At 68.8% G+C, this 114487-nt stretch carries 93 protein-coding genes, 1 tRNA gene and 1 riboswitch (2 of these 95 cut by a window edge); of the genes, 45 read left to right on the forward strand and 49 right to left on the reverse strand.

From position 1 onward, the window contains the following. The 3 genes from BVG12_RS09130 to BVG12_RS09140 all read right to left on the reverse strand — a co-directional run. On the reverse strand, positions 1-173 hold the 5' portion of the coding sequence (locus tag BVG12_RS09130; protein ID WP_075792119.1) for a formate dehydrogenase. Its footprint begins 34 nt before the window's first position; only the first 173 of its 207 coding nucleotides appear in the window; it begins with the start codon at positions 171-173; its stop codon lies off the left edge, out of view. A gap of 8 nt (positions 174-181) precedes the next feature. After that, positions 182-874, reverse strand: a complete 693-nt coding sequence (locus BVG12_RS09135) for a TorD/DmsD family molecular chaperone (protein ID WP_083684814.1) — start codon at positions 872-874, stop codon at positions 182-184. Positions 875-1092: 218 nt separating this feature from the next. Further along, the gene (locus BVG12_RS09140) at positions 1093-2928 is read right to left on the reverse strand and encodes a DUF885 domain-containing protein (protein ID WP_075792121.1); all 1836 of its coding nucleotides are present in this window, start codon (positions 2926-2928) and stop codon (positions 1093-1095) included. Between the two features lie 75 nt (positions 2929-3003). Between BVG12_RS09140 and BVG12_RS09145 the strand changes: the two genes are divergently transcribed. The 5 genes from BVG12_RS09145 (at position 3004) to BVG12_RS09165 (ending at position 9856) form a co-directional block, all read left to right on the forward strand. Beyond that, entirely contained in the window at positions 3004-3201 is a 198-nt protein-coding gene (locus BVG12_RS09145) for a hypothetical protein (protein ID WP_156895595.1), read from the forward strand. Then, positions 3182-3580: a TraR/DksA family transcriptional regulator gene (locus BVG12_RS09150; RefSeq protein ID WP_075792123.1), complete on the forward strand. Its 399-nt coding sequence runs from the start codon at positions 3182-3184 to the stop codon at positions 3578-3580. The genes BVG12_RS09145 and BVG12_RS09150 overlap by 20 nt, the downstream gene beginning before the upstream one ends. 385 nt (positions 3581-3965) lie before the next feature. After that, positions 3966-7991: a Pls/PosA family non-ribosomal peptide synthetase gene (locus BVG12_RS09155; protein ID WP_075792124.1), complete on the forward strand. Its 4026-nt coding sequence runs from the start codon at positions 3966-3968 to the stop codon at positions 7989-7991. Beyond that, the gene (locus BVG12_RS35035) at positions 7991-8593 is read left to right on the forward strand and encodes a 4'-phosphopantetheinyl transferase superfamily protein (protein WP_075792125.1); all 603 of its coding nucleotides are present in this window, start codon (positions 7991-7993) and stop codon (positions 8591-8593) included. The genes BVG12_RS09155 and BVG12_RS35035 overlap by 1 nt, the downstream gene beginning before the upstream one ends. Positions 8594-8626: 33 nt before the next feature. Continuing rightward, positions 8627-9856 (forward strand): metal-dependent hydrolase, encoded by a 1230-nt coding sequence (locus BVG12_RS09165; RefSeq protein WP_075792126.1) that lies wholly within the window; start codon positions 8627-8629, stop codon positions 9854-9856. A gap of 12 nt (positions 9857-9868) precedes the next feature. Here BVG12_RS09165 and BVG12_RS09170 read toward each other — a convergent pair whose 3' ends face one another. Beyond that, the gene (locus BVG12_RS09170) at positions 9869-11722 is read right to left on the reverse strand and encodes a glycosyltransferase (protein ID WP_075792127.1); all 1854 of its coding nucleotides are present in this window, start codon (positions 11720-11722) and stop codon (positions 9869-9871) included. Between the two features lie 313 nt (positions 11723-12035). Between BVG12_RS09170 and BVG12_RS09175 the strand changes: the two genes are divergently transcribed. From BVG12_RS09175 to BVG12_RS09195, 5 genes are all read left to right on the forward strand, one after another. Beyond that, on the forward strand, positions 12036-14291 hold the full coding sequence (locus tag BVG12_RS09175; protein WP_229503842.1) for a TonB-dependent receptor: 2256 nt from the start codon (positions 12036-12038) through the stop codon (positions 14289-14291). 66 nt (positions 14292-14357) lie between these two features. Continuing rightward, a complete protein-coding gene (locus tag BVG12_RS09180) occupies positions 14358-15239 on the forward strand; it encodes a carotenoid biosynthesis protein (RefSeq protein ID WP_075792128.1) in 882 nt (293 codons plus the stop codon). Further along, positions 15236-16618, forward strand: coding sequence for an oxygenase MpaB family protein (locus tag BVG12_RS09185; protein ID WP_075792129.1), 1383 nt, complete (start codon positions 15236-15238; stop codon positions 16616-16618). Before BVG12_RS09180 ends, BVG12_RS09185 begins: the two co-directional genes overlap by 4 nt. A 3-nt stretch (positions 16619-16621) precedes the next feature. Further along, positions 16622-20101: a hybrid sensor histidine kinase/response regulator gene (locus BVG12_RS09190; protein WP_075792130.1), complete on the forward strand. Its 3480-nt coding sequence runs from the start codon at positions 16622-16624 to the stop codon at positions 20099-20101. Next, positions 20098-21018, forward strand: a complete 921-nt coding sequence (locus BVG12_RS09195) for a diguanylate cyclase (RefSeq protein WP_075792131.1) — start codon at positions 20098-20100, stop codon at positions 21016-21018. The genes BVG12_RS09190 and BVG12_RS09195 overlap by 4 nt, the downstream gene beginning before the upstream one ends. Before the next feature lie 12 nt (positions 21019-21030). On the opposite strand, the gene BVG12_RS09200 is transcribed toward BVG12_RS09195, so the two are convergent. Then, entirely contained in the window at positions 21031-21468 is a 438-nt protein-coding gene (locus BVG12_RS09200; RefSeq protein WP_075792132.1) for a DoxX family protein, read from the reverse strand. A gap of 151 nt (positions 21469-21619) precedes the next feature. Here BVG12_RS09200 and BVG12_RS33965 point away from each other — a divergent pair, with 151 nt between their 5' ends. The 3 genes from BVG12_RS33965 (at position 21620) to rnk (ending at position 22623) form a co-directional block, all read left to right on the forward strand. Further along, positions 21620-21763, forward strand: a complete 144-nt coding sequence (locus BVG12_RS33965) for a hypothetical protein (protein ID WP_156895596.1) — start codon at positions 21620-21622, stop codon at positions 21761-21763. Positions 21764-22049: 286 nt separating this feature from the next. Next, positions 22050-22202 carry a hypothetical protein gene (locus BVG12_RS33970; RefSeq protein WP_156895597.1) on the forward strand — a complete coding sequence of 51 codons (153 nt, stop codon included), beginning with the start codon at positions 22050-22052 and terminating at the stop codon, positions 22200-22202. 13 nt (positions 22203-22215) lie between these two features. Continuing rightward, positions 22216-22623, forward strand: a complete 408-nt coding sequence (rnk, locus tag BVG12_RS09205; protein ID WP_075792133.1) for a nucleoside diphosphate kinase regulator — start codon at positions 22216-22218, stop codon at positions 22621-22623. Between the two features lie 7 nt (positions 22624-22630). Here the strand turns inward: rnk and BVG12_RS09210 are convergent, their stop codons facing one another. Beyond that, entirely contained in the window at positions 22631-23374 is a 744-nt protein-coding gene (locus BVG12_RS09210) for a GntR family transcriptional regulator (RefSeq protein ID WP_218921052.1), read from the reverse strand. A 146-nt stretch (positions 23375-23520) separates the two neighbouring features. Here BVG12_RS09210 and BVG12_RS09215 point away from each other — a divergent pair, with 146 nt between their 5' ends. The 5 genes from BVG12_RS09215 to BVG12_RS09235 all read left to right on the forward strand — a co-directional run bounded on the left by BVG12_RS09215 (position 23521) and on the right by BVG12_RS09235 (position 30668). Further along, the gene (locus tag BVG12_RS09215; RefSeq protein WP_075792135.1) at positions 23521-24318 is read left to right on the forward strand and encodes an ABC transporter ATP-binding protein; all 798 of its coding nucleotides are present in this window, start codon (positions 23521-23523) and stop codon (positions 24316-24318) included. A gap of 10 nt (positions 24319-24328) precedes the next feature. Further along, on the forward strand, positions 24329-25342 hold the full coding sequence (locus BVG12_RS09220; protein ID WP_075792136.1) for an ABC transporter substrate-binding protein: 1014 nt from the start codon (positions 24329-24331) through the stop codon (positions 25340-25342). Beyond that, complete coding sequence (locus BVG12_RS09225) at positions 25339-26094, forward strand: ABC transporter permease (RefSeq protein ID WP_075792137.1); 756 nt, start codon at positions 25339-25341, stop codon at positions 26092-26094. The genes BVG12_RS09220 and BVG12_RS09225 overlap by 4 nt, the downstream gene beginning before the upstream one ends. A gap of 30 nt (positions 26095-26124) precedes the next feature. Continuing rightward, positions 26125-28524, forward strand: coding sequence for a hypothetical protein (locus BVG12_RS09230; protein ID WP_075792138.1), 2400 nt, complete (start codon positions 26125-26127; stop codon positions 28522-28524). A gap of 563 nt (positions 28525-29087) precedes the next feature. Then, positions 29088-30668, forward strand: a complete 1581-nt coding sequence (locus BVG12_RS09235) for an isocitrate lyase (RefSeq protein ID WP_075796274.1) — start codon at positions 29088-29090, stop codon at positions 30666-30668. Positions 30669-30719: 51 nt separating this feature from the next. On the opposite strand, the gene BVG12_RS09240 is transcribed toward BVG12_RS09235, so the two are convergent. Continuing rightward, a complete protein-coding gene (locus BVG12_RS09240; RefSeq protein WP_075792139.1) occupies positions 30720-32516 on the reverse strand; it encodes an amidohydrolase in 1797 nt (598 codons plus the stop codon). Positions 32517-32609: 93 nt separating this feature from the next. On the opposite strand from BVG12_RS09240, the gene BVG12_RS09245 reads away from it, so the two are divergent. Further along, positions 32610-33542: a helix-turn-helix transcriptional regulator gene (locus BVG12_RS09245; protein ID WP_075792140.1), complete on the forward strand. Its 933-nt coding sequence runs from the start codon at positions 32610-32612 to the stop codon at positions 33540-33542. Here BVG12_RS09245 and BVG12_RS09250 read toward each other — a convergent pair. From BVG12_RS09250 to BVG12_RS09260, 3 genes are all read right to left on the reverse strand, one after another. Then, on the reverse strand, positions 33496-36606 hold the full coding sequence (locus tag BVG12_RS09250) for an efflux RND transporter permease subunit (RefSeq protein ID WP_075792141.1): 3111 nt from the start codon (positions 36604-36606) through the stop codon (positions 33496-33498). The two genes, BVG12_RS09245 and BVG12_RS09250, sit on opposite strands and share 47 nt — an antisense overlap. Continuing rightward, complete coding sequence (locus tag BVG12_RS09255) at positions 36603-37763, reverse strand: efflux RND transporter periplasmic adaptor subunit (RefSeq protein ID WP_075792142.1); 1161 nt, start codon at positions 37761-37763, stop codon at positions 36603-36605. Before BVG12_RS09255 ends, BVG12_RS09250 begins: the two co-directional genes overlap by 4 nt. A 75-nt stretch (positions 37764-37838) precedes the next feature. Beyond that, positions 37839-38456: a TetR/AcrR family transcriptional regulator gene (locus BVG12_RS09260; protein ID WP_075792143.1), complete on the reverse strand. Its 618-nt coding sequence runs from the start codon at positions 38454-38456 to the stop codon at positions 37839-37841. Positions 38457-38544: 88 nt separating this feature from the next. Between BVG12_RS09260 and BVG12_RS09265 the strand changes: the two genes are divergently transcribed. Beyond that, the gene (locus BVG12_RS09265; protein ID WP_075792144.1) at positions 38545-40026 is read left to right on the forward strand and encodes an efflux transporter outer membrane subunit; all 1482 of its coding nucleotides are present in this window, start codon (positions 38545-38547) and stop codon (positions 40024-40026) included. Between the two features lie 12 nt (positions 40027-40038). On the opposite strand, the gene BVG12_RS09270 is transcribed toward BVG12_RS09265, so the two are convergent. Then, positions 40039-40461, reverse strand: a complete 423-nt coding sequence (locus tag BVG12_RS09270; RefSeq protein WP_075792145.1) for a DoxX family protein — start codon at positions 40459-40461, stop codon at positions 40039-40041. 240 nt (positions 40462-40701) lie between these two features. Between BVG12_RS09270 and BVG12_RS09275 the strand changes: the two genes are divergently transcribed. Genes BVG12_RS09275 through BVG12_RS09285 form a run of 3 tightly spaced genes read left to right on the forward strand, consistent with a single transcriptional unit; the run spans position 40702 to position 45776 of the window. Beyond that, entirely contained in the window at positions 40702-42444 is a 1743-nt protein-coding gene (locus BVG12_RS09275; protein WP_075792146.1) for an alpha-amylase family glycosyl hydrolase, read from the forward strand. 21 nt (positions 42445-42465) lie between these two features. Beyond that, on the forward strand, positions 42466-43404 hold the full coding sequence (locus BVG12_RS09280) for a PfkB family carbohydrate kinase (protein WP_075792147.1): 939 nt from the start codon (positions 42466-42468) through the stop codon (positions 43402-43404). Positions 43405-43418: 14 nt separating this feature from the next. Next, positions 43419-45776: an alpha-galactosidase gene (locus tag BVG12_RS09285; protein ID WP_229503843.1), complete on the forward strand. Its 2358-nt coding sequence runs from the start codon at positions 43419-43421 to the stop codon at positions 45774-45776. A gap of 123 nt (positions 45777-45899) precedes the next feature. Here BVG12_RS09285 and BVG12_RS09290 read toward each other — a convergent pair whose 3' ends face one another. From BVG12_RS09290 to BVG12_RS09300, 3 genes are all read right to left on the reverse strand, one after another. Beyond that, complete coding sequence (locus tag BVG12_RS09290; RefSeq protein ID WP_075792148.1) at positions 45900-47408, reverse strand: tryptophan halogenase family protein; 1509 nt, start codon at positions 47406-47408, stop codon at positions 45900-45902. After that, the gene (locus tag BVG12_RS09295) at positions 47405-49570 is read right to left on the reverse strand and encodes an alpha-galactosidase (protein ID WP_075792149.1); all 2166 of its coding nucleotides are present in this window, start codon (positions 49568-49570) and stop codon (positions 47405-47407) included. Before BVG12_RS09295 ends, BVG12_RS09290 begins: the two co-directional genes overlap by 4 nt. A gap of 90 nt (positions 49571-49660) precedes the next feature. Continuing rightward, complete coding sequence (locus BVG12_RS09300; protein ID WP_075792150.1) at positions 49661-52237, reverse strand: TonB-dependent siderophore receptor; 2577 nt, start codon at positions 52235-52237, stop codon at positions 49661-49663. 352 nt (positions 52238-52589) lie between these two features. On the opposite strand from BVG12_RS09300, the gene BVG12_RS09305 reads away from it, so the two are divergent. Further along, positions 52590-54023, forward strand: a complete 1434-nt coding sequence (locus BVG12_RS09305) for a glycoside hydrolase family 32 protein (RefSeq protein WP_075792151.1) — start codon at positions 52590-52592, stop codon at positions 54021-54023. Then, complete coding sequence (locus tag BVG12_RS09310; protein WP_075792152.1) at positions 54020-55372, forward strand: MFS transporter; 1353 nt, start codon at positions 54020-54022, stop codon at positions 55370-55372. Before BVG12_RS09305 ends, BVG12_RS09310 begins: the two co-directional genes overlap by 4 nt. A 6-nt stretch (positions 55373-55378) precedes the next feature. Here BVG12_RS09310 and BVG12_RS09315 read toward each other — a convergent pair whose 3' ends face one another. Both BVG12_RS09315 and BVG12_RS09320 read right to left on the reverse strand, forming a co-directional pair. Continuing rightward, a complete protein-coding gene (locus tag BVG12_RS09315) occupies positions 55379-56452 on the reverse strand; it encodes a LacI family DNA-binding transcriptional regulator (RefSeq protein ID WP_229503844.1) in 1074 nt (357 codons plus the stop codon). 78 nt (positions 56453-56530) lie between these two features. After that, complete coding sequence (locus tag BVG12_RS09320; protein WP_075792153.1) at positions 56531-57883, reverse strand: oligogalacturonate lyase family protein; 1353 nt, start codon at positions 57881-57883, stop codon at positions 56531-56533. A gap of 14 nt (positions 57884-57897) precedes the next feature. Between BVG12_RS09320 and BVG12_RS09325 the strand changes: the two genes are divergently transcribed. From BVG12_RS09325 to BVG12_RS09335, 3 genes are all read left to right on the forward strand, one after another. Beyond that, positions 57898-58122, forward strand: coding sequence for a hypothetical protein (locus tag BVG12_RS09325; RefSeq protein WP_075792154.1), 225 nt, complete (start codon positions 57898-57900; stop codon positions 58120-58122). Positions 58123-58177: 55 nt separating this feature from the next. Beyond that, complete coding sequence (locus tag BVG12_RS09330) at positions 58178-59515, forward strand: BNR repeat-containing protein (protein WP_075792155.1); 1338 nt, start codon at positions 58178-58180, stop codon at positions 59513-59515. 152 nt (positions 59516-59667) lie between these two features. Further along, positions 59668-62253, forward strand: coding sequence for a bifunctional aconitate hydratase 2/2-methylisocitrate dehydratase (locus BVG12_RS09335; protein ID WP_075792156.1), 2586 nt, complete (start codon positions 59668-59670; stop codon positions 62251-62253). Positions 62254-62529: 276 nt separating this feature from the next. Here the strand turns inward: BVG12_RS09335 and BVG12_RS09340 are convergent, their stop codons facing one another. Genes BVG12_RS09340 through BVG12_RS09405 form a run of 14 tightly spaced genes read right to left on the reverse strand, consistent with a single transcriptional unit; the run spans position 62530 to position 73258 of the window. Next, positions 62530-62886, reverse strand: a complete 357-nt coding sequence (locus BVG12_RS09340) for a (2Fe-2S) ferredoxin domain-containing protein (RefSeq protein ID WP_075792157.1) — start codon at positions 62884-62886, stop codon at positions 62530-62532. Continuing rightward, entirely contained in the window at positions 62883-63881 is a 999-nt protein-coding gene (cobJ, locus tag BVG12_RS09345; RefSeq protein WP_075792158.1) for a precorrin-3B C(17)-methyltransferase, read from the reverse strand. Before cobJ ends, BVG12_RS09340 begins: the two co-directional genes overlap by 4 nt. After that, positions 63878-64282: a cobalamin biosynthesis protein gene (locus tag BVG12_RS09350; RefSeq protein WP_267877479.1), complete on the reverse strand. Its 405-nt coding sequence runs from the start codon at positions 64280-64282 to the stop codon at positions 63878-63880. The genes cobJ and BVG12_RS09350 overlap by 4 nt, the downstream gene beginning before the upstream one ends. Continuing rightward, a complete protein-coding gene (locus tag BVG12_RS09355) occupies positions 64279-65037 on the reverse strand; it encodes a cobalamin biosynthesis central domain-containing protein (protein WP_075792159.1) in 759 nt (252 codons plus the stop codon). Before BVG12_RS09355 ends, BVG12_RS09350 begins: the two co-directional genes overlap by 4 nt. Beyond that, the gene (gene cobI, locus BVG12_RS09360; RefSeq protein WP_075792160.1) at positions 65034-65825 is read right to left on the reverse strand and encodes a precorrin-2 C(20)-methyltransferase; all 792 of its coding nucleotides are present in this window, start codon (positions 65823-65825) and stop codon (positions 65034-65036) included. Before cobI ends, BVG12_RS09355 begins: the two co-directional genes overlap by 4 nt. Then, positions 65822-67135, reverse strand: coding sequence for a precorrin-6y C5,15-methyltransferase (decarboxylating) subunit CbiE (gene cbiE / locus BVG12_RS09365; protein WP_075792161.1), 1314 nt, complete (start codon positions 67133-67135; stop codon positions 65822-65824). Before cbiE ends, cobI begins: the two co-directional genes overlap by 4 nt. A 2-nt stretch (positions 67136-67137) precedes the next feature. Then, a complete protein-coding gene (locus tag BVG12_RS09370) occupies positions 67138-68328 on the reverse strand; it encodes a cobalt-precorrin-5B (C(1))-methyltransferase (protein ID WP_075792162.1) in 1191 nt (396 codons plus the stop codon). Beyond that, positions 68325-69002 (reverse strand): precorrin-8X methylmutase, encoded by a 678-nt coding sequence (locus BVG12_RS09375; protein ID WP_075792163.1) that lies wholly within the window; start codon positions 69000-69002, stop codon positions 68325-68327. The genes BVG12_RS09370 and BVG12_RS09375 overlap by 4 nt, the downstream gene beginning before the upstream one ends. Beyond that, positions 68999-69892 carry a sirohydrochlorin chelatase gene (locus BVG12_RS09380; protein ID WP_083684825.1) on the reverse strand — a complete coding sequence of 298 codons (894 nt, stop codon included), beginning with the start codon at positions 69890-69892 and terminating at the stop codon, positions 68999-69001. Before BVG12_RS09380 ends, BVG12_RS09375 begins: the two co-directional genes overlap by 4 nt. After that, a complete protein-coding gene (cobM, locus tag BVG12_RS09385; protein ID WP_075792164.1) occupies positions 69889-70680 on the reverse strand; it encodes a precorrin-4 C(11)-methyltransferase in 792 nt (263 codons plus the stop codon). The genes BVG12_RS09380 and cobM overlap by 4 nt, the downstream gene beginning before the upstream one ends. Continuing rightward, positions 70677-71543: an energy-coupling factor ABC transporter ATP-binding protein gene (locus BVG12_RS09390; RefSeq protein ID WP_075792165.1), complete on the reverse strand. Its 867-nt coding sequence runs from the start codon at positions 71541-71543 to the stop codon at positions 70677-70679. The genes cobM and BVG12_RS09390 overlap by 4 nt, the downstream gene beginning before the upstream one ends. Next, positions 71540-72274, reverse strand: coding sequence for a cobalt ECF transporter T component CbiQ (gene cbiQ / locus BVG12_RS09395; RefSeq protein ID WP_075792166.1), 735 nt, complete (start codon positions 72272-72274; stop codon positions 71540-71542). The genes BVG12_RS09390 and cbiQ overlap by 4 nt, the downstream gene beginning before the upstream one ends. Continuing rightward, entirely contained in the window at positions 72261-72581 is a 321-nt protein-coding gene (locus BVG12_RS09400; protein ID WP_075792167.1) for an energy-coupling factor ABC transporter substrate-binding protein, read from the reverse strand. The genes cbiQ and BVG12_RS09400 overlap by 14 nt, the downstream gene beginning before the upstream one ends. Then, the gene (locus BVG12_RS09405) at positions 72578-73258 is read right to left on the reverse strand and encodes an energy-coupling factor ABC transporter permease (protein ID WP_075792168.1); all 681 of its coding nucleotides are present in this window, start codon (positions 73256-73258) and stop codon (positions 72578-72580) included. The genes BVG12_RS09400 and BVG12_RS09405 overlap by 4 nt, the downstream gene beginning before the upstream one ends. 131 nt (positions 73259-73389) lie before the next feature. After that, a riboswitch (cobalamin riboswitch) is annotated at positions 73390-73596 on the reverse strand. 82 nt (positions 73597-73678) lie between these two features. On the opposite strand from BVG12_RS09405, the gene bluB reads away from it, so the two are divergent. Beyond that, on the forward strand, positions 73679-74353 hold the full coding sequence (gene bluB / locus BVG12_RS09410; protein WP_075792169.1) for a 5,6-dimethylbenzimidazole synthase: 675 nt from the start codon (positions 73679-73681) through the stop codon (positions 74351-74353). A 21-nt stretch (positions 74354-74374) separates the two neighbouring features. Here the strand turns inward: bluB and BVG12_RS09415 are convergent. Beyond that, a tRNA-Cys gene (locus tag BVG12_RS09415) sits at positions 74375-74445 on the reverse strand. A gap of 129 nt (positions 74446-74574) precedes the next feature. Here BVG12_RS09415 and BVG12_RS09420 point away from each other — a divergent pair. Beyond that, positions 74575-76356 (forward strand): PHA/PHB synthase family protein, encoded by a 1782-nt coding sequence (locus BVG12_RS09420; protein ID WP_075792170.1) that lies wholly within the window; start codon positions 74575-74577, stop codon positions 76354-76356. Positions 76357-76362: 6 nt separating this feature from the next. Here BVG12_RS09420 and BVG12_RS09425 read toward each other — a convergent pair whose 3' ends face one another. Beyond that, positions 76363-77496 (reverse strand): TGL-type protein-glutamine gamma-glutamyltransferase, encoded by a 1134-nt coding sequence (locus BVG12_RS09425; RefSeq protein ID WP_075792171.1) that lies wholly within the window; start codon positions 77494-77496, stop codon positions 76363-76365. A 163-nt stretch (positions 77497-77659) separates the two neighbouring features. Then, positions 77660-78286, reverse strand: a complete 627-nt coding sequence (locus BVG12_RS09430) for an NUDIX hydrolase (RefSeq protein WP_075792172.1) — start codon at positions 78284-78286, stop codon at positions 77660-77662. Positions 78287-78508: 222 nt separating this feature from the next. On the opposite strand from BVG12_RS09430, the gene BVG12_RS09435 reads away from it, so the two are divergent. The 3 genes from BVG12_RS09435 to BVG12_RS09445 are packed head-to-tail and all read left to right on the forward strand — an operon-like array spanning position 78509 to position 81018. Beyond that, complete coding sequence (locus tag BVG12_RS09435) at positions 78509-79012, forward strand: carboxymuconolactone decarboxylase family protein (protein WP_229503845.1); 504 nt, start codon at positions 78509-78511, stop codon at positions 79010-79012. Further along, complete coding sequence (locus BVG12_RS09440; protein ID WP_083684827.1) at positions 79005-80219, forward strand: patatin-like phospholipase family protein; 1215 nt, start codon at positions 79005-79007, stop codon at positions 80217-80219. Before BVG12_RS09435 ends, BVG12_RS09440 begins: the two co-directional genes overlap by 8 nt. Positions 80220-80235: 16 nt before the next feature. Beyond that, positions 80236-81018 (forward strand): 3-hydroxybutyrate dehydrogenase, encoded by a 783-nt coding sequence (locus BVG12_RS09445; RefSeq protein ID WP_075792174.1) that lies wholly within the window; start codon positions 80236-80238, stop codon positions 81016-81018. Positions 81019-81042: 24 nt separating this feature from the next. Here the strand turns inward: BVG12_RS09445 and BVG12_RS09450 are convergent, their stop codons facing one another. The 6 genes from BVG12_RS09450 to garD all read right to left on the reverse strand — a co-directional run bounded on the left by BVG12_RS09450 (position 81043) and on the right by garD (position 88216). After that, positions 81043-82710, reverse strand: a complete 1668-nt coding sequence (locus BVG12_RS09450) for a beta-N-acetylhexosaminidase (RefSeq protein WP_083684830.1) — start codon at positions 82708-82710, stop codon at positions 81043-81045. Between the two features lie 33 nt (positions 82711-82743). Further along, complete coding sequence (locus BVG12_RS09455; RefSeq protein WP_075792175.1) at positions 82744-83451, reverse strand: anti-sigma factor; 708 nt, start codon at positions 83449-83451, stop codon at positions 82744-82746. Then, entirely contained in the window at positions 83448-84020 is a 573-nt protein-coding gene (locus tag BVG12_RS09460; RefSeq protein WP_075792176.1) for a sigma-70 family RNA polymerase sigma factor, read from the reverse strand. The genes BVG12_RS09455 and BVG12_RS09460 overlap by 4 nt, the downstream gene beginning before the upstream one ends. Before the next feature lie 127 nt (positions 84021-84147). Continuing rightward, positions 84148-85515 carry an MFS transporter gene (locus tag BVG12_RS09465; protein ID WP_075792177.1) on the reverse strand — a complete coding sequence of 456 codons (1368 nt, stop codon included), beginning with the start codon at positions 85513-85515 and terminating at the stop codon, positions 84148-84150. Positions 85516-85549: 34 nt separating this feature from the next. Continuing rightward, entirely contained in the window at positions 85550-86614 is a 1065-nt protein-coding gene (locus tag BVG12_RS09470) for a porin (RefSeq protein ID WP_075792178.1), read from the reverse strand. A 48-nt stretch (positions 86615-86662) separates the two neighbouring features. Continuing rightward, a complete protein-coding gene (gene garD, locus BVG12_RS09475) occupies positions 86663-88216 on the reverse strand; it encodes a galactarate dehydratase (RefSeq protein ID WP_075792179.1) in 1554 nt (517 codons plus the stop codon). Positions 88217-88511: 295 nt separating this feature from the next. On the opposite strand from garD, the gene BVG12_RS09480 reads away from it, so the two are divergent. Then, positions 88512-89567 carry a LacI family DNA-binding transcriptional regulator gene (locus tag BVG12_RS09480; RefSeq protein ID WP_075792180.1) on the forward strand — a complete coding sequence of 352 codons (1056 nt, stop codon included), beginning with the start codon at positions 88512-88514 and terminating at the stop codon, positions 89565-89567. Positions 89568-89681: 114 nt separating this feature from the next. Beyond that, entirely contained in the window at positions 89682-90593 is a 912-nt protein-coding gene (gene kdgD / locus BVG12_RS09485; RefSeq protein WP_075792181.1) for a 5-dehydro-4-deoxyglucarate dehydratase, read from the forward strand. A gap of 73 nt (positions 90594-90666) precedes the next feature. On the opposite strand, the gene BVG12_RS09490 is transcribed toward kdgD, so the two are convergent. The 3 genes from BVG12_RS09490 to BVG12_RS09500 form a co-directional block, all read right to left on the reverse strand. Continuing rightward, positions 90667-92061, reverse strand: a complete 1395-nt coding sequence (locus BVG12_RS09490; RefSeq protein WP_083684836.1) for an alpha-L-fucosidase — start codon at positions 92059-92061, stop codon at positions 90667-90669. 138 nt (positions 92062-92199) lie between these two features. Next, positions 92200-93609, reverse strand: a complete 1410-nt coding sequence (locus tag BVG12_RS09495) for a heavy metal sensor histidine kinase (RefSeq protein WP_075792182.1) — start codon at positions 93607-93609, stop codon at positions 92200-92202. Further along, positions 93606-94277 carry a heavy metal response regulator transcription factor gene (locus BVG12_RS09500; RefSeq protein ID WP_075792183.1) on the reverse strand — a complete coding sequence of 224 codons (672 nt, stop codon included), beginning with the start codon at positions 94275-94277 and terminating at the stop codon, positions 93606-93608. Before BVG12_RS09500 ends, BVG12_RS09495 begins: the two co-directional genes overlap by 4 nt. A 151-nt stretch (positions 94278-94428) precedes the next feature. Here BVG12_RS09500 and BVG12_RS09505 point away from each other — a divergent pair, with 151 nt between their 5' ends. From BVG12_RS09505 to BVG12_RS09515, 3 genes are all read left to right on the forward strand, one after another. Then, complete coding sequence (locus tag BVG12_RS09505) at positions 94429-94854, forward strand: DUF305 domain-containing protein (protein WP_075792184.1); 426 nt, start codon at positions 94429-94431, stop codon at positions 94852-94854. Further along, positions 94841-96226: a YVTN family beta-propeller repeat protein gene (locus BVG12_RS09510; RefSeq protein ID WP_075792185.1), complete on the forward strand. Its 1386-nt coding sequence runs from the start codon at positions 94841-94843 to the stop codon at positions 96224-96226. Before BVG12_RS09505 ends, BVG12_RS09510 begins: the two co-directional genes overlap by 14 nt. A gap of 118 nt (positions 96227-96344) precedes the next feature. After that, positions 96345-97790 (forward strand): NAD-dependent succinate-semialdehyde dehydrogenase, encoded by a 1446-nt coding sequence (locus BVG12_RS09515; RefSeq protein ID WP_075792186.1) that lies wholly within the window; start codon positions 96345-96347, stop codon positions 97788-97790. Here BVG12_RS09515 and BVG12_RS09520 read toward each other — a convergent pair. After that, a complete protein-coding gene (locus BVG12_RS09520; RefSeq protein ID WP_075792187.1) occupies positions 97787-99208 on the reverse strand; it encodes a GGDEF domain-containing protein in 1422 nt (473 codons plus the stop codon). The two genes, BVG12_RS09515 and BVG12_RS09520, sit on opposite strands and share 4 nt — an antisense overlap. Positions 99209-99318: 110 nt before the next feature. Next, positions 99319-99930: an ATP-dependent Clp endopeptidase proteolytic subunit ClpP gene (clpP, locus tag BVG12_RS09525; RefSeq protein ID WP_075792188.1), complete on the reverse strand. Its 612-nt coding sequence runs from the start codon at positions 99928-99930 to the stop codon at positions 99319-99321. A 164-nt stretch (positions 99931-100094) separates the two neighbouring features. Here clpP and BVG12_RS09530 point away from each other — a divergent pair, with 164 nt between their 5' ends. After that, entirely contained in the window at positions 100095-100763 is a 669-nt protein-coding gene (locus BVG12_RS09530; protein WP_075792189.1) for a sigma-70 family RNA polymerase sigma factor, read from the forward strand. Positions 100764-100830: 67 nt separating this feature from the next. On the opposite strand, the gene ilvB is transcribed toward BVG12_RS09530, so the two are convergent. After that, positions 100831-102483: a biosynthetic-type acetolactate synthase large subunit gene (ilvB, locus tag BVG12_RS09535; protein WP_370662832.1), complete on the reverse strand. Its 1653-nt coding sequence runs from the start codon at positions 102481-102483 to the stop codon at positions 100831-100833. A gap of 106 nt (positions 102484-102589) precedes the next feature. Here ilvB and BVG12_RS09540 point away from each other — a divergent pair, with 106 nt between their 5' ends. The 5 genes from BVG12_RS09540 to BVG12_RS09560 all read left to right on the forward strand — a co-directional run bounded on the left by BVG12_RS09540 (position 102590) and on the right by BVG12_RS09560 (position 108743). Continuing rightward, the gene (locus tag BVG12_RS09540) at positions 102590-103066 is read left to right on the forward strand and encodes an Lrp/AsnC family transcriptional regulator (RefSeq protein ID WP_075792190.1); all 477 of its coding nucleotides are present in this window, start codon (positions 102590-102592) and stop codon (positions 103064-103066) included. A 158-nt stretch (positions 103067-103224) separates the two neighbouring features. Then, positions 103225-104718, forward strand: a complete 1494-nt coding sequence (locus BVG12_RS09545) for a vanadium-dependent haloperoxidase (RefSeq protein WP_075792191.1) — start codon at positions 103225-103227, stop codon at positions 104716-104718. 15 nt (positions 104719-104733) lie between these two features. Next, positions 104734-105678 carry a hypothetical protein gene (locus tag BVG12_RS09550; protein ID WP_156895598.1) on the forward strand — a complete coding sequence of 315 codons (945 nt, stop codon included), beginning with the start codon at positions 104734-104736 and terminating at the stop codon, positions 105676-105678. Between the two features lie 83 nt (positions 105679-105761). Further along, positions 105762-107927, forward strand: a complete 2166-nt coding sequence (locus tag BVG12_RS09555; RefSeq protein ID WP_075792193.1) for an FUSC family protein — start codon at positions 105762-105764, stop codon at positions 107925-107927. A gap of 51 nt (positions 107928-107978) precedes the next feature. Further along, a complete protein-coding gene (locus tag BVG12_RS09560; RefSeq protein ID WP_075792194.1) occupies positions 107979-108743 on the forward strand; it encodes a type 1 glutamine amidotransferase domain-containing protein in 765 nt (254 codons plus the stop codon). On the opposite strand, the gene BVG12_RS09565 is transcribed toward BVG12_RS09560, so the two are convergent. Continuing rightward, entirely contained in the window at positions 108721-109698 is a 978-nt protein-coding gene (locus tag BVG12_RS09565; protein ID WP_075792195.1) for a Bug family tripartite tricarboxylate transporter substrate binding protein, read from the reverse strand. The genes BVG12_RS09560 and BVG12_RS09565 overlap by 23 nt on opposite strands. 43 nt (positions 109699-109741) lie before the next feature. After that, positions 109742-111094: a 2-hydroxycarboxylate transporter family protein gene (locus BVG12_RS09570; protein WP_083684842.1), complete on the reverse strand. Its 1353-nt coding sequence runs from the start codon at positions 111092-111094 to the stop codon at positions 109742-109744. 166 nt (positions 111095-111260) lie between these two features. On the opposite strand from BVG12_RS09570, the gene BVG12_RS09575 reads away from it, so the two are divergent. Beyond that, positions 111261-111956, forward strand: coding sequence for a trimeric intracellular cation channel family protein (locus BVG12_RS09575; RefSeq protein ID WP_075792196.1), 696 nt, complete (start codon positions 111261-111263; stop codon positions 111954-111956). Positions 111957-111960: 4 nt separating this feature from the next. On the opposite strand, the gene BVG12_RS09580 is transcribed toward BVG12_RS09575, so the two are convergent. Further along, positions 111961-113574, reverse strand: coding sequence for a L,D-transpeptidase family protein (locus tag BVG12_RS09580; RefSeq protein WP_083684845.1), 1614 nt, complete (start codon positions 113572-113574; stop codon positions 111961-111963). A 277-nt stretch (positions 113575-113851) separates the two neighbouring features. After that, on the reverse strand, positions 113852-114487 hold the 3' portion of the coding sequence (locus tag BVG12_RS09585; RefSeq protein ID WP_075792197.1) for an FRG domain-containing protein. 183 nt of this gene lie beyond the right edge of the window; only the last 636 of its 819 coding nucleotides appear in the window; its start codon lies off the right edge, out of view; it ends in the stop codon at positions 113852-113854.

Raw genomic sequence — 114487 nt, forward strand, 5'->3', positions numbered from 1 at the left:
ATGTGCTCCGTCTCGTGATAGCCCTTTGCCGCTTCCGGTTCCACGGGAGCGGCGGCGGCCTCGGGCGCTTGGGGCGCACGCGCACGCGCCGCGGCCGCGACGACCAGGGCGCCCAGCGGCGCCGCCTTCAACAGGCTGCGGCGGGCGGGATCGGGTTGCTTGTCTTTGTCCATGGTGGTCCTCATGCGGCAATCGGATCGGGGGTATCGAGCACGGCGAACGCCTGGGCTTCGATGGACAGGAAGGCGTCGACGACGCCTGCCACGACCCGGTAGAAATTCGCGTCGGCGCTGTGTGCGATGTCGGCCAGGCAGGCGGCGTACCACGGCCGGATGTGCGCCTCGAAAAAGGCCTTCTGCGCCGCGAGCGCGCGCGGCGGCATGCCGGGCCCGCCCTGGATCAGCACGCGCATCGTCTCGCACAGCGCGCCCAGGTGGTCCTCGGACTCGCCCACGCCGGACGCGCGCGCGAGGCCCAGGCGCGCGAGGTCGTGGCGCAGGTCGGCCAGCGGCGCATCGTTCAGGTGGCCCGTCAGATAAAAGGAGCCGTAGGGGTTCAGCGGGGGCGTGCCGGTGCTGATGAACATGGCCGCGAATTCGTCGGCGGCGGCGGCCGCGTCGACGGCGCTGGCGGCCTGCGTGAGCTTGAGCCACGCATCCTCCAGGGCGAATTCGCCGGCGGCCGCGATCGGTTCGGCGGCGGCCAGCGCCGCGAGCAGCGCGGCGTCGGGCGGGGCCAGCAGCAGGTGCGCGAACAGGCCGTAGAAGTCGGCGCGGGCCTGGTCTTCCTCGGACAGCGGCGGGCGCACGAGGTCACCGCCGGGCGCGTCGCTGTCATGCAATATGGGTGAAGCGGAACGCTGCTCGACCGACATGATTCTCCCGTTAGCAAATATTCATGGGAAGTGTAGTCCTTGACAACGCGAAGGCGCGCACGCTTGGCGTACGGGCGCGTCGAGAAGCCGGGAACGGAGCGGCGCAGTCGATGGCGTGACGGCACGGCCTGCCATTCCAACCATGCCCGCGGGCCCGCATCGCCGCCGCCGAGCACGGCGCTGAAGGCGACCGTCGTCGGCAAGCGCCCAACGATTGATCAGGCGCCCTGCTTCTGCGCCTTGATCCAGCGCTCGACGACCTCGCCCAGCACGTCCAGCGGGACCGAGCCGTTGCGCAGCACGACGTCGTGGAACGCGGGCAGCGAGAACTTCGGTCCAAGTGCCTGCCGCGCGTGTTCGCGCAGCTCGACGATGCGCAGCATCCCGATCATGTACGCGCACGCCTGCCCGGGCCACGCGACGTAGCGCTCCACTTCCTGCGGCTTGACGCCGTAGGCGATGCCCTGCTCGCGGGTCCAGCCCTTCGTGTGTAGGCCGGTGTCGACGACGAGCCGGCGCGCACGGAACAGCTCCGAGCCGAGGGCGCCCAGCAGGCCGGGTACGTCGCCCTCGTACCAGCCCTGCTCCACCGCGAGACGCTCCGCATACAACGCCCACCCTTCGCTATGCGCGCTGCCGCCGCCGAAGATGCGCTGGGCGCGGAACTTGGGCAGGTCGGTGCGCTCCTGCTGGATCGCCAGCTGGAAGTGGTGGCCGGGGACGGCCTCGTGGTACGACAGGCTGCGCATGCGGATCACGTCGAACGTGGGCCCGCTCATGGGCACCCAGAAGATGCCGGGCCGGCTGCCGTCCGGCGCCGGCAGCGAGTAGTGGGCGGCGGCCGACGGCTCCGTCAGCGGTGGTTCGCGCCGCACGTCGACCGGCGCGCTCGGCTTGAGGTTGAACAGCGCATCGCTGCGCTGCAACGCGTCCTGGACGATGCTCGCATAGCGCTGCAGCAGTTCCGGGCGCGGATCGCCCTCGGATTTCGGCTGGAACCTCGCATCGAGTTGCATCATACGGTCCTCGATGCCGCCCTCCGTGTAGCCGAGCGCGCGCAGGTGCTTGTCCATCTCGGCCTCGATGCGCGCCACTTCGCGCAGGCCGATCGCGTGGATCTCCTCCGCCGTCAGGTTGGTGCTCGTGTACGTGTTGAGCGCCTGCCGGTAGGCCGCGGCGCCGTTCGGCAAGCGCGAGATGCCGGCGGTGTCGGTCGTCTTCGGATGCAGCTCGGCCATGAACGCCTGCACGCGCAGGTAGGCGGGACGGATGGTCGCGTCGACGATGCGGGCCGCGTCGGCCAGCGCCTTCGCACGGGCTTGCGGCGTCAGGTCGGCCAGCTTTTCCGTGCGCTGGGCGAGCGACGTCACGAGCACGTTCTGGTCCGCGGCCGGTTTCAGGAACAGGTCGACCTGGTACCGGGCGCGCTCGAGGATGAAGCGCGGCGGGATCAGGCCGCGCGCGGTGGCGGCGCGGGCGCGGTCGAGCGCTTCATCCATGCGCGCGGCCACCTGGTCCAGGCGCGCCAGATAGCTGGCCACGTCGGACGCGCGCCGCAGCGGATGCGTCGTCGTCATGAAATTGACGAGGCCGACCTGCACGCCGCTGAACTGGTTGAACACGAAGTTATAGTCCTCGTACGGCTCGCTGGCGACCGTGTTGGCGAGGCTCCAGCGCATCACCGAGGCCGACGTGCGGTGCTCGTCGCTCAGCGGACCCGCGAGGAATTGATCGAGGCGCGCCACCCCGGTCCGCGCCAGCGCGATCACCTTGTTACGCTGCGCCTGCGTCAATGGCGTCAGCTGGCGGTCCAGCGCGTCCTGTTCGGCGCCCGCAAAATACTGCGTCGACGTGGCCAGCTGCGGATTCTGGCGCACCCAGTCGGCGGCGAAACGGTCGGACCAGGTGTCGAAGGCGGCGTTGGCCTTGACGGACTGCGTCGCGGCAGCGGCCGCCGGCGCGGGTGGCGCGGCGGCGGCCAGGGCGAGTGGAACGAACAGGGCGGCGATGGCGGCGGCCGTGCGGGCGCGCGCGTAAAGACGGGTATCCGGCATCTCTCTCTTCCATGGTAGTGGTGTTGTTATCCCCGCCGGGTAGGCGGGCGAATGAATCTATCATGGATGAGCAGGATGATGAGGATCGTGAACGACGGTGGCGTCGGCAAACCGGCGCACGATCCTGTACGCACGATCCTGTACTTATCGTTTAGACTGCCGTCCAAGGTGCACGCCCCGAGCGATAAGAACGATGACACCGTCGGAGTCGGTTTGCTGACCGACGCATTTGACTTAAAAAAGGACGACGACCATGCCGCCAATTTCACCTGAATTACACGAGGAACTCGGCAAGCGCCTGCGCAAGAGCCGCGAGGATGTGCTGGCCGCCGTGCATGCGCGCACGGACGGCGATACCGACGACCGCCCGGCGATCTCGCCGAACGCCCACATGGGACAGAACGACGACGCGCCGGCCGGCGAGATGCTCAGCCATAACGAGGAACACCTGGCCGAGCACGAGACGAATCTGCTGCACGAAATCGACGCCGCCATCGCCCGCCTGGATTCCGGCGCGATCGGCGTCTGCGAATCGTGCGGGCGCGAGATTCCCGAGGCGCGCCTGCTCGCCACGCCGACGGTGCGGACGTGCATCGCCTGCCAGGAGCAGATCGAGCACGAACGGCGTACCGGTCGCGGGCCGACCATGTGATCGAGCGCCGTCGCTGAGAATGCGGCGGACGGCCCTTCGATCTCACCGGACCGCCCGCCGTCCGCCGCGCCGAAGACGATCCGCGCCGCGAACGCGACGGGCATCGCGGACAGCGGCACCGGCACCAACCAGGCTTCCATCGCCTCCCCCTCCTCAGCCGGAGTGCGTCGAGCACGGCCGGCGATCTAGTTATCGCGCGCGTTCAAGACGGACGACACCTGTCCGGCTGCCCCCGCATCTCCGGAACGCACAAAAACGAAGCGCACTGATGAAAAAAACCGACACGCCGCCCGGCCGTTAAAATGAGGTACCCTGCGCGCATGTGGCTGCCAGATTTACTGTTTTTGCCTTGATAAATCTCTACCAACCCCAACTGTAGCCGTTGATGAACGATATCTCTCCTCTGACACGGCATCCCGATGTCCTCTACGGTCCGCATCAACCCGAGTTGTTGCGCGACGAAATCCTGGCCGATCTGCTGGAGGCGAGCGCACGCCGCGCGCCCGACCAGATCGCCCTGATCGCGGGCGACCGCCGCCTCACTTACCGCGAACTGGACGAACAGGCCAGCCTGGCCGCGTCGCGCCTGATCGACGCCGGCATCCGGCCCGGCCACATCGTCGGATTGTGGATGCCGCGCGGCATCGACTTGCTCGTCATGCAAGCCGCCATCGCCAAGGCCGGCGCCGCCTGGCTGCCCGTCGACGAGGACACGCCCGTCGAGCGGCTCCTCGTATGCATGGAAGACGCCGGCTCGCCCGCCCTCGTCAGCAGCGAGCGCATGCGCGACCGCCTCGGCCCCGTCCCACAGCCGATTCATACGGCGGAAACCCTGCTGGCGCCCGCGCCCGAAGGCTATTTGCTCAGCCGCCGCGGCGAGGTGTCCGGCGACGCCCCGGCCTACGTCATCTACACGTCGGGCTCGACGGGCAGGCCGAAAGGCATCCTGATCAACCAGCGCAGCATCTGCCATTTCCTGCGCAGCGAGAACGAAGTGCTGGGCGTCAAGGCGTCCGATCGCGTGTACCAGGGGTTTTCGGTCGCCTTCGACATGTCGTTCGAGGAAATCTGGATTCCCTACCTCGTCGGCGCCACCTTGTGGATCGGCCCGAAGGAGACGGCCGGCGACCCGGAAGCCCTGCCCCGCCTGCTGATGGAAAACGGCGTGACGGTGCTGCACGCCGTGCCGACGCTGCTCGCACTGTTCGCGGATGACGTTCCGAGCCTGCGCATCATCAACCTGGGCGGGGAAATGTGCCCGGAGACCGTGGTCGAGCGCTTTTCCAAGCCGGGCCGGCAAATGTTCAACACCTATGGCCCGACGGAAGCGACGGTGTCGGCCAGCCTCGCGCGCCTGGAGCCGGGCCGCTTGATCACGATCGGCACGCCCCTGCCCAACTATGGCTTGCTCGTCATTTCCACCGAGACAGATAAAGGCTTGCAAATCCTGCCGCGCGGCGACACGGGCGAGCTGTGCATCATCGGGCCGGGCTTGTCGGCCGGCTACCTCGGCCGCCCCGACCTGACGGCCGAGAAATTCCTGGCGAATCCATGGAGCTCCGGTCCGGACGATTCGCGCCTGTACCGCACGGGCGACCTCGCGCGCATCGAGCCGGATGGCCAGGTCGCGTGCCTGGGCCGCACGGACGACCAGGTCAAGATCCGTGGTTTCCGCGTGGAACTGGGCGAGATCGAAGCCCAGCTCGCCCAGCAGGAAGGCGTCGGCACGACGGCCGTGCTGCTGCGCCGCGATGACGGCATCGACCGCCTCGTCGCCTACCTCGTCCCGGCCGCCGGCGCGACCGAAGAGCAATTGTCTCCGGCGACCCTGCGCCGCGCGCTGTCCGGCAAGCTGCCGCCGTACATGGTGCCGAGCCGCTTCGAGCGATTGTCGGTGATGCCGCGCCTGACGTCCGGCAAGATCGACCGCAAGGCGTTGAAGGCGATGGCCCTGTCGGCCCCGCTGCCCAGCGATCCGGCCGAATCGGACGTGGCGGAAACGCCGGGCGAGGAAGCGCTGTTCGCGGCGCTGGCCAAGCTGTTCCCGGGCCAGCCGATCCGTAGAGAGCTGGATTTCTTCAGCGACCTCGGCGGCCACTCGTTCTTCGCCGCCCGCTTGGCCACGGCCCTGCGCGCCGATCCGCGCTTCGCCCACGTGACGGTGCGCGACATTTATTCGCACCGCAGAATCGGCGCCATTGCCTCCAGCCTCGACCAGGCCGCCGGCACGGCCGCCGTCGAGCCCGACTGGACGCCGCCCGGCAGCGCGCGCCGCTGGATGTGCGGCGTGGCCCAGCTGGCGACCGTCCCCGTGCTGATCACGTTGCGCATGGCGCAATGGCTGGCGCCGTTCTTTACGTACCACTTCTTCACGGGCGACCCGGGCGACTCGGTCCCGCGCGCCATCGCCGCGTCGATCGGGGTGTTCCTGCTGGCGACCCTGCTGGAATTCGTGTTCGCGATCGGCGGTAAGTGGCTGGTCGCGGGCCGCCTCAAGCCGGGCGTGTACCCGTTGTGGGGCACGACGTATTTCCGCTGGTGGCTGTCCGACCGGCTCGTCGAGGCCGCCCCGACCTATCTGCTGGCGGGCTCGTCGCTGTACGGCTGGTATCTGCGCCTGCTGGGGGCGAAGGTCGGGCACGACGTCGTGATCGGCTCGCTGACGCTCCGCGCGCCCGACCTGCTCGAGATCGGCGACAACGTCAGCATCGGCAATGCCGCCAACTTCGAGAACGCGCGCGTCGAACGGGGCCGCCTGATCCTCGGCCGCGTCGTGCTCGACGACGATGCGTGCGTATCGTCGTACGCGATTTTGGAAGGCAATACGCGCGTGGGCCGGCGCGGCCACCTGGAAGGCCAGTCCGCGCTGCCGGACGGCGCATCCGTGCCGGACGGCCGCGTCTGGAGCGGCTCGCCCGCGCGCGACACCGGGGCATTCGACCCGTCGACACTCCCGCCGCGCCCGGCCGTGAGCCGCGCCCGCCTGATGGGCGAGGGACTGTTCTTCGTGTTCGGCATGCTGCTCGTCGCGACGCTGTTCTTCATGCCCGTCTTCCCCAGCTTCGTGCTGATCGACTGGTTCGACGAACGGGGCACCCTGCCCGTGCTGGCGCAGAATTCGATCCAGGGCCAGCTGTTGCGCTATTTCGTACTGGCGCTGCCCGCGTCCGCCGTGCTGATCGCGCTGACGATGCTCGTGTCGGCCGCCATCCGCTGGGGCTTCCTGCCCCGCATGATGCCTGGCCGCTCGGCCGTGCACAGCAACGCGTATTGCAAGAAATGGCTCGTGAGCCATATCCAGGAATCGAGTTTGAACGTGCTGCACGGCATCTACGCGACCGTGTTCGCGCCGTTCTGGTACCGCCTGCTGGGCGCCAAGGTTGGCCGCGACGCCGAGATCTCGACGGCGCTGGGCGTCGTCCCGGACATGCTCACGCTGGGCGACGAGACGTTCATCGCCGACGCCGTCATGCTGGGCGACGAGCAGATCGACGGCGGCTGGATGACGATGGAAGCGACCGTCGTCTCCAACCGCAGCTTCGTCGGCAACGGCAGCTATATCCCGGACGGCACCGTGCTGCCCGAAGGCGTCCTCGTGGGCGTGCACACGCACGCGCCCGCGAACGAGCGCATGACGGGCGGCGACACGTGGCTCGGCTCGCCGCCGATCCACCTGCCGGCGCGCGAACAGGTCAGCGGCTATCCGGAACACCTGACGTACCGCCCGTCGCCACAGCGCCGCCTGGGCCGGGCGCTCGTCGAGGCCTTCCGCATCGTCGCGCCGCACGCCGTCGTCATCGCCGTCGGCTACACGGTCGTGCTGGACCTGATGCCGCTCGCGGGCGCCGGCCGCTGGGGCGAAGTGATCTGGGACCTGGCCCTCGTCGGCCTCGCCTACGGCATCGGCAACTACCTGTTCGTGCTCGCCTTCAAATGGCTGCTGCTGGGCCGCTATGAAAAGCGCGCGGAACCGATGTGGACGCCGTTCGTGTGGCTGTCCGAAGGCGTGACGAATATGTACGAGGGCATCGCCGTGCCCAACTTCATGCGCTACCTGCGCGGCACGCCCTGGCTGCCCCTCGCGTTCAACCTGCTCGGCTGCCGCATCGGCCGCGGCGTCTACATGGACACGACCGACATCACGGAGTTCGACTGCGTGACGATCGGCGACCACAGCGAACTGAATGCGCTGTCGTGCCCGCAGACGCACTTGTTCGAGGACCGGGTGATGAAGATCGATCATGTCGACATCGGCAGCAAGGTGTACCTGGGGCCGCGCAGCGCCGTGCTGTACAGCGCGAAGGTCGGGGACAATGCCCGCATCGGCCCGCTGACCCTCGTCATGAAGGGCGAGCACATCCCGGCCGCGACCGGCTGGAACGGCTTGCCGGCGGCACCGCAGCGGGTGTGATGGATGCGTTGCCCGTGCGCTGGTGGGCGGACGGCGCGTTCACGGACGCGCCGGCTTCGGGGCCGGTGCACGTCGTCGGCGTGCGCAACCAGCCCGACCGTGCCACGGCCCGCCGCACGATCCGCGCCGCGCTGCTGGACGCGCTCGCGGCGTCGGCCGGCCTGCCTCCGGCACGGATCCGGCTGTGCGGCGCGCCGGGCGAAGCGCCCTACGCCCTGCTCGACGACGGCCGGCGCATCAACCTGTCGATCAGCCACGACGGCGACCTGTCGGTCGCGGCCCTGCGCCTGGACGGGGGCGCCGTCGGCATCGACCTGATGCGCGTGGCCGACATCCCGGACTGGCAAGCCGTCGCCCGCGACTACCTCGGCCCCGCGTGCGCGGCCGCGCTGGCCCGCGTGCCCGCGCCGGCGCGCGCCGCCGCGTTCGCGCGCGCGTGGAGCGGGCGCGAAGCCCGTCTCAAATGCCTGGGCCAGCCGCTGGCGGAATGGCGGGCCGACGAGGCGGGCGAAGCGCGCTTCGCCCGCTTGGCCGCGAGCGCCTGCTGGCCGCTGGCGGTGCCGGAGGGCTATGTCGGCAGCCTGGCGCTCCCTCAGGACTGACCTATCCGCTTGCGATTTGGGTAAGATTGCAGAATGGATAACCTGACCCACTCCGTCGTCGGCCTCGGCCTCGGCGCGCTGATCGACCGCAGCGTCCCCCCCGAAGGCGCGGACGACACCCAGCGCGTGCGCACGCGCATGCTGCTGACCATCGGCTGCCTCGCCAGCAATTTCCCCGACCTGGACCTCGTGCTCACACGGCTGCTGGAAGCGCCGCTGGGCTATCTGCTGCATCACCGCGGCCATACGCATACCTTGGTGGGCGCGCTCGGCGAAGTCGCACTGCTGCTGGGGCTCGTCTGGCTGTCGTGGCCTGCCGCGCGGCAGCTGCTGCGCACCAGCCGCCGCGCCCGCCTCGCGGCGCTCGGCACCGCCTGCGCCGGAATGCTGCTGCATATGTCGATGGATGGCCTGAACGTCTACGGCGTGCACCCGTTCTGGCCGTTCGATGCGCGCTGGTATTACGGCGACCTCATCTTTATCGTCGAGCCCGTGTTCTGGATCGCGTTCGGCATCCCGCTCGCGCTGATGGTGCGGGGGCGCGTGCCGCGCGCCCTGCTGCTCGGCCTGCTGGTGGCCTTGCCCGTCGTCGTGACGTTCGCCGGCTTCCTGCGATGGGGTTCGCTGGCCGGACTGCTGATGCTGGCCGGACTGCTCGGCTGGATCGCACGCCGACACGACGGCGTGCGCGGGCGTGCGGCCCTGGTGTCCGGACTGGCCGCGGCGCTCGCTTTCGTCGCGGTCCAGGCCGCGGCCATGCACGCGGCGCGCGACACCGTCGCGGCAGCCATTGCGCGCCTCGACCCGGGCGAGCGCCTGCTCGACACGGCCCTGTCCGCCTATCCCGCCAATCCGCTGTGCTGGTCGTTCGTGACGGTGGCGGCCGATGCCGCGCACGGCAGCTACCACCTGCGCCGCGGCCTGGTCAGCGTCGCGCCGGGCGTCAGCCGCGTCGCCGCCTGCCCGGCGGCCATCGGCGGCCCGGCCGGCGACGCCGACGCCGGCCTCGCGTGGCAAAGCGACGAGCGCGACGACCTGGCGCACCTGCACGACCTGCAGGCGACCAATTGCCACTTCAACGCCTGGATGCGTTTCGCCCGCGCGCCCTCCATCGGCGCGGCGACGGCGACGGATGCGCGCTGGAGCCCGCCCGGCAGCGCCAATTTCTCGACCATCGATTATGCGGGCCTCGCATCCAGGCCCTGTCCCGATCCCGTGCCGGATTGGGGCTATCCCCGCGCCGATCTGCTGCGGCAGCCGTGACATCATGATCCGCTACCCCGCCACGCGCGGCCCGCTGCCCGCGTTCGCGATGACTTGCCGGAAGAACGCCACGAGCGCCGGCACGTGCGTGTCGAAACAGAACTGTTCGCGCTGCGCCCACATGCGCGCGCGCAGGCCGCGCATGTGGGCGCCGTCGCGCAGCTGGGCCGCCAGGTCGCCGACGTCGTCGTAAAACAACCCGATGCCAAGCCGGCGCGCCAGCGACTGCGCCGCGACGATGGCGCCGCCGTTGTCGCGCTGGATCAGCGGCAGGCCCGCCGCCGCCAGCGTGGCGATGCGTGCCGGCAGGTTCAGGTCGTCCCAGTCGGCGCGGCGCATGTCGCCGCCGTTGCGGCTCGCGAAGCCATGCAGCCAGCCGGCGTCGTAGCGCGAGAATGTCTCGACCCAGCGGTCCTGTGCGACGTTGCCGTGCAGGTGCAGGTGGCGCGGCGCCAATGCCTGCGTCGTCGCGATCCACTCGCGCCATTGGCCCTGCGTGAAGTCGCCGTAGAAATGCAGGTGGATGCCGGCCGCCGCCAGCGCCGCGACGACGGGCGGGTGCAGCCCGATCGGGCGGCCCGGCACGACGGTATGCACGTCGCCGGCGGCGGACAACGGCATCGCGGGCGCGCCGGCGAACCAGTCGCGCTTGGGCAGGTCGCCGTCGAGCACGTGGCACGGGCGCGTGCGCGTGAGGCCGGGCGACGCCGATTCGAACCAGTCGCGCGCTTCCGGACTGCCGAAGATGCGACCGTCGGCCATGCGGTACAGGTCGAGCAGCAGCGGCCACGTGCCCTTCTCCAGGCAGATGAACGGCCCTTCCTTGAAATGCCAGACGAACGGGATGCTTGCGCTTTCCAGCAGGACGGCGTGCGCGAACGGCACGGCCTGCCAGTTCAGCTGCGCGTAGATCACGTCGGGACGCAGGCGCCGCAGGGCCGCGCGCCAGTCGTCGCGGGGCAGGTCCTCGACGTGGCCGAACGGCAGCGGACCGATGGTGTTGAACCAGGCCGGCGTGTCGGTCCAGAGGCCGTACAGCGCATGCCCTTGCTCTTCCAGCGCCAGCACGCGCTCGGCGTTGTAGGCCAGTTCGCCCACGAGCAGGATCGTGAGGCCGTCCGGCGCGCGCGGCGTGGGCGGACGCTCGCGCAGCCGGCGGTAGAGCGCGGCCTCGTCGATGGGATTGCCCGTGCTCGTGTGGAAGCGCAACGGCGTGCGCACGCGGTAGTGGTGGCGGAACGGGTTGATGCCGCCCTCCGGTTCCCGCATCAGCTTGTGGCGCTGGCGCGGATGGTCGACCCATTCGCACGTGACGCCGCCCGTGCCCACGCTGCCGCCGTACGCCCGCAGGCGCGACCAGTACAGGCGGTCGAGGTCGTCCGACTCCAGGTCGGCCCGCTCCGTCCAGCGCACGCCGACGCGCCGGTGCATCACCTGCACGAGCTGCAGGGCCTCGCCGGGGATAAGGCCCGCCGCCTCGCGGTTGTAGTGCCAGCGCACGCCGGCATGGGCCAGCACGGCGTCCGGCGCGGCCGCGAGCGCCGCCGCCAGGCTGTCCAGGTGGCGCGGGTAGAGCACGTCGTCGCCGGGCAGATATGCCACGAGCGGCGCCGTGGTCGCGTCCAGCGCCACGTTCAACGCCCGTCCCAGCCCCTCGTTCGCGTCCAGCGCGAGGTAGCGGATGCGCGCATCTTCCAGGAACGGCGCGACGATGGCCGCCGTGCCGTCGCGCGAACCGTCGTCCACGACCACGGCCTCCCACGCGGCGAGCGTCTGGGCCTGCAGGCTCGCGAGCGCGCGGGCGATGAAGTGCGCCTGGTCGAAGGTCGGCACCAGCACGCTCACGCGGGGTTGGACAGCGGTCATGGCCAGGCAGGGTGCGGGTCGTCGGAATGCATCCAGCATAAGGACGCGACGTCCCGCGCGTTTGCGCGAAGTCAGTCGTGCGCGAGCATCGCAACATTTTCGGGAAGACAACAAGACGTGGCCTAAAAGATACGATCCGTGTACTTTCTTGCATCATTCTGTGGTAACTCAACACTATTGCCCGTTCGCACTACCTGTTAGACTCTTCCGTTTCACCCGGCTGCAATAAAGACTCGCGAAAATTCACGCAGGCGGCGTCAGTGCCACAGGCACGGCGAACCAAGCAACGACTATAAGAAAACTGGGGTAGTTCATGAAGAAACAGCAGGGTCGGTTGACCCCTAACCTGCTCGCCATGTCGATCGCGACGATCGCATGGGGCACGCTGCATGCATCGGCATGCGCACAGACGGCCGGCGCACCAGCCGACGGCATCCAGGAAGTGATCGTCACGGCGCAGCGCACGGCCGCGCCGGAGTCGAAGACGCCGGTGGCGCTGAGCGTCCTCACGGCCAAGGATCTCGACACCATCGGCATCGACCAGCCGGGCGCGCTCGCCGCGCGCCTGCCCAACACGTATCTGGAAAACTCGTACGACGGCCTGCGCATCACGATCCGCGGCGTGTCGAACGCGGACGTCACCGAAAAGGGCGATCCGTCCGCCGCCTTCATGGTCGACGGCGTCTACGTGGCGCGGCCGCAGAGCCAGAACGTCGCGCTGTACGACGTCGACCGCGTCGAAGTGCTGCGCGGCCCGCAGGGCACGCTGTACGGCCGCAATACGACGGCCGGCGTCGTCAACGTCATCACGAAGGCACCCGTGAACCGGTTCGAAGGCGATGTCAATGCCGCCGTCGGCAACTGGGGCGAGCGCAAGGTCGGCGCGATGGTCAACGTGCCCGTGAACGACGTGCTGGCGCTGCGCGCCGCCGCCGCCTGGAACGAGCACGACTCTTACCTGAAGAACGGCACGAACACGCCGCGCGGCCTGGGCCTGGACCGCGCCGACCGCGCCGCCCGCCTGTCCGCGAAGCTGGCGCTCGGCCCGCGCGCATCGCTGCTCGTGCGCTACGAGGCAAGCCGCGACAACAGCAACAACGACAGCACGGTCCCCGATTCGAACTTCTACAACGGCATCGCGGCGGGCAGCCCCGTGTGGAACGGCGATGCGACGGACCGCCAGCTGACCAACCGCTTCAATCCGCCCAACACCCGGTTCGAGCAGGGTTACTCGCACAAGAAGACGTCCAGCCTGAGCGCGGAACTGAACTGGGATCTCGGCCCGGCGACCCTGTCGTGGCTCGGCGCGCACCGCAGCTTCGATCACGACTACCTGTACAACTTCTACTACCGCGTCGCGCCCACCATCGCGCTGGGCGTGCGCCAGCCGTTCGCAGGCAACTACAACCAGGACTCGCACGAGCTGCGCCTCGCCACCAACGGCGCCGGGCCGTTCAGCGCCCAGGGCGGCGTGTACTGGTTCCGCGAACGCGCGCGCGACACCTATTATTTCCGCGACCTGCAGGCCGTCCGCCTGCCGCCCTACTACGTGTTCGGCAACGACCCCGTCGAGGCGCGCAGCAAGGCCGTGTTCGGGCAGGCCACGGTCCGCCTGGCCGACGGCCTGCGCGCCACCGCCGGCGTGCGCTACACGGAAGACGACAAGTCGCGCATCGGCTATATCGGCTACCAGCGCGCCGCGACGTACAACGCGGCCACCGACCTGCGCGAGCTGAACGCCGGCAGCATCTCCACCGACAAGACGACGTGGCGCCTGGGCCTCGACTACGACCTGCTGCCTTCGACGCTCGTCTACGGCTCGATCGCCACCGGCTACAAGGCCGGCGGCTTCAACGACGGCTGCGCGGCGGGCGATGCAAAGAACGGCATCGGCTGCCCGGCCGCGAGCGCGCTGCCGGCCGCCAGCCTCACGTACCAGCCGGAGACCGTGCGCGCCTACGAGGCCGGCATCAAGACCCGCTTCTGGGAGCGCCGCGCGAGCCTGAACGTGGCCGTGTTCCACTACGACTACCGCAACCTGCAGCTGTCCAACGAAGTCGTCGTGAACGGCCGGCCGCGCTACGAGACGACGAACGCGGGCGCGGCCTCGATCCGCGGGCTGGAAGCGGATGGCCAGGTCCTCGCGACGAGCGCGGACCGCGTCACGTACGCGCTCACGCTGCTGGACGCGCACTACGTCGACTACACGCCGGACGGCGTGCATTCGTGGTCCGGCGTCAAACTGGACCGCACGCCGGCGCGCACCTTGTCGCTCGGCTGGGAACACCGCCTGCACCTCGCCGGCGGCACGTTGGCGGGCGGCGTCGGCACCCGTGCCAGCGCGAGCTATCTCCTGAACGTGCCGCAGGCGGGCTTGACGTACCGCGTCCCGGGTCATACGGAGTCCGACCTGCACCTCGGCTGGGAACCGGATGGCGCCCGCTGGAGCGTGCTGGCGCGCGTGCGCAATCTCGAGAACGAGGTGCGCCCGATGACGATCAGTTCCGCCGGTCTCGCCGTGCCGACCGAACCGCGCACGGCCGACGTCCGCTTCGACTACCGTTTCTGATTCTGACCGCGGCCGCCGCGTCCGGCGGCCGCATTTGATCGTTACGCAGTGCACCCGGAGCCTATCATGATCCTGTTGTCGCACAATCGTCTCCCCCGCCTCGCCATATTCCTGCTGGTCGTGTTCCTGCTGGTCCTCGCCAGGCGCGTCGGCGGCGAGACCACCGTCCTCCTCGTCGCCAGCTCGCTGCTGATGTTCGGCTGTTGCTGGGCCAGCGCCGCGCACCTGCTCGGCGCTGGCGCCGCGCTGCGGCTCGTCGCCATCGCATCGAGCTTCGGCTGGGCGGCGGAACAGCTGGGGTCTTCGTACGGCTGGTTCTTCGGCAGCTACACGTACACGCCCGTGCTCGGACCGCGTTTAGGCGACGTGCCCGTCGTGATCCCGATGATGTGGTTCGCCCTCGGCTACGTCGGCTACGTGATCGCCAACCTGATCGTGTGGCAGGATCCCGTCGATGCACCCGCGTCGCCGGCCCACGACGCCATCATGGCGCTGCTGGGCGCGACGGTCGTCACGTGCTACGACCTGGGCGTCGATCCGTACATGGTGTACGTGCTCAAGGCCTGGATCATGGCCAAGAAGGACGGCTGGTGGTTCGGCGAGACCGTGCAGGGCTTCGCCGGCTGGATGGCCGTGTCGTTCGCGATCCTGTTCGCGTTCCGCCGCCTCGCGCGCGTGCGCCCGGCCGCGAGCCACCTCGACGCCGTCCTCCCCACCATGCGCCACGTGTTCGTCCCGCTCGCCGTCTACGCCGGCCTGATGGTGTTCCAGGTGCTGCTCGGCTACCCGGTCGAGGCGCGCACGATCGCCCTGTTCGCGATGGGATTCCCGCTGCTGGCCGCCTTCATCGGCCTGCTGCGCTGGCAAGGCATCCTCGTCCGCCCCGCCGCCGACGCGCAGCCGTCCGACGCCGCACTGCCGCTCGACGCGCTGAAGGAGGCGGCATGAGGCGCGACTTCCACGAACCCGGCCTGCGCGACGACCCGGCCCTGCGCGCCGACCCGCTGGCCGACGCCACCATCGCACGCATCCTCGGCCCCGGCCGGCCCGGCGGTCCCGACACCGAGACGATCGCGGTCCTGAACAAGGAGATCGCGCGCTGGCAGCTGAACGGGGACCTGGACGGCTGGCGCGCCAGCCCCGGCCTGCCGGCGGAGATGGCCGCCGCGCTGGAAGACTACGTCGCGAAGGCGCGGGTGCTGCCCGACTGGGCGGACGCCGCGAGGATCGCGCGGTCCGAAGTCCTGTTCATGGACATGAGCATGGCCTCGTGCACCCTGCTGTTCTGCGCCAGCCTGCCGCAGTGCTATGTGATCCCCGACCTCGCGGCCGTGCTGCATGCGGCCGGCGAACTGGAACAGCACACCGACTACCGCGTGCGCGCCACCGCCGCGATGATCTTCCCCGTCATGATGCACGGCGGCCTGCTCGATCCGGCCGGCGGCGGCGTCGCCCAGGCCATCAAGGTGCGCCTGATCCACGCGATGATCCGCCACCTCGTGCTGCGCGGCGACGTGGCCGAAGCGCTCGTCGCGCCGCGCCGCCTGCCCCCGCTTCATTTGCCCACCTTCGCGCGCGGCGGCACGATGCATCAGGTGCTGTACGCGCACGGCTGGGACATCGACCGCCTCGGCCTGCCGTGCAACCAGCAGGAACTGGCGTACACGCTGCTGACCTTCCATTACGTGTTCCTGCACGGCCTGCGCCGCCTGGGCCTCGGCCTCGACAAAGGCGACGAGGAAGCGTACATGCACACCTGGAACGTGCTGGGCTGCGTGCTCGGCATCGAGCCGGGCCTGATGGCGGACACGATGACCGACGCGGCCCGCATGTTCGCGGACATCCAGACGAATGCCCGCGGCCAGGCGCGCAAGCCCGACCCGCGCCCGGCGCTGGCCGGCGCCCTCGTCGCGACGATGCAGCGCTATATTCCGCTGCGCCTCCTGAAACCGTTCCCCGTCCTGCTGACGCGCCACCTGGTCGGCAAGGACGCGACGCGCGACCTGGGCCTGGACGGCCACGTGTCGCTGCTGTCGCGCGCCCTGTTCGTGCTGGGCTTTTCGCTCGTGCGCGGCATCGACGCGATTGGCCGGCTCGTGTTCCCCGGCTTCTCGATCTCGCGCCTCGTCACGCGCATCCTCGGCTACCGCCTCACCGCCAAGCTGCTGATGGACGAGACCCGCCCTTTGGCACTGCCGGCGACCCTATTGAATGAAGTCAGCGACGCCATGCGCGCATGGCACAATGACGACAAGGCGCCGCGCTGGATGAATGCCATCGAGCGCCGCTTCACCGGGCGCGCCATGCCCGACGCCCGTCAAGGATAAACGATGTTCGCACTGCCTTTTCCGATTCCCTCGCGCGGCCCGCGCCTGTTCGCGCTGGCGCTGGTGCTGTCCGTGCTGTCCCTGCTGGGAAGCGCGCGCGCCGCGCCGGCGCCGCTCGTGCTGGACGACGCCGCGTCCCACGTCGAAGCTTGGCCGGCCGTCACGCTGCTGCGCGATCCGGACGGCCGCGTCGAAGCGGCCGATCTCGTCGCCGCGCCGGAGCGCTTCACCGTACCGAATGCGGCCTATGCCACGCTGGGCATGGAGAAAGGTCCCGTGTGGGTGCGCATCCCCGTGCAGACGGCACCGGGCGGCGACGGCGCGTGGGCGCTCAAGATCGACTTCGGCCTGCTGAACCGCGTCGACCTGTACGTCGTGCGCGCCGGCCGCATCGAGCGCCATGCGCGCGGCGGATCGGAACGGACGGACGAGCGCAGCCCCATCGCGCGCGGCGGCCCGGTGCCGGCGTTCCTGCTGCAGCTGGAGCCGGGCGAGCGCTACGACGTGCTGCTGCGCGTGGACACGAACGGACCGAAGATCCTGCCGATCAGCTTCGCCAAACCCGCCACGTTCTACCAGGACGCGCTGCACGACCGGCTGGTGCAGGGCATCCTCACGGGCCTGTTCATCTGCCTGCTGCTGTACAGCCTCGCGCAATGGGTCAACCTGCGCGAGATCCTGTTCGCCAAGTATTCGCTGCTGATCGGCGGCCTGGCCCTGTACAACATCGCGTGGTGGGGCCTCGGCGCCGAATACCTGTGGGGCGCCAGCACCTGGGCCACCGTGCACGCCACCGGCATCATCTCGCTGATGACGGCCTGCGGCGGCTATCTGTTCGTCGGCGAAGCGCTGACGCGGCCCGGCGTCGACCGCATCTTCCCGCGCCTGATGCAGACCGGCGCCGTGCTGTGCATCGTCGCGGCCACCGCCTTCGGCTTCGACCTGATCCACGACGCGGCCCTCGTGGCCATCATCGGCTCGCTGGGCATCATGCCGATGCTGCTGGGCCTTCCCGGCGCGTTCAACCGCGCGCGCCGCGGCGACACGGTCGGCACCTACTTCCTCATCGGCTGGGCCGCGAGCTTCGTCAGCTCGGCGATCCAGGCGCAGGTCATCAAGGGCGGCCTGGACGCCACCTACTGGACGCTGAACTCCACGCAGTTCGGCGGCACGTTCGACATGCTCGTGTTCATGCGCATCCTGGGCCTGCGCACCAAGAGCATCCAGGACGCCATGCTGCGCGCCGAGGCGGCGACCCGCATGAAGTCGGAATTCCTGGCCAATATGAGCCACGAGATCCGCACGCCGATGAACGCCATCATCGGCATGAGCCGCCTCGCCCTGATGGCCGATCCGAACCCCAGGCAGCGCAACTACCTCTCCAAGATCCTCGGCGCGGGCGAGCACCTGCTGGGCATCATCAACGACATCCTCGACTTTTCCAAGATCGAGGCGGGCCGCATGACGCTCGACACCGTGCCGTTCGACCTCGACGACATGCTCGAACACCTGGCCAGCATCGCCGCCATCAAGACCGACGCGCGCCGCGTGGAACTCGTGTTCTGCGTGCCGCGCGGCGTGCCGGGGCGCCTCGTGGGCGATCCGCTGCGCCTGGGCCAGGTGCTGATCAACCTGACCAACAACGCCGTCAAGTTCACGGAAGAAGGCGAGATCGCCGTCGCCGTCGAGCTGGTCGAGCGCACCGCGGCCGGCGTCGTGCTGCGCTTCTCCGTCAGCGACACGGGCATCGGCATGGACGCCGACCAGCTGGCGCGCCTGTTCCAGTCCTTCACCCAGGCCGACAACTCCATCACCCGCAAATACGGCGGCACGGGCCTGGGCCTGTCGATCTCGAAGCAGCTCGTCGAACTGATGGGCGGCACGATCGCCGTCACCAGCACGCCAGGCGTCGGCAGCCGCTTCAGCTTCACGGTCCCGCTGGGCATCGCGGATGCCGACGCCACCGCCGCGCCGGCGCCGGGCCTGGAATTGCAGCGCATGCGCGTGATGGTCGTCGACGACAGCCCGGGCGCGCGCGACGCGCTCGTCGAGATGCTGGACGGTTTCGGCATCCACGCCGACGCCGTCGCCTCGGGCGAGGAATCGCTGGCGCGGCTGGCGCAGGCCGTGCGGGAGGGCGCCCCGTACCAGGTGGTGCTGATGGATTACATGATGCCCGGCTGGGACGGCGTCGAGACGATCCGCCGCATCCGCGCCGACGCGCGTTTCACGGCGCCGCCCGCGATCCTGATGGTCAGCGCCTGCACCCGCGAAGGCGTGCTGCAGCAGGAAGGCGACCTGCCGCTGTCCGGCTTCCTCACCAAACCCGTCGGCCCGGCGCTGCTGTACGACAGCCTGCTGCAGGTGCTGCGCCCCGACCTGGCGGCGGCGTCCGCCTCCTCGGGCGGCGCGCAGAACGCGGCCGGTACGCAGTCCGACGCGAACCGGCTGGCGGGCGCCCGCATCCTGCTCGTCGACGACAACGCCAACAACCGCGAGGTGGCGCTCGACTTCATGGCCGTCGCGCGCATGCGCGTCGACGCCGCCACGAGCGGCCAGGAAGCTATCCGCATGGCGCAGGACGGCGACTACGACCTCGTGCTGATGGACATCCAGATGCACGGGATGGACGGCTACACGGCCACGCGCGCCATCCGCGCCCTGCCCGGCTGCGCCACCGTGCCGGTCGTCGCCATGACGGCGCACGCGATGGCCGGCGACCGCGAGAAGAGCCTCGCCGCCGGCATGAACGACCACGTCGTCAAGCCGATCGATCCGGACCTGCTGTTGCGCACCCTGGTGAAATGGATCGATCCGCAGCGCCTCGCCGGCCGCGTCGCGCCGCAAGCGGCGCCCGCACCGATCGTGCCGGCCGCCGCGCCAGCGGCGTTGCCGGCCGTGCGCGGCGTCGACTGGCATCGCGCGCTGGTGGGCGCCGGCGGCCAGCACCAGCGCCTGCGCCGCCGCGTCGCCGGGTTCCTGCAGGAATACCTGAACGCGCCGCAGCAGATGCGGGACGCGCTGGCGAACGGCGACTACGCGCCGCTGCAGGCGCTGGCGCACAACCTCAAATCGGGCGCCGCCTACATCGGCGCGACGCCGCTGGCCACGCTGGCGGGCACGCTGGAGCAGGACCTGCGGTCAAGCCGCGCCGAGCGCGTGTCCGTGCTGGCGCCCGACCTGATCGTCGCGCTGGAGAGCGTCCTGTCGGGCCTGGCCCGCATCGACGCCGCCCAGGCGCCGACCGTCAGCGGCCTCGATGCCGGCGCCCTGCTCGCGCGCCTGCGCGGCTTCCTCGAAACGGACGATGCGCGCGCCGAGGACGCGCTGGCCGAGCTGCAGGGCGTCCTGACGGACGAGCGCCATGCCGCGCCGCTGTCCGCCATCCGCGCCGCCGTCGACGAGATCGAGTACGAGCGAGCGCTGGTCCACCTCGACGCGCTGGAGCGCGCCGTCGACAACGAAGCGGAGGCCGCATCGTGAACCACGTCGAACCGCAGAAAGTCCTGGTCGCCGACGACGACCCGATCAACCGCCAGGTGCTGGCGGAGCTGCTCAAGCCGGAATACACGGTGCTGCTGGCGAAGAACGGCGAGCAGGCGCTGGAACGGGCCGCGCGCCACGCGCCCGACCTGATCCTGCTCGACGTGATAATGCCCGACCTGGACGGCTACGAAGTGCTGCGCCGGCTGCGCGCCGATCCGCTTCTGGACCAGATCGCCGTCATCTTCATCTCCGGCCTGGACCGCCCGGAGGACGAGGCGAACGGCCTCAAACTGGGCGCCGCCGACTACATCGCCAAGCCGTTCAACGCCACCGTCGTGATGGCGCGGGTGGCGCTGCACCTGCAACTGGTGCGCCAGCGCCGCATGCTGGAACGCCTGGCGCACGTGGACGGCCTGACGGAGCTGGCCAACCGGCGCCGCTTCGACGAACTGTATGCGCAGGAATGGCAGCGCGCCCAGCGCAACGGCTGGCCGCTGTCGCTGGCCCTGCTCGACATCGACGCGTTCAAGCAGTACAACGACTATTACGGCCACCCGGCCGGCGACCGCGCGCTGCGCGCGGTCGCGCGCACGACGGCCGCCTGCCTGCGCCGCCCGGCCGACCTGGCGGCGCGCTACGGCGGCGAGGAATTCGTGCTGCTGATGCCCGACACCGACCTGCCGCAGGCACGCCATGTGGTGGACGAAATCTGCGCCGCGATCGCCGCGCTGGAACTGCCGCACGCGGCGTCGCAGGTGGCGCCGGTGCTCACGGTCAGCGTGGGCGGCGTGACGCTCGGCGGACACGGCCCGGAAAGCGCGGCCGAACTGTTCGAGGCGGCCGACGAGCACCTGTACCGCGCCAAGCAGGAAGGCAGGCAGCGGGTGGTGTGGCGCCCGGCCCTGGCGGATTGAATCGGTGAACGGTCAGGCGCGGCGGGTTTCCAGCGTCGACACGACGCGCAACCCGCCCACGATGCACACATGCTCCATGAACGGAATGAGCTCCGCATGCCGCGCGGCCCCGGTCGCGTGCCAGAAGCCGTGATACGGCACGGTCGCAAGCAGTATGAACCCGGCCAGCGCCCAGCAGCCGGCCCGCAAGAAGCGTCCCGCGACGATGGCGGCGCCGCCCGCCACCTGCAGCAGCACGGTCAGCGCCAGCATCACGGAAGGCAGAGGGAACCCGCCCGCCACCACTTCCTGAAGCGCGCCCTGCCAGCCCGTCACCTTGTCGATGCCGGCCCACAGGAACAGCACCCCGACGAGCACCCTGCCCGCCGTGCGCACCGTGCGGTCGACACCGGGCGCGGATGCGGCGCGCGCGGCGGGGGCGCTGGTGAGATCGAGGTCGGGGGTCGTCATGGGAGACTCCTTTGCGGTTGATTCGGATCGCCCGAATCGACACCCGCGCCAGCGATCGCGGCTCCGTCTTTGGATGGATGCGCCGGCGCGCCGGCGGTGCTGGCGCCGGCGGCGCCTGGTCGCCGCTTCGCCGCCGTACCCCCGGTCATCCATGTTCACCGAGGTACGTCACGGCGTCGACGACGTCGCCCGTCGTGCCGGTCGCGCCGCCCGCGCCAGCGTGGCGTATGTTGTAGCAGGCGCGCGTGCCTTCGCGTCCGAGATCCGGGCGCCGCTGGCCCGCGCGGTCGGGTAAGCGCGCGCGCCTTGTCCGCCGCGAGAGGTACAATGGGCCATCAAACTACGGTACATGGCAGCGCAATGGCTCACGAGAATTTCTTGAAATGCCAACGGCCCCACGCCCCCGTCCGCGCGACGGCGGTCCGCCTGCGCCTGCCCGAACACGCCATGCCGCGCCACCTCGCCCGGCTTCATTAAGCTCGGCGGCGGCACAGCCGCTTGCCGGGCTCCACACAATGCATTCCATCCGCCCGTCGTGTCGGGCGGCCATGACCCATTCCTGTCCAGGACATCAAGAGACCATGAAAATCGATCGATCCTCGCTGTTCCGCCGCCCGCCCAGCTTCGGGGCACTCCACGACCTGATCGCCCGGCGCAAACGGCTGCGCCAGCGCATCGGCCTGGCGCTTGCCGTCTGCCTGCCGCTCGGCTGGCTGCTGCTCCACGTCGAATGAAGGAGGTGCCGCCATGCTGCCCGACATCACCATTTCGACCGTCGACCTCGACCGCATCGACCTGATGCTGGACCGGCTGCCGTCTGCCCAGGCGGCCGCCCGCGATGCGCTGTCCGATGAACTCGCGCGGGCCGAGGTCGTCGCACCCTGGGACATGCCGCCGCGCGTCGTGACCATGCGGTCGACGGTCCGCTTCCGTCTCGACGGCAAGGAAAGCGAGTGGTGCAAGACGCTCGTCTATCCGAAGGAAATCGGCGACGGCGACGACACGGTGTCCGTGCTGTCCCCGGTCGGCAGTGCCCTGCTGGGCCTGTCCGAAGGCGACAGCATCCAATGGACGCATCCCGACGGCAGGACGCTCGGGGTGGAAGTCGTCGAAGTGATTTACCAGCCCGAGCGGGCCGGCCACTACCACCTGTAGTCGCCGTTCACTCGCCCGGCTGGAACGTGCAGCTCGCGAAGAATTCGTAGCGGTCCGGGCAAATGTGGAACGTCGACTGGTCGCAGCAGTCCCCGTTCGGGAACGCGGACGTGCGCGTCATCACGAGCAGCGGGCTGCCCGCCTTGATCTTCAGGATGCGCGCGACGTCGCCGGCCGCCGCTTCGGCGCGGATGGCGACGTCGGCGTGCGCGACGCCCTTGCCGTCGATGGCGCGCAGCAGCGCGTAATTCGGCTGGCGCGCGACGAGGTCCGCGTCCAGCGTCTCGATGGCGCGCGGCAGGTAGCTCGCGCCCAGCGCGATCGGTTCGCCGTCGACGAGATGCAGGCGGCGCAGCAGCACGCAGCCGCGGTCCGCGTGGACGAAGCGGTCGCGCAGATGCGCCGGCACCGTTGCCCGTTCCAGCGACAGCAGGCGCATTGCCGGCGTCAGGCCTTGCAGCACGAGCGAATCGTGGAAGCTGCGCAGGGCGTCGAGCCCATGGCGCACGCGCTTGCCCGCCACGTACGTGCCCTTGCCCTGCTTGCGCTCCACCATCCCCTCTTCTTCCAGCCGGCCCAGCGCCTGGCGCACCGTGACGCGGCTGACGCCGAAGCGCGCGCACAACTGCGCCTCCGACGGCAACTTGCCGGCCGCGCCATACGCGCCGTTCATGGCCTCCTCGCGCAGCCGCGTGGCGATCTGCCGGTACAGCGATGTGATGTTTGTCCTGTCGAGTGCAGTGGCTGTCATGGGCGCCATTATTCCCGAAAACGTCCTCCGGCCGCGCGGAAAAAACCGGATATGAATATACGGAATCGTTCGTTTTCGTCGCTTGTCTCAATACGTATTATGACAAGCATGTCGAACACACGATCCGGCACGGCCGGTTTCCGACCATGGACCAGACGAACAAGGGCCGCCTGTCGGTCGAACGCATCGGTTTCCGCTACCCCGGCGGCCAGACCGTCTTCCAGGACTTCTCGTTCCGTGCAGAACCCGGCGAATTCGTCGCGCTGCTCGGTCCGTCCGGCTGCGGCAAGTCCACGCTGCTGAACCTGCTCGCGGGCTTTCATGCGCCCGCGCAGGGCGCGGTCCTGCTCGACGGCGCGCCCGTCACGCCGGAGCTGCCGGAGCTGGGCTACGTGTTCCAGTCGCCGCATCTGTTTCCCTGGCTGACCGCGCTCGAGAACGTGCGCTTCGGACTGCGCATGGCGAACCATGCGGGCCCCGATGCGCAGCGGGCGCACGCGCGGCGCTACCTGGACCTCGTCGGCATGGGCGCCGCAGCGGGCAAGCTGCCGCACGAGCTGTCGGGCGGCATGCAGCAGCGCGTCGCGATCGCCCGCGCGCTGGCGATGGAGCCGGGCCTCCTGTTGATGGACGAACCGTTTTCCGCGCTGGACGCGATCACGCGCGCCGGCCTGAACGAAGAACTGCTGCGCATCTGGTCGACGCTGGGCCAGACCATCGTCTTCATCACCCACGACATCGACGAAGCCGTGTTCCTCGCCGACCGCGTGATCGTGCTGGGCACGGCGCCGCGCGGCGTCCAGGCCGAACTCGAGATCGACCTGCCCCGGCCGCGCAGCTTCCACGCGGCGCGCCAGCTGCCCCGCTTCGGCGAATACGCCGCCGCACTGATGGACCACGTCGCCAATGCGATGGACGCCGCGAGCCCCCTGCTCCTTGACTAGAAAGTACCGCATGAGACCTGTTTCCCTCACCTCCCTGCTGCGCTTCACCGTCGCGGCCACCGCCTTCGTCCTGCAGGCCGCCCACGCCGATACGCCGACCCTGCGCATCGGCTGGGTCTATGCGATGGCCAACGCGCCCGCGCTGATCGCCGACAAGAAGGGCTACTTCGCCGAGGAAGGTCTGAAGGTCGAACTGAAACAGTTCGGCGACGGGCCCGTCGTGCAGCAGGCGCTGTCCGCCGGCGAGCTGGACATGGCGTACATCGGCGCGGCACCCGTGTTCCAGTGGTATGCGCGTGGATTGCAGAGCCGCATCCTCGCGAAGGTGAACTACGGCCAGGCGGCGCTGGTCGCGGGCGCGGCCGGCCCCGTGCGCGCGCTGGCGGACCTGCGCGGCAAGAAAATGGCCGGCGTGGCGCGCGGCAGCGGCATGGACGTGCTGCTGCGCGGCGCCGTCCTGCGCGACCTGGGCCGCCTCGACGCGGACCGCGACGTGCAGGTCGTGAATATGCCGGTCGGGAACATGAATGCGGCGCTCGAGCGCAATGTCGTCGACGCCGCGTTCAGCTGGGAACCGTTCGTGTCGGAAGCCATCCTGCGCGGCAGCGCGCGTCTCGTGCTGGACGCGAACCAGGCCTTCCAGCGCTACCCGTGGTACGTGCTGATGGCCGTACCGCGCACCCTGGCCGGGCGGCCGGACGACGTCGTCAAGGTGCTGCGCGCGCACCGCAAGGCGATCCGCTTCCTCAACGAGCATACCGACGAAGCGGACCGCATCATCGCCGACGCCTTCGCCATCGCGCCGGTCAAGACCGCGAACGGCAAGACCATCGAACCCGCGGCCGTCGTGCGCGAAGCCCGCAAGCGCCTGGGCTGGTCCGATCAGCTGGAGCCGTCCGACCTGAAGTTCATCCAGCGCCTGATGGACGATTCGCAGGCCCTCGGCTATCTCGGCCGGCCGCTGAAGGCGAGCCAGGTCGTGGACCTCTCGTGGCAGCAACGGGCCGCGCAGGGACCGCGATGACGGTACGCGCCCTGACACCGAACTGGGGCTGGGCCGCGCTGCCCGCCCTGTTCATCGCGTGGGCCGCCGTCGCCAGCGGCTTCCCCGCGTACATCCTCCCGCCGCCGTGGGACGTCGCCGTCGAAGGCTGGCAATGGCTCGCGAGCGGCCGGCTGTGGCAGCACCTCGGCGCCAGCCTGTTCGAGGAACTGCTCGGCTTCGGCACGGCCGTCCTCGTCGCGGCCATCCTCGGCGTGGCCGGCGGCTTGAACGCCGGCTTCCGTGCGTTCGCGACGCCGCTGAACAACCTGTTCATGGCGATCCCTCCCGTCGCGTGGGCGCCGCTGACGATGATCGTGTTCGGCCTCGGCTACCCGGCCATCGTCGCCGTGATCTTCATCGCCGCCGTGTTCCCGATGGCGCTGACCCTGCAGGCCGGCGTGCAGGGCATCCGGCTGGGCGAGGTGCGCGCCGCGCGCATCCTCGGCGCGACGCGGCTGCAGCTGCTCGCCCATGTGTATCTGCCCGCGTCGCTGCCCGCGCTGACCACGGCGCTGCGCGTCGGCTTCAGCCAGGCCTGGCGCGCGCTCGTCGCGGCCGAGATGATCGGCGCGTCGCGCGGCATCGGCTGGATGGTGTCGACGGGCGGCCAGACCGGCAACGGCAGCCAGGTCCTGTTCGGCATTGCCCTCATCGGCGCCTTTGCCTGGCTGGCCGAGAACCTCGTGTTCCGCCGCCTCGAAGGTCATTACCGCGCCTGGCGCCAGGCGTAAAACCCGTAACACCTCATACCGAAAGCGACCATGACCTCCATCTCCGAACGCTATGCCGCGCTGCGCGAACAGCTGGGCCACCATTACGCGCCGGCAGGCCTGTACGAACAAAATAAGGCACTGCCGTTCGCGGGCCGCGTGACCTGCAACGTCGACCGGCTGGAAACGGGCAGCTGGGACGAGATCGTGCTGGACTACGAGGTCGGCGCGGCCGGCCTCGCGGACGGCGGCTGGTTCAAGGCCACCTTCAAGTTCTATTCCGACTGGGCGCTGTTCCAGACGAGCGACCCGGCGGCCGCCAACTACATCTCGGCCGAATACCACGCCGGCCCGCTCGTGCCGGGCCAGAGTCCCGCCACCGTGCAGTCGCTGTCCGTCCGCTTCGACCAGAAGGGCCACGAGCGCCCGTTCCAGAAAGCGATCATCGTCGACGTCGTCGACGGCTACCTGAACGCGGGCGACCACATCGTCATCCGCATCGGCGACCGGCGCGGCGGCGGGCCGGGCACGCGCGTGCAGACCTTCGTCGAAGACCGCTTCCGCTTCCGCTGCTACGTCGACCCGCTGGGCACGTCGCGCTTCATCGCGGTGCCCGGCGATATCGTCATCGACATGGCCGCCGGTGCGCCCGCGCGCCTGCTCGTGGCCGGGCCGCGCTTCGCCCGCCCCGGCACAGCGCTGCCGCTGCGCGTGACGGTGCAGGACCGCTGGGGCAACGTGTGCCAGGATCGCCCGGGCGACATCCTGCTGACCGCGTACGCGGGCCATGACGCCCTCCACGAACGGCGCTATCCGTTGCCGGCGGCGGGCTGGGCGACGATCGGGGTCGACGACCTGCCCGCCGATGCGGGCGAGCTACGCATCGTCGCGCAGCTGGTCGGCGCGCGCGACGTCGCACCGGCCACCGCCTACGTCAGCATCGCCTCGCACTATCCTTCGCCCCGCTCGTTCTACGCGGACCTGCACGTGCACGCGAGCGACACGGTGGGCACCAACAGCCCCGCCTACAATGCGGCCTACGCGCGCGACATCGGCGGCATCGACGTCCTCGGCTACACGGCCAACGACTTCCAGGTCACGGACGACAACTGGAAGATCGGCGTGGCGACCGTCGAGGAATTCAACGAGCCGGGACGCTTCGTGTGCTATCCCGTGCAGGAGTGGTGCGGCAGTTCGACGGCCGGCGGCGACCACAACGTCGTCTTCCTCGGCGACGGGGCGCCCGGCTTCCCGTACAACCGGCGCGGCGAGCACAATCGCACGTTCGTGTGGAACGAGGACATGAAGGGCACGGCCGTCGAACTGGGACGGTGGCCGGTGGAAGAACTGTGGGGCGCCTACGTCGACGAGCCGGACGACCACCTGATCATGCCGCACGTGGGCGGACGCCGCTACATCCCGGACTGGCACCACCCCGGGCTCGAACGCCTCGTGGAGATCGCGTCCAGCTGGGGCCATTTCGGCTGGCTGTACCAGGACGTCATCGCGCGCGGCTACCGGATCGGCGTGGCGGCCAGCGGCGACGAGCACCGCGGCCGGCCGGGCGGCGGGCCGCCGGGCACGCAGGTGTTCGGCGTCCACGGCGGCCTCACGGGCGTGCTCGCGGACGCCCTCGACCGCCGCACGATCGGCCGTGCCCTGCGCGCGCGCCATACCTGGGCGACAACCGGCGAACACACGGCGCTGCTCGTGCGCTGCGGCGACCACGTCCAGGGCGACGCCTTCGCGCACCGCGGGCCGGCGACGCTGGACTACGAACTGCTGGGCGACGCGGGCTGGGAAGAAATCGCCGCGTACGACCACACGGGCCTGATCTGGAAGCGCAACCTGCACGAGGAACTGGGTTACTCGGACCGGCTGATCCGCCTGCGCTGGGGCGGCGCGCGCGTGCCGGACCGCTACCGCTGGGCGTCGTGGCGCGGCCGCATCACGATCCTGAACGGCACGATCAACCGGTTTTCGTCGCACGGCTTCGAGCACGCGGAAGAAGTGAGCTGGCGCGACGGCCCGACCGGCATCGGCTTCCGCAGCGATACGTATGGCGATGCGGACAGCGTCGAGATCGACGTCAGCAACCTGCGCCACTGCACGATCCGCGTGGAGGGCACCATCGACAGCTATGTCAAGGTGGGCGACCCGCGCAAGCGCAATCCGTTCGTGCATGCGCCGGAATTCAGCTGGACCGTCAGCGGCGCGCAACTGCTGGACGAAGGCGGCCTGCGCTTGGAACTGGGCGGGACGGAACTGTTCCTGGCGCTGGAACGGCTGACGGCGCGCCCTCTGCCCGTCGCGCTGGCGGGCAGCCTGCAAGTGGACGCGGCGAACGCGCCGTTCGGCCATCGGCCGGTCTACCTGCACGGCCGCCAGCGTAACGACAGCAAGGTGTGGTCGTCCGCGATGTTCATCGAATTCGCAGGCAAGGACGCCTGAAACATGCTTCATGCCCCTGGCGAATGACGCTCATCACCAAACGTCATTGGACCGTTCTTGTGCGATGCAGCACAATGCTTCCTGTCTCCTCTATCTTCCTCCAAGAAAATAGATTCAAGCCCGCCAAACAGCGGGCTTTTTTTTTGCCACCAAAATTCGGGGTCAGAGCCCTTTTTTGGGCACGATCCCAACCGCAACAGTGGCGACCGCCCTCGCGCCGCCACTCCCTCGTCCCGCTTCCCTTTCACGCGCCAAGTCACGCATTCCTCCGGCCCATCCTTGCGTACTGGGAAATTGATCTGAAATGCGCTCCGACCCCGGATTTTTCACTCGGCTGAATAACGTTCCACGATGTGGGATTTCGGGCTTTCAAAAAGCAGGTGAAATATTCCATTTCGCAAAACTATTTGCCGCATTGCGGAATGATTGAGATAACTCATTGAATTGATTCACGTATTTTTAGTTCTATGTCTTATATAAGACAGAAGATTTAGGGGCCCCGGATCTCTTATGATGAACCCATGCGCTTCACCACTTTCGATTCACTTTTCATGGAGTCCGACATGTCCGAGTACCAAAACGATATCCAGGCCATCGCCACCCTCAAGCAACGTTACGGCAGCGGCTGGGATGCCATCAATCCCGAATCCGCGGCCCGCATGCGCGCTCAGAACCGCTTCAAGACCGGCCTCGACATCGCCCGCTACACGGCCGCGATCATGCGCCGCGACATGGCGAACTACGACGCCGATTCGTCCAAGTACACGCAGTCGCTGGGCTGCTGGCACGGTTTCATCGGCCAGCAGAAGCTCATCTCGATCAAGAAGCACTTCAACAACACCGACCGCCGCTACCTGTATCTGTCGGGCTGGATGATCGCCGCGCTGCGCTCGGAATTCGGCCCGCTGCCGGACCAGTCGATGCACGAAAAGACCGCCGTCCCGGCCCTGATCAAGGAGCTGTACACGTTCCTGCGCCAGGCCGACGCCCGTGAACTGGGCGGCCTGTTCCGCCAGCTGGACGCCGCCGAAGGCGCCGCCAAGGCAGCGATCCAGGACAAGATCGACAACTTCGTCACGCACGTCGTGCCCATCATCGCCGACATCGACGCCGGCTTCGGCAACGCGGAAGCGACGTACCTGCTGGCCAAGCAGATGATCGAAGCCGGCGCCTGCTGCATCCAGCTCGAGAACCAGGTGTCGGACGAAAAGCAGTGCGGTCACCAGGACGGCAAGGTCACGGTCCCGCATGAGGACTTCCTGGCCAAGATCCGCGCCGTGCGCTACGCATTCCTCGAACTGGGCGTGGACGACGGCGTCATCGTCGCCCGTACCGACTCGCTGGGCGCCGGCCTGACCAAGCAGATCGCCGTGACCCGCGAACCGGGCGACCTGGGCGACCAGTACAACAGCTTCCTCGACGTGGAAGAAATCGCCCCGTCCGCGCTGGCGAACGGCGACGTCGTGATCCAGCGCGACGGCAAGCTGCTGCGTCCGAAGCGCCTGCCGAGCAACCTGTTCCAGTTCCGCGAAGGCACGGGCGAAGCGCGCTGCGTCCTCGACTGCATCACCTCGCTGCAGAACGGCGCCGACCTGCTGTGGATCGAGACCGAGAAACCGCACATCGGCCAGATCGGCGGCATGGTCCGCGAGATCCGCAAGGTCATCCCGAACGCGAAGCTCGTGTACAACAACAGCCCGTCGTTCAACTGGACGCTGAACTTCCGCCAGCAGGTGTACGACGGCATGAAGGACCGCGGCGAAGACGTGTCGGCCTACGACCGCGCACACCTGATGAGCGCCGAGTACGACGATTCGATCCTGGCGAAGGTCGCCGACGAGCGCATCCGCACGTTCCAAGCCGACGCCGCGCGCGAAGCGGGCATCTTCCACCACCTGATCACGCTGCCGACGTACCACACGGCCGCGCTGTCGACGGACAACCTGGCGAAGGAGTACTTCGGCAGCCAGGGCATGCTGGGCTACGTGGCCGGCGTGCAGCGCAAGGAGATCCGCCAGGGCATCGCCTGCGTCAAGCACCAGAACATGTCCGGTTCGGACCTGGGCGACGACCACAAGGAATACTTCAGCGGTGAAGCAGCGCTGAAGGCCGGCGGCAAGCACAACACCATGAACCAGTTCTGATCGGTTCTTCCCTTCGCGAGCGCGCGCCGTCCGGCGTGCGCTCGTTCGCATTCAGCGCGTCCCTTGCGCCCGATACACGACCTTCCCGCCCACGATGGTCTGCTGCACCTTGACGTTGGCGATGTCCTCGGGATCGATCGTGAGCACGTTGCGGTCCAGGATGATCATGTCGGCCAGCTTGCCCTGTTCCAGCGACCCCGCTACGGCGTCGAGGTGCAGCGCGTACGCCGAATGCAGCGTCGCCGCGCGCAGCGCCTGCCGGCGGGTCAGGCCCGGGTCGGCGTTCAGCTTGCCGGGATAGCGGTCCCACACGGCCGGGTCGTTGGTGCGGGTGACGCCCACCTTCAGCGCGAACCATTCGTTCAACGGATCGACCGGCCAGTCGCTGCCGAACGCGATGCGCGCGCCCGCCGCCTGCAACATCCCCTCCGGTTCCATGCGACCGAAGCGCACCGGGCCGAGAAAGTCGCGCGTGGCCTCGATCGAATCCGGCGCCGGCTTGGCCCATTGGAACGACATGACCGGCGTAGCGTTCAGCCGCGCGAAGCGGGCGTAGTCCGCCGGATCGGTGATCTCGGCATGCGCCACGGCGGGCCGCACCTTCGTGTCGGGGACGGCCTTGCGCATCGCCTCGATGGCGTCGAGCGACTGGCGCACCGCGCGGTCGCCGATCGCGTGGATGTGCGGATTGATGCCGGCGCGCGCCAGCCCCACCAGCACCGGTTGCAGCACCGCCGGCGGCAGGTAGACTTGGCCAAGATTGGTTCCGGGCAGGAAGTGCGGATTCTCGTCGCTGCCCTGATTCACAAGATACGGTTCGAGCAGGCCCGCCGTGAACGCCGGGGCCTGCGCCACCCCATCCATGAACAGTTTCGCATGCCGCACCGCGACCGTCGGCGCGACCCCGGTCGGTCCCTGGTCGTAGCGTTTGGCGAGGTCCTGCACCATGGCGACGGCGGCGCCCGGATCGCGGGCGAGGTCCGCATCGATCAACGGCGCGAACCAGGCGCGCGCCGTCAGCTTGCCGCTCTTCTGCAGCGCGGAGAACGCGGCCAGTTCGGCGTCGCCGCTCAGCGCGCTGAAGAACGTGGTCACGCCCTGCCGGCTCAGCGCGTCCAATGCCGCCTGGGCGCTGGCCTCGTTTTCCCTCGCCGTCGGCGCGGGACGAGCATTCATCACCAGCTTGTCGGCGTCGTCCTCGAAGATGCCGGTCGGCTCGCCATTGGGGTCGCGCGCAATGGCCCCGCCCTGCGGATCGCGGGTTGCGGCGCTGACGCCCGCCGCCTGCAGCGCGCGCGAATTGGCCAGCAGCGTGTGACCGTCGCTCGAATGGACGACGATGGGGCGTGTCGTGCGCAGGGCGTCGAGCGTGGCCCGGGTGGCGTCGGTTCCCTTGGGTTCCATCGCCTGCCGGTACCAGGCGTTCACTTCCAGCCAGGCGTTGTCGCCGTCGCCCGCCGTCGCGTCGAGGCAGGCCTGGATGCGGGCCTGGAAGGCCTGCACGCTCAGCGCGGCGTAGTTCAGGTTGCAGGAGCGCAGGTTGGCGCCGCCGCTGAGCGGATGCAGGTGCGCGTCGATCAGGCCGGGCATCAGTGTGCGGCCGTTCAGGTCCGTCACCGCCGTGTCCGGGCCGATCAATCCGGCCACGCCCGCGTCGCTGCCGACGTAGACGATGCGTCCGTCGCGTACCGCCACGGCCTGTTGGACCGAATCGTCGCTGTCCATCGTCACGACATAGCCGTTGCGATAGACCGCGTCGGCGCTGGGCGGCGCGTCGGAACGGCCGCAGCCGGCCAGGCCGCACAGGATCACCGGCAAAATCAGGGAATAGTGTTTTATCGTTGTCATCGTGTCTCCAGTTGTTGTAGGTTGCCTCGGACATCGTATTGCGCAACAATCTCTGGAAACATCCCGCATTTGCGGGGGAGACACGGGGACACCATGGAACTGCAGCGGTACAGCCGCCTGATCTACGACTTGCACGCGGGCGCGCGCGACCTGCCGTCCGCGGCCTTCCAGGACTGGGCCATCGCGCGCCTGCGCCGCGACCTGCCGTTCGCCTCGGCCTGGTGGGGCGTCGCGACGATGGACGATGCCGGCGACACCGTCCTGCACAGCGCCGGCTACGGCACCCGCCACGATTTCGCGCGCGAGATCCACGCGATACGGGACGTGGACGACGTGCGCGAACGCATCCTGAAGCCACCAGGCATCACGGTGCTCAAGGCCGGCCACAGCGCGGACCGTGTGCTGCGCCGGTTCGATGCGCGCCACGACCTGCACTCGATCCTGGCCACCGCGGTGCCCGACAGCAGCGGCCGACTCATGCAGTTCATCTCGCTGTACCGGCCGGAAGGGGCGCGGCCGTTCACGGAAGCGGAACGCGCCGTCAAGGAAGCTTTGGTGCCGCATCTGATGCGGGCGTGGGAGGCGAACTGGGATGCCGCACCGGCATCCGGCAGCGCACCGCCTGCCGCCCTGCTCTCCGTCGACGGCGAGGTGATAGCCGCCGACGCCGGCTTCACCGCCCTGCTGCGCGCGGCATGGCCGGGCTGGTGCGGCAAGCGCCTCGTGCTGCGCGGCGACGGTTTCGAAGGACCGCGCACGGCGACGGCCAGCGTCAGCATCACGGTCGCACCGGGCGGCGCGCCCGGCACACGCCGCGTGCTGCTGCGGCCCAACCGCAACGGCACGCTGACCGCGCGCGAGCATGCCGTTGCCGGCCACTACGCGAACGGCCTGTCGTACAAGGAAATCGCGAAAGCGCTCGGCATCACGCCGGATACCGTGCGCTCGTACATCAAGGCCTGCTACACCAAGCTGGAAGTCAGGAACAAGGTGCAGCTACAGCAGGCGCTCGCTCGGACCGGGTGACGCTGCGGGCCGGCGCGATCTTGAACCAGATCGCGTACATCGCCGGCAGGAACACGAGCGTCATGACCGTGCCCGCGAACGTACCGCCGATCAGCGTGTACGCCAGCGTGCCCCAGAACACCGAGTGGGTCAGCGGGATGAACGCCAGCATCGCCGCCAGCGCCGTCAGAATGACGGGGCGCGCCCGTTGCACGGTCGCTTCGACGACGGCGTCGAACGGACTCGATCCTTCCGCGCGGTTGTGGTCGATCTGCCCGATCAGGATCAGCGTATTGCGCATCAGGATGCCGGACAGCGCCACGAGGCCCACGAGCGCATTGATGCCGAACGGCTGGCGGAACAGGATCAAGGTCGGCACGACGCCGATCAGGCCGAGGGGACTGGTCGCGAACACCATCACCATCGACGCGATCGAACGCACCTGGAAGATGATGATCAGGAGGGTGAACGCGAGCATGACCGGGAACAGCGGCAGCAGCGCGGCATTCGCCTTGCCGGCCTCCTCGATCGATCCGGCCATCGTCAGCTTGTAGCCGGCCGGCAGCGCGGCGGCGATGGGTTGCAGCGCCTTCTGCATGGCCACCGACACGTCCGGCGGCTGCAGGCCATCGGCGATGTCGCCGCGGATCGTGACCGTCGGGACGCGGTCGCGGCGGCGCAGCACCGGCTCTTCCGGACGGATGTCGACGGTGCCGACCTGCGCCAGCGGGATGCGCTGGCCGGCCGCGCCCACCAGCGTGAACGCGTTGATGCGCGCGGGATCGAGGCGGACGTCGCCGGCCGCGCGCGCGACCACCTGCACCGAGCGGATGTCCTCGCGCACCGCCGTGACGGGCACGCCGCTCAGCAGGAATTGCAGCTGCTGCGCGACGCTGGCCGACGTCAGGCCGACGGCCTGCAGCCGGTCCTGGTCCAGCGTGAAATGCAGGGTCGGCACGCGGTTGCCCCAGTCCGTGTTCACGGTGCGCATTTGCGGGCTGGCGCGCATGACGCCTTCGACCTGGCCGGCGATGGCGCGCAGCGTCTGCGGGTCGGGACCGGACAGGCGGAACGCCACCGGATACGGCGAGTACGGGCCGAACACGAGCTGCGTCACGCGCACCCGCGCGCCCGGCGCCAGGCCGTCGGCGACGGCCGCGCGCAGGCGCAGCTTGAGCGCCTCGCGTTCGGCTTCGTTCTCGGTGCGGATCACGATCTTGGCGAACGACGGGTCGGGCAATTCGGGCGCCATCGCCAGGTAGAAGCGCGGCGCGCCCTGGCCGACATAGGCCGTGACGGTGCGCGCTTCCTTCTGCTGCGCCAGCCAAGCCTCGACGCGCGCCGCCGCCGCCGACGTCTGGCCAAGCGCCGTCCCGTAGGGCATCTGGACTTCGACCAGCACTTCCGGCCGGTCGGACGTCGGGAAGAACTGCTTCTTGACGATGGCCATGCCGGCGCCGGCCAGCACGAACGCGCCGATCACGATCAGCGCGACCAGCCATTTGCGCCGGATCACGGTGCCCAGCAGGCGCCGGAACCGGTTGTAGTTGGGCGTGTCATAGATGGCATGACGACCGCCTTCGACCTTCGGTATCGCCGGCAGCAGTTTGACGCCCAGGTAGGGCGTGAACACGACCGCCACGATCCACGACGTGACGAGGGCGATGCCGACGATCCAGAACATATTGCTCGTGTATTCGCCGGCCGTGGACTTCGCGAAGCCGTTCGGCATGAAGCCGATGGCGGTGACGAGCGTCCCGGACAACATCGGGGCCGCCGTATGGCTCCACGCGTACGCGGAGGCCTGCACGCGGTCGTAGCCTTCCTCCATCTTCACGACCATCATTTCGATGGCGATGATGGCGTCGTCCACGAGCAGGCCCAGCGCGAGGATCAGCGAACCGAGCGTGATGCGGTCGAAGTTCTTGCCCGTGGCGGCCATGACGACGAACACGGCGGCCAGGGTCAGCGGCACGGCCGTGGCGACGACGAGCCCCACGCGCCAGCCCATGCTGAGGAAACAGACGACCATGACGACGAGCAGCGCGACGAAGAACTTGATCATGAATTCATCGACGGCGCCGCTGATGTTCACGGCCTGGTCGGTCACCTTCGTCAGGCTCATGCCCAGCGGGACGTCCCGGTTGATCGTCTCGACCTCGGCATCCAGCGCCTTGCCCAGGTCGAGGCCGTTCCAGCCGTCGCGCATCACGACGCCCAGCAGCAGCGCGGGTTCGCCGTTGTTCCGGATGAGGAAGGTCGCCGGATCCTCGTAGCCGCGCTCCACCATCGCGATGTCCGACAGTTTCAGCGTGCGGCCCTGGCTGACGACGGGCGTGTCGCGGATGGTGCGCAGGTCGCGCAGGTCGTCATACGCGCCGTCCACGCGCACGAAGACCTGCGCGCCCTTCGTCTCGATCGAGCCGGCCGGCGTGAGCACGTTGTGCGCGTTCAGCGCGGCAAAGATGTCTTGCGGGGCGATGCCCAGCGTGGCGAGGCGGTCGTGCGAGAACGACACGAAGATGCGCTCCGCCTGCTCGCCGATGATATTGACCTTCTTGACGCCGGCCACGTGCAGCAGGCGCTGGCGCAAGGTCTCGGCATCGCGCACCAGCTCGCGCGCGGGCCTGCCGCGCGCTTTCAGGGCATACAGCGCGAACGTCACGTCGGCGAATTCATCGTTCACCATCGGGCCGATGACGCCATTCGGCAGCGTCCCCTGCGCATCCTGCAGCTTCTTGCGGGCCTGGTAGAACTGGTCGGGCACCTCGGACGGCGGCGTGCTGTCCTGCAGCGTGACCGTCGTGAACGCGAGGCCCGGACGGGTATAGGTTTCCGCGCGGTCGTAGTAGCGCAATTCCTGCATGCGCTTTTCGAGCGGCTCGGCCACCTGGTCCTGCATCTCGCGGGCGGTGGCGCCGGGCCAGGCGGTGATCACCGTCAGCTGCTTCACGGTGAACGGCGGGTCTTCCGCGCGGCCCAGTTTCAGGAAGGCCAGCACGCCCGCCAGCGACACGAGCAGGATCAGAAACAGCGTGACGGACCGTTCGCGGACGGCCAGCGCCGACAGGTTGAAGCGGCTCATCGCACGCCTCCCGCCGCCGCGGCGGCGACCTGCCGCGGCGCGGCGCCGACGCTCGCGTTGGCGCTCACGTTGTCACGCACTTTGTCGCGCACCTTGTCGCCCTCGTGCAGCAGATGGGCACCGAGCGCCACCACGCGGTCGCCGGGCTTGAGGCCGCCCCGCACGCGCGCCGTGTCGTCGGCGATGCCCAGCACGTCCACAAGGCGCCACGTCACCTTGGCCGGATCGCCGGCCACGACCCACACGCCGCTGCCCTTGCCCGTGTCGAGCACCGCGCCGGCCGGCACCTGCAGCGCCTTGGTTTTATCGTCCCCGGCGTCCCCGGCGCCGTCCAGGCGCAGGGTGACGGTCGAGCCCAGCGGCGCCTCCGCCAGCGTGCCGTCGAGGACGTATTTCGCTTCGTACGTGCGCGTGAGACGGTCGGCGGCGTCCGCCAGCTGCCGGAGCCTCGCCAGGCCGCCGCCCTGCCCGCCGTACAGCGTGGCCTGCGCCTGCGTGCCGATGCGCGGGCGCACCGTCTCGGGCAGGTGGACGATCGCCTCGCGCGGGCCGGCATGCGCCAGGCGCACGACGGTCTGGCCGGCGCCGACGACCTGGCCCGGTTCCGCCAGCGTGTCGACGACGACACCGCCGGCATCCGCCACGAGCAGCGCATAGCCGGCCGCATTGCGGGCGACGTCGTACTGCGCCTCGGCGGCACTCAACGCCGCCCTGGCCGAGTCGGCCGCGGCCTTGAGCTGCTCGTACGCGGACGCCGACACGGCGCCTTCCGCCACTAGGTCGCGGTAGCGCGCCTCGTCGTCGCCCGCCTGGCGCGCGCGGGCGCGGGCGGCCGTCACGGCCCCGGCCTGCGCGCGCGCCTGCAGGCCGAGGTCGACCGGATCGATGCGCATCAGCGGCTGGCCTTTGTGGACGGCCTGGCCGACGTCGACGAGACGTTGCACGACCTTGCCCGGCACGCGGAAGCCCAGATCGCTCTGGACACGCGCGCCGACGATGCCGGAAAACGACAGCGCGGTGGACGGCGCGCCCTGGACGAGTGCGGTCTCGACCAGGGGCGCGACCGTGCGGGGGTCGGCGGGCGGCTTGTCGCCGCACGCCGCCAGGACGATCGGTAGCGCATACAGGAGATGCGCGCCCCGTGAGCGAATGGACATGGGAGCTCCCTTTGGTAAGAAAGCGCCCATTTTTCTACTAGTGACCAAATAAGTCAATGGTCACAAACGGAATTTTTAGGGTGCGAGGCTCCTGAGGACGAGATTCGACAGGCGCAAGGTCGCGTCCTGCACGCCTTCCAGGTTGTATTGCAGCAGCAAAGGATTGACATAGGGTTTCATGACGAGGCAGATCGCGTTCGCCGTCTCGTCCAGCGGCGTCTTGCGCTCGAACTCGCCGGACTCGCGCCCTTCCCGGACGATCCGCGCGATCAGCTCTTCCACGTAGCGCTGGTACGCCTGCACGGACGGCCAGTGCTCGCCGGCGGCGGTCGCCGCGATGTCGTACAGCTTGCGGTCTTCGAAGAACAGCTGCGTGCCCGCTTCGATGAAGGCCCGGAACATGCGGCGGAACCGGTCCGAGGCACTGCCGGCATCCGCGATCGCGGCGTCCACGGCGCGCCGCATCTCGGCCAAGCGGTTGGCGCAGATGACTTCGCCAATCGCCTGTTTCGAGTCGAAGAATTTATAGATGTACGCCTTGGAAAAGCCGATTTCCTTGGCCAGGTCGGACACGGTCGTCTTCTCGTAGCCGTAGCGGGTGAAATACGCCGTCGCGGCATCGACGATCTGCGTGCGGACGTCGTGGTCGGACGGCCCCCGGGTCGCGGGGGCGGTATGGATGGATGTGTTCATGGCGATAGCTTAACGCGTCGATCCGGGGTTTGACAAAATGTGACTAATGCGTATTATGGTCACTAGTCACTCTTTTTAAAGGATACCCATGTTTCCGCTCCGCCTGCTCATGGCGGCCGTGCTTGCCGTCACGGCAACCGGCTGCGCCGTCGGTCCCGACTACCGGCGCCCGGACGCGCCCGTTCCGGACCACTACCTCGGCCAGGCTGCCGCCCCGCACGGTCCGGCAAGCGACTTGGCGGCGTGGTGGAACGGATTCGGCGACCCGCAACTGTCTGGCTATGTCGCGCAGGCACTGGAGCGCAACCTGGACCTGGCCCAGGCCACGGCCCGGGTCGCCCAGGCGCGTGCCGGGCTCGGCGCCGCCAACGCGGCGCTGCTGCCGTCCGGGACCGTCACCGGCTCCGCCGCGCGCGCCTACCAGTCCGCGGAAACCCCGCTCGGCCGCGTCCTCGCGGCCACGCCGGGCAATGACCGCTGGGGCAACGCGTACGACGCGAACGTTGCCGCGAGCTGGGAAATCGACCTGGCCGGCGGCCTGCGCCGCGGCCGCGAGGCGGCGCAGGCCGACTACCAGGCAGCCAGCGCGGACGCCGTCGCCGCCCGGCTCGCCGTCGCCGCGCAGACGGCGGACATCTATATCGGCATCCGCGGCCTGCAGGCGCGGCTCGACATCGCGCAGCGCCAGGTCGCGACGCGGCGCGACCTGCTCGCCAAGGTCGGGCTGCTGTATGCGAAAGGCGTCGCGCCCGAATACCAGGTGCGCCAGACGGAAGGCGAACTGGCGCAGGCGGAGGCCACCGTGCCCGCCCTCCAGGCCGGCCTGGATGCCGCGCTGAATGCGCTGGACGTCATGCTCGGCACGCCGCCCGGCACGCACCGCGACGCCTTGCGCGTCTCAAGTCCCAACTCAAGTCCCATTCCTTCCGTGCCGGCCATCGGCGCGATGGGGTCGCCCGCCGATCTGTTGCAGCGCCGGCCCGACCTGATCGCGGCCGAACGCCGCGTCGCCGCCGGCCATGCGCGCATCGGCGCGGCGATGGCGGAATATTATCCGCACGTGTCGCTGGGCGCATTGCTCGGCACCGCGACGACCTTGTCGAGCGGACATCTGTTCAGCGGCGGCGCGAGCCAGGGCGCGGCCATGCTCGGCGTGCGCTGGCGCCTGTTCGACTTCGGCCGCATCGACGCGCAGATCGGCCAGGCGACAGGCCGCGAGGCGGAAGCGCTGGCCGCCTATCGGCTCGCCGTGCTGCATGCGACGGAGGACGTCGAGAACGCCTTCTCGGCGCTGGCGAACCGCGCGCGGCAGGCGGACATCCTCGTGCGGGGCGAAACCGCCCTCGCACGTTCGCGCGCCGCGACGTTCGCGGGCTACCAGCGCGGCGCCGGCAGCCTGATCGACGTCCTGCGCGCCGACGAAACCCTGCTGCAGACGGCCGACGCGCGTGCCCAGGCGCAGACCGACGTGGCGCGCGCGGCCGTCGCCGCCTACAAGGCGCTGGGCGGCGGCTGGGATCCGGACGTCAGGAACATGGAAAACGGGGCGGCGCTGCAAGCCGCCCGCTGACCCGCCAGGCGGTCAATTCCAGCGGCCGCCTATCCCCCCGATGCTGTAGCGCCCTGCCCCCAGCAGGGCCAGCGCCACCGCGGTCCCCAGATACATTCCCTGCAGTTCGAGCGCCCAGCCGCCCGTGTTCGACAGCGAAAAGAACTGGCTCGTATGGACCAGCAGCAGCGCCACGATCATGTTGACGACGACGATCAGCGCGGCGGCCCGTGTGAACAGCCCGAGCAGGATCAGGACCGGCGCGACCACCTCGCCGATATACACCAGGTACCCGAATGCGGCCGGCAGGCCCGCCTTCGCGAGCATCCCGGCGATGAACCCGATGCCGCCGATGACCTTCGACACGCCGTGAAACAGGATCAGGATCGCGAGCACCACGCGCAGGACCAGTTTGCCCGCGTCGTCGGTCGCGGGGATGCGGTTCGTCGTTTCCATCGTGACTCCTCGTGAGTGAATGTCAGCACGTACCGATGGGTGATTGTACGCCGGACAGGACATCGCACGATATCGAACCGGCAATTCCGAAGGGGCAGGCGGCGCCGGCCAATGCAATCGTTTGCAATACCAAGCCAGAGACCGCGCAGTCGTTCCGTAAAATTCCTATTGCAATCGATTGTAATTGTTGCGGTTTTAGGAAATAATTGCCTCGCCCATCCCCTTTTTGATACGAGTTCCATGACCACGATGTCTTCCCCGCTTTCCGCCGCCCTGCAACGGCGCCTCGACCGCCACGAAGGCATCCTGCGCGACCGCCTGCACCGCCTGTACGGTCACCTGCCCGGCCACGATGCGTGGTACGCCGACTTGATGGCCGACGTCGAGCGCCTGATGGCCGCGCGCCCGTCGGCACTGCAGGCGCTGGACCGTACGCGGGAAGAGAACCCCGACTGGTTCTGCGCGCCGACGATGCTGGGCTACAGCGCGTACGTCGACCGTTTCGGCGGCGACCTGGCCGGCGTCGCGGCCCGCATCCCGCACCTGCGCGATCTGGGCGTGACCTATCTGCACCTGCTGCCCTTCCTGAAGCCGCGCGCCGGCGAGAGCGACGGCGGCTTCGCCGTGGCCAGCTTCGACGAGGTCGATCCGCGCTTCGGCACGATGGACGACCTGGAAGACCTCGCGGCGCAGCTGCGCGCGGCCGGCATCTCGCTGTGCTCGGACCTGATCCTGAACCACGTCGCCGACGACCACCCGTGGGCCGCCGGCGCCCGCGCCGGCGACGAACGCCTGCGCGGCTTCTTCCACGTCCTGCCCGGGCGCGAGGAGGCCGACGCCTACGAACGCACCCTGGGCCAGGTCTTCCCCGAGGCCGCGCCCGGCAACTTCACGTTCAACGCCAGGATGGGCGGCTGGGTCTGGACGACGTTCTACCCGTTCCAGTGGGACCTGAACTATGCCAACCCGGCGCTGTTCGCGGCGGTGGCGGCGGCCATGCTGCGGCTCGCGAATCGCGGCATCGACGTGTTCCGGCTCGATTCCACGGCCTTCCTGTGGAAGCGCCTCGGCACCGACTGCATGAACCAGCCGGAGGCGCACATGATCCTGCAGGCGCTGCGCGCCATCGTCGGCATCGCGGCGCCGGGTGTGCTGCTGAAAGCGGAAGCGATCGTGCCGACGCGCGAACTGCCCGCCTACCTGGGCACGGCGGACGCGCCGGAATGCCACCTCGCCTACCACAGCACGTTGATGACGGCCGGCTGGGCCGCGCTGGCCGAGCAGGACGCGAGCCTCGTGCGCGCGGTCGCCGGCGCCACCCCGGCGCTGCCGGCGGGCGCCAGCTGGCTCACGTATGTCCGCTGCCACGACGACATCGGCTGGAAGCACCTGCTGCCCGAGGCGGGCCGCATCGACCGGCTGGCCGCCATTGCCGATTTCTACAACGGCGCGCGCGGCTTCGCCGACGGCGTCGCGTTCCAGGGCGGCCTGGCGACGAACGGCACGGCGGCGTCTCTGTGCGGTGTGCAGCATGGCGACGTCGACGCGGCGATCCGCCGCGTGCTGCTGCTGCACGCGCTGGCGCTGGCGTTCGGCGGCCTGCCCATGCTGTACATGGGGGATGAGATCGGCATGGTCAACGACCACGGCTATCTTCTCGACCCTGCCCGCGCGCACGACAGCCGCTGGGTGCAACGGGCCGCCTTCCCTGCCGGCGGCGTCGCGGCCGACAGCCCGGGCGGGCGCATTTACGACGGTCTGCGGCGCCTGGTCGCGCTGCGCGGGCGTCTTCCCGACCTGGCGGCAGGCGCGCCGTGCACGGTGCTGGAGACGTCCGACCCGGCCCTGCTCGCGCTGGCCCGGGGCACGCGCTTCCTCGGGCTGTTCAACTTTTCGCAGCGCGACGTCGCGGCCGACGGCTGGGTCCTGCGTCCGTGGGATTGCGTCTGGCTGGACCGAGAGACGGGCGAGCGCTTGCACTGACAACGACAACGAGGAGACACAATGGAACATTCGAAACAAACGATCGCCGTGTTCGGCGAAGCGCTGGTCGACGATTTCGGCGACCACCAAGTGCTGGGCGGCGCACCGTTCAACGTGGCGCGGCACCTGGCGGCGTTCGGCCAGGCCGTGCTGATGGTGACCCGGGTCGGCGACGATGCGAACGGCGGCCGCGTGCGCGCCGAATGCGCGCGCTTCGGCATGGACCTCGCCGGCGTGCAGGTCGACGCGGAGCGCCCGACGGGCCGCGTGCTCGTCGAGCGCAGCGGGGACGGCGGCAGCCACCGCTTCGCGATCCTGGAAGACCAGGCGTATGACGCCATCGAGGCCGGCCCGGCGCTGGCCGCTTGTGCGGAAGGCGCGCCGGATACCCTGTACTTCGGCACGCTGGCACTGCGCGCGCCGCAATCGCAGCGGACCCTCGCCCGCCTGATGGAAGCCGACACGGCGCACCGCTACCTGGACCTGAACGTACGCACGGGCGTCACGGAGCGGTGCGTGTACCACTCGCTGCACGCGGCCGATGTCGTGAAGGTCAACGAAGAAGAATTGGAGAACCTGTTCGGCTGGTACACGCATCTGCGGCCGGTGACGGACGACATGCGCGACGCCGACGTGCGGAACGCCTGCGCCACGCTGATGCGGATCTTTAATCTGCAAGGCCTGATCGTCACGCTGGGCCCGCGCGGGACCGTGTATTTCGGCGCGGACGGCGGCTTGGTGGAGGCGCCGCCGGCGGCCATGCCGGGCGCGCTCGTCGACACGGTCGGCGCGGGCGACGCGTTCTCCGCCGTGTTCCTCGTCGGCCGCGCGCGCGGCTGGCCGCTGGAGCAGACCCTCGTACGTGCGAACGAATTCGCGGGCGCCGTTTGCTGCATCGCAGGTGCGGTACCATCCAGCCTGGACTTCTATCGGCCTTTCATCGACAGCTGGCTCGCCTGACACGAGGAGACACCATGGATCAAGCCACAATAACGACGCCAACCGATGGACCCGCGCGGCCCCGCCGCCGCACCGTCCTGCAAGCCATGCTCGCGGGCCTCGGCGCGATCAATGCGCGCGATGCGCTGGCCGATGCCGGCCGGAGCGCGGCCGCCCTCGCGAGCGCGAGCGCCACGCCCGGCACGCCGACGATCACCTACGACGCCGGGCAGAAGACCTTCCACCTGCGCACGCCGTCCACCAGCTACATCCTGCAGGTGATCCGCGGTGGCATGCTGGCCCACGTGTACTGGGGCCGGCGCCTGCAATCGGCTTCCTGGCCGGGCATGCGCAACGGCCACGAGGACGCCGTGCCGCCGGCCCATGCGGACCTCGGCGACCGCGATTTCTCGCCCAATACGCAGCCGCAGGAATTCCCCGGCTACGGCACGGGCGACTTCCGCCATCCTGCGTACCAGGTCCGGCTGGCCAACGGCACCACGGTCACGGAACTGCGCTACGTGAGCCACCGCATCGTCGCCGGCAAGCCCAAGCTGGAAGGCCTGCCCGCCACCTACGTCGAGGGCGATGGCGAAGCGACCACGCTGGAAATCACCTTGCGCGACGAGCCGTCCGGCCTCGTGGTGGCCCTCAGCTACACCGCGTTCGCGAACATCGATGCGATCGCGCGTTCGGTGCGCTTCACGAACGGCGGCCGCACGCCGCTGCGGCTGGCGCGCGCATACAGCGGCGCCGTCGACTTCCCGCATGCGCACTTCGAATTGCTGCACCTGTCCGGCGACTGGGCGCGCGAGCGCGAGATCATCCGGCGCCGCCTGGAGCCCGGCATGCAGGGCATCGAAAGCCGGCGCGGCGCCAGCGGCCTGGAACACAATCCGTTCATCGCCCTGCTCTCGCCCGGCGCGGGCGAAGACCACGGCGACGTCTATGGCTTTTCCCTCGTGTACAGCGGCAGCTTCGCCGCGCGCGTGGAGGTCGGCCAGTACCGCACGGCGCGCGTCTCGATGGGCATCAACGACTTCGATTTCGAGTGGCTCCTGGCCCCGGGCGAGGCGTTCCAGGCGCCGGAACTGGTGATGGTCTACAGCGACGCCGGCCTGGGCGCGATGTCGCGCACTTATCACGGCCTGTATCGCACCCGCCTGGCGCGCGGCACCTTCCGCGACCGTACGCGTCCCGTCCTGATCAACAACTGGGAAGCGACCTACTTCAACTTCGACGCGACCAAGCTGGAAGCCATCGCCAAGGCGGGCAGCGACCTCGGGATCGAGTTGTTCGTGCTGGACGACGGCTGGTTCGGCAAGCGCGACGACGACCACAGCTCGCTCGGTGACTGGGTCGTGGACAAGCGCAAGCTGCCCGCCGGCCTCGCCGACCTGGCCGGACGCGTGAACCGGCTGGGCATGCGGTTCGGGCTGTGGTTCGAACCGGAGATGATCTCCGTGAACAGCGACTTGTATCGCGCGCATCCCGGCTGGTGCCTGCACGTGCCCGGCCACGACCGCACCGAGCAGCGCCACCAGCTCGTGCTGGACCTGAGCCGCAAGGACGTCTGCGCCTATATCCTCGAGGCCGTCAGCGCCGTGCTGCGCTCCGCGCCTGTCGCGTACGTGAAGTGGGACATGAACCGCAACATGAGCGAGATCGGATCGAGCCTGCTGCCGCCCGCGCGCCAGCGCGAGACGGCGCACCGCTACATGCTCGGCCTGTACGGAATCCTGGAGACGCTGACGAGCCGCTTCCCCAACGTGCTGTTCGAAAGCTGCGCGTCGGGCGGCGGCCGCTTCGATCCGGGCATGCTGTACTACATGCCGCAGACCTGGACCAGCGATAACTCGGACGCCGTTGCGCGCCTGCGCATCCAGTACGCGACGAGCCTCGTGTACCCGCTGTCCGCGATGGGCAGCCACGTGTCGGCCGTGCCGAACCACCAGGTCGGCCGCGTCACGCCGCTGCGCACGCGCGGCAACGTGGCGATGTCGGGCAATTTCGGCTATGAGCTCGACCTGTCGCTGATGGGACCTGAAGACAAGGCCGAGGTCAAGCGCCAGGTGGCGCAGTACAAGGCGTTGCGGGGACTGATCCAGTTCGGCGATTTCTACCGCCTGCGCAGCCCGTTCGAAGGCAACGACGCCGCGTGGATGGTCGTCGCGAAGGACAAGTCGGAAGCGTTCGTCGTCTACGTGCACGTGCTGGCCGAAGCGAACGCGCCGCTGGACTGGCTGCGCCTGCGCGGGCTCGATCCGGCCGCGCAATACGTCTGCGAGGCCGACGGGAAGAGATATGGCGGCGACCAGCTGATGTACGCCGGGCTGTTCCTGCCGCCCATGAATGCCGACTTCCTCAGCGCGAGCTGGCACCTGCGCAAATAAGACCTGTTCCGGTCGGCGCCAACGGCAGGGCGGGCATTCGAGGCCGGCGGCCTCGAATGAAACCTGCCCGCGCATGACGCATGCGGCATGCGGACGTCACGCGTGGGCGGCGGGCCGCCGACCCTACCTGGCGCTTGCGCAGTATCGCGCGATGAAATCCGCGTGCGTCGGCATCGCCGCCGCCGCACGCACCATCGCCTCGCGCTGGCGCGCCAGCATCGCGGCGCCGTCCACGCCGCGCAGGTCGGCCAGCGGATCGTGGCGCTGCGGCCAGTTCAGCTGGCCGACATGCACCGCGAGCCAGCTGGCGTTCCCGAACAGTTCCGGCCCGTCGCTCACCAGCCGCCCGTAACGCTTGAAATGCTCGATCTTGCGCTCCAGCGTGTCCGGCACGTCCATCGCCGCGCAGGCCCGCCACAGCGGCGTGTCGGTGCGCTCCGTCAGCTTGTAGTGCAGGATGATGAAGTCGCGGATGCGCTCGTACTCGTTGACGCCGATCCGGTTGTACTCGTCGATGACGAACGGGTCGAAGTCGCGGTCGGGGAACAGCGCGAGCAGGCGCGAGATCCCGGATTGCACGAGATGCAGGCTGGTCCACTCCAACGGTTCCATGAAGCCGCTCGCCAGGCCCAGTGCCACGACGTTGCGGTTCCAGAAGCGCTTGCGCCGGCCCGTGACGAAGCGCAGCGCGCGCGGCTCCGCCAGCGCCGGGCCGTCCAGGTTCGCGAGCAGCGTGGCCGCCGCCTCGTCGTCCGATAGATATTTGCTGGCATAGACATAGCCGTTGCCGACCCGGTGCTGCAGCGGGATCTTCCATTGCCAGCCGGCCGCGCGCGCCGTCGAGCGTGTGTATGGCGCGGGGTCGCCGTCCGGCGCGCTGGGCACGGCCATGGCGCGGTCGCACGGCAGCCAGTGGGTCCAGTCCTCGTACCCCGTGTGCAGCGCGTCTTCGATCAGCAGGCCGCGGAAGCCCGAGCAGTCGATGAACAGGTCGGCGGCGACGGCCCTGCCGTCCGCCAGCCGCACCGCTTCGACGAAGCCGTCCGCGCCGCGCAGGTCGACGCCGACGATGCGCCCTTCCAGCCGCCGTACGCCGCGGCCTAGCGCGACCTCGCGCAGATAGGCCGCATACAGGGCGGCGTCGAAGTGGTAGGCGTAATCGAACGTCGACGCGATCTGGCGCGGGTCGCGCGACGGTTTGTCGAACCGTCCGCGGCTGGCGGCCGCCCACGCCATCGAGTACTCGTCCAGGGCCAAAGCGCCCTGCGCCGTGCGGCCCCGCAGCCAGTACTGGTGCAGCGGCACGGCGTCGAACTGCATGCCGTGGGGGCCGAACGGGTGGAAGTAGCGGCGCCCCACCTTCGCCCAGTCGACGAACTCGATGCCCAGCTTGAACGTGCCCTGCGTGCGGCGCAGGAATTCCGCCTCGTCCAGGCCCAGCGTCTGGTTGAAGATCTTGATGGGCGGGATGGTCGCCTCGCCGACGCCCACCGTCCCGATCTCTTCCGACTCGATCAGCGTGACGGTGCAGCCGTCGCCGACCACGGCGGACAAGGCGGCCGCCGCCATCCAGCCGGCCGACCCGCCGCCGACGATGACGATGCCGCGCAAGCGGCGGTCAATGTTCGTCATTGCGCATCCTCCCGTTGCAGGCGCACGATCCACGCCGTTTCCGCGTGGCCGCGCGGCACCGGCAGGCCCGCGTGGGCGAGCCAGGCGCCGCTGAACGCGGCGCCGTCGGCGCTGCCGATCGCATCCAGCAAGGGCGCGCGGTGGCTCGCATCCGGCAGCCCGTCGGGCCGGATCTCCGTCACGCGGTATTGCGCGGCCGCGTCCAGCATGGCCAGCCGCAGCGGCGGCGTGTAGCGGTGCGTGCTCGGCTCGCGGCGGTAGACGAACAGCAGCAGGTCGCCTGCGTCGCCATGCGCTTGCCACAGCAAGCCGTCCTGCCCCTCGCCCAGCCACACGCGCCCCGCGTGCAGCCGGCCGCGCAGCCGCTTGTACAGCGCGATCCACGCCGCCAGTTCCGACTTCGCCGCCGCGCCCAGCGCGCGGACGTCGAGCTCCACGCCCAGGTGGCCCGGCAAGGCGACGGCCGCGCGGAAGGCCATCGCCTGGCTGCGGCCCGTCGTGTGGGCCGGCGCCGTGCCGACGTGTGCGCCCATGATCTCGGGCGGGAAGAACTGCAGGAAGCCGCGCTGGATGCTCGTCCGCGACACGGCATCGATGCAGTCACTGGCCCAGACGCGGTGCGCGTGGCGCAGCACGCCGAAGTCGATGCGCCCGCCGCCGCCAGAACAGCTTTCGATTTCCACGTCGGGATGCGCGGCGCGCAGGCGCGCGAGCAGCGCGTAGAACGCGAGCACCTGTGCGCGGTAGCCCGCGCGGCCGTCAGGCAGGCCGGCCGTCGTGAGGTCGCGGTTGTGGTCCCACTTGATGTAGCGGATGGCGTGCGCGCCGAGCAGGCCGGAGATCTTCTCGAACAGGTAGTCCGCCACCTCGGGCCGGGCGATGTCCAGCACGAGCTGGTTGCGCGCCGTGAGCATCGGGCGGCCGGCCAGTAGCAAGCACCAGTCGGGATGCGCACGGTGCAGGTCGCTGTCCGGGTTGATCATCTCGGGCTCGAACCACAGGCCGAATTCCATGCCCAGGTCGGTCACGTGCGCGACGAGGTCGCCCAGGCCGTTGGGGAACTTGGTCTCGTCGGGCCACCAGTCGCCCAACGCCGCGCGGTCGTGGTGGCGGCCGTGGAACCAGCCGTCGTCGAGCACGAAGCGTTCGATGCCGAGGTCCGCCGCGGCGCTGGCCAGTTCCTTGACGGGCTCCGGATGCACATCGAAATAGAATCCCTCCCACGTGTTCAGGTGCACGGGGCGCGGGCGCATGCGGCCGCCCGGCCAATCCAGGCGCGCACGCAGCTCGGCGTGGAAGTTCGCGGCGAGGCCGTTCCAGCCCGCGTTCGAGAACGAGGCCACGACTTCCGGCGTCTCCAGCGTGCGGCCGGGTTCCAGCCAGCCTTCGCCGGGCGCCAGCCATTCCCCGAGCTGCCACTGGTACTGGCCGTCGTGCAGCCATTCGATGGTCTGCTGGTGGTTGCCGGACCATGCGAGATGGGCGCCGTAGACCGCGCCGCTGTCCGCGCCCGCGTCCGGCGCGCACACGACGGCGCCGGGGAAGCAGTCGTGCGACGTGCGGCCGCGCCGGTTCTCGCGCCGCCACAGGCTGCGCGACAGCGGGTCGGTCTGCAGCATGAATTCGTGCAGGTGCTGGCCCGCGTACGAGCGCACCGTGGCGCAATCGCCCGGCAGCGGCAGCGTGAGCGCCGCCAGCCATTGCACGTCGAGCGGCGTCGTGCCGAGATTCGTCAGCGCCGTGCGCGCGACCAGCACGTCGCTGTCCGCATCGAGGCGCAGGGTGATGTCGGCGCGCACCTGCGCCTCGTCGTCCGCCAGGTGCAGCACGACGGCGCGACCGGGCTCGATCCAGTCGAACGTGCAGGCGGTGAACGCCTGCGCGAACGCGGTGCCGGCGCGGTGCGCGAGCAGCGCGCTTTGTCCGAACCAGCCGACGCCGAAGGTCGGCAGCACGGTCAACGGCTGGTCGAAATCGAGCATGAAGCTGGGCAGCGGCCGGCCGGCGCGCAGCGGGGCGGCAGGCAGCGCGCCGGCGGGCAGGCGCGGGCCCCAGTAGCGCCACAGCGGCGCTTCGTCCGCATGCAGTTCCAGCACGAGCGAGCTGTGGGTGCCGTGCAGGGCGATGTAATCGGCGGGTGAATCGGGTGTCTTGGCGTACATGATTGACCGGTCCAGAAATGGAAATGCCGCCCGAAGCCGGGCGGCGGATGCTGCGGTAGGGTGGGCACAGGGGTGCCCACCCTACCCGGCTCAGAAAGCGTAGCGGATCGAGACGCTGGCCGTGCGGCCCGTTTCCGGACGCGACGACACCACGCCCTGCGCGCCGATCGCGGCGCCGAGCGCGCGGATCTGCGCCAGCGAACCCTGGTCGACGCCACCGGAGAACGCGACCTTGTTGAACAGGTTGTTCACGTTCAGGCTCAAGGTCGTATTCGGCGCCACATTGTAGTTCGCGAAGGCGTTGACGAGGCTGCGGCCTTCCACCTGCATCGTGTCCGCGTCATCCGACCACACCTTGCTCTGGCCGACCACCGTGAAGCCGACCTGCGCGACGCCGAAATCGTAGCGCGGCGAGATCGAAAAGAGCCAGCGCGGCGTGCCGTGCGGCGTGTTGCCGACCGTGCTGTTGCCCGTCGCCTGGCCGACCAGATCGGACGTGATCTTGAGGTCGGTGTAGGTCGCGTTGGCATTCAGCGCGAAGCCGCCGATGCGCAGCACGGATTCCAGTTCGACGCCGTTGGAGCGGTAGCCCGTCTGGTTCAGCTTCGGACCGATGGTGCGGGTCTGGTCGTAATCGAATTCGCTGACCGTCGTGTGGTACAGGGTCGAGAACAGGCCGAACGAACCCCAGTCGCGGCGGCCGCGATATTTCAGGCCGATCTCCACCTGCTTGACCTGGGCCACGGCCGCGGCATCGGCGCCGGCCGCCAGCGCGCCGGTGTTCGCGTCGATGTTACTGGAGAACAGCAGGCGGTCGGCGATCGCGCGGCCGCCGCGGCTGACGCGGGCGAACGAGCTGACGTCCTTGTCGAACTGGTAGTTGGCGCCCAGCGAGTACGAGTTGTAGCTGACCTTGTAGTTGACCGGGTGCGGATGCGCCGTGTCGATCACGTAGACGTTGCGTTCGGCGCCCGTGATGCTGCCGTCGCCGTTGGCGTCGACGCCGCCCGCCACCTGCATCGGTCCCGTGTAGCTGCCGCTGGCCTTCACGCTGTCGTGGCGCACGCTGGCGTCGATGTCGAGCGGGCCGTTCGCGTAGGTCAGGCCCAGGTACGGCGCGTCCGTCATGTACTGCGCGTCGTAGTTGCGCGCGCAGCAGCCGCCCCACTGGTCGTTGTAGCCCGTCAGGCCCATCGTGGTGAGCGCCGCGCCGCTGGCATTGCGGATGTCGATCAACGCGCCGTCGCGGCCCACTTCCATCAGGCGGCCGCTGATCGACCACTGCTCGACGATGTTCTGGTTCGCGTGGTAGTAGCCGGCCTTGCCGCCCACGGTGGCGCTGCCCACCTTCCAGTTGCGGCCGACGGACAGGTCGTTCGCGTAGTGGCCGATGTCCGGCGTGTGCACGTCGATGGCCGCGCCGTTCGAGATGTAGCCGGTGGCGAGGTTCGCCTGCGTCACGGCCCGGCCGACTTTCGGGCCATTGGCATAGACGGCCGTCGCGCCCGCACCGAAGCCGGCCAGCGTGCCGGCCAGCGTGTCGAGGCCCCAGAACTGGGACTGGAACGCGCCGCTCTGCGACGTGTAGCGGAACTTGTCGTCGACCGTGTAGCCGCCGTCGAACTGGTTGTGGAATTCGAAGCCGATCGAGTTCGACTTGACCGAGATGCCCTTCGTCAGGTCGGCCACGCCGGCCGCCGTGCCGACCGGGCCGACTTTCGGCGCGCTCGTGTTGTAGATCGAGTTCTGCGAGTCGCGCAGGATGTCGAAGCCGGGGATGTTGGAGAAGCCCGACAGCTTGTTGCCGCTGATCTCGGCCTTGGCCGGCATGCTGGTGTAGGTGGGCGCGTGATCGTCCAGGGCCTTGAAGTTGACGCGGAAGTAGCCCTTGTCGTTATTGAAGGTCTTGGTGATGTTGCCCTTGATCTGGTAGCCGCGCTCCGTGTTGTACGAGCTGGCGCGCGGGCCTTCGCCGTCGCGGTAGAAGCCGCCGATGTGGAAGCGCAGGTCCGGACGGATATGGCCGCCGTATTCGAGGTCCGTGCGGTTTTCCTTGTAATTCAGGCCATGCGACAGGGAGACGGTGCCGCCGTCTTCCTCGCCCGTCTTGCTGATGAAGTTGATGATGGCGCCCGGCGCGTGCGAGGCGAACGTCGAGGCGGAGCCGCCGCGCACCGTTTCCACGCGCTCGACGTTGGCGTCGTAGCGCAGCCAGTAGTCGTTGTTGGCGAAGTTCATGTCGCCGAATTCGACGACAGGCAGGCCGTCTTCCTGCAGCTGCACGTACTTCGAACCGCCGGATGCGATGGGCAGGCCGCGCACCGTGATGTTCGAGTTGCCGCCCGGGCCGGCCGAGCTTTCGGCGCGGATGCCGGGGATCAGGTGCAGCACTTCGGCTTCGGAACGCGGCGCGAAATCGGCGATCTGCTGCGCGTCGACGTCGGTCACGGAAATCGAGCTGCGCATCTTGCTCTTGCCGCCGGAGACGCCGGTCACCACCACGGTGTTCAGGCCCAGCGTGTCGCCCTGCTTCGCGGCCGGCGCGGCAGCCGGCGCGGCGGCCGCTTCCTGTGCCTGCGCCACCGGGGCCGTCAGCGCGGCCACGGCGGACGCGGCGAAGATGGATTGGACGGCGGCGCACAGCGCACGCTTGTTGTAGTGCTTCATGAGGTCTCCTCGTTCTCTTATTCGGGTGTGGACGCCGGCGATGCTTCAGCGCTAAAACCATGTTAATCAAGACCGCAAGCAATTGCAATCGATTGTAATAAAACTTTTTTGAAGTCGGGCCAGGACGCAAATATTTTCGCTGAGGCAAAAAGCTCGTCTGCAATATATATAGCTGGCCGCTGGTAACGGCACCATTCTGACTCTCAGTACCCGGATGCTTGCGACAAAATTACAACACTTTTCCATGTGCGTCCTGCGGGTCGGCGCCCGGATTGGAATTGATTGCAAACGTTTGCAATCAACGCTATGCTGATCGACATAAAAAAGCGCCACACGCCAAGGAGACACCGACATGCACGACATCCCGCCGGCATTCCGCCCCGGCTATCACTTCACACCGCGCCGCAACTGGATCAACGATCCGAACGGCCTGCTGTGGTTCGACGGCGAATATCACCTGTTCTACCAGTACAACCCGAACGGCGACGTCTGGGGCGACATCGGCTGGGGCCATGCGGTCAGCGCCGACCTGCAGCACTGGGAAGAGCTCCCCGTCGCGCTGCACGCGGACGAGCACACGCTGATGTTTTCCGGCAGCGCCGTGGTCGACACGCACAACACGAGCGGCTTCGCCGGCCCCGGCGAGACGGCCCTCGTCGCGATCTACACGGCGTGCCGGCGCAACCCCGGCGGCCTGCAGAACCAGCACATCGCGTACAGCACGGACCGCGGCCGCACCTGGACGAAGTACGCGGGCAATCCCGTGCTCGACCTGGGCCTGGCAGAATTCCGCGACCCGAAAGTCCAGTGGTACGCGGCAGGCGGGTTCTGGCTGATGGCCGTCGTGCTGCCGGACCAGCACCGCGTCGCGTTCTATGCATCGGGCGATCTCAAGTCGTGGCGCCACCTGAGCGACTTCGGTCCCGCGGGCAGCACGAAAGGCATCTGGGAATGCCCCGACCTCTTCCCGGTAGAATGGCAAGGCGGCACGGCCTGGGTGCTGAAAGTCGACGTGTTCCACGGCCACGTGAGCGGCACCACGGGCAGCCAATACTTCGTCGGCCACTTCGACGGCGTGCGCTTCACGCCCCGTCCGGCCCAGGCCGCGCGCTGGACCGACTTCGGCGCCGACTTTTACGCGGCGCTGTCGTGGAACGGCCTGCCGGAAGGCAGCGGAGGCCCTGTCTGGATCGGATGGATGAACAATCACCGCTATGCGCAAACGACGCCCACGCAGCCGTGGCGCGGCGCGATGTCGCAGCCGCGGCGGCTGGCGCTGCGCGAGGATGCGCACGGCCTGCTGCTCGTGCAGGAACCGCTGGCGCAGCTGGCCGCGCGGCGCACCGGTCACACGCAAGTCGCCGGCATGCGGCTCGAACACGGTGAACGCGCCTGGCCGCTCGCCGACATGCAGTGCGACATCGAAGCGCGCTTCGCCTTGCGCGACGCCCGCGAATTCGGCCTGCGCCTGGGCGCCGCCGACGGCGACCACACGCTGATCGGCTACGATGCGGCGTCTGGCGCCGTGTTCGTCGACCGCTCCCGTTCCGGCCTGATGACGGACCACCCCAATTTCCCGGGCCGCCGCGCGGCGCCGGTCGAACCGGGGCCCGAACTGCGCCTGCGCATCCTCGTCGACAACTGCTCGGTGGAGGTGTTCGTGAACGGCGGCGCGGCCACGATCACGGAACTCGTCTTCCCGGCCACGCCCGCCGCCACGCTGGCGCTGTACGCCGGCGACGGCGGCGTCGACCTTTTATCCCTCGATCTCTGGCAGCTCGCATGAACATCCCCTACACCAAACCGCGCCTCAGCCTGCGCCAGATCCTCGAAATGAACCTGGGCTTCTTCGGCCTGCAATTCAGTTTCGGCCTCCAGCAAAGCAACGTCAGCGCCATCTACAGCTACCTCGGCGCCGACGAGGCGAGCATGCCGCTGTTGTGGCTCGCGGGACCGATCACGGGCCTGCTCGTGCAGCCGCTGATCGGCGCGATGAGCGACCGCACCCATTCGCGCCTGGGCCGGCGCACGCCCTACTTCCTCATCGGCGCGATCATCTGCAGCCTCGGTCTGCTGTTGATGCCGTACAGCCCCAGCCTGTGGGCCGCGGCCGCCCTGCTGTGGATGCTCGACGCCGGCAACAACATCACGATGGAGCCGTACCGCGCCTACGTCAGCGACCGGCTGGACAGCCGCCAGCACTCGCTCGGCTTCCTCACGCAAAGCGCGTTCACGGGGCTCGCGCAGATGCTGTCCTACCTGACGCCGTCGCTCATGGTCTACTTCGGCATGAGCCAGTACGCGGTCGACGGCAACCACATCCCCGTCATCACGCGCATCACGTTCCTGATCGGCGCCGTGCTGTCGCTGACGACGATCGTGTGGTCGATCCTGCGCGTGCCGGAACTGCCGCTGACCCAGGAGCAGCGCGCGGAGCTCGCGGCCAAGCCGATGTCGTTCGGCGCCAGCCTGCGCGAAGTGTGGGACGCCATCGTCGAGATGCCGCGCGCGATGCGCCAGCTGGCGCTGATGAAGTTGTTGCAGTGGTATGGCATGGCGTGCTACTGGCAATTCCTCACGCTGATGATCGGCCGGACCCTGTTCCACACCACGAACCCGAACTCGGACGGCTTCCGCGACGCGGTCCTCGTCAACGGCCAGATCGGCGGCTTTTCGAACACGGTCGCGTTCCTCGGCGCGTTTGCCATGATCCCGCTGACGCGGCGCTTCGGCCCGAAGATCATGCACTGCATCTGCCTGTGCGCGGCCGGCGTCGCGATGCTGGCGCTGCCCACGATCACGACGAAGGCCATGCTGTTCCTGCCGATGATCGGCGTCGGACTGGGCTGGGCCAGCATCATGGGCAATCCGTACGTGATGCTGGCGGGCTCGATCCCGCCCGAGCGCACGGGCGTCTACATGGGGATCTTCAATATGTTCATCGTGATCCCGATGCTGATCCAGGGCGTCACGCTGCCCTTCGTCTACCACGGCTGGCTGAACGGCGATCCGGGCCACGTGGTGGCGCTGGCCGGCGTACTGCTGCTCGGCGCGGCGGTGGCGACCTTGTTCGTGGGCGTGCCGGAGAAGGCGCCGGCCTCGAACGGGCTGCTTACCGGCGACAAGATGTCCTGAGGCCGGTCAGGCGGCGGCGCTGCTGCCGCGCACGATCAGGCGCGTCGCGAGCAACCTGGGCGGCGCGGCCTCTCCGGCGATCTGCGCCAGCAGCGATTCGACCATCGCCGACCCGGCATCCTCGATGCTCTGGTGGACCGTCGTCAGCGGCGGGTGGAAGTAGGTGGCGAGCGCGATGTCGTCGAAGCCGACCACCGGCACGTCGCCCGGCACGTCGCGGCCGCATTCGCGCAAGGTGTTAATGACGGTCATGGCCAGCAGGTCGCTGACGACGAAGATGGCGTCGAAGTCGAGCCCTTCGTCGACCATGCGCTGGACGGCACGCCTGCAATCGTCGGCATTGAACGGCACCGTCACCTGCAGCTTGGAATCGAACGCGATGCCGGCCCGCGCCAACGCCGCGCGGTAGCCGTCGTAGCGCTGCGCCACTTCCGGAAACTTGACGTCGCCGAGGAAGGCGATGCGGCGCCGGCCCAGCGACACGAGATGGCTGACGGCGAGGTCGCCGCCATGCACGTTGTCGCTGCCGACCGTGCAATACAACTGCTGCTCCATCTTCGCGCCCCACACGACGAGCGGCACGCGCCGCGCGGCCAGCTGGTTCAGCTGGTCGTGATGGCGCCATTGGCCGATCAGGATGATGCCCAGCGCGAGCCCGGTCTCGTAGTAATGCGCGGCCGCGTCCAGGTGCTGCGAGCTCACGCGCGCCACCAGCATGTCGAACCCGCGGTCCGTCAGCGCGTCGGCCAGCGTGCCCAGCATGCTGAGGAAGAACGGGTCGGACAGGTGCTGGCGGCTCTCCTCGTCATACGGAATCACGACCGCGATCGTGCGGATATTCCCCTGCCTCAGGTTCTTCGCGCCGACGTTGATCGTGTAGTTGAGCGAGCGCGCCAGTTCCAGGATGCGTTCGCGGGTTTCCTCGTTGACCAGCGGACTGCCGTTGAGCGCGCGCGACACGGTGGAAGTCGCGACGCCGGCCAGCCGCGCCACGTCGGCCATTTGCAGGCGGCGCTGCGAAGCGTTCGACGGCACTGCGATCGCGTGGGCGGACTCGGGACGGGCGTCTTTTTTCGGCATGGCTCTTTCAGGGAAAACGGCCAACGATGGGTGGCGGCTACGATGAAAGATTGTACCATCGGCATGGGCCGATTCCGGCTACTTCGCCGCGACGACATGGGTGGCGGCGGGCCGTTCCGGCTTGAACCTGCGCGCCAGTTCCGGCGTCGACATCACGTCCGCCGCGCCGGCCGCCGCCTTGTCGACGTCGACGCCCAGCACATAGGTCGGGCCGAACATATTGGTGCGGAAGACCACCATCTTCTTGTCGGGCGTGAAGCGGACGTTCGGCTCCAGGTGATAGTCGTGCTGCGCCATGTTCACGAGACGTTCCGGCTTGAACACGCCCGGCTGCCAGAAGCCCTTGTCGTTGATGGCGCCCTGCCCCAGCAGCGACTGCGGCTTGAGCAGCACGATCCACTCGCCGTCGGGCGCATGCGCCACCTGGCCGGGATCGCCGCCGTCGCCGGCGAACAGGCTGCCGTCGCTCGACACATTGAAATGGATCGACCAGTCGTTGCGCTCGAGCTGGTACGCCGTGCGCTGGCCCGTCTCGAGGTCGTAGCCGGCCACGTAGAAGGTCGCGCCTTTCGGATACTGCCAGTCGTACCAGACCGTCTTGCCGTCCTGTCCCCAGAACTCGTGGCCCGCGATTTCCATGGCCATCGTCCGGTGATGGATCAGCGTGTTCGCCGAGCCGTCCGTCCGGATCGTCCAGATGCGGTCGACCTTCTGCCACGGGCCTTCATGGCAATACATCAGCAGCGACGGGTCGGTCGGCGAGAACAGCAGGTGATTGATCCAGTCGGTCGACTCCAGCAGCCTGGTCGCCTTGCCGGTCCGCAGATCGAGCGTGAACAGCACCAGCGGGATGCGCGCGGCCAGGCGCCGTTCCATCATCTCGCCCTTGTTGCGGGGCTGGTCGAGCGGACCGCCCGGCGCCTCCTGGCGGGCCCGCGCTCCGCCGCGCACTTCATAGGTCCCGGCCGCCAGCGTCTCGTCGGCGTTGATGCTGTCGATCTTGTAGCCGGCCGGGACGTCGACCAGCTTGCGCCGCGCGCCGGTATCGAAATCGACCCGGTTGATCGACGTGACCTTCGTCGCCGGGTCGTCGCTCAGGTAGAACACGGCGTTGGTCTTGCGCCCGACCGCGATCGTGCGCGCGGCCATGCGGTCGCCGTGGTTCGGCACCAGCAGCTTGGTCTTGCGCGACGCCAGGTCCAGGCCGTGGATGCCGTCCGCGGCGTTGTACACCATCCACCGGCCGTCCGGGCTGATCGCCGTGTAATTGAAATAGAGCGAAGCCGACTCCGGTTCGGGCGTCAGGCGCCAGACACGGTGCCCGGTGTCCTTGTCGACCCAGGTGGAAGGGATCATATCGGCATACGCCCGGCTGCCGATACCGGCGGCGGCCAGGACAACGAGCGCGCGCAACGTGCGGGACCTGAACATGTTGACTCCATGAGATGTCGGCGAAAAAAACGTCCGGCATCGATTATGGAACGGCTTGGCGCATCGAAGTGCTCATCAACGTGATTGCGATGCGCGCCCGCCGGACTGCGCCGGCCGTGGACGGCTTCAACCTGACCGGCACGTTCCGCCAGGAGTACGAAGGCACGATGGCCAGGCTGCGCCGTGCCGATCACGACGGCCGCACGTTCCAGGCCGCGCTGCGCTACACGCTCTTCTGAACGGGCGCGGCCCATCTACAATGCAGCCTGCTCCCGACGAGACCTTCCACAGACCATGCACATTCCCGTTCCAACCCGTTATGCGCGACTGCTCGCCGCCCCGCTGTCGGCGCTCGCAGTCGCCGGCTGCGCCCGGTTGCCGACCGCACCGGCCCCGTTCACCGACGTCGGGCCGGCGTGGGCCGCCAACTCGGTAAATACGGTCGTATTCCGCAAGAATTCGCTGGTCACCGCCGGCGACGCGCAGTATGTCGCGTTCTACGACGCCGACCGGTATGTCGTGCTGGGCCGGCGCAAGCCCGGCACCCGCGACTGGACGCTGCACCGGACCCGATACCAGGGCAATGCGGCCGACGCGCACAACACGATCAGCATCATGGTCGACGGCGCCGGCTATCTGCACGTCGCCTGGGACCACCACGACAACCGGCTGCGGTATGCGAAGAGCCTGCAGCCGGGCGGACTGGAGCTGGGCGACAAGCAGGCGATGACCGGGCAGGACGAGGACGCCGTCACATACCCGGAATTTCACCGCATGCCGGACGGCAGCCTGCTGTTCCTGTTCCGGAACGGCGCGTCCGGCGAAGGCAATCTCGTGGTGAACCGCTACGACGTGGGCACGGGTACATGGCGCCGCCTGTTCAGCAACCTGATCAGCGGCGAAGGCGAGCGCAGCGCCTATTGGCAGGCGTTCGTCGACCGGCGTGGCACGATCCACCTGTCCTGGGTCTGGCGCGAATCGCCCGACGTGAGCAGCAACCACGACCTCGCCTATGCCCGTTCGCGGGACGGCGGCCGGACCTGGGAAAAATCGGATGGCGAGCGCTACGTCCTGCCGATCACCGCCGCGAGCGCGGAATACGCCGCGCGCATCCCGACCGGCAGCGAATTGATCAACCAGACGTCGATGTCGGCCGACCGGGACGGCCGGCCGTACATCGCCACCTACTGGCGCGACAGCGACAGCCGGGTGCCCCAGTACCGGATCGTGCGGCTCACTGCGACGGGCTGGCGGGTGACCACGCTCGGATTCCGGCACACGCCGTTCACCCTTGCCGGCGGCGGCACCAAGGCGATCCCGATCGCGCGGCCCCAGATCATGATCGACAGCGCCCGGCAGCAGCCGGCGGGCGTGCTCGTGTTCCGCGACGCGGAGCGCGGGAACAAGGTGTCGGCCGTCACGATCACGGATTTCGACCGGCCCAGCTGGTCGATCCGCGACCTGGACGACGCGTCCGTCGGCGCCTGGGAACCGACGTTCGACACCGAGCTCTGGCGCGAGAAGGCCGAGCTGAACCTGTTCGTGCAGGACACGTCCCAGGTCGACGGCGAAGGCCAGGCGGTGCGCCCGCCCAGCATGGTCCGCGTGCTGGCGTGGAAACCGTCGTTCTGACACGCAGCCATGTCCGACATCTTCGCGGACGTTGTTATCCCGCGATTTCACGATTTAGCGTCTTATGTCTTATATAAGAGTGATGTACAATAGCGTTCAGCACAGGCGAAGCACCCGCTTGCCTGGTTTTCACAACGACTGAAAGAGCTATCATGTTAGCCGCATACCGCACCCACGTCGCTGAGCGCGCCGCCCTCGGCATTCCCCCGCTGCCCCTGTCGGCGGCCCAGACCACGGACCTGGTCGAACTCCTCAAGAATCCGCCGGCGGGCGAGGAAGCCTTCCTCGTGGACCTGATCACGAACCGCGTGCCCGCGGGCGTGGACGATGCCGCCAAGGTCAAGGCCACGTTCCTGAACAACGTTGCCAAGGGTCTCGAGACCAGTCCGCTGGTCTCGCGCGAACTGGCGACGCGCCTGCTGGGCACCATGCTCGGCGGCTTCAACATCAAGCCGATGATCGACCTGCTGGACGATCCGGCCGTCGGCAGCGCCGCCGCCGAGGGCCTGAAAAAGACCCTGCTGATGTTCGACTACTTCCACGACGTCAAGGAACTGGCCGACAAGGGCAGCGCCAACGCCAAGGAAGTGCTGCAATCGTGGGCCGACGCCGAGTGGTTCACGTCGCGCCCGGCCGTGCCGGAAAGCCTGACGCTGACCGTCTTCAAAGTCTCCGGCGAGACGAATACCGACGACCTGTCGCCCGCCCCGGACGCCACCACCCGCCCGGACATCCCGCTGCACGCGCTGGCGATGCTGAAGAATCCGCGTCCCGGCATCGAACCGCAGGAACCCGGCAAGATCGGCCCGATCGCGCAGATCGAGGCGCTGAAAGCCAAGGGCCATCTGGTCGCCTACGTCGGCGACGTGGTCGGCACCGGTTCGTCCCGTAAATCCGCCACCAACTCGGTGCTGTGGTTCACGGGCGAAGACATCCCGTTCATCCCGAACAAGCGCTTCGGCGGCGTGTGCCTCGGCACCAAGATCGCCCCGATCTTCTACAACACGATGGAAGACGCCGGCGCCCTGCCGATCGAGCTGGACGTGTCGAACATGGAAATGGGCGACGTCATCGAACTGCGTCCGTACGACGGCCGCGCACTGAAGAACGGTGAAGTCATCGCCGAATTCAAGGTCAAGTCCGACGTGCTGTTCGACGAAGTGCGCGCCGGCGGCCGCATTCCGCTGATCATCGGCCGCGGCCTGACCGCCAAGGCGCGCGAGTCGCTGGGCCTGGCGCCGTCGACGCTGTTCCGCCTGCCGCAGAACCCGGAAGACAGCGGTCGCGGCTTCTCGCTGGCCCAGAAGATGGTCGGCCGCGCCTGCGGCCTGCCGGAAGGCCAGGGCATCCGCCCGGGCACGTACTGCGAACCGAAGATGACCACCGTCGGCTCGCAGGACACCACCGGCCCGATGACCCGCGACGAGCTGAAGGACCTGGCTTGCCTGGGCTTCTCGGCCGATCTCGTGATGCAATCGTTCTGCCACACCGCCGCCTATCCGAAGCTGGTGGACGTCAAGATGCACAAGGAACTGCCGACGTTCATCGAGAACCGCGGCGGCGTCGCGCTGCGTCCGGGCGACGGCGTGATCCACTCGTGGCTGAACCGCCTGCTGCTGCCCGACACCGTCGGCACCGGCGGCGACTCGCACACCCGCTTCCCGATCGGTATCTCGTTCCCGGCCGGCTCGGGCCTCGTGGCCTTCGCCGCCGCGACCGGCGTGATGCCGCTGGACATGCCGGAATCGGTGCTGGTCCGCTTCAAGGGCGAGATGAAGCCTGGCGTCACGCTGCGCGACCTCGTCAACGCCATCCCGCTGTACGCGATCCAGCAAGGCCTGCTGACCGTCGACAAGAAGGGCAAGAAGAACATCTTCTCCGGCCGCATCCTGGAAATCGAAGGCCTGCCGAACCTGAAGGTCGAACAGGCGTTCGAACTGTCCGACGCCTCGGCCGAGCGCTCGGCCGCCGGCTGCACGGTCCACCTGGACAAGGCACCGATCATCGAGTACATGACCTCGAACATCACCTTGATGAAGTGGATGATCGCCAGCGGCTACCTGGACCGCCGCACGCTGGAACGTCGCATCAAGGCGATGGAAGCGTGGCTGGCCAAGCCGGACCTGCTGGCGCCGGACGCGGATGCCGAGTACGCCGCCGTCATCGAGATCGACCTGGCCGACATCCATGAACCGATCGTCGCGTGCCCGAACGATCCGGACGACGTCAAGACGCTGTCCGACGTCGCCGGCGACAAGATCGACGACGTGTTCGTCGGCTCGTGCATGACCAATATCGGCCACTTCCGCGCCGCCTCGAAACTCTTGGAAGGCAAGACCGACATCCCGGTCCGCCTGTGGGTGGCGCCGCCGACCAAGATGGACCAGCAGGTGCTGACGGCCGAAGGCCACTACGGCACGCTGGGCCGCACCGGCGCGCGCATGGAGATGCCGGGCTGCTCGCTGTGCATGGGTAACCAGGCGCAGATCCGCAAGGGTGCGACCGTCATGTCGACGTCGACGCGTAACTTCCCGAACCGCCTCGGCATCGACACCCGCGTGTACCTGGGTTCGGCCGAACTGGCGGCGGTGTGCTCCACGCTGGGCAAGATCCCGACGCGCGACGAGTACATGGCGCACATCGGTGTGCTCAACCAGAACGCCGACAAGATCTACCGCTACATGAACTTCGACCAGATCGCCGAGTTCCGCGACGTGGCGGATTCCGTCGCCATCTGAGGCTGACGCGTCAGCCTGCCGGGGCCGGGTCCTGTACCATACGGGGCCCGGCCCTTTTCACATCCTCTTCCCGCGTCGGCCAACATCCCTCCTTTCGGCTTCCGGCGCGACCTGCAGCGCATCGACGACCGCCGCGTACTGGTCGGCTGCGACCGCGGCTTCTTCGAGCCGGACCTCGCATCCGGCCGGGTGCCATGGCCGGCGGGGAGCGCCGCTCAGGTACGATACGGCGCGAGGCGATCGCAGCGGCACGCCGCTGCCGGCGGTGCGGCCCGGTCAATCCTCGCCGGCCTGGTGAAACACGAGATCCTCGACCCGCCGTCCGTTGCACAGGTGCTCGGCGATGATGCGGTCCATGTTCTCCGGCGTGACGTTGTAATACCAGGTGCCGTCCGGCTGCACGCAGACGATCGGTCCGCCCTTGCAGGCGGCGAAGCAGCTCACGCGGCTGCGCTTCACGCGCAGGTCGCCCGCGTTCAGGCCCGCGGACTTGAACTTGTCGCCCAGGCTGTCGAACAGCGCCTGCGCGGCGCCATCCTCGGTGCAGCGCGGGCCGGTGCAGACCAGCATGTGACGGCGGTAATCGCCGATCTTCGGCTTGACGGGCCGCTGTTCTTCCTCGTGATTGCTCATGCTTCCGTCTCCTCGGCCGCGGGTTGCGCCGGCTCCCAGGGTTCCGCAAGCGTGGCGCGGATGTAGTCGGCCGGCAGGCGATGGCGCGCGGCCAGCGTCTCGATGTCGGTGCCGGCCGCGTGCTCGTCGCGGAGCAGGTCCAGCCAGCCGAGCAGGCCCGTGGACAGCGACCGCCCGGCGCGCTCGCCGTCGCGCGTGCTGCCGCCGTCGTCCATGTCGTACTTGTTGGCGTAGCCGCGCGGCGTCACCATCACGCCGTGGCGGATGAAGGTGTTGCTGTTGCCGATCAGGACCGTGCTGAGCATGCCGATGTCGGCGTCGGCCATCGCGTCGAGCGTCGTGAACACGATGTTCTCGCGGCGCCGGTAGGCGCTCTTCACGATGGCGACCGGCGTGTCCGGGCGGCGGTGGCGCAGGAACAGGCGCTGCGCCTCGACGATCTGGCGCGTGCGGCGGCCGCTCTTCGGGTTGTACAGCGCGACGACGAAATCGGCCAGCGCGACGGCGTCCAGCCGGCGCGCGATCGTCGGCCACGGCGTCAGCAGGTCGGACAGCGAAATCGCGCAGAAATCGTGCGTGAGCGGCGCGCCGACGAGGGCCGCGCAACTGTTCAACGCCGAGGCGCCGGGGACGATCTCGACCTGCACCGCGTCGTCCGGCGTCCAGCCGGCCTGGAACAGCACTTCATAGGTCGGGCCGGCCATGCCGTACACGCCGGCGTCGCCCGACGAGATCAATGCCACCTTCTTGCCGGCCCGCGCGGCCGCAAGCGCACTGACGGCGCGGTCGAGTTCCTCCGTCATCGACTTGCGGATGATCTCCTTGCCTTCGATGAGGTCGGCCACCAGCTTGATGTAGGTGACGTAGCCGATCACCACGTCGGCTTCGGCGATGGCGGCGCGGGCGCGCTGCGTCATGTGGTCCACGCTGCCGGGGCCGATCCCCACCAGCATGATCTTCCCCGCGGTCGCGGGTGCTTCGAGTCGTTCGTTCATGGTTCCATCCTTGCGATCGAGACTGTGACGTTGCGGCCGTCCGCGCCCCGGTGTTTGTGTTTTTCGACGATCAATGCGGTCATCGGGACGCCCGGACCGGCGGCGAGCAGCGCGGCCGCCTCGCTGACCGACGGCGTGCCGGTGTAGCGCCGCACCGTCTCGGACGGATGCGGCACCTCGACCTGCGCCAGTTCCTGCGCTTCGAAGAAACGCAGCGTCCAGCCGTATTCCCCGGCCAGCGCGAGCAACGCGGCTTCGTCGCGCTTGAGCGCGATGCTGGCGACGGCGGCCACCTGGCCCGGCTGCGCGCCGGCCTGCGCCAGCGCCGCCAGCACCGCCTCGCGCATGGTGGCGTGCGCCACGCCGCGGTCGCAGCCCAGGCCGACGGTGAACGCCGTCACGCGTCGGCTTCCAGCGGCGGGCGGTAGACGACCAGGCGCTCGTGCAGCGCCTCCCACTGCCCGGCCGGCACGTCGGCATGCGTCACCCACAGCACGGCGGCGTAGCGCTCCAGCGGCACGTCGTGGAAACGCGCATAGCGGTGGATGGTGTCCGGCAGGGGCGTCGGCCGGGTCCACCAGTCCGGGCTGCCGGCTTCCTGCACGAACGCGATCGGCTCGCCGTTGACCACATGGGCGGAGACGCGCGTGACGTTGATCTTCGGCGCCTCCACGCGCCAGCCCAGGTGGCGGCCGAGGATGTCGACGGGGATCGTGCGGCCGACGTCGGACGCCGTCGTCAGCACGGGCGCGGCGCCGAGCAGGTCGGCGACGCGCTCGCTCCACGCGTTGGCGCCGCCGACGTGGCCGGACAGCACCGGGATCACGTACTGGCCGGCGTCGTCGACGACGATCACGCCCGGATCCTCGTCCTTGCTGCGCAAGTGCGGCGCGATCAGGCGCACGACGGCGCCCAGCGAGACAAAGAACACGATCTGGTCGTAAGCGGCGAACAGGGGGGCGATCTCGTCGCGCAGCGCGCCGTCGTAGGCATGCACCGCGTTCGGCACGCCCGCGAACTGCGGCGCGAACTTGGCCGAGGTGCAGATGTCCGCCTCGGGCAGGTCGCCTGCCAGGTGGGCGGCCAGCGCGGCGCCGTGCTTCGTGATGGCCACGAGGCACAGGCGCGGCGCGGCAATGTGGGTGGGTTCGCTCATGCGGTCTCCAGGTCGATAGGTTGCGGGCCGCTCTTCTTCAGGCAACCCTTGATGCGTTCGCCGCGGATGCGATGCGGATGCTTCACGATCAGCAGCGACAGATAACTGACCTTCGTGCCGCGCAGCGCGAGGATGTCGCGGCCGTCGAACCGGCGCTCGTCCGGCGCGCCCACGCGTTCGATGAAATGGGCGCCCGCGAGCAGGTCGCGCCGCTCGAGCCAGGCGATGAGTTCATCCAGCAGCGGTTTCACTTTCAGCAGCACCAGCGTGTCGAAGTCGGACAACAACCGGTCGACGGCGCCGACGCCGTACGCGGCCGGCACGATGGCCACCGTGTCGTCCTGCTCGGCGAACGGCACCGGCACGTGCGCGCAGGCGGCGGTGAAGGCATTGACGCCGGCGATGACGCGTACCGGTACGGCGGCGTCCAGCGCGCTCACCGTGCGCGCCAGGTGGCCGAACGTGGCATAGGTGCTGGCGTCGCCCTCGACGAGGAACAGCACGTCGCGGCCCGCGCGCAGCCAGGGCAGCACGGTCTCGGCGGCCTTGAGCCAGGCGCGCGCCAGCTTGTCGCCGTCGTGCGTCATCGGGAACAGCAGCAACGTGTGGTCGTCGGGAGGCGCCAAGCCCGCGCGCCGCACGATGTCGAGCGCATAGCTGGACGTCTTGCCGCTGCGCGCCGGATAGACCCAGACCGCGTCGCGGCGCTGCAGCGCGTCCCAGGCGGCCCGCGTGATGAGGCCCGGGTCGCCCGGACCGAGCGAAATGCCCCACAGGGTGCCGGTCATGCCGTCTCTCCCGCGCGGCGCGCGCACACGATCCACACCGGATTCTCGGCGGCCATGCGGTGCATGTGCAGGATCGGCTTGCTGCGCGCGGCCTGCAGCTGCAGCACGTCCCAGACGACGCCCGCGCCGCACGCCTGCAGCGCGGCGGTGGCGGTGGCCAGGTTTTCCAAGGTGACGAAGTTCATCACGAGCGTGCCGTCCGGGCGCAGGCGGCGCAGCACGCCGTCGATCAGCGTGGCGAGCTCGCCGCCCGAACCGCCGACGAACACGGCGTCCGGGTCCGGCCAGCCATCCAGCCCGTCCGGCGCCTTGCCGAGGAACAGGCTGTAGTTGCTGACGCCGAACGCCGCGTGGTTGCGGCCCGCGATGGCGTGATCAAGCTCGTTCTTTTCGATGGCATACACGTGGCCCCGCGGGCACAGGCGCGCCGCTTCCAGGCCGACGGATCCGGAGCCGGCGCCGATGTCCCACACGACGCTGTCGGGCCGCAGGCACAGGCGCGCGAGGCTGACGGCGCGCACTTCCTGCTTGGTGATCAAGCCCTTTTCCGGCTGGCGCTGTTCGTAGGCGTCGTCGGCGAGGCCGAAGCATTGCGGACGGGGCGCCGCCGTCGTGCGCCACAACAGCACGACATTCAGCGCGGCGAAACGCATCGTCGCGGCGTCGGCGGGGCTCAGTTCGGCCAGCACGCGCTCTTCCGGCTGCAGAAGGTTTTCCGCCACGGCCATGTGGAAATCGTCGCCGAGGCCCTCGGCCAGCAGCAGGCGCGCGATCCGGTCCGGGGAATTGTCGGGACTCGTCAGCACCAGCAGGCGCGCATGCCGGCGCAGGGCCTGCGCCAGCGCGTACAGGCCGTGCGCCGGCGCACTGCCGCGCGCCCACTCGCCGGCGTCGCGCGCATGGACGGAGACGATGCGCGCATCCTGCCACGCCAGGCCGATGCGGGCGCACGCGAGCTGCAAGGTCGACAGGTTGGGCAGAATGTCCAGCGCCTGCACGCACAGGTGCTGGGCGAGGTAAGGCGCGATGCCGTGGCACAGCGGGTCGCCGGTCGCGAGCACGACGCAGGCCAGGTGATCGGCGCGCGCGGCGCGCACCCAGCCCGGCACGTCCTTCAGGCGGCCCGTCAGGTCGTGGCGCACGGCGCCGGCTTTCAGCTCGCGGTCGAGCAGCGCCAGCGTGCGCGCGCCGCCGATCACGACGTCGGCGCTGCGCAGGTAAGCGAGCGCGGTCGGCGTCAGGCCGGCGGCGCCGTCGTCGAGGACGCCGATCACGCGGCAGGGATTGGGATCTTGCAGGCAGGTGTCCATGTTCAGTCGATGTCGAGGATGTGTTCGATGCCGATGCGGATGGCGTCGCCCGCGCGCGCGCGCGGCGGCACGGGGGCGGACCACACGTCGGCGACCCGGCGGCCTTCGAAGTCGCACACGAGCACGCGCAGCCGGAACGCCTGGCCGTAGCGGTCGGGGGCAGTCAGCGTGTCGATCGCGGCCTGCGCCAGCGCGGCGTGGAAGGCGTCGCCCAGGCCGCGTTCGACCATCAGCTCGGCGCCGAAGCGCGCCGTCTCGGCGGCCGCGATGGCGGCGCAGTCGGCGGGCGCGGCGCCGATGCGCCGCGCGATCGCCGCCACGAGGTCCGTATCGACCTCGCTGCGGTTGGCGTGTGTGATCGTCTCGCCCTGCGCGATCTTGGTCAGCTTGCCGACCATGACGGCCAGCACCACGAGGCCGATGCCCTGCGCCGCCGCTTCGTCGAGCGCGTAGCGCAGGAAGTCGCCCATCTGCACGAAGCACGCGGCCGGCAGGTCCGGCGTTTCCGCGCGCAGCGTGGCCATCGCGAAGGTCTCGGTCCGCCCGCCCGTGGTCAGCGCGACCAGATCGTGGCCGGCCGTCGCCGCCACCTGCACGCCCTGCACCACGCTGGCGCGCCATGCGGCCGTCGAATAGGGCTTGACGATGCCGGTGGTGCCGAGGATGCTGATGCCGCCGAGGATGCCCAGGCGCGCATTGGTCGTCTTCTTCGCCATCGCCTGCCCGTCCGGCACGCTGACGGTGACTTCGACGCCGTGTTGCGCCAGCAGGCCGGGGGCCGCTTCGCGCAGGTTGTCGGCGATGTTCCAGCGCGGCACCGGGTTGATGGCCGGGCCGCCCACTTCCAGGCCCAGGCCCGGCATCGTCACCGTGCCGACGCCGTCGCCCGCGACGAAGGCGACGGTACCGGCCTGGCCGGGCAACAGGCGCAGGTCGACGGTCAGGTGGGCGCCGTCGGTGCAGTCCGGATCGTCGCCGGCGAATTTCACGACCATCGCATGCGCCGTGCCGGCGGCGCAGCGGCCGTCGTGCACGGCGAAGCGCACGCGCGACCCGTTCGGCAGCAGGCTGTCGATCTCCTCCGGCACGCGGCCGGTGGCCAGTCCGACCGCGGCGGCGCGCGCGGCCGCGGCCGCGCAGGCGCCGGTGGTGAAACCGGTCCGGGTGCCGCGTTCGGCCTTCTTGTCCATCATGCGCCGGCCTTCTGCCGTGCTTCCGCGAGCGCCAGCAGCGCATGCAGCGCCGCAACGACCAGCGTCGAACCGCCCTTGCGGCCGCGGATCACGATCCACGGCACGTCGTCGACCTGCGCCATCAGGTCCTTCGACTCGGCCGCCGACACGAAGCCCACCGGCATGCCGACGACCAGCGCCGGCCGCACGCCCTCCTCGCGGATCAGGCGCACCAGCTCGATCAGCGCGGTGGGCGCATTGCCGATGCCGACGATGGCGTTGTCCAGCAGGCCGCGACGGTGCGCCTTGCGCATGGCCTGCACGGCGCGCGTGGTGTCCGCGCGCTGCGCCGCCTCGATCACGTCGGGGTCGCTGATGAACTGGTGCGTCGCCATGCCGAAGTGCGCCAGGCGCGGCTGCGACAGGCCCGAGCAGATCATTTCGACGTCCGCCACGATGGGCGTCGCGCCCGCCATCATCGCGCGGATGCCCGCATCCACCGCATCCGGGTGGAACCACGTGAGGCCGTTGAAATCGAAGTCGGCGTTCGCGTGGATCATGCGGCGCACGATCGGCCACTGGGCCGGCGTGTAGCCGTGCGCTCCGGCCTCGGCGTCGATGATCGCGAAGCTGTCGTGCTCGATGGCCTGGCCGGCGCGCGTCAGCTGCTCGGTGACGGTGTTCACGGTGCTCATGCCGGCTGCACCTCCGCGTGCGTGTACGCATGCGAGTGCCCGTGCCCGTGGTCGTGCGCGATCTCGCGGTAGCTGCAGCCGTCGCACGGCAGGCGGCTGTCCGGCACGCCCGCCGCCAGGTCCGCCACGCGCTGCTCCATCAACTCGAAAATCTCCTGTTCGAAGCCGAAGTGGGAGGTGGCGGCGAAGCGCACCTGCGGATACTGGCCGCGCAGATGCTCGACCTGGCGGTGGATGCGCTGCACCAGCGTGCCGGTGTACAGGTAGTACGGCAGCACGACGACCTGGCGCACGCCCAGCAGGACCTGGCGCTGCACGACTTTTTCCAGGCGCGGCCAGGTGATGCCGGTGAAGGCGAGATCGACCAGTTCGTGGTCGCCCTCTTCCTGCAGCCAGCGCGCCATCTTGGCCATGTCGCCGTTCGCGCCGCGGTCGGACGAACCGCGGCCCAGCAGCACGACGCCGGTGGTCGTCGGGTCGGGCATGTCGAGCGCGTGCATCGCCCCGCGCAGGCGGCGCTTGAGGATCGCGAGAACCGGGTCGCATGCGCTCAGGTGCGGGGCCAGCAGGATCTCGGCCTGCGGATGCGCCAGGCGCGCCTGTTCGACGGCTTCCGGGATCTCCATCTTGACGTGGCCGGCCGCGTTGAGGATCAGCGGCACGACGAGCACGCGGCGCGACGTGCGCGCGGCGTCCAGCAGGGCCGCGTTCAACCCGGGCGGCGCGAATTCGATGAAGCACAGTTCGATGCGCAGGTCCGGCCGGCGCGCGCGCCATTGCGCCGCGAAGTCGCGGATCTCGTCGTTGCCGGATGCTTCGCGCGAGCCGTGGCCGACGATGAGGGTGGTGTCGTTTGCCGCGGTCGCTACCGGCATGATGGGATGGTTCATGCGCTCGCCTTTCTGAAACGGTGGGTGAATGTGGGGTCGTACAGCTTGGAGCGCGCCAGGGAGTCCCAGTGCAGCGCGCCCAGCGTAGGGCTGGCGACGATCATCGCCTGGCTGGCGACGCCGGCCTCGCGGCAGCGCGCCTTGATCGTGGCCAGCGTGCCGCGCAGGATCTTTTCCTCGCCCGGCCAGCTGGCCTTGTGCACGACGAGCATCGGCGCGTCGTCGGGCCAGCCGGCCGCGCGCAGCGCCGCCTCGACCTTGTACAGCAGCGTGATCGACAGGAAGATGCACAAGGTCGTGCGGTGCGCCGCCAGGCTGGCGAGGTCCTCGCCGGACGGCATCGGGGTGCGGCCCTCGACGCGCGTGAGGATCACGGTCTGGGTGACTTCGGGCAAGGTCATCGACTCGCCGGCGGCGGCCATCGAGGCCATCGCCGACGACACGCCCGGCACGACGGCCCACTCGACGCCGGCCGCCGCGAGCGGACGCGCCATTTCGATCAGCGCGCCGTACAGGCCGGGGTCGCCCGTCTGCAGGCGCACGACGGTGGCGTGGATGCGGACCTGTTCGAGCAGCCAGGCCGTCATCTCTTCCAGGGTCATGTCCTTGGAATCGCGGATGACGCAGCCGGGCGGCGCATACAGCGTCGCGGCGCGGTCGACGAGCGAGCCGGCGTACAGGATCGCGCCGGCCTGCGCCAGCAGCTTCTGGCCCTTGACGGTGACGAGTTCGGGGTCGCCGGGGCCGGCGCCCACGAACCAGACCTTGCCCGGGGTTGGATGTGTCATGCGGGTGTCCTTCTGAAATGATCGAGCGGCAGCGCGTTCAGGGCGTGGAGCACGGCGTCCACGCTGCGCGGCGCGGCGTCCGCGGGCAGCACGCCGCGCGCGGCCAGATGTTCATGGAGGGCGAGCGCCAGCGGTGGGCGCTGGCCGGCGGCGCGCAGCACGCCCTCCTGCCGCGCGAGCGCCGCCGCCGGACCGGACGCGGTGCAGCGGCCGGCCGCCATCAGATGGATGTCGTCGGCCCATGCGTAGGCAAAATCGATGTCGTGCGTGGACAGCAGGATCGTGACGCCGCCCGCGGCGAGACGGTCGAGCAGTTGCGCCAGTTCGGCCTGCATCGCCGCGTCGAGGCCGGCCATCGGCTCGTCCAGCAGCAACGCTTCCGGCGCCATCGCCAGCACGCCGGCGATGCAGACGCGCTTCTTCTGGCCGAAGCTCAGGTGATGCACGGGGCGGCGCGCGTGCGCGCCCATGTCGACGGCGTCCAGCGCCGCGGCCACGCGGGCGCGCACCGTGTCCGCGTCGAGGCCGAGATTCAACGGACCGAACGACACGTCTTCCTCGACCAGCGCCGAGAACAGCTGCCGGTCCGGATTCTGGAAAACCAGGCCGACGCGGCGCCGCAACGCGGCCAGGCCCGCCCGTCCGTAATCGACCGGCCGCCCCTCCCACAGCAGCCGGCCCGCCGTCGGGCGCAGCAAGCCGTTCAGGTGTTGCAGCACGGTGGTCTTGCCGGCGCCGTTGGCGCCCAGCAGCGCGTGGCGGCGTCCGCGCGCGAGCGCGAGGCCGCAGCCGCGCAGGCCGGCACTGCCGTCGGCGAACACATGGTCCACGGCCTCCAAGGCGAGCAGCGACGCGGCCGTCACGACCGGTCTCCGAGCGCCACGGCCATGAGCGCGGCACCGGCCAGCAGCGCGGCGAGACGGTCGCGGCGGGCATGGGGGAATGCGCCCGGCAGGAAGCGCAGCCGGCCGTCGTAGCCGCGCGCGTCGGCGGCCGCCTGCAGCGCGGCGGCCCGGTGCCAGACCTGCACCGCCATCTGGCCGGCCAGCAGCCCGGTCGAGCGCCACGCCCGGCGCCAGCCCCCATGGCCCAGGCGCGCGCTTTGCGCCGTGACGCCCTCGTCCCACGCCTGGCGCAGCACGAACAGCATGCGGTAGCTCAGCGCCATCAGGTCGAGCAGCAGCTCGGGCGCGCGCAGGCGGCGCAGCAGCGCGAGCAGGTCGGGAAGCGGCGTCGTGAGCACGAGGCCCAGCAGCGCCGCCAGCACGGCGAGCGAGCGCAGCGCCGTGCGCGCAACAAACGGCAGCGCCGCTGGCGTCCAGTGCCAGGCGCCGTCGGTGCCGGGCGCGACGAGCATCGTCAGGCAGGACAGCAGCAGGAAGCCGCACGGCGCCAGCGCCACCGCGACATAGGTGCGCGGCGGCACGCGCGCACCCAGCAGCGCGGCCAGCATCGAGGCCGCCGCGAGCAGGGCCAATGCGCCGGGGCCGTGCGCGATCCATGCCGCGGCCGTGCCGGCGGACGCGAACAGCAGCTTGGCCGACGGCGCGACATGGCGCCAGCGGCTGGCGTAGGCGGCGTCATCGATCCGCATCGTATTCCCGTGTCGGATCCGCCGCGCGGCGCGCACGTTCGCGCGCAACCGAGAGACCCAGCCAGAAGCCGATCACGCCCGCGCCGGCGGCGGCCTGCAGCGCGAACAACAGCGATGCGATCTCCGCGCTGGCCGGTTCGACCAGGGGCGCGAACCACGGCCGGTAGCCGGGCGCGATCGTGCCGACGGCCTGCCGGGCGGCGTCGTCGGCACCGCCGAAACCGCCCGCCGGCGCGCGCGCCAGCCACAGCGGCAGCACCGTCAGCAGGATGACGGCCGCGAGAATCCACCACGTCCGGCGCTTCATGCCGGCTCCCGCGCACGCACCGCCATGACGGGCAGCGCACGCAATTCATGCGCGTTGAAGCGCGCCATCGCATTCACCACCAGCACGGTGAGCAGGCCTTCGCTGATGGCGATCGGCACCTGGGTCAGCGCGAAGATCCCGGCGAACTTCAGGAACGACGCGGCAAAGCCGCCGGACGCAGCAGGAAATGCCCACGCCAGCTGCGCCGACGTGGTCACATAGGTCGCCAGGTCGCCCACGCAGGCCGCCAGGAAGACGGCGGCGGAACGCGTCAGGCCCAGCGCGGCCACGGCGCGGAAGACGCCGTACGACACGCACGGTCCGACGATCGCCATCGAGAACACGTTGGCGCCGAGCGTCGTGATGCCGCCGTGCGCCAGCAGCAGCGCCTGGAACAGCAGCACGACGAAGCCCACCGGCACCATCGCGACGGGCCCGAACAGCAGCGCGCCGAGGCCGACGCCGGTCGGGTGCGAACAGCTGCCCGTCACGGACGGCAGCTTGAGCGCCGACAGCAGGAACGCGAACGCGGCGGCGACGCCGAGCAGCATGCGCCGCTCGGGATGCGCCCGCAGGCCGCGCCCCATCGAGCGCAGGCCCCAGGCCAGAAAAGGAACGGAAACGGCGGTCCAGCCGAGCGCGTGAACGGGCGGCAGAAAACCTTCCATGATGTGCATTCGAATCCTCCCGTCGAATGGTCCATAACGGCACCAACGGGGAGGCAAGAGGACGGCCGACGGGTGGACGGCACGCGGACACAGCCCGGCGCACGACGCGATCGGCAGCGGCTTCCCGTCACCCCGGGGAATGGTGCTGGCTTGTCTGGGCCGGTATTCTGGCTCGCCGTCATCCTTCTCCGCACCTTCCCGCGATTGCTCGCAGTGGCTTACAGGCAGAGTCGTCAGGCTTACAGCAGCGGGGGCTGCACCGGAATGGCCGCGCGAGGCGGTGTCACCGGTTTCCCGTTTAACGCAATTCCGAGAGGAATTGACGCACCCAAGGCCGCGATCTTACACTGAACGGCGAAAGCAGCCTAGTTCTGCTCGAAAAAAAAATGCGGTACCGCCCCGCCTTCCGTCCTTCAGTAGAGGATTCCCATGTCCCCCAATGCCTTTTCGTCCCCCGAAATCGAGGGCGTCTACCGCGCCATCTTCGAACGGCGCGACATGCGCCACTTCCTCGCAACGCCTGTCGATGCGGAACAACTGGAACGCTTCATCCGGGCCGCGCACCACGCGCCCAGTGTCGGACTGATGCAGCCGTGGCGTTTCATCCGCATCGTCAACCGCGAGCTGCGTCGCGACATCCACGCCCACGTGGACGACGAGCGCGTGCAGACCGCGCATGCGCTCGGCCAGCGCGCGCAGGATTTCATGCGTCTGAAAGTCGAGGGGATCCTGGAATGCGCCGAGCTGTTCGTCGTCGCGCTGATGGACAAGCGCGAACCTTATGTGTTCGGCCGGCGCACGATGCCGCAGATGGATCTTGCGTCGGCATCGTGCGCGATCCAGAACTTCTGGCTGGCCGCGCGCGCCGAAGGGATCGGTGTCGGCTGGGTATCCCTGTTCGATCCGCAGCGCGTGCGCGCGCTGTGCAATATGCCCGACGACACCATGCCGATCGCCGTGCTGTGCGTCGGCCACGTCGCGCAGTTCTACCCTGCGCCCATGCTCGAGGCCGAAGGCTGGGACAAGCGCCGCGCCGTGGACGACATGCTGTATGAAGATACCTGGGGACAGCCGGGTTCGCTGTTCGGGCAAACGCCTGTTTGACGGCAACCCGTGTAATTCGAAAGGCGAGGACGTGAGTCGAACACGTCTAAACGGCTTTGCAAGCCGCCGCATAACCGCTTTGCTACCTCGCCGAAGCAAATGATACGTTCACCGCCGGGCTCGCAACTGCGATGCATCAAGCAATTTTACGCTCCCGCGCGGCACTAAGCGGCCGGATCCTGGTCTAACGGCCATGCATCTTTGTAAGGAGCCCGCGCGCCATGAACATCCTGTCCGAAATCCCGCCGAGCGAACAGCGGCGCGAAGCCAGCACGTGGCAAGGCGGGCCGCGGCCGCGCTATCCCGAGGCAAGCGTCGAGCATGCCCACATCGACCTGGCACTGAACGCCGCGCTGGGGCGCGTGACCGGCTACGTCTCGCCGGCCGCGCTGGCCGGCGCGTGGTACGACTGGGCCAGCCACCTGCTGCTGTCGCCCGCCAAGCAGATGGAGCTGGGCGTGCAGGCCGCGAGCAACATGCAGCGCTGGCTGCAGTACAGCGCCAGCGCCATGTTCGGCACGGCAGCCGAGCCCGTGCAGCCGCTGGCGCAGGACAAGCGCTTCAACGATCCGCTGTGGCATACCTGGCCGTGGAACCAGCTCAGCCAGGGCTTCCTGCTCACGCAGCAATGGTGGCACCGGGCCACGAGCGGCGTGCGCGGGGTGTCGTCGCACCACGGCGACGTGGTCACGTTCGTCGCGCGCCAGTTGCTGGACGGCGTCGCGCCGTCGAACTTCATCGCCACCAACCCGGTGGCGCAGCAGGTCACGCTCGCCAGCGGCGGCCAGAACCTCGTGCATGGGCTGGCCCGGGCGGGCACCGACCTGCGGCGGGCGCTGGCCGGCACCACGGCGCCCGTCAGCCACCGGCCCGGCCGCGACGTCGCCATCACGCCCGGCAAGGTCGTCATGGACAACCATCTCATCGAACTGCTGCGCTACGATCCCGTCACGCCGCAGGTCCACGCGGTGCCGCAGCTGATCGTGCCGGCGTGGATCATGAAGTACTACATCCTCGACCTCTCGCCGCAGAACTCGCTCGTCCGCTACCTCGTCGAGCACGGCCATACGGTGTACATGATTTCCTGGAAAAATCCGCAGGCCGACGACCGCGACCTGTCGCTGGAAGATTACCGGCGCCATGGCGTGATGGAAGCGCTGGACACCGTCGTGCGCGAGACCGGCGCGCCCCAGGTCAACGCCTGCGGCTATTGCCTGGGCGGCACGCTGCTGGCGATCGCGGCGGCGGCGATGGCGCGCGACGGCGACGAGCGGCTGGCCAGCATGACCTTGCTGGCGGCCCAGGTCGACTTCACGGAACCGGGCGAGCTGTCGCTGTTCATCGACGAGAGCCAGGTCAGCTTCCTGGAGGCCGTGATGTGGCAGCAGGGCTACCTGGACACGCGCCAGATGGCCGGCGCGTTCCAGCTGCTGCGCTCGAACGACCTGATCTGGTCGCGCCGCCTGCGCCACTACCTGCTCGACATTCCGGACAAGGACAACGACCTGGCGTCGTGGAATGCGGACGCGACGCGCATGCCCTGCCGCATGCATTCCCAATACCTGCGCAACCTGTTTTTGCAGAACAGCCTGGCCAGCTCGCGCTACATCGTCAATGGCCGGCCCGTGTCGCTGACCGACATCCACATTCCCATCCTCGCGGTCGGCACGATGACGGACCACGTCGCTCCGTGGCGCTCCGTCTACAAGATCATTCCGCTGAGCGACACGTCGGTGACATTCCTGCTGACCACGGGCGGCCACAACGCGGGCGTCGTGTCGCCGCCGGGCACGCCGGGCCGAAGTTACCAGATGAGTACCCATGAGCACGACGGGCCCTATGTCGATCCCGACACCTGGCAGTCCGAGACCCGCGTGCGTGAAGGAAGCTGGTGGCCGGCCTGGGAACACTGGCTGACGCGGCTCGCGGGCCCATGGGTGGCGCCGCCGCCGCCGGGACGCAGCTTGCGTGACGCGCCCGGCCACTACGTGCTGCAGCCATGACCGGCGTCAGCCGGGCAGCACGATGGCGGCCGTCCCCGGACAGACGTTGCGCACGAACTCGCGCGAAAAATCGATGCAGCCGCCGTCCGCATAACGACCCCGGCCATCGCGCAGGCGCGACATGCGCGCGACGACCGTTGCCAGCGCGGCAGGGTCGCCCGCCGTTTCCGCCACCTTCGCGTCGACGATCGCCTCGTTCATCCGCAGATCGCCCTCCGCATCGACATACGTGCCGTGACGCCAGTGGTAGATCTCCAGGCACTTGCTGACGAGACTGTATGGCCGGTCGCGCCGCCAGAAATTGCTGAACAGGCCGTTGCCGAGATAGATCACCCACGAGCCTTCGTAGCCGGACGCATCCGACGACAGCGCGTCCGGGTTGCGGAACCAGACGCGATCGCCCGGCACGTAGTAGCGCGGCGGCAGCGGGGCCGCGAGGGAACCGTACTCGACCAGGAAAACGTCGTGGAAGGCGCCCGACTGGACCGCCCGCGTTTCCCACTGCCGCTGCAAGGCCGTCAGTAGCGGCGGATTGAGCCGTTCCAGTTCACGGGCCATCCCGAGCAGCATCACGTATTCGGTCGCGCGGTAGCAGGAAAACGCGTACACGCGCCCGTCGCCCGCCTCCGGCTGGGTGGCGAGCGTGAGCGCGTCGATCAACGGCTGGCCGGGCAGGACCGTGAAACCGCGGTCCTCGTCGTACGTCCAGTGGCTCTCGGGGCGGTTCGCTTCGGCCGTACCGAACGCGAGCCGGGTCGCGCGCGCCGCCACGACGATGTTGCGGCGGATCGCGACGGCCGCCAGGAACTCGGCGGCGCTCGCGAAGCGCAAGGTGCGCGGCGCAGCCAGCAACGCCAGCACGATCTCGCGCTCGAGGTGCCCCATACTCGTGGCAGTGTCGAGGCCGAGGTCGCGGCACAGGTTCAGCGTGCCGCCGTCGTCGACGAGGGCATGCGCGGCTTCCGTCGACAGGACGAATCCGCGACCGGAACCGGGCGGCGCGAGATGCGGCAGCAAGGCGAGCTCATCGAGCTTGTCCACTACCTGGCGGTGCTGCCAGGGGTCATCCGGAATGATGTCAAGACCGCCGGTGGTCGGCGGGGCGCGTTCCGGCAAAACCGGGAAAACGTCGAATTTCACGGTGCAACGGCCTCGAAAAGGACGACGGACAGGGCAAGAAATTTTCCGATATGCAACAGAAACGGTATGCCGCCAAGCTGCGGTGAACATGAAGGCCGGCGCCGCAAACATTACAATTTGGAAAGGCTGAGCTTGCCATGCTTGCCTCGCATCGGGTTTGACCTTACTCAAAGCCCCGCAGCAGTGCTTCCAGCACGGCATGATCGGTGTCCCGGTTCAGCAGCTCGCGGGCCCGGTCCGGCGTGACGAGGTGGACGGCCTGCGACTCCCACCCCATGTGCCCGGGATGGCCGCCGATGCGGCGGGCGACGTAGAAGCGCGTGAACGTCTGCGTGCGGGAAAAATCGCCGAGCCAGGCCGTCAGCGCCACGTGCAGACCGGTTTCCTCCCAGACTTCGCGGATGGCGGTCGCCCGCAGCGACAGGCCCGGTTCGACGCGCCCCTTGGGAAAGGTGTTCGCGTAGCCGCCGAAGCCGTTCGACGGTGCCACGAGCCAGAGCCGTCCGTCCGCCTCGCGCACGACGGCGCCGGCAGCCGCGCGTTTGCCGGCCGGGAGCACGAAAGGCGGCTCGTCGAACGCCGCCATGGCGCCCGCATGGCGGCACGCGGCGTCGACGGCCGCGCGCGTGCACGGGGCCAGCGGCACATCGTTCAACATGCCGGCGCACACGCTGCCGGGCACGAAGGTCAGCGCGGCCAACGGATCCGCGAGGGCGTGCAGGTTCGCTTCGCAGGACGGCGCGTGCAGGCGGACCTGGCGGCCGTCGTCGTCCGGTTGAGGGTGAACCATCCAGGTGTCGTTCAAGTCGTTCTCCACGCGCAGATATGGCGCGCATCATCCAATCGTACGGCGGCCTCATCCGCAATTTGCCAGAATGTCGGACGAGGCGACGCGCAGCCCGCGCCCCGACGTCGCCTCGCCCTTCATATTGACACAGCGAGGAATGAATTGCGTCTGCCACTGATCTCACCGGCCGAACTCAGCGCCGAACAAAAAGCCCTTTACGACGACATGCGTAAAGGGATTGCCACCAACTTCAACGCGTTCAAGGTCGAACGCGAGGACGGCGCCCTGATGGGGCCCTGGAACCCCTGGCTGCACGAACCCGCGATCGGCAAGGCGATCTGGAACCTCACGCTCGCGATGACGGCCAACGCCGCTCTGCCCGACAACGCACGCCAGATCGCGATCCTCGTCGTCGGCGCGCGCTACAACGCGGCCTACGAACTGTATGCGCACGTCGCCGTCGCCGAACGCGAAGGCATGTCCGCCGAGCGGCTCGCCGCGCTCGTCGCGGGCCAGAAGCCGACCGACCTGACGCGCGAGGAAAACGTCGCGTTCGATTTTTCGTACGCCTTGGCGCGCGGCGGCATCCTGCCCGAGCCGCTGTACCGGCTGGCCGTCGCCACGTTCGGCCAGCACGGCACCAACGAACTGATCTACCTGGTCGGCCTGTACGCCCTCGTGTCGACGACGCTGAACGGCTTCAACGTGCCGGTGCCGGAACGTGAATAAGCGCGACGAAAGCGTGCTGCACGAAGGCACGCGGGCTCCCGCCGAACCACCGAAACCGTGCGCCACCGAGTTCGACAGCATCGCCCTCGTGCTGCAGGGCGGCGGCGCGCTCGGCGCCTACCAGGCCGGCGTGTACGAACGCTTGCTGGAAGTGGGCGTCGAGCCGACATGGGTGTCCGGCATATCGATCGGCGCCATCAACAGCGCGATCATCGCCGGCAATGCGCGTGAACACCGCGTCGCGCGGCTGCGCGAGTTCTGGGAACTCGTCAGCTCGGGGAGCGACGGCATCGTGGGCGACCAGTGGACCGGCGTGCCCCTCGTGGACAGCTTGCACGCCTGGGTCAACCAGCTCGCGGCAGGGAGGGTCCTCGTGCAGGGCGTGCCCGGCTTCTTCGAACCGCGCGTGCCGCCGCCCTTCTTGTCCTGGCCCGGCAGGGGCGCGACGAGTTTCTACGACACGGCGCCGCTGCGCGCGACCTTGGAACGCCTCGTCGACTTCGACCGGATCAACGCGCGCGAGACGCGCCTGTCGATCGGCGCCGTCAACGTCAGGACCGGCAACTTCGCCTACTTCGACAACGCCAAGGACCGCATCGGGCCGGAACATGTGATGGCCAGCGGCGCCCTGCCGCCCGGCTTCGACTCGGTGGAGATCGACGGCGAGCGTTACTGGGACGGCGGCATGGTGTCGAACACGCCGCTCGACTGGGTGCTGTCGGCGCGCTCGCGTCTGCACACGCTCGTGTTCCAGGTCGACCTGTGGAGCGCGCGCGGCGAGGTGCCGAACGACCTGGCCGGCGTCGCCACGCGCATGAAGGAGATCCAGTATTCGAGCCGCACGCGCAACGCCACCGACGCGTTCCGCCGCACCGAAAAGCTGCGCACCGCGTTCAACGAGCTGCTGGCACTGATGCCGCCCACGCTGGCCGCCACGCCGCAGGCGAAGCTGCTGGCGGAAGCGTCGGACCGGGCGCTGTACAACATCGTCGAACTGGTGTACCGCTCACCCACGTACGAGGGCCAGTACAAGGATTTCGAGTTCTCGCGCCGGACGATGAAAGAACACTGGCAGGCCGGCTATGCGGACGCGACGAAGACCCTCGCCCACGAAGAGATCTTCAAGCTGCCGCGCCTCGAGGACAACCCGGCCGTGCACGATTTCCTGACGGCGCCCACCCACCCGATCCCCGTTCCCCTTACCTAATTCGCAAAGGACAACCATGAACATGCAGGATAAAGTCGCCGTCGTCACCGGCGCCGCCAGCGGCATCGGCAAAGAGATCGCGAAGACCTATTTCGACCACGGCGCGAAGGTCGCCATCGCCGATCTGAACCTGGACGCCGCCCAGGCCGTCGCGCGCGAATTCGACCCGTCCGGCGCGCGCGCCCTCGCCGTCGCGATGGACGTGACGAACGAAGAGCAGGTCGACGCGGGCATTGCGCAAGTCGCCGACAAATTCGGCGGCATCGACGTCCTGGTGTCGAACGCGGGCATCCAGATCGTCGCGCCCGTCGATGAATTCAAGTTCGCGGACTGGAAGAAGCTGCTCGCGATCCACCTCGACGGCGCCTTCCTCACGACGCGCGCCTGCCTGAAGCGGATGTATGCGCAGGGCCGTGGCGGCACCGTCATCTACATGGGGTCCGTGCACTCGAAGGAAGCGTCCGTGCTCAAGGCGCCGTACGTCGCGGCCAAGCACGGCCTCGTCGGCCTGGCCAAGGTCGTCGCGAAGGAAGGCGCCGCCCACGGCGTGCGCGCCAACGTGATCTGCCCGGGCTTCGTGCGCACGCCGCTCGTCGAGAAGCAGATCCCGGAACAGGCCAAGGAACTCGGGATCAGCGAAGAGGACGTCGTGAAAAAAGTGATGCTGAAGGAGACGGTCGACGGCGAATTCACGACCGTGGAAGACGTCGCGCAAACGGCGCTGTTCCTCGCGACCTTCCCGTCGAACGCGCTGACGGGTCAGTCGATCGTCGTCAGCCACGGCTGGTTCATGCAATAGGTTTGTCAGCCCGCGGGCGCTCGTTCAGCGCGGGCCGTCCAGCGGGCGGTAGTTCACGTCCTGCACCTGCAGCCGGCCCAGCGCGGCCGGCATCGCCCGTTCGAACCGGCCGTAGTCCTTGGCGGCCTTTGGCGTCCACAAGCCTTCCGCCAGCGCCAGCAGGCGCGGCCAGGCCATGTATTCGACGTCGCGCGGCGTCGGCATGTATTCCGTCCACAACTGCGCCTGGCTGCCCAGCACCCGGTTCGCCTGCGCCGCCGGCAGCGCGGCCGGCAGCGGGTCGTACGCGTACACGCGCGCGAGCGTCGTCACGTCGCGCACGCCCATCGGTTCGCGAAAGCCCGGGCTCTTCGGGTCGGCCTGGTAAAAGTCGAAATAGGTTTCGCGCTCCGGCGTCATGACGACGTCGTGGCCGGCGCCGGCCGCCTTGATGCCGCCCGCCTCGCCGCGCCAGCTCATCACGGCTGCGCCGGGCGCGAGGCCGCCTTCCAGGATCTCGTCCCAGCCGATCAGGCGGCGGCCGTGCTGCGCCAGGTACGCGTCCATGCGGCCGATGAACCAGCTCTGCAAGCCGTGCAGCGCGGGATGCTCGGCCGGCTTGCCCTGGGCGTCGCGATAGTCCTGCAGGTCCCGCAACGTGGCCGTCGCCGGCACGAGTCCCAGCTGCTTCATGCGCGCCAGAGCGGCCGGCGACTGCGCCCATTCCGCCTTCGGGCACTCGTCGCCGCCCACGTGGATGTACTGTCCGGGGAACAGATCCATCACCTCGTCCAGCACGTTCTGCAGAAACGCGATGGTGCCGTCTTCCACGTTGAACACGTGGGGAATCACGCCCCAGTCGGTGCCCACGTCGAGCTTGCGGTCCGGCTGGTTGCCCAGTTCGGGATACGCGGCGACGGCGGCCAGCGCGTGGCCCGGCATCTCGATCTCGGGCACGACCGTCACATGGCGCGCGGCCGCGTAGGCGACGACTTCGCGGATGTCGTCCTGCGTATAAAAGCCGCCGTGCGGCTTGCCGTCGTAGCGCGGCGGCGAATACGCGAGCATGCTGTCGCGGCGCCAGGCGCCCACCTGCGTCAGGCGCGGATAGCGCTTGATCTCGATGCGCCAGCCCTGGTCGTCCGTCAGGTGCCAGTGGAAGACGTTCATCTTGTGCTGGGCCAGCAGCTCGATGTGCTTCAGGACGAACTCCTTCGGCATGAAGTGGCGCACCACGTCCAGGTGGCTGCCGCGCCAGGAGAACCGCGGCGCGTCGGCGACGGCCACGGCCGGCAGCGCCCACGTGCGCGCGACCTTCGCCTGCCGGTAGATGTCGGGCGGCAGCATCTGGCGCAGCGTCTGGATGCCGTAGAACAGGCCCGCCGGCTGCGCGGCCGAGATGGTCACGCCGCGCGCGTCGCTCACGAGGCGGTAGCCTTCCTTGCCCGTGGCGGCGCCGGGATCGAGGCGCAGGCGGATCGCGTTGCCGTCGGCGCGTTCGCGCACGGGCAGGTCGAAGCCGGTGGCCGGGCGCAGGTAGTCGCGCAGCATGGCCGCCTCGGGCAGTGCCGCGCCGGTGGCGACGATGCGGGTGGATGGCGTCAGGGCAAAGCCGCCGGCGCCGCGCTCGATGTGTGCGGGACGGGGCACGATGTCCTGCGCGTGGACCACGCCGATCAGGCAACAGCAGGACAGGACGGCGACGATGCGCATGCTACACCTCGATGATGAATGAATGGGTGGACCTCACAGCCGCGCCCAGCTGCCCTTGTACAGCACGGGCCCGGTCGGTCCGTTCGGATCGGGCGAGCCGCCTTTCGGCTCCAGGCTGATCGCCAGCAGCGCCACGTCCGGATCGATGGCGCGTGCGTCGAGCGCCAGGTCCGTGCTGCGGTTGCCGGGCAGGATGCCGAGCGAGCGGGGCTTGCCGGCGCGCGTGATGGCCCACAGCTGCAGGGTGCGATCAAGCGGCACGCGGACGTCGTCGGCCACGCGGACCAAGAGCTTGCCGCGCCGCGTGTCGGCCGTGACGACGAGCGCCGTGCGCGACTGGGCGTCGGACAGCGCCGCGATCTGCTGCGGCGGCGCGACGGCCTCGTTCAGCGCGGCCATGCGCACGGCCAGCACGAACAGGCCCGCGCTGGCCGCGAGCGCCAGCACGCCCCACGGCCGCGCCGCGGCGCTCTTCCAGAACTGCCACCACGGCGCGCCTGGCGCGGGCGCGATCTGCAGGCGGCGTTCGATGCCGGCCCAGACGCGCGCCGGCGGCGCCACGGGTCGTTCCAGCTCGGCCAGCGTCACAAGCCGTCCCTGCCAGTCGGCGACGAGGGCGCGCAGCCGGCGGTCGTCGCGCAGCCACGTCTCGAAGCGGCGCCGCGCCCCGCCCCGCAAGGTGCCGAGGGCGTATTCGGCCGCGAGCTTGTCGGCCAGGACCGGATTGTCCCGAATGTTCATGCGGCCTCCCGTTTGGCCAGGCACTCGCGCAGCCGGTCGAGGCCGCGCCGGATCCACGTCTTGACGGTGCCGATCGGCAGCCCGAGACGCCCCGCCACCTCGCTGTGCGACAGCTCGTGCAGGTACGCCATGCCGATCGCCTGGCGCTGGCGGCCCGCGAGCGTCTCCATGCAGAGCGCCAGCGCCCGTCCGTCGCGCGACAACTGCGCCTGTTCCAGCGGTCCGGCGGCCAGGTCGGGCAGATCGTCACCATCGCCGAGCTCCACCTGCCCATCCGCGCCGTCCGCCCGCATGCGGCGCCGGATGTCCAGCGCCTTGTTGCGCACGATCGTCGCCATCCACGTGAGCGGGGCCGACAAATGCATCTGGTAGCTGGACGCCGCGTGCCAGATGGCGACGAAGGCGTCCTGCACGGCTTCCTCCGCCAACTCGTCCTTGTGCAGGACGCGCAGCGCGAAGCCGAACAGTTTCGCGGACGTCGCGTCGTACAAAGCGCGGAATGCCTTGCGGTCCTGCAGGGCCACTGCCGCGAGCAGGTGGTACAGCTGGTCGTTGGTCTCCTCGCTCACGGCGCCCCTGTCGTTGATTTAATGAAAACATTGTAGCGCGACAATGCCCGGACAGGGGTGACGATTGCGAGCACATGGACATATACGCGGCGCTGCCGCGATCGGATTCATCGCGGCGAAAAAATCCTTACGCCGGCGCCGTCAGCGACGTCACCAGCTTCACGCGCTTGATCTCGCCCACGATGACCACATAGCTGAAGATCGTGACGGCCGCATTCGCGCCCACGAACACGAGCGCGCCCGCGAACGATCCGGTGCCTTGCAGGATGTAGCCGATGACGATCGGCGTCGTGATGCCCGCGATGTTGCCGAAGGTGTTGAACAGCGCGCCGGACAAGCCGCCCGCCTCCTTCGGCGACGTGTCGGCCACGACGGCCCAGCCCAGCGCGCCGACGCCCTTGCCGAAGAACGCCAGCGCCATCACGGCGACGACGAGGGCATCCGCCTCGATGTAATTACAGGCGATCATGCTCATCGACAGCAGCATGCCGGCGACGATCGGCACCTTGCGCGCCATCGACAGCGAGAAGCCGGCTTTCGCCAGGCGGTCCGAGACCGTGCCGCCCACGACGCCGCCGAGGAAGCCGGCGATCGCGGGAACCGACGCGACGAAGCCCGCCTTCAGGATCGTCATGTGGCGCTCCTGCACGAGGTACACGGGGAACCACGTGAGGAAGAAGTAGGTCAGCGTGTTGATGCAGTACTGGCCGACGTACACGCCCAGCAGCATGCGGTTGCCCAGCAATTCCTTGATGCAGGCGAACGTGTCGACGGCCGGCGGTTGCGCATCGTGCCTGGCCCCGTCCAGGTCGACGAGCGCCCCGCCCTCTTCGATGTATTTCAGCTCGCTGGCGCTCACGGACGGATGGTCCTTGGGGCCGTGGATGACCTTGAGCCAGACGAAGGCCATCGCGATGCCGAGGCCGCCCATCACGACGAACACGCTTTGCCAGCCGAAGGCATGCACCAGAGCGCCCATGATCGGCGCGAACAGCACGGTCGCGAAATACTGGGCCGAATTGAACAACGCGGACGCGAGGCCCCGTTCGTGCGTGGGGAACCAGGCCGACGTGATGCGGCTGTTGCCCGGGAACGAAGGCGCCTCCGCCGCACCGACGACGAAACGCAGCGCGAACAGCGCCGCCACGGCCGCGCCGCCGGCGAGGAAGCCGACGCCGCCCGTCAGCATCGTGAACAGCGACCACAGGAAGATGCTGAAGAAATAGGTGATCTTCGAGCCGAAGCGGTCGAGCAGCCAGCCGCCCGGCAGCTGGGCCGCCACGTACGACCACGCGAACGCGGAAAACACGAAGCCCATCTCGACGGGCGACAGGCCCAGGGCCTTGCGGATTTCCGGTCCCGCGATCGAGATCGAGGCCCGGTCCGCGTAGTTGATCGTGGTGACGATGAAAAGAATCGCCAGAATCGTCCAGCGCGTGCGCGACGCGAGTCTGGAAGCAAGCGCCGGCATGGCGGCGGTCGTTGTGTGCTCCATGGTCCCTCCAAGGTTGTGGGTGGCGTCCGTCGCGTCAGAACGTGTGGCGGATGCCGAGGTTGTAGCCGGTGTTGCCCGTACCCGGCTCCGTGTTGTTGGCGACCGTGTAGCCGGCGCCGTTCTTGTTATCGATATGCGCGTATGCCGCATACAGGCCGGTGCGCTTCGTCAGCGCGTACAGGTAGCCGATGCCCCACGACGTGGCGTCCTGGTTGAAGTGGGTGCGGTCGTCCTTGTGCTGGGTCGAGAACATCAGCGTGCCCGGACCCACCGGCGCCGAGAAGCCCAGCAGCAGGTCGCGGCCGTCCGTCGACGGCGTCGGCTTCACGCCGCCGTACGGGTTGTTGGCATTGCCCAGCGTGGCGCTGCCCGCGCCTTTGTCGATGCCGTAGGCGGCATACAGCTTGACCCATTTGACGTCGTAGTTCGCGCCCAGCAGCGTGTTGCGGCCCAGGTCGTGGTGCGTGCCCGTCGCCGCGACGTCCGTGTTCTTGTTGTTGTAGGCGAGGCGCACGCGCAGCGGGCCGCTCGCGTAATCGACCGCGCCGCCGAACTGGCGTCCCGCCGACAAGACCGACTGCTCGCCGGCGCTGTAGAACAGTTCCACGTGCGCGCCGTTCACCTTGGGCGACGCGTAGGTGACGGCATTGCTGGCGCGGACGTTCGTGCCGTTGTCGGGGAAGAGATTCTTGGACGTGCCGGCGTAACCGGTGCCGAACGGATCGGCCACGGCCGTGAGCGTCGTGTGGTAAGGCGTGTACTGGCGGCCCAGCGCGACGGCGCCGGCCTTCGTCCCGAGGCCCACGAACGCCTGGCGGTTGAAGATCGTGCCGGCCGCGTCTTCTTCGCCCGTGTCGATCTTGACGCCCGTCTCCAGCGTGAAGAACGCCGACATGCCGTCGCCCAGTTCCTCGGTGCCGCGAAAGCCGATGCGCGAGGCCGAGGCGGCGCCGCTCGTCAGCTTCGTCATATGGCCGGCGCTGCCGCCGCTCTCGCCCACGAAGGCGGCGTCGACGATGCCGTAGAGGGTCACGTTCGTTTGGGCGTGCGCGCCCGCGCCCGCGGCCAGGCCGAGGGCGGCGATTACTGCTTTCTTCAAGATGTCTCCTTGGTTTGTCGGTGTTATTTTTTTGCGTGGCGCGAAAGATCAGGTCACCGGGGCCGGGTTGAACAGCGCGAGCGCGTTATGCAGCTTCCACTGCTCGGCCCACGTCTTTTTGCGGCCGCTCGCCACGTCGAGCAGGAAATGGAACAACTCCCAGCCGACGTCCACGATCGTCGCTTCGCCGGTCGCGATGCGGCCCGCGTTGATGTCCATGAGGTCGTGCCAGCGGCGCGCCAGATCGTCGCGCGTGGCCACCTTCACGACCGGGACCGCGGCCAGGCCGTACGGCGTGCCGCGGCCCGTCGTGAACACGTGCATGTTCATGCCGGCGGCCAGTTGCAGCGTGCCGCAGATGAAATCGCTGGCCGGCGTGGCCGCGTAGATCAGGCCTTTCTGCTGCAGCTTCTCGCCCGGAGACAGCACGCCCGCGATGGGCGCCGTGCCGGACTTGATGATGGACCCCATTGCCTTTTCCGTGATGTTGGCCAGGCCGCCCTTCTTGTTGCCGGGCGTCGTGTTGGCGCTGCGGTCCACGCCGCCCCGCTTCAGATACTCGTCGTACCAGGCCATCTCGCGGATCATCGCCTGGGCCACGTCGTCGTCGACGGCGCGCGCCGTCAGCTGGTCGATGCCGTCGCGGACTTCCGTCGTTTCGGAAAACATGACGGCGGCGCCCGCGCGCACGAGCAGGTCGCTGGCGTAGCCGACTGCCGGGTTGGCCGTCACGCCGGAGAATGCGTCGCTGCCGCCGCACTGCACGCCGACGACGAGTTCCGATGCCGGCACGGTCTCGCGCCGGCGCTTGTCCAGCTCGGCCAGGTGTTTGTCGGCCGTGCGCATGATGGAGTCGATCATGTCGCCGAAGCCCACGTGCGCCGCGTCCTGCAGGCAGACGGTGTCGAGTTCCTGTCCGTTCTGGATCGGGATCGAGCCTTGCGGGAACATGCGGGCCGGCTGCAGCTTTTCGCAGCCCAGGCTCACCAGCATCACGCGGCCGCCGAAGTTCGGGTTCTTCGCGATGTTGCGCAAGGTACGGATCGGGATCTCGGCGCCGGGTGCGTCGATGGCGACGCCGCAGCCGTACGTGTGTTCGATGGCGACGACGTCGTCCACGTTCGGGTACTTCGGCAGCAGTTCCTGCTTGATGCGCTCGACGGCGAATGCGACGACGCCGGACACGCACTGCACCGTCTCGCTGATGGCGAGGATGTTGCGCGTGCCGACGGAGCCGTCCGGGTTGCGGAAGCCTTCGAACGTGAAGCCGTCCATCGGTGCCAACGGCGCGCGGTCGCGCACCGGCTTGGGCAGGTCGTCCAGGCCGCGCGCGGCCGGCACGCCGACCAGCGATTCCTCGACCCACGTGCCGCGGGCGATGGGCTGCAGCGCATACCCGATCGTCACGTCGTAACGCACGATGGCCTCGCCCTGGGCGATATCGGACAGGGCGACCTTGTGCCCTTCCGGCACGCGCGTCGTCAATGTCAGGCCGTCGGGGAACACGGTGCCTTCCGGCAGGCCGCCGGCGTTGACGACGATGGCGACGTTGTCGTTCTCGTGCATCCGGATGGTGCGGGGGGTGGTCATCATCGTCTCCATATCTGTCTGCGGGCCCGGCTGCCGCATGATTGCGCAATCATTTCTAGCTTCGAAGAAATGCCGGTGGCGGGCAGCCTGTCGTCATCATTGGCATGCGCCCAAATGACACCGCAATCATTTCAATCGTAAAAATATGGCCTGTCGTTCGTCGGCCATGGGTCTTCCCGCCGTGGAAGGGTGAGCAACGGCACCATCGCTTGGCGGCGTTTGGTATGATACCGCAATCATCCTTGAACGCAAGCGATTTGTGGTCGGATGTCGTACAACTGATCTTTTACCTAGCACGAACCCGCGCATGACCGAGCCGCTCGACCACGACACCGACACCTCCCCCGAACGGCCGAAAAGCATCACGCTCAAGGACGTCGCCCGGCTGGCGGGCCTGTCGCCGATCACCGTGTCGCGCGCGCTGCACAATCCGAAACTCGTGAAGCCCGACACGATCGCGCGCGTCAAGGAAGCGGCGGCCGCGATGGGCTATATCCCAAACATGCTGGCCGGCAGCCTGACGACGAAGCGCAGCCAGCTCATCGCGGCCATCGTGCCCCAGCTGTCGAACTCCATGTTCGCCGAGATGGTGCAGGGCCTGAACGACGAGCTGTCGGCGCACGGCTACCAGTTGCTGCTGTCCGTGTCGAACTATTCCCAGCAGAAGGAAGAAGACCTGCTGACGGCGATCCTCAGCCGCCAGCCCGACGGCATCGTCCTCACGGGCATCCAGCACCACGCCAGCGTGCGCAAGAAGCTGCTGGCGACGGGCGTGCCCGTCGTGGAGGCATGGGACCTGACGCCCTCCCCCATCGACATCGCCATCGGCTTTTCGCAGGAACGCATCGGCGAAAATGTCGCGCAGTATTTGCTCGGCAAAGGCTATAAACGGTTTGCCTCGATTTGCGCGCGCGACGAACGCGCCAACCGGCGCCGCCTGGCGCTGGAGGCGGAACTGAAGCTGCACGGCGTGGAGCCGCTCGCCACGCACCTTGCGACGCCGCCGACCGTGCTCAATCTGGGCCGCGAAGGCCTGCGCGCGATTCTCGCCGCCGGCCACGATCCGGACGTCGTCGTCTGCAGCTCGGACGTCCTGGCCCAGGGCGCCCTCATCGAAGCGCAGGCGCAAGGCATCGCCGTGCCGGGCCAACTCGGCATCATGGGCTTCGGCGACTTCGATTTCGCCGCGTTCACCCATCCCCCCATCTCGTCCGTCCACATCGACAAGCGGGCCATCGGCGCGCAGGCCGCCAGGGCGCTGATCGCCAAGATCGAAGGCCGGCCGCTGGCGGGGAATGTCATCGACGTGGGGTTCCGGCTGGTCGAACGGGGTACCACGCGCGCGGCTGTCGCACAACCGTAGAGTGGACGGCATAGCCGTCCACTCTACGCAAAAATCTTCTTGCGATGCCGCGGCGTTAGTTGTACGATGACTGACAAGTTAAGCCCGTTCCTCTCATCCGCCACTGGAGCCCCCATGAATCCGCAAGAACTCAAACAGGTCATGTCGTCCGGCCTGCTGTCCTTCCCCATCACCGACTTCGACGCCGAAGGCAACTTCCGTCCCAGCACCTATATCGAACGCCTGGAATGGCTCGCCCCGTACGGCGCCACCGCCCTGTTCGCGGCCGGCGGCACGGGCGAATTCTTCTCCCTGACGCACGACGACTATTCGCAAGTGATCAAGACCGCGGTCGACACCTGCGCCGGCAAAGTGCCCATCCTCGCGGGCGCCGGCGGCCCGACCCGCAGCGCCATCGCGTTCGCCCAGGAAGCCGAACGCCTCGGCGCCAAGGGCGTGCTGCTGCTGCCGCACTACCTGACGGAAGCGAGCCAGGACGGCCTCGTCGCCCACGTGGAACAAGTCTGCAAATCGGTGAATATCGGCGTCGTCGTGTACAACCGCGCGCAATGCCGCCTGACGCCGGATTCGCTGGAGAAGCTGGCCGACCGCTGCCCCAACCTGATCGGCTTCAAGGACGGCATCGGCGACATCGAACTGATGGTGTCGATCTGGCGCCGCATGGGCGACCGCTTCAGCTACCTGGGCGGCCTGCCGACGGCGGAAGTCTATGCCGCCGCGTATAAAGCGCTGGGCGTGCCCGTGTATTCGTCGGCCGTGTTCAACTTCATGCCGCAACTGGCGATGGATTTTTATCACGCGATCGCGAAAGACGACCACGCGACGACGAACCGCCTGCTGGACGAATTCTTCCTGCCCTACCTCGCGATCCGCAACCGCAAGGCCGGCTACGCCGTGTCGATCGTCAAGGCCGGCGCCCGCCTCGTGGGCCACGACGGCGGCCCGGTGCGCGCGCCGCTGACCGACCTGACGGAAGAAGAACACGCGATGCTCGACAAGCTGATCAAGGCGCAGAACGTCCGCTGATCATCAATCGGTCGCCCGCGTCCCCGTGATGCCGGTTTCGACGATGCCGCGCGTCGTCCCCGCCGGCCGCGTTTCAGCGCACGGGCGCGATCGATGCGGCGGCCGAATCCAGTTGCAGGGCCACGACGGTGTCCATGTCGTCGCGTGCGGCGGCCGGCACGGAGATCTCGATGCCGCGCGCCGTCTGTTCGACGTGCGCCGCGCCGCCGCCCAGCACGGACGCGCGCACGACCTTGGCCGGAATCGCGGGCAGCGCCAGCTTGTCGCCGGGCCAAGCCAGCACGTGCACGTAGATCGTGTTGCCGCGGCGCGTGGACGCGCCCCACGCGCCCGGCAGGAACGGGCCGCCGCGGGTGCCGTAGATGCTGTCGCCATGCTTGCCCAGCCACGCGCCGATCTCGCGCAGCCGGTCGGCCTGGGCGGCGTCGATGCGGCCGTCGGGATCGGGTCCCACGTTCAGCAGCAGATTGCCGTCGCGCCCGGCGACGTTCGCCAGCAGCTGGATGTAATGCTTGAGCGGTTTCGGCCGCATGTCCGGCTGGTAGCCCCAGGCGCCGGCGATGGTCGTGCACAGCTCCCACGGGTGCTGGTCGTCGTAGTCGCCCAGCGCGCCGTCGCCTTCGCGCGAATGGAAATCTTCCTGCATGTCGGCGCGGCCGTTGATGACGATATCCGGCTGCAGGCGCCGCAGCATCGTATGGACCTTGTCGTGCTGCCAGTCGAAGCCGCCCGCGTAGTGCTTGCCCGGGGCGCGCTTCTGCCATTCCGCGCCCTTCCAGTCGCCGCTGAAGTTCAGCCAGTCGGTCTCGCCGCCGTCGAACCACAGCACGTCGATCTTGCCGTAATTGGACAGCAGTTCCTCGACCTGGCGGTGGTACTGGGCGCGCATCGCTTCCGCGCTGTCCCGCTGCAGGTCGGGGAAGAAGAAGCCCGGGTAGCGCCAGTCCAGCGGCGAGTAATACAGCCCGACGCCCATGCCCGCGCGGCGCGCGGCCTTGACGTAGTCGGCGACGAAATCGCGGTGCGCGGCCGTCTTCGTGCTCGAGAAGGGATTGGCGCCGTCGTCGAACATCGCGAAGCCGTCGTGGTGGCGCGACGTGAACACCATGTATTTCATTCCGGCGGCTTTCGCGACCTGCGCCCAGGCGTCCGCGTCGAACCGCGCCGGCTTGAACCGGTCGGCCAGTTTCGCGTACTCGCCGGTCGGGATCTGTTCGTTCCACTGCACCCACTCGCCGCGGCCGGGAATGGCGTACAGGCCCCAGTGGATGAACATGCCGAACCGGGCCTGGCGCCACCAGGCGATGCGCGCGGCCGGATCGGCATCCGCCGCCTTGGCCGATGCCGGCGCCGGTTCGGCCGAGGCGGCGCCCGGCGCGGCGCACACGGCGGCCGCCAGCAGCAGGCCGGCGCACGCGGCCAGCAGCAGGCCGGCGCACGCGGCCAGCGCGGATGAAGCGATCTTCATTGCGATGTCTCCTCAGGATTATTGTTCCGATTGAATTGTGCGGATGGCACCCGGCCGCCGCAATGTCGAAATTCGCCATGGCGGGTAACAAAATATGCGTGGCGCGCTATCTTTACACGGGCGGCACAGCGTCAACTATCACGAATTTGACGTCTGCCATGCCATTTCGCGATCCGCCGGCCGCAGCGGAAAGCGCAGGCTGAACACGGTATGGTCTCCCGACCGGCTGTCCACCTCCGCCGTGCCGCCGTGCAGGCGCATGATGGCGCGCACGATCGACAATCCGAGGCCGACGGAACTGCCCGCCCCGCGCGCCGCGTCGGCGCGGTAATAGCGTTCGAACACGCGCTCGAGATGTTCGGGCGCGATGCCGTCGCCGCTGTTCCGTACCGACAGCGTGACCCACTGGCTGTCGCTGCGCGCGCCGAGGCTGACGACGCCGCCCGGCGGCGTGTGCGCGATCGCGTTCGACACGAGATTGCTGACGGCGCGCCGCAACAGCACCGGGTCGGCGTAGACCTGCCGGGCCGCGACGTCGTCGAGGCCGAGCCGGATGCCCTTGTCCTCGGCCAGCATCTCGAAGTATTCGCGGATGTGCTCCAGTTCCGCGCGCACGTCGAGCGCATCGCCGCGCAGCGCCAGCTGGGCATTGTCGGCGCGCGCCAGGAACAGCGTGTTTTCGATCATGCGCGACAGCCGCTCGTATTCCTCGAGGTTCGACGCCAGCAGCGCCTCGTATTCGTCGGCCGTGCGTGTGCGCGCGAGCGCGACCTGGGTCTGCATCATCAACGCGTTGACGGGCGTGCGCAGGTCGTGCGCGAGGTCCGCGGCGAAGCCCGACAGGCGCTGGACGCCTTCCTCGAGCCGGTCGAGCATGGCGTTGAACGCGACGGCCAGCGCGCGCAGTTCGGCCGGCAGGTCGGCGGCGGGCATCCGTACGGCCAGCCGCTGGGCGTGGATGGCGTCGGCGCGGGCGATCACGCCGTACAGCGGACGCAGGCCGCGCTTCACGGCCGCGAAACCGAGGGCCGCCGCGGCCAGCGTGCCCGCCGCGAGGGCACCCAGCAGGTCGAGGGCGTAGCGGCGCAGGATCGCGAGACGGTCGGAGCGCGTGCGCACGAGCGTCACGCGCAGCGGGCTGCCGGCATCCCCGGCCAGCACGGCGACGATGCGCTTCGAACCGCCGGCATCGTCGCGCGCGGCGATGTCGGCGAGGCCCGGATCGCGCCCGAGCGGGACCGGCGCACCCTGCGGCACGGCGGCGGGACCGGCGAGCACCGTGCCGTCGGCCGCGCGCACCTGCAGCGTGACGCCGTCCTGGCCGATGGCGCGCGCCAGCACCGCGTCGATGCGGCGCGGGACGGGCTGCGCTTGCAGCAGCTCGCGCAGCAGCACCGCCTTGTTCAGCAGGTCGGCATCGTCGCGCCGGCCCATCTGGTGCGCCAGCGTCTCGTACAGGTAGGCGCCGACGGCCACGAACACGGCGGCGGCGATGGCGGCGAACAGCAGGCCGAGACGCAGCGCGATCGAGACCGGCCGCGTCGTCACTCCCGCTCCTCCATCAGGTAGCCCATGCCGCGCACCGTGTGGATCAGCTTCACCGGGTACGGGTCGTCGACCTTGGTGCGCAGGCGCCGGATCGCGACGTCGACGACGTTCGTGTCGGAATCGAAGTTCATGTCCCACACCTGGGAGGAGATCAGCGAACGTGATAGCACCTCGCCCTGGCGCCGCGCCAGCAGCACGAGCAGCGCGTGTTCCTTCGGCGTGAGGTCGATGCGCTTGCCGCCGCGCGTCACGCGGTGGCGCCGCAGGTCGATCTCGAGGTCGGCCACGGCGAGGATGTCGGGCTCGCGCACGGGCGCGCGCCTCAGCAGCGTGCGCACGCGCGCGAGCAATTCGGCGAACGCGAACGGTTTCACCAGGTAGTCGTCGGCGCCAAGCTCCAGCCCGCGCACGCGGTCGGCCACGTCGTCGCGCGCCGTCAGGTACAGCACCGGCGTCTCCTTGCGCTCGCGCAGTCTGGACAGGACCGTCCAGCCGTCCATCGCCGGCAGCATGACGTCGAGCACCACCAGGTCGTAGTCGTGTTCCAGCGCCAGGTGCAGCCCGTCCGGCCCCGTGCGCGCAAGGTCGGCGTTGAAGCCGGACTCGCGCAAGCCCTTGTGCAGGTAATCGCCCGTCTTGGGCTCGTCTTCGACGATCAGTATGCGCATGTTGCCTCCTCCAGCCATTGTGCCGGAATTCGCGGCGGCGCCGGATGACGGGTGCGCCATCCGGCTGTCATCCGATTGTCATGTGCGGGTCACGCCGGCGTCAGCGGCCGCCCGGCAGAATGCATCCATCGCCACCACGAAGGAGGATCCCATGCACACGACGATCCGCGCCATCGTCCTGTCCCTGCTCGCCGGCGTGGCCGGTGCCGTCGGCGCGCAGACGATGCGCCACGGCCACGATGCGCCGGCCCCGGCCGCCGGCGCGCCGGACCGGTTCGTCGCCAGCAGCGACAAGCCGTTCGCCGCGCTGATGAGCGACGCGATGGCGATCATGGACCGCGACATGGCCGCGGCGCCGACGAACGGCGAAGCGGGCCACGACTTCGTCACGATGATGATCCCGCACCACCAGGGCGCCATCGACATGGCGAAGGCCGTCCTGCTGAACACGCGGGACCCTGTGCTCCGCAACCTGGCGCTCGGCATCATCGCCGAGCAGCAAAACGAAATCAATGTGATGCGCGCCTGGCTCGAACGTCACCCCACCACGAAAAGGACTCGGCATGAACACCATTAACCGACTCGCTCTGGCAGCCGGCGCCCTCGCCGTCGCGCAGGCTGCGCTCGCCCTCCCCTCGCCCACGGACCGCGTGTACACGGCCGACCAGAACACGAACACGGTCTCGGTGTTCGACCCGGCGAACAACCGCCTGCTAGGCCAGATCGTGCTGGGCAACCCGCGCCCCGACGTGCTGTCGCCGCTGTACCGGGGCGAGATCAACGTGCACGGCCTTGGTTTCTCGCCCGACCACAGGACGCTGATCGCGATCTCGAACGGTTCCAATTCCGTGACGTTCATCGACACGGCCACGAACAAGGTCAAGGGCAAGACCTATGTCGGCCGCTCGCCCCACGAAGGCTTCTTCACGGCCGACGGCAAGGAGGTCTGGGTCGTCGTGCGCGGCGAGGATTACATCTCGGTCATCGACCCGGACACGTTCAAGGAGACGCGCCGCATCCCGACGGCCGTGGGTCCGGGCATGGTCCAGTTCCTGCCCGACGGGAAGCTGGCCTTCGCCGTCTCCAGCTTCACGCCGGAGGTCGACGTCATCGACGTCAAGGCGCACAAGGTGATCAAGCGGATTCCCGTCGTCAGCCCGTTCTCGCCCTTCCTGCAGTTCACGCCGGACTTCCGCGAGATGTGGATGACGCACAAGGACGTCGGCAAGGTCACGCGCATCGACACGCGCACGTTGCAGGTGACGGGCGTGATCGACACCGGCTTCATCACGAACCACCTCGCCTTCGCCCGCGCGGGCGGCAAGACGTACGCCTACGTGACGGTCGGCGGCGAGAACGCCGTCAAGGTCTACACGACGGACAAGGACGCGGCGCTCGTCGCCACGATCCCGACGGGCGCGCTGCCGCACGGGATCTGGACGGCGGACGACAGCAGCCGGGTCTACGTGGGACTGGAGAACGGCGACGGCGTCGACGTCGTCGACCCGGCCGTCAACAAGGTCGTCGCGCACATGCCCGGCGGGCAGGCGCCGCAGGCGCTCGTCTACCTGTCGCACGTGGCGCCGCCGGGCAGCGCGGAGAACCTGAGCCCGCGCGTCAACCAGGATGCCGTCAACATTCCGCTGGCCGCGCGCGACGGCGCGGCGGCGCGCGGCTTCGTCGTCGCCCGCCAGCTGGGCGTCGTGGATGCGCTCGAGGTGTCCGTGTTCAAGCTCAAGCCGGCCACGCAGTACGGCGTGTATCTCGGCGGCCAGGCGGTCGGCACGCTGCGCACCGACGCGAAAGGCAATGCGAACGGCACGATGATCGGGCCGGTGCGCGCGTTCACGCGGCCGGATGCGGCGCCGCCGGACCACGCGGCCGGGAAGGTGCTGATCATGGAGGGCACGACGGCGCCCTCCCCGGCGGCGGCCGTGCTGGCGGAGTGACGCGCGCGCGAATTCGCCATGTGTTAAGCAAACAATCCGCAGCGGTGCGATCATAGCGGCTCCCGCGCACCGCGGACCGTATATGCAACCACCACTGACAACAGGAAACGACGCTTCCATGACGACTTCCAGCTACCCCGACACCCGCCTCCTCATCGCCAACGAATGGGTCGACGCCACCGGCGGCAAGACGATCCCGGTCGTGAACCCGGCCACCGGCCAGGCGATCGGCACGGTTGCCCACGCCGCTATCGCCGACCTGGACCGCGCCCTCGCCGCCGCCCAGCAAGGTTTCGAAGCGTGGCGCTTCGTGCCCGCGGCCGAGCGCGCCGCCACGATGCGCCGCGCCGCGAACCTGCTGCGCGAGCGCGCCGGCGACATCGCCCGCCTCTTGACCCAGGAACAGGGCAAGCCGCTGGCCGAGGCGAAGATGGAAGCCATGGCCGGCGCCGAGATCATCGACTGGTTCGCGGCCGAGGGCATGCGCGTGTACGGCCGCATCGTGCCGGCGCGTAATCCGCAGGCGCAGCAACTGGTGCTGAAAGAGCCGGTCGGCCCGGTCGCCGCGTTCACGCCGTGGAACTTCCCGATCAACCAGATCGTGCGCAAGCTGGCCGCCGCGCTGGCCACCGGCTGCTCGTTCCTGTGCAAGGCACCGGAAGAGACCCCGGCGTCGCCCGCCGCGCTGTTCCAGTGCTTCGTCGATGCGGGCGTGCCGGCGGGCGTCGTGGGCCTCGTGTTCGGTGATCCGGCCGAGATCTCGGGCTATCTGATCCCGCACCCGGTCATCCGCAAGGTGACGTTCACCGGCTCGACCCCGGTCGGCAAGCAGCTGGCCGCGCTGGCCGGCGCGCACATGAAGCGCGTGACGATGGAGCTGGGCGGCCACGCGCCGGTGATCGTCGCCGAGGACGCGGACGTGGCGCTGGCCGTCAAGGCCGCCGGCGCCGCCAAGTTCCGCAACGCGGGCCAGGTCTGCATCTCGCCGACCCGCTTCCTCGTGCACAACGCGATCAAGGACGAATTCACGCGCGCCTTCGTCGCCCATGCGGAAGGCTTGAAACTGGGCGACGGCCTGGCCGAAGGGACCACGCTGGGGCCCCTCGCCAACGCGCGCCGCGTGGCGGCGATGACGAAGGTCGTCGAAGATGCGCAGGCACGCGGCGCCATCGTCGCCACCGGTGGCAAGCGCGTGGGCGACGCCGGCAACTTCTTCGCGCCGACCATCCTCGCCGACGTGCCGCTGGAAGCGTCCATCTTCAACGACGAGCCGTTCGGCCCCGTCGCCGGCATCCGCGGCTTCGACAGCCTGGAAGACGCGATCGCCGAAGCGAACCGCCTGCCGTACGGCCTGGCCGGCTACGCGTTCACGCGCTCGATCAAGAACGCGCACCTCTTGATGAACCGCGTGGAAGTGGGCATGTTGTGGATTAACCAACCGGCCACGCCGAGCGCCGAGCTGCCGTTCGGCGGCATCAAGGATTCGGGCTATGGTTCCGAAGGCGGTCCGGAGGCGCTGGAGTCCTACCTGAACACGAAGGCGGTGTCGATGGTGGGCGTTTAAGCCGCCGCCGCGTCCAGCACGACGCGGTTGCGCCCGTCGTGCTTGGCGCGGTACAGCGCCGCATCGGCCGCTGACAGCATCGTGCCGACCGGCGTCCCGGGCGCGTTCCAGCAACCCAGGCCGATGCTGACGGTGGCGGAAAGACGCACGCCGTCGGCCAGCGCCACCGGGTGCGCCGCGAACGCGTCGCAGATGCGCTGCGCGATGGCGCGGGCGTCCTCGACGCCGCAGCCGGGCAGCAGCACGGCGAACTCTTCGCCGCCCAGGCGGCCCAGCACGTCGCCGCTGCGCAGGCACCCCGCCGCCATGCGCGCGAACCCGCGCAAGACCTCGTCGCCCGCCGCGTGGCCGTAGGTGTCGTTGACCTTCTTGAAAAAATCGATATCCATCATCAGCACGGCCGCCGGCCACTGCGCCTGCGCGGATGCCGCCAGCACGCTGTCGGCGCGCGCCATGAAGCCGCCGCGGTTCAGGACCTGCGTCAGCGGATCGTGCGACGCCGCGTGCTGCAGGCGCGCCAGCAGCTCGTTGCGCGCGACCATCACGCTCGCGACGGCCAGGGGCGCCAGCGCCGTCAGGGTCACGCCCACGCGCAGGGACATGACCGCCTGCGGGGTGTTGACCGGCGCGCCGATCACGAGGGCGCCGCTGGCGATGGCCAGTAACGTCCACATCGAAAACACCAGCGTGATGCCGGCCGTGGCGAACAGGCTGTACGTCAGTGCGCACCACAGCATCGCGGGAATCGGAAAGGAAATCACGCCCGGGCCGCCCAGCTGCGTGCCCAGCCACAGGCTGCCCGCGAAGGCGGCCAGCGGCGCGAGCTGTTCGGGCCGCCAGTGGTGCCAGTCGCCGCGGCGGCGGGGGCCCGTCATGCGGCGCACGAGGTCCGGCATGGTCAGCAGCACCGGCAGGATGGCGATGTAACTCACCAGCTCCGTCGCAAACCAGAACATGAACCCGTAGGCCCGCGTGCCGCCGAACAGCGCGGGATGGATGAAGATGCCGCCCACGCCGGCGGCCGCCGCGCCGCTCATGGCCACCGGCACGAAGCGCAGCATCGAGCGCGGATGGCGCAAGCCGCGCACATCGTCGCTCAGGCGCGCGAACAGCCGGTAGCAGACCGTCACGCCCAGCATATTGGTCGACGTGAGCATCAAGGTCTTGGGCCAGCCGTGGTCCATGTACAAGTCGGCAACGATATAGCCGGCGACGGCGAGCAGCCAGTGCGCGGCCCGGGGCGGATGGGCGCGCCGCAGCAGCAGTCCGACCAGGACGGCGTTCGTCGGCCAGAACGCGGCCAGCACGCCCGGCGGGGCCGTGTGGATGCCGAAAATGGAACAGGCGAACACGATCGCGCCGACGAGCAGCGCGTCTTTCAGGTCGAGGCCGGGGTTCACGGCGGGTTGGGATGGCATGCGCGGTATGGACCGGACTGCGGCAATGGAAAGACAATCGTGCGGCCAGATTAGCACAGTTCCATATGGAAACTATCCGTTCCATATCGGAACGTATTCCGGACGCAACGTCAACGCTCCCGCCCCGTCAAGACCCGGTCGATCAACCCGTATTCCGCCCCCTCGGCCGCCGACATATAGCGGTCGCGGTCGGTATCCTTCTCGATGCGCGCCAGCGTCTGCCCCGTGCGTTCGGCCAGGATCGTATTCAGCCGGTGCCGCTGGTACAGCATCTCGCGCGCCTGGATGTCGATGTCGGCCGCCACGCCCTGCGAGCCGCCGTGCGGCTGGTGGATCATGATGCGGGCGTTCGGCAACGCGTAACGCTTGCCGCGTGCGCCCGCCGCCAGCAGGAACGAGCCCATGCTGGCGGCGAATCCCGTGCACAAGGTCGACACGTCCGGCTTGACGAACTGCATCGTGTCGTACACGGCCATGCCCGCGTACACGGACCCGCCGGGCGAGTTGATGTACAGTGCAATGTCCTTGTCGGGATTGTCCGACTCGAGGAACAGCAGTTGCGCGACGATCAGGTTGGCGGATTGCTCCGTCACCTCGCCGACGAGGAAGATCACCCGCTCCTTGAGCAGGCAGGAATAAATGTCGAAGGCGCGTTCGCCGCGCCCGGTCTGTTCGATGACGGTGGGGACGAGGCCGAGGCCTTGCGGAATCTGCGGTGTCATGACGGTCCTTTCTTTCGGTCGGTGGAAGCGCGGTATCGCTCCGCTGCCCTCATGACGCTCGCGACCCGCCGTCGTGTGACGGCAAAAAAATAAATCGCCGGCGTGTCACATCCGGGCGCCGCCAGGCGTCAAGAGGCACCACCACCGCAACGAGGAGAAGCGCGATGCCATGTACCACGGATAGTGACGCCGCCCTGTTCGAACGACTGCGTCCGCGCCTGAAAGCGATCAGCCTGCGCATCGTCGGCAGCGAGGCGGACGCCGAGGACGTCGTGCAGGACTGTTTTCTCAAATGGCATGGCACGGCGCAGGACGCGCTGGCGACGCCGGCCGCATGGCTGACGACCGTCGTCCGCCACCAGTCGATCGACCGGCTGCGCCGCCGCGTGCGCGAGGCGCTGGCGGCGCACGCCGCCCTGGAACTCGTGCCGCAGGCCGACCCCGCGCCGCCGGAAGACGCCCTGCTGCGGCGCGCGGAACTGGGCGAGGCGCTCGCCCGTCTGCTCGCGTGCCTGTCGCCGTCGGAGCGGCTGGCGCTCGTGCTGCACGACGTCTTCGACTGCAACCACGCCGACATCGCGGCGGCGCTCGGATCGACGCCGGCGGCCGCGCGCCAGCACCTGTCGCGCGCACGCCGGCGCCTGCGCGCGCGCGCGGACGACCCGGCGCCGGACGACAAGCTGTGCCGCGAACTGATCCGGCGCTTCCACGCCGCGCTCGACGGCCTCGACGTGCCGGCGATGGTCACCCTGCTCGGCGAGACGCAGCCGATGGCCGTGCGTGCGAGCGCGAGCGCCAACGATGCGTCGTACGCCGTCCTGCTGGCGGCCTAGGCGGCGACGTCCTCGTACCAGCGCCCCTTGCCGAGCAGGATCTCGTGATGCCCGCGCCCGGCGGGGATCATCGGAAGCAGTTTTCGGTCTGCTCGACGGCGACATCCAGCAGATACGGCCCGTCCGCCGCCAGCGCCGCCGCGAGCGCGGCATCGAGCGCATCGCCCCGCGTGACCCGCGCCGCCCGCCAGCCGAACGCGCGGGCCAGCGCGACGAAGTCCGGCAAGGCTTCGGAATAACTGTGGCTGTAACGCCCGCCGTAATGGAGCTCCTGCCACTGGCGCACCATCCCCATGCAGCCGTTGTTGGACAGGATCACCTTGACGGGACAGCCATGCTGCACGGCCGTCGACAATTCCTGGATGTTCATCATGACGGACGCGTCGCCCGTGACGCAGACGACCGTGCTGTGCGGCCGCGCGACCTGCGCGCCGATCGCGGCCGGCAATCCATACCCCATCGTGCCGGCGCCGCCCGACGTGAGCCAGCGCCGCGGCGCGTCGAAGCGCAGATACTGCGCCGCCCACATCTGGTGCTGGCCGACGTCGGTGGCGACGACCGCGTCCCGGCCGGCGAGTTGCCCGGCCAGCGTGTGCATCAGGTGCTGCGGTCCGATCGCATCAGTCTTTGCCTGGAATGCGAGGCAGCGCGCCGCGCGCCAGCGTTCGATGGTCGTCCACCAGGCGTCCAGCGGCGGATTGCTCGCCGGACCGAGCGCCCGCAGCAGCCGCGCCAGCACATCCGCGCAATCGCCGCGCAGGGACACGTCCGCTTCGACGATGCGGTTGAGAGATACCGGGTCGATGTCGATGTGAACGATGTTCGCATCCGGGCAGAAATGGTCGAGGTCGCCCGTCACGCGGTCGTCGAAGCGGGCGCCGACGCACAGCACGAGGTCGGCGTGGTGCATCGCCAGGTTCGCCTCGACCGTGCCATGCATGCCCAGCATGCCGAGCCACTGCGGCGCCGACGCGGGAAACGCGCCCAGCCCCATCAGCGTCAGCGTGCACGGCGCGTTCTTCCAGCGCACGAGCTCGGCGAAGAGCGCGCACGCGTCCGGGCCGGAATTGACGAGGCCGCCACCACCGTAGAACACCGGACGCCGGGCGCCGCGGATCAGTGCCGCCGCTTCGGCCACCCGGTCTTGCGGCGGCGGTGCCGCGTGCGCGGGGGCGGTGACGGCGATGCGCCCGGACTCGGCGCGCACCGCTTGCGCCTGCACGTCTTTCGGCACGTCCACGAGCACCGGCCCGGGCCTGCCCCGCGTGGCCATCGCGACGGCGTGGCGGATCGTCGCGGCGACGTCGTCCGCCGCCCGCACTTGCGCCCGCCACTTGGTGACGGTCTGCGCGATGCCGAGCGCGTCGCACTCCTGGAACGCGCCTGTACCGATCAGCTTGCTCGCCACCTGGCCGCTGATGCAGAGGATGGGAATCGAATCGCTGAGGGCATCGAGCAGGCCCGACGTCGTGTTCGCCATGCCGGGACCGGACGTGACCAGCACGACGCCGAGCCGGCCCGTCGTGCGCGCATAGCCCTCGGCGGCATGCACGGCCGCCTGCTCGTGGCGGACGAGGATGTGGCGCAGGCGGCCGTCGGCGGCGAGCGCGTCGTACAGGGGCAGGACGGCCCCGCCCGGGTAGCCGAAGACGGTATCGACGCCGCAGGCGACCAGCGTGTCCAGCAACGATTGCGCGCCGTTCTTGGGAAACATGTTCATTGGGATCTCGGGAAGGATGACCCTTAAATTCTATTCACCGCATGCATAAAAGTGCTTCATAATTTCAGCATATTCACGCGCCATTAATGAAAGATTTCAAGAAAATATGAATGTTGACGAAAAATCCTTCGACAAGCACGACCGCACCATCCTCGGCATCCTGCTCAAGGACTCGCGCACGCCCCTGCAGGAAATCAGCAGCGCCATCGGCCTGTCGAGCACGTCGTGCTGGAACCGCATCAAGCGCATGAGCGACAGCGGCCTGCTGCAGGCTTATACCGTCAAGGTCGACCTCGAACTGCTCGGCTACCAGGACACCGTGATCGTGCAGGTCACGCTCGACAACCACAGCGAGGAAACCTTGTACGAATTCGGGCGGGCGCTGCAGGAGATACCGGAAGTGCTGGAAGCGTTGCTGATCTCGGGCGATTACGACTATTTCATCCGCATCGCCGTCAAGAACACGAAGGATTACGAGCGCATGCTGCGCGAAAAGCTGTACAAGATTCCCGGCATCCGCCACAGCAAGTCGAGTTTCGTGCTCCGCACCCTCAAGCGTGTCGACACGCCGCTGGATATCTGAATCCGATTATCACGAACGCGCGGACGGCGCCGCGATGATTCGCAATCCGCGCCCTGGAGCCGGTTGAGCTAACGCAATCCTGTCCCCGTCCTTCGTCCCGATACTGGATGCATGCCGCATACACCTGCATCCACTTGCATCGAGCAAAGGAGCGCGACATGGAGCGACGTACGTTTCTCAGGATGGGTAGCGCATTCGCACTCGGCAACGCCCTCGCCGCCTGTGGCGGTGGCGACAAGCCCCCGGCAATTGCCGCGGCACCACCGCAGCTGAAGGCCGTGGTCGGCTGGAACCAGGCCGCGCTGCAGGCGGTACGCAACGTGAAGCCCGGCCCGCCGATGGTCGCGCGCTCGCTCGCGGTGCTGCATACGACCATGTACAACGCGTGGGCGGCGTACAGTCCGACCGCGATCCAGACGCCGCATGGCCCGCCGGTACGGCGTCCGGAAAACGAACAGCTGGCTGTCAACAAGGCCATGGCGATGAGCCATGCGGCCTACCGCGTGCTGATCGACCAGTTCCCCACGCAAAAGGCGTTGTTCGACAGCTATATGGCGAGCCTCGGCTACGCCCCGACCCCGAACACGGCGGACCTCGCTTCGCCCCAGGGCATCGGCCAGGCGCTGGCGGCGGCCATGCTCGACTATTGCCACAAGGACGGCGCCAACCAGCTGGGCAACCTCACGCCGACCGGGGTACCGTACGCGGATTACACGGGGTATGCGCCGAAAAACCCGGCGCTCGTCGTCGATCAACCGACCCCGCTCGCCGACATGCCGGCGCCGGGCAACTGGCAACCGCTGACGTTCGCCGACGCGTCCGGCGCCACCGTGACGCCCGGCTATCTCGCCGCCTGCTGGGACCACATGACACCGTTCGCGCTGACCTCGGCCGACCAGTACCGCCCGGGCCCGCCCGCGGCATTCGGCACGCCCGAATACACGGCGCAGGCGCAGCACATCCTCGACGTGCAGGCCGCGCTCACCGAACGGCAGAAAGTCATCGCCGAGTATTGGGCGGACGGCCCCAAATCCGAACTGCCGCCCGGACACTGGTGCCTGTTGGCGCAGTTCGTGTCGGAACGCGACCACAACACCGACGACCAGGACGTGCTGCTGTTTTTCGCGCTGGCCAATGCCCTGTCCGACGCGGCGATCGCCGCCTGGGATGCCAAGCGTGCCTACGATTCCGAACGCCCGATCACGGCCATCCGCTATCTGATGCAAGGCAAGTCCATCACGGGCTACGGGACGCCGGGCGTGGCGGCCGGCCTGCGCCAGATTCCCGGCGAGACGTGGGTGCCGTACCAGCCGAACACGTTCCCGACGCCGCCCTTCCCCGAACATGTGTCCGGTCACAGCACGTTCAGCGCCGCCGCGGCGGAAGTGCTGCGGCGTTTCACGGGCAGCGACGTGTTCGGCGCCAGCTATACGAAGCCGGCGCGTTCGATGGTGGTCGAGCCGTCCCTGCCGTCCACCGACGTGACGCTGAGCTGGGCGACGTTCAGCGACGCGGCGGACGAAGCGGGCCTGTCCCGCATCTACGGCAGCATTCACTTCGATAACGCCAATACCGCCGGAAAAGACCTCGGCCGCAAAGTCGGTGCGCTCGTGTTCGACAAGGCGCAGCGTTACTGGACAGGGCAAGCCTGAGCCCGGGAGGTCGACATGAAGCGTGAAACGTGGCGTTCGCCTCGAGCGCAGCTCATGAGAGTCAAAAGCCCGAGTGAGATATGGAAGACGCTGGATGCGGATGGAAAGCTCGACGGACTCCCGTTCATGCCCGAAATGGTGGTGTATTGCGGATCGTATATCCGGGTACATCGAAGCGCTCGCAGGACGTGTGTCGTCGGCCATGGCTTTCGCGAAATGAAGGATGCCGTATTTCTGCAGGACGCCCGCTGCGACGGCAGCTTTCACGACCACTGTCATCGTGCCTGTCTACTATTCTGGAAAAAAGAATGGCTGGCGCCGGCGGAGGCGGCTCCCGTCGCGCAGTCCGAATGGTCCGCGGATGACGCCGCCGCTGCGGAGCGCCTGCGGCGCCTGCCCACACGCGACGGCCCGCGCTACACGTGCCAGTCGACGGCGCTCAAAGCGGCGACGACGGCCTTGCACCGCTGGGATGTCCGGCCCTTGCTCCGCGAAATCGTGGCGGGCGAATTGTCGCTGTCCGACTTCGTCCGCATTCTCATCCGCACATTACGGCGCCGGGCGAGCGGCGGCAACCCGAAGCGCCAGCTCATCGGCGCGGCCGGGCAAAAGAGCCGGGGCAGCCTGGATCTGCGGCGCGACGAATGGGTCGTGCTCAAGCCCATCGAAGAACTCCGGAAGCAACTCGACGAGCACGGAAGGAATTGCGGGCTCAACTTTCCCCCGACCATGCACCATGCGATCGGGCGCAGTTACCGGGTCGCCTTTCCCGTCCGCCAGATCATCCTCGAACAGACGGGCACGATGGTAAAGCTCAACAATACCGTCGCCCTCGACGGTTTGCTGTGCGAAGGCCTCGATGTCGCCAATTGCCCGCGCGGGGAATACCTGTATTGTCGCGAAAGCTGGCTGCAGCGCACCGCGGAGTCCGCCGATCGCGTGGGGGAGCATCGCGCCTGACGCGTGCGCGCTGGAATACCCCCGGCGGCGCTATAATGGGCTCATCATTTCCGGCCGCGCCTGCCCACGCGCGAACCGAAACCATGCATTATGCCCTCGCGCCCCGCACCCTCTTCTTCAGCCATTATTTCTACACCGGCCTGCGGATCGCCACCGGCGTCGTCGGCCTGACCTTCCTCACCTACGCCTTCGCCGACCTGCCGACCGCGATGGCGGTGGCCATGGGCGCGCTGTGCACGAGCCTGATGGACTTGCCCAGCCCGCTGCGCCACAAGTTCAACGAGATGCTGGCCGGCGTATTGACGTGTTCGCTGGTGGCGCTGCTCGTCAGCCTGTGTTCGCCCGTGCCGTGGCTGCTGCGCACCGTCATCGTCCTCGTCTCGTTCCTGGCCAGCATGATGACGGTGTACGGCCGGAAGGCGATGCCGCTGCAGTTCGTCGCCCTGTTCGTGATGATGCTGTCGAGCGACGCGGCGGCCGCTCCGCTGCAGGCGCTGCGGCATGGCGCCCTGTTTTTTGCCGGCGGCGCGGGCTACATGACGTATGCGATGGTCGTCGTGTGGATCCTGCGGCGGCGCCTCAAGCAGCAGGTGCTGGCCGAAGCGCTGTACGAACTGGCGGCCTACACGTGCATCAAGGCCGGTTGCTACGACATCGCCAACGCCCTGCCCGCGCAGATGGAAAAACTCGTGCGCCAGCAAAGCACGCTGGCCGAGCGGCAGCAGGCGTCGCGCGACCTCGTCCTGCGCGGCAAGCCCAAGGCGGACGAAGCCGTGCTGGTGCGGGTGCACTACGCCATGTTCGACCTGTACGAACTGGTCCTGTCGACGCACACCGATTACGCCCTGCTGCGCCAGCATTTCGCCGGGAGCCCCGTATTGCCGCTGCTGGGCGACCTGATCGGCAAGGCGGCGCGCGACATCGAATCGGTGGCGTATGCCATGACGCGCAACCGGCCCTCGCGTGCCGTCATCGATTACCAGGACGAGCTGGATGCCCTCGACGCGGCGCTGCGCGCCCTCCCCCCGGCCGACAGCGACGACTACAACGCGCAGGCGGTGCTGCGCGCCACGTCGAACAAGATCCGCGACATGATCGCGATGATCGCGCGGCTGCACGCCGCCAGCACGACGTCCGACGGCACGCTGCCGATGGCGGCCGGCAGAGACCTGACGCCTTTCCTCACCCAGCAGCGCTACAGCATAGGCATCCTGCTGTCCAACCTGCGCTGGACGTCGCCCACGTTCCGCTTCGCGCTGCGGGTGGCGATGGCGATTTCCGTGGGCCTCCTGTCGGCCGAATGGCTGCCCTACCAGTCGCACGGCTACTGGACGGCGCTGACCATCGCCGTGATCCTCAAGCCCAGCTTCAGCATGACCCGCCAGCGCCGCGCCGACCGCCTCGTCGGCACGCTGATCGGCTGCATGCTCACGGCCGCGATCCTCTACGTCGTGCATGCGCCGGCCGTGCTGATCGGCTTCCTGTTCGTGGCGACGGCGGCCGGTCCCACGTTCCTGTCCATCAAATACCGCTACACGGCCATCGCCGCCAGCATGCAGGCCCTGCTGCTGATCGGGCTGACGGTGCCGCACGGTGCCGGAGCCATCGAGGAGCGGTTGCTCGACACGCTGCTCGGCACCCTGATCGCCACCTTTTTCAGCTACGTGCTGCCGAGCTGGGAATACCAGAACCTGCCGGAACTGGTGCGCGCGGTGGCCGGCGCCAACCGCAAATACATCGACGCCGCCGCCGACCTGCTGCTGGGGCGCGCCGTCGACGACTTCCACTACCGGGTCCACCGCAAGGGCTTCATGGACAGCCTCGCCAATCTCAGTTCGCTGCTGGTCCGCATGCTCGACGAGCCGACGGCCCAGCAGCGCGCACCCGCCGAGCTGAGCCGCTTTACGGTGCAGAATTATCTGCTGATGGCCCATATGGCGGCGCTGCGCCTGCTGCTGCTGCGCTACGCCGACGACATGCCGCGTGCGGAAGTCGACACCGCGCTCGAGCACGCGTTCGCCAAGGTGAAAAGCACACTCGGGGCGGCCGCGCCGGCGGAAGAGGCGGCGTCCAGCGGGCGCACGGTCTGGATCGCGGCGTGGCCCGGCTGGGCGCCGCTGCAGCGACGGCTGCGCCTGCTGCAACAGGATGCGGCGCAGGTGGCGCTCAGCAGCGCCGCGATCGAAGACGTCCTCGGCCGGACCGATCATCGACCTGCTTCAAAAACCGCGCGCGCCGGATGGAACTAAAGGACGTCGAAGCCGCTCTGTGAGTCATGGTCCTGGCGTGGATACGCGATCATGAACACAATCAAGAAACTAGCCGGAAAAAAAATCGCGGTACTGGCGGCGGACGGGTTCGAACAGGCGGAGCTCGACACGCCCGTGGCGGCCCTCGCCGAATGCGGCGCCGAGGTGACGCTCGTGTCCCTGCGGCGCGGACGCATACGGGGCATGCACATGCACCAGCCCGGCGATCTCGCGCGCGTCGACAAGACCATCGACGAGGCGCAGGCGTCGGACTACGACGGGCTGTTCATTCCCGGCGGCTACGTCAGCCCGGACATCCTGCGGCAGTCGGCCCAGGCGCGCGCGTTCGTGCGGCAATTCGATGCGGCGGGCAAGCCGATCGCCCTGCTGTCCCAGGCGCCGCTGATCCTCGTGTCGGCCGGACTCGCGACCGGCCGCACGCTGACATCATGGCCCGGGGTGCGCGACGACGTCGTCAACGCGGGCGCCACGTGGCTGAACCAGGAAGTGGTGCGCGACGCGCACGTGTTGACGAGCCGGGGCACGCAGGACGTGGCCGCGTTCGTGCAGGCGCTGATCCCGTGTTACGCCGGTGAGCCCGCGGCGACAGTGAACGGGCCCGGCATGTCCTCCGACCCGCCGCAGGAAAAGCCGCTGGAGCAACCGAACCAGTCGCTGCGCTGGCTCGCGGCGCCGTCGTTCGGCACGATGCTCAGTCTGGCATTACTGGGGGTGGGTGTCGTGGCCGCGCAACGCGTCCGGAACAAGCACGCGGCGGCCGAACCGCAGGAGATCAGTGCTCGCGCACCAGATTGAATTGCCGGGCCTGCCGCTTGTAGTCGGCGACGGCCTGCCGGATATACCGGGTCAGCGCATCCCCTGTGAGCGCCAGCGGATACAGCCCGATCTGCGACCGCATCCGCGCGAATTCGGGCGCGGACTCGACGCGGTCGAAGGCCTGGACCCAGCGGCGGTAATCGGCGTCGGAAACGTCCGGTCCCATCCATACGCCGCGGATCACCGGCCAGACCACGTCGAAGCCCTGCTCGCGCGCCGTCGGCACGGCGGCCATCGCACCCGGAAGGCGCTTTTCGGACAGTACGGCCAGCACCCGCGCCTTGCCGGAAGCCGTATAAATACTCGTTTCCGAGACGTCGCTCGAGACCACCTGGACATAGCCGGCCTGCATCGCGACGAATTCCTCGCCGCCGCCTTCCAGCGCGACGAAGCGCAGCTGGCGCGGTTCGACCCCGGCCTGGCGCGCCAGCAGCGCCATCTTCATCCAGTCCTGGCTGCCGATGGTGCCGGACATGCCGATCACGACCTTCTCCGGGTCGCGCCGCAGCGCGTTCATCAGGTCGTGCAGCGTATGGTAAGGCGAGTCGGCGGGCACGGCGATGACGCCGTAATCGACGCCGAGCCCGGCGACCCAGCGGACGTCGTCGGCGTTGGCCTTGCCGAACTTGCCCTGGGCGAGGTTCAGCAACGACCCGCCGGAAAACGCGACGATGGTATCCGGTTCGCCGCGGCGCTGCGACACGATCGTGTGCCACGCCACCGCGCCGATCCCGCCCGGCATATAGCGCAGTTTCAGTTTCGGGCTGTCTGCCTTGCTCTGCAGGGCTTTCTGGGCCAGCTTGCAGGTCAGATCCATCGCGCCGCCCGGCTTCGACGGGACGACGCATTCGGCCTCGGCCGGCTGCCGCGCCACGGCGGGCGCCGAGGCGGGAAGTGCAGCGAGCAGCGGGAAGATGATGCGGAGTGCTTTCATGGGCCCCATCATACTCGCGGGCTCGCTTTCATCGGTGGACGGCTCAGTGCAGTTGCGACATCAGCAACAAGGTCAGCGTGACGGTGATGGCGCCGCCGATCCGCGTGGCGATCTGTGCGAACGGCATCAGCTGCATGCGCTCGGCCGCGGTGAGGATCGCGACGTCGCCCGTGCCGCCCTGGCCGCTGTGGCACGCGTTGATGATGGCCGCTTCGATCGGATACATGTTCATCTTGCGGCCGACAAAGAAGCCGGTGGCGATCAGGCTGGCGACCGTCGAGACGATGACGACGAGGTTGACCACGTTGAACGCTGCGACGAGTTTGTCCCACGGGGTCATCGACGCGCCGATCGCGAACAGCAGCGGATACGTGACGGCGGTGGAAAAGAATTTGTAGACGATGTACGAGCTTTGCTGCAGCTGCGGCGACACGAGGCGCGACAGCTTGAACATCACGGCCACGAACAGCATCGCGACGGGCGCCGGGAAATCGAACAGGCGGAAGCACATCATGCCGACCATGTACAGCGAGATGGACGTGATGCCGGCCGCCGCGATATTGCCGATGTCGAACTGGCCCGAGAACGTTTCCGTCTGCGGCTGCAGGTCGCCGTCTTCCGTCGGCTGCAGGCGGCCGTTGCCGGTCAGGTGCGGACGCTTCTTGCCGAGCGCATTCAGCATGCCGGACAGCAGGATCGCGGTCAGGCTGCCCAGCATCACGGGCGGCAGGACTTCGGCGAACACGTGGCCCTGTTCCTGGCCGAGGATGCCCCCATAACCGATCGACAGCGGAATCGCGCCTTCACCGACGCCGCCGGCCATGATCGGGGCGACGAGGTAGAAGAACGTGTGGTACGGCCCGAGGCCCAGCAACGTGCCGACGGCGGTGCCGACGGCGCCCGCCACGACGGAGCCGATGGCCAGCGGCACGAAAATCTTCACGAAGCCTTTGATGAGCACGTTGCGGTCCATGCTCAGGATGCTGCCCACGATGATGGACGAAATGAACAGGTACAGGAAGTTGGTCGACTTGGTGAAATCGACGACGTTCTTCAGGACCGGCGCCGGCAGCAGCTTGCTGAACGCCAGGTAGGACGGGATGAAGGTGGCAAAAATCGCGGCCGCGCCGATGTTGCGGAAGTACGGCAGGCGCTTGCCCAGCTCCGCGCACGAAAAACCGCCGACGGTCAGGATCGCGATCGACACGCAGATATCGTTCGGCACCTTGCCGGTGGTGACGAAGCCGGCAATCAATGCCAGCAGCAGCAGATAGACCGGCAGCGGCACGATGCCGATGCGGGCCCGTGCGATTTGCCGGCAGATGCCCGCGAAGGAAGTGCCGGCCGGCTTGTCGTCGGCGCGTGCCGGGGTGTAGGTCGTCGTTGTCGTATTCATATGTGCTCCTCTTTCTTGGCCCAGGCGGCATTCCGTTGGTAGTTATGGAATGCGGTGATACGGATGATCAGCCTGGTGAATGGAGCCCACTATAGCGACGCAACCCTTCAATTAGCTTTCAGCGTGTTGCGGCATAATGACGGGTTTTCTTCGCCTGGATGAGGCCATGTTCCCACCCGTTTCCCTCGACGTCAGCACCGCCATCAAGACCCTCGTGCTGACGCTCGACCTGCTGGGCACGTTCGTGTTCGCGCTCTCCGGCGCCGTCGCCGGCGTGCGCCGCCGCCTCGACCTGTTCGGCGTGCTGGTGCTGTCGTTCGTCGCCGCCAACTCGGGCGGCATCGTGCGCGACGTCCTGATCGGCGCCACGCCGCCGGCGGCCATCCGCGACTGGCGCTACCTGGCCGCCTCCCTGCTGGCCGGCGTGTGGATCTTCTTCTGGTACCCGAGCATCAGGCGCCTGCGCAGCCCGGTGCTGATCTTCGACGCCGCGGGCCTCGCCCTGTTCTGCGTGGCCGGCGCCCAGAAAGCGCTCGTGTTCGGCCTGTCCCCCGTCGCGGCGGCGCTGCTCGGCATGCTGACGGGCGTCGGCGGCGGCGTCGCGCGCGACGTGCTGCTGTCCGAGATTCCGGCCGTGCTGCGCTCCGACATCTACGCGGTCGCCGCACTGGCGGGCGCCGCCGTGATGGTGACGGGCGACGCGCTGGGCGTGCCCGGCACCGTCAGCGCCTGCGCGGGCGCGGCCCTGTGCTTCGGGCTGCGCCTGGCGGCCATCAAGCTGGACTGGCACCTGCCGGTGGCGCACTTGCCGCGGCAGGCGGCCGACGATGCCGCGGCGGCGAAGCGGCGCGACGGGCGCTGAACCGCTACTCCATTGGACGGCCCGGCGCCGACGCCTCCCGGCTGCGCCGGGCCGCCAGCGCCTGCTCCAGCTTCGGGTCGCGCCCGTAGATATCCGCCGCGAAGCGCGCACTGCCGTCGCTGTCCACGATGGCGGTGGCGTAGAACATCACGACGGGAATCGGATGGGCCAGATCGACGTGCCGCGTCGGTCCGGGCTGCAGCTCGTCCTGGATGGCGTCGGCGTTCCACCGGCGCTGCCGGCCGAGCACGTACTGGGCCAGCGCGGCCGGATGCTCGACGCGGATGCAGCCGTGCGACAGGTCGCGCCGGCTGCGCTCGAACAGCTCGTGCGCCGGGGTCGAGTGCAGATAGATGTCCATCGGGTTGGGCATCGCGAACTTGATCGCCCCCAGCGAGTTCGTCGGACCCGGGCGCTGGCGCACGCGCGCCCGGCCCGCCTTCAGGTCGGCCACGCCGGCCCCCGGCGGCACCGTCTCCATGTCGTGCCGCTTGAGGTACGCAGGATCGCGTTCGAGCTTCGGCAGGATCTCCTTGTCCAGAATGCTGCGCGGGACGTTCCAGTACGGGTTGAATTCGAGGTAACGCATCTGGCCGACGAACAGCGGGGTTTCGGTCCTGATCGCGCTGCCGACCACGACCCGCATCTCGAGCGGCGCCTCCGCGCTGCCGGTGCTCGTCGCCCACAGGCGGTAGGCCGGCAGGTCGACGACGATCAACGGACCGGGCCCGAAATCCGGCAGCCAGCGCAGGCGTTCGAGCGTCAGCTCGAGCTGGCGCACGCGCGTGGCGAGCGGCACGTTCAGCGCGGCGATGGTGCCACGGCCCAGCACGCCGTCATCCGTCAGGCCGTGACGGGCCTGGAACCGGCGGACGCCCTCTTCCATCCGCTCCCCGTAGATGCCGTCGGGGGGCGGTGGCGTATCGGCCGGCAGGTCGCCCAGCAGCACCAGGCGCTCGAACAGCGGCTGCGCGGCCGGGTAGGCGCCGCCGGGCGCGACCTTGGCTGGCGGCGCCGGCAGCGCCGGATACGGCTGCCGGGACAAAGCGCGGTACGATGCCAGCGCCGCCTTGACCTGCGCATATTGCTGCAAAGCTGGCTCGGCGGCCTGCACCGCGGCCTGCAGCTTGCCGCCCGCGAGCCCGGCACGCAGGCGCTCGACCGGATCGTATTGCCGCAGGCGCGTGTCGAGCGCGCGCGCATGGTATTCGGACCGCACGCGGCCGACGCGCAGGTCGGCCAGGTAGCGCAGCATGGCCGCCGTGAGCGCGACGTCGAACCGCGCCATGTCCGCTTGACCGGCGCGCAGTTGCCGCTCCAGGGCGTCGGCCCCGTAGTCGAGCGGGTCCAGGCCCTGCAGCGTGGCCCGGCGCAGCACCCACAACGCGGCCGCGGCCGTCGCCGGATTCCAGGCGGGCGCGTACTTGCGCGGGGCGTAAAACCGTTCGAGCCAGCCGCGTCCGTCGTACGGCCCCGCGGGGAGCGCGGGCGACTGCGCGGCCTGGACGGCCAGGGCATGGATGGCGGCGGGGATGGGCTGGGCGAGGGTCGGGCGGGGAACGAGGGCCGCGGCTGCACAGAACGCAAGCGCGGCACCGATTTTCTGGCTGGGCGTCATTGATGCTTTCGAACGGCGGCAACCTTGCGTTGCCGAGCCGCATCATACTCTTCGGGCATGGCGCTGCCCAGCCGCGCACGATTGAAATGACTGATCCATCAATTGGTATTTCTTCACCGCCTTGCGCCGGCATCCCGGCGGCCGCCCGGCCGCGGGCGACGGCAAGTCCCGAGGCTTCACGCCGTGGCTGGCTGACGGGCCGCTCAAGCCGTCAAGGGCCGGATCGAGACGCTCCACCGCTCGGGATAATGCAATGTCCTGACAGGTAGGCCGGCACTCATCCCATCTCCGCATCAGGCTGGCCCGCACTGCCCGCGGTGAGCTCGCCCGCGCCCGCCCACACGATTTCCAGTTCCATGTTGATCGAGCGCGCCAGCCCGTCCAGGTCGGGGAACAGGGTCGCATTCGTGATATTCATCCGGTACAGCGCCTTCATCGCCTCCTCGCGAACCGTGAACGGCAGGACGATCTTCTTCAGCAGCGTGGCCGGGTCATCGTAGTGGCGCAGGATGTCGTCCAGGGTCTTGTCCAGCATGCCCGGCACCACCAGGGTTCCGGACTGCGCCACCAGACGCCGGTCCATTTCGGTGGGTTCCCCCGTCCAGATGACCGCATTCGTGTTCGGCAGGAAGATCCGGGCGAAATTGTCCGCCTGGCGCGGATCGATGCTGTCGCGGTCCATATGCCTTTGCGTGCGCGGGACCGCCCGCCACAGGCGCGGCGTGTTCAGTGCATAGACGGCGGCGTCGCCGACCGCGCGTTCCAGCGCGAAGAACACCGCGACGAACGGCGACTTGGTGAAGTCGAGCAGGCGCGTCGGCGCGCCGTGGTGCTGCATCAGCGCCAGGCAGCGCAGCGCGTTGCCCAGCACGCCGGGATCGCTGAGGTAGTTATGCGCCTTGCGCTGGAAGAT

This window comes from Massilia putida (assembly GCF_001941825.1).
GTDB classification, from domain to species: Bacteria; Pseudomonadota; Gammaproteobacteria; order Burkholderiales; family Burkholderiaceae_D; genus Telluria; species Telluria putida.

What these genes read in the sequence shown, in the direction of transcription:
- BVG12_RS09265 (WP_075792144.1), top strand. Translation starts at nt 38,545, where the DNA reads ATGTTTCCGCTCCGCCTGCTCATGGCGGCCGTGCTTGCCGTCACGGCA.
- BVG12_RS09215 (WP_075792135.1), top strand. Translation starts at nt 23,521, where the DNA reads ATGGACCAGACGAACAAGGGCCGCCTGTCGGTCGAACGCATCGGTTTC.
- BVG12_RS09580 (WP_083684845.1), bottom strand. Translation starts at nt 113,574, where the DNA reads ATGACGCCCAGCCAGAAAATCGGTGCCGCGCTTGCGTTCTGTGCAGCC.
- BVG12_RS09325 (WP_075792154.1), top strand. Translation starts at nt 57,898, where the DNA reads ATGTCGGCGAAAAAAACGTCCGGCATCGATTATGGAACGGCTTGGCGC.
- BVG12_RS09185 (WP_075792129.1), top strand. Translation starts at nt 15,236, where the DNA reads ATGAGGCGCGACTTCCACGAACCCGGCCTGCGCGACGACCCGGCCCTG.
- BVG12_RS09465 (WP_075792177.1), bottom strand. Translation starts at nt 85,515, where the DNA reads ATGGAGCACACAACGACCGCCGCCATGCCGGCGCTTGCTTCCAGACTC.
- BVG12_RS09255 (WP_075792142.1), bottom strand. Translation starts at nt 37,763, where the DNA reads ATGTCCATTCGCTCACGGGGCGCGCATCTCCTGTATGCGCTACCGATC.
- clpP (WP_075792188.1), bottom strand. Translation starts at nt 99,930, where the DNA reads ATGACACCGCAGATTCCGCAAGGCCTCGGCCTCGTCCCCACCGTCATC.
- BVG12_RS09320 (WP_075792153.1), bottom strand. Translation starts at nt 57,883, where the DNA reads ATGTTCAGGTCCCGCACGTTGCGCGCGCTCGTTGTCCTGGCCGCCGCC.
- BVG12_RS09505 (WP_075792184.1), top strand. Translation starts at nt 94,429, where the DNA reads ATGCACACGACGATCCGCGCCATCGTCCTGTCCCTGCTCGCCGGCGTG.
- kdgD (WP_075792181.1), top strand. Translation starts at nt 89,682, where the DNA reads ATGAATCCGCAAGAACTCAAACAGGTCATGTCGTCCGGCCTGCTGTCC.
- BVG12_RS09200 (WP_075792132.1), bottom strand. Translation starts at nt 21,468, where the DNA reads ATGACGACCCCCGACCTCGATCTCACCAGCGCCCCCGCCGCGCGCGCC.
- BVG12_RS09140 (WP_075792121.1), bottom strand. Translation starts at nt 2,928, where the DNA reads ATGCCGGATACCCGTCTTTACGCGCGCGCCCGCACGGCCGCCGCCATC.
- BVG12_RS09420 (WP_075792170.1), top strand. Translation starts at nt 74,575, where the DNA reads ATGAACATCCTGTCCGAAATCCCGCCGAGCGAACAGCGGCGCGAAGCC.
- BVG12_RS09435 (WP_229503845.1), top strand. Translation starts at nt 78,509, where the DNA reads ATGCGTAAAGGGATTGCCACCAACTTCAACGCGTTCAAGGTCGAACGC.
- BVG12_RS09235 (WP_075796274.1), top strand. Translation starts at nt 29,088, where the DNA reads ATGTCCGAGTACCAAAACGATATCCAGGCCATCGCCACCCTCAAGCAA.
- BVG12_RS09260 (WP_075792143.1), bottom strand. Translation starts at nt 38,456, where the DNA reads ATGAACACATCCATCCATACCGCCCCCGCGACCCGGGGGCCGTCCGAC.
- BVG12_RS09455 (WP_075792175.1), bottom strand. Translation starts at nt 83,451, where the DNA reads ATGAACATTCGGGACAATCCGGTCCTGGCCGACAAGCTCGCGGCCGAA.
- cbiQ (WP_075792166.1), bottom strand. Translation starts at nt 72,274, where the DNA reads ATGCGGATCGATGACGCCGCCTACGCCAGCCGCTGGCGCCATGTCGCG.
- BVG12_RS09490 (WP_083684836.1), bottom strand. Translation starts at nt 92,061, where the DNA reads ATGAAGATCGCTTCATCCGCGCTGGCCGCGTGCGCCGGCCTGCTGCTG.
- BVG12_RS09145 (WP_156895595.1), top strand. Translation starts at nt 3,004, where the DNA reads ATGATGAGGATCGTGAACGACGGTGGCGTCGGCAAACCGGCGCACGAT.
- BVG12_RS09380 (WP_083684825.1), bottom strand. Translation starts at nt 69,892, where the DNA reads ATGAACCATCCCATCATGCCGGTAGCGACCGCGGCAAACGACACCACC.
- BVG12_RS09150 (WP_075792123.1), top strand. Translation starts at nt 3,182, where the DNA reads ATGCCGCCAATTTCACCTGAATTACACGAGGAACTCGGCAAGCGCCTG.
- BVG12_RS09270 (WP_075792145.1), bottom strand. Translation starts at nt 40,461, where the DNA reads ATGGAAACGACGAACCGCATCCCCGCGACCGACGACGCGGGCAAACTG.
- garD (WP_075792179.1), bottom strand. Translation starts at nt 88,216, where the DNA reads ATGGAGACGATGATGACCACCCCCCGCACCATCCGGATGCACGAGAAC.
- BVG12_RS09290 (WP_075792148.1), bottom strand. Translation starts at nt 47,408, where the DNA reads ATGACGAACATTGACCGCCGCTTGCGCGGCATCGTCATCGTCGGCGGC.
- BVG12_RS33965 (WP_156895596.1), top strand. Translation starts at nt 21,620, where the DNA reads ATGTTCACCGAGGTACGTCACGGCGTCGACGACGTCGCCCGTCGTGCC.
- cobI (WP_075792160.1), bottom strand. Translation starts at nt 65,825, where the DNA reads ATGACCGGCACCCTGTGGGGCATTTCGCTCGGTCCGGGCGACCCGGGC.
- BVG12_RS09210 (WP_218921052.1), bottom strand. Translation starts at nt 23,374, where the DNA reads ATGACAGCCACTGCACTCGACAGGACAAACATCACATCGCTGTACCGG.
- BVG12_RS09575 (WP_075792196.1), top strand. Translation starts at nt 111,261, where the DNA reads ATGTTCCCACCCGTTTCCCTCGACGTCAGCACCGCCATCAAGACCCTC.
- BVG12_RS09545 (WP_075792191.1), top strand. Translation starts at nt 103,225, where the DNA reads ATGGAGCGACGTACGTTTCTCAGGATGGGTAGCGCATTCGCACTCGGC.
- BVG12_RS09540 (WP_075792190.1), top strand. Translation starts at nt 102,590, where the DNA reads ATGAATGTTGACGAAAAATCCTTCGACAAGCACGACCGCACCATCCTC.
- BVG12_RS09245 (WP_075792140.1), top strand. Translation starts at nt 32,610, where the DNA reads ATGGAACTGCAGCGGTACAGCCGCCTGATCTACGACTTGCACGCGGGC.
- BVG12_RS09250 (WP_075792141.1), bottom strand. Translation starts at nt 36,606, where the DNA reads ATGAGCCGCTTCAACCTGTCGGCGCTGGCCGTCCGCGAACGGTCCGTC.
- BVG12_RS09560 (WP_075792194.1), top strand. Translation starts at nt 107,979, where the DNA reads ATGAACACAATCAAGAAACTAGCCGGAAAAAAAATCGCGGTACTGGCG.
- BVG12_RS09310 (WP_075792152.1), top strand. Translation starts at nt 54,020, where the DNA reads ATGAACATCCCCTACACCAAACCGCGCCTCAGCCTGCGCCAGATCCTC.
- BVG12_RS09400 (WP_075792167.1), bottom strand. Translation starts at nt 72,581, where the DNA reads ATGAAGCGCCGGACGTGGTGGATTCTCGCGGCCGTCATCCTGCTGACG.
- BVG12_RS09565 (WP_075792195.1), bottom strand. Translation starts at nt 109,698, where the DNA reads ATGAAAGCACTCCGCATCATCTTCCCGCTGCTCGCTGCACTTCCCGCC.
- BVG12_RS09515 (WP_075792186.1), top strand. Translation starts at nt 96,345, where the DNA reads ATGACGACTTCCAGCTACCCCGACACCCGCCTCCTCATCGCCAACGAA.
- BVG12_RS09165 (WP_075792126.1), top strand. Translation starts at nt 8,627, where the DNA reads ATGGATAACCTGACCCACTCCGTCGTCGGCCTCGGCCTCGGCGCGCTG.
- BVG12_RS09570 (WP_083684842.1), bottom strand. Translation starts at nt 111,094, where the DNA reads ATGAATACGACAACGACGACCTACACCCCGGCACGCGCCGACGACAAG.
- cobM (WP_075792164.1), bottom strand. Translation starts at nt 70,680, where the DNA reads ATGACACATCCAACCCCGGGCAAGGTCTGGTTCGTGGGCGCCGGCCCC.
- BVG12_RS09450 (WP_083684830.1), bottom strand. Translation starts at nt 82,710, where the DNA reads ATGCGCATCGTCGCCGTCCTGTCCTGCTGTTGCCTGATCGGCGTGGTC.
- BVG12_RS09340 (WP_075792157.1), bottom strand. Translation starts at nt 62,886, where the DNA reads ATGAGCAATCACGAGGAAGAACAGCGGCCCGTCAAGCCGAAGATCGGC.
- BVG12_RS09240 (WP_075792139.1), bottom strand. Translation starts at nt 32,516, where the DNA reads ATGACAACGATAAAACACTATTCCCTGATTTTGCCGGTGATCCTGTGC.
- BVG12_RS09180 (WP_075792128.1), top strand. Translation starts at nt 14,358, where the DNA reads ATGATCCTGTTGTCGCACAATCGTCTCCCCCGCCTCGCCATATTCCTG.
- BVG12_RS09330 (WP_075792155.1), top strand. Translation starts at nt 58,178, where the DNA reads ATGCACATTCCCGTTCCAACCCGTTATGCGCGACTGCTCGCCGCCCCG.
- BVG12_RS09530 (WP_075792189.1), top strand. Translation starts at nt 100,095, where the DNA reads ATGCCATGTACCACGGATAGTGACGCCGCCCTGTTCGAACGACTGCGT.
- BVG12_RS09295 (WP_075792149.1), bottom strand. Translation starts at nt 49,570, where the DNA reads ATGTACGCCAAGACACCCGATTCACCCGCCGATTACATCGCCCTGCAC.
- BVG12_RS09135 (WP_083684814.1), bottom strand. Translation starts at nt 874, where the DNA reads ATGTCGGTCGAGCAGCGTTCCGCTTCACCCATATTGCATGACAGCGAC.
- BVG12_RS09225 (WP_075792137.1), top strand. Translation starts at nt 25,339, where the DNA reads ATGACGGTACGCGCCCTGACACCGAACTGGGGCTGGGCCGCGCTGCCC.
- rnk (WP_075792133.1), top strand. Translation starts at nt 22,216, where the DNA reads ATGCTGCCCGACATCACCATTTCGACCGTCGACCTCGACCGCATCGAC.
- BVG12_RS09370 (WP_075792162.1), bottom strand. Translation starts at nt 68,328, where the DNA reads ATGATGGACAAGAAGGCCGAACGCGGCACCCGGACCGGTTTCACCACC.
- BVG12_RS09335 (WP_075792156.1), top strand. Translation starts at nt 59,668, where the DNA reads ATGTTAGCCGCATACCGCACCCACGTCGCTGAGCGCGCCGCCCTCGGC.
- BVG12_RS09555 (WP_075792193.1), top strand. Translation starts at nt 105,762, where the DNA reads ATGCATTATGCCCTCGCGCCCCGCACCCTCTTCTTCAGCCATTATTTC.
- cobJ (WP_075792158.1), bottom strand. Translation starts at nt 63,881, where the DNA reads ATGAACGAACGACTCGAAGCACCCGCGACCGCGGGGAAGATCATGCTG.
- BVG12_RS09300 (WP_075792150.1), bottom strand. Translation starts at nt 52,237, where the DNA reads ATGAAGCACTACAACAAGCGTGCGCTGTGCGCCGCCGTCCAATCCATC.
- BVG12_RS09280 (WP_075792147.1), top strand. Translation starts at nt 42,466, where the DNA reads ATGGAACATTCGAAACAAACGATCGCCGTGTTCGGCGAAGCGCTGGTC.
- BVG12_RS09430 (WP_075792172.1), bottom strand. Translation starts at nt 78,286, where the DNA reads ATGGTTCACCCTCAACCGGACGACGACGGCCGCCAGGTCCGCCTGCAC.
- BVG12_RS09155 (WP_075792124.1), top strand. Translation starts at nt 3,966, where the DNA reads ATGAACGATATCTCTCCTCTGACACGGCATCCCGATGTCCTCTACGGT.
- bluB (WP_075792169.1), top strand. Translation starts at nt 73,679, where the DNA reads ATGTCCCCCAATGCCTTTTCGTCCCCCGAAATCGAGGGCGTCTACCGC.
- BVG12_RS09285 (WP_229503843.1), top strand. Translation starts at nt 43,419, where the DNA reads ATGGATCAAGCCACAATAACGACGCCAACCGATGGACCCGCGCGGCCC.
- BVG12_RS09500 (WP_075792183.1), bottom strand. Translation starts at nt 94,277, where the DNA reads ATGCGCATACTGATCGTCGAAGACGAGCCCAAGACGGGCGATTACCTG.
- ilvB (WP_370662832.1), bottom strand. Translation starts at nt 102,483, where the DNA reads ATGAACATGTTTCCCAAGAACGGCGCGCAATCGTTGCTGGACACGCTG.
- BVG12_RS09405 (WP_075792168.1), bottom strand. Translation starts at nt 73,258, where the DNA reads ATGCACATCATGGAAGGTTTTCTGCCGCCCGTTCACGCGCTCGGCTGG.
- BVG12_RS09170 (WP_075792127.1), bottom strand. Translation starts at nt 11,722, where the DNA reads ATGACCGCTGTCCAACCCCGCGTGAGCGTGCTGGTGCCGACCTTCGAC.
- BVG12_RS35035 (WP_075792125.1), top strand. Translation starts at nt 7,991, where the DNA reads ATGGATGCGTTGCCCGTGCGCTGGTGGGCGGACGGCGCGTTCACGGAC.
- BVG12_RS09220 (WP_075792136.1), top strand. Translation starts at nt 24,329, where the DNA reads ATGAGACCTGTTTCCCTCACCTCCCTGCTGCGCTTCACCGTCGCGGCC.
- BVG12_RS09275 (WP_075792146.1), top strand. Translation starts at nt 40,702, where the DNA reads ATGACCACGATGTCTTCCCCGCTTTCCGCCGCCCTGCAACGGCGCCTC.
- BVG12_RS09355 (WP_075792159.1), bottom strand. Translation starts at nt 65,037, where the DNA reads ATGAGCGAACCCACCCACATTGCCGCGCCGCGCCTGTGCCTCGTGGCC.
- BVG12_RS09375 (WP_075792163.1), bottom strand. Translation starts at nt 69,002, where the DNA reads ATGAGCACCGTGAACACCGTCACCGAGCAGCTGACGCGCGCCGGCCAG.
- BVG12_RS09305 (WP_075792151.1), top strand. Translation starts at nt 52,590, where the DNA reads ATGCACGACATCCCGCCGGCATTCCGCCCCGGCTATCACTTCACACCG.
- BVG12_RS09510 (WP_075792185.1), top strand. Translation starts at nt 94,841, where the DNA reads ATGAACACCATTAACCGACTCGCTCTGGCAGCCGGCGCCCTCGCCGTC.
- BVG12_RS09190 (WP_075792130.1), top strand. Translation starts at nt 16,622, where the DNA reads ATGTTCGCACTGCCTTTTCCGATTCCCTCGCGCGGCCCGCGCCTGTTC.
- BVG12_RS09315 (WP_229503844.1), bottom strand. Translation starts at nt 56,452, where the DNA reads ATGCCGAAAAAAGACGCCCGTCCCGAGTCCGCCCACGCGATCGCAGTG.
- BVG12_RS33970 (WP_156895597.1), top strand. Translation starts at nt 22,050, where the DNA reads ATGAAAATCGATCGATCCTCGCTGTTCCGCCGCCCGCCCAGCTTCGGG.
- cbiE (WP_075792161.1), bottom strand. Translation starts at nt 67,135, where the DNA reads ATGGACACCTGCCTGCAAGATCCCAATCCCTGCCGCGTGATCGGCGTC.
- BVG12_RS09175 (WP_229503842.1), top strand. Translation starts at nt 12,036, where the DNA reads ATGAAGAAACAGCAGGGTCGGTTGACCCCTAACCTGCTCGCCATGTCG.
- BVG12_RS09550 (WP_156895598.1), top strand. Translation starts at nt 104,734, where the DNA reads ATGAAGCGTGAAACGTGGCGTTCGCCTCGAGCGCAGCTCATGAGAGTC.
- BVG12_RS09480 (WP_075792180.1), top strand. Translation starts at nt 88,512, where the DNA reads ATGACCGAGCCGCTCGACCACGACACCGACACCTCCCCCGAACGGCCG.
- BVG12_RS09445 (WP_075792174.1), top strand. Translation starts at nt 80,236, where the DNA reads ATGAACATGCAGGATAAAGTCGCCGTCGTCACCGGCGCCGCCAGCGGC.
- BVG12_RS09520 (WP_075792187.1), bottom strand. Translation starts at nt 99,208, where the DNA reads ATGCCATCCCAACCCGCCGTGAACCCCGGCCTCGACCTGAAAGACGCG.
- BVG12_RS09230 (WP_075792138.1), top strand. Translation starts at nt 26,125, where the DNA reads ATGACCTCCATCTCCGAACGCTATGCCGCGCTGCGCGAACAGCTGGGC.